Source organism: Streptomyces sp. NPDC002671 (assembly GCF_053592475.1).
Window position 1 is genome coordinate 1 of record NZ_JBSFVU010000020.1, and the last position, 114,747, is coordinate 114,747.

Annotated in this window: 97 protein-coding genes and 3 pseudogenes (1 of these 100 only partly in view); 52 read left to right on the forward strand and 48 right to left on the reverse strand. The window is 71.2% G+C overall.

Annotated elements, in window-relative coordinates; genetic code table 11:
* Positions 1–381: 381 nt before the first annotated feature.
* From ACWD35_RS28220 to ACWD35_RS28245, 6 genes and pseudogenes are all read right to left on the reverse strand, one after another.
* Positions 382–1,554, reverse strand: a complete 1,173-nt coding sequence (locus ACWD35_RS28220) for a hypothetical protein (RefSeq protein WP_451354117.1) — start codon at positions 1,552–1,554, stop codon at positions 382–384.
* A 1,005-nt stretch (positions 1,555–2,559) separates the two neighbouring features.
* Positions 2,560–3,015, reverse strand: coding sequence for a tyrosine-type recombinase/integrase (locus ACWD35_RS28225; protein WP_451354118.1), 456 nt, complete (start codon positions 3,013–3,015; stop codon positions 2,560–2,562).
* Complete coding sequence (locus ACWD35_RS28230) at positions 3,009–3,740, reverse strand: hypothetical protein (RefSeq protein WP_451354119.1); 732 nt, start codon at positions 3,738–3,740, stop codon at positions 3,009–3,011. The genes ACWD35_RS28225 and ACWD35_RS28230 overlap by 7 nt, the downstream gene beginning before the upstream one ends.
* An 804-nt stretch (positions 3,741–4,544) precedes the next feature.
* Complete coding sequence (locus ACWD35_RS28235) at positions 4,545–11,315, reverse strand: DUF3320 domain-containing protein (protein WP_451354120.1); 6,771 nt, start codon at positions 11,313–11,315, stop codon at positions 4,545–4,547.
* Positions 11,316–11,517: 202 nt separating this feature from the next.
* Positions 11,518–11,664 (reverse strand): hypothetical protein, encoded by a 147-nt coding sequence (locus ACWD35_RS28240; protein WP_451354273.1) that lies wholly within the window; start codon positions 11,662–11,664, stop codon positions 11,518–11,520.
* Between the two features lie 18 nt (positions 11,665–11,682).
* Positions 11,683–11,957: pseudogene (locus ACWD35_RS28245) on the reverse strand (helix-turn-helix domain-containing protein); the annotation flags it as partial.
* A gap of 139 nt (positions 11,958–12,096) precedes the next feature.
* On the opposite strand from ACWD35_RS28245, the gene ACWD35_RS28250 reads away from it, so the two are divergent.
* From ACWD35_RS28250 to ACWD35_RS28270, 5 genes are all read left to right on the forward strand, one after another.
* Positions 12,097–12,534 carry an ATP-binding protein gene (locus ACWD35_RS28250; RefSeq protein WP_451354121.1) on the forward strand — a complete coding sequence of 146 codons (438 nt, stop codon included), beginning with the start codon at positions 12,097–12,099 and terminating at the stop codon, positions 12,532–12,534.
* A gap of 34 nt (positions 12,535–12,568) precedes the next feature.
* Positions 12,569–12,715: a hypothetical protein gene (locus ACWD35_RS28255; protein ID WP_451354122.1), complete on the forward strand. Its 147-nt coding sequence runs from the start codon at positions 12,569–12,571 to the stop codon at positions 12,713–12,715.
* Between the two features lie 311 nt (positions 12,716–13,026).
* On the forward strand, positions 13,027–13,776 hold the full coding sequence (locus ACWD35_RS28260) for a hypothetical protein (RefSeq protein WP_451354123.1): 750 nt from the start codon (positions 13,027–13,029) through the stop codon (positions 13,774–13,776).
* 512 nt (positions 13,777–14,288) lie between these two features.
* The gene (locus tag ACWD35_RS28265; protein ID WP_451354124.1) at positions 14,289–14,693 is read left to right on the forward strand and encodes an FKBP-type peptidyl-prolyl cis-trans isomerase; all 405 of its coding nucleotides are present in this window, start codon (positions 14,289–14,291) and stop codon (positions 14,691–14,693) included.
* A 614-nt stretch (positions 14,694–15,307) separates the two neighbouring features.
* Entirely contained in the window at positions 15,308–15,493 is a 186-nt protein-coding gene (locus tag ACWD35_RS28270) for a hypothetical protein (RefSeq protein WP_451354125.1), read from the forward strand.
* Between the two features lie 54 nt (positions 15,494–15,547).
* On the opposite strand, the gene ACWD35_RS28275 is transcribed toward ACWD35_RS28270, so the two are convergent.
* Complete coding sequence (locus tag ACWD35_RS28275; RefSeq protein ID WP_451354126.1) at positions 15,548–16,702, reverse strand: tyrosine-type recombinase/integrase; 1,155 nt, start codon at positions 16,700–16,702, stop codon at positions 15,548–15,550.
* 95 nt (positions 16,703–16,797) lie between these two features.
* Between ACWD35_RS28275 and ACWD35_RS28280 the strand changes: the two are divergent.
* A pseudogene (locus tag ACWD35_RS28280) lies at positions 16,798–16,962 on the forward strand (pirin family protein); the annotation flags it as partial.
* Positions 16,963–17,066: 104 nt separating this feature from the next.
* Here ACWD35_RS28280 and ACWD35_RS28285 read toward each other — a convergent pair.
* Positions 17,067–17,252 (reverse strand): hypothetical protein, encoded by a 186-nt coding sequence (locus ACWD35_RS28285; protein WP_451354127.1) that lies wholly within the window; start codon positions 17,250–17,252, stop codon positions 17,067–17,069.
* Between the two features lie 25 nt (positions 17,253–17,277).
* Positions 17,278–18,435 carry a hypothetical protein gene (locus ACWD35_RS28290; RefSeq protein WP_451354128.1) on the reverse strand — a complete coding sequence of 386 codons (1,158 nt, stop codon included), beginning with the start codon at positions 18,433–18,435 and terminating at the stop codon, positions 17,278–17,280.
* A 244-nt stretch (positions 18,436–18,679) separates the two neighbouring features.
* On the opposite strand from ACWD35_RS28290, the gene ACWD35_RS28295 reads away from it, so the two are divergent.
* The gene (locus ACWD35_RS28295) at positions 18,680–18,835 is read left to right on the forward strand and encodes a DUF6131 family protein (protein WP_451354129.1); all 156 of its coding nucleotides are present in this window, start codon (positions 18,680–18,682) and stop codon (positions 18,833–18,835) included.
* Between the two features lie 45 nt (positions 18,836–18,880).
* Here ACWD35_RS28295 and ACWD35_RS28300 read toward each other — a convergent pair whose 3' ends face one another.
* Positions 18,881–19,429 (reverse strand): type 1 glutamine amidotransferase domain-containing protein, encoded by a 549-nt coding sequence (locus ACWD35_RS28300; protein WP_451354130.1) that lies wholly within the window; start codon positions 19,427–19,429, stop codon positions 18,881–18,883.
* 284 nt (positions 19,430–19,713) lie between these two features.
* On the opposite strand from ACWD35_RS28300, the gene ACWD35_RS28305 reads away from it, so the two are divergent.
* Positions 19,714–20,052 (forward strand): GNAT family N-acetyltransferase, encoded by a 339-nt coding sequence (locus ACWD35_RS28305; protein WP_451354131.1) that lies wholly within the window; start codon positions 19,714–19,716, stop codon positions 20,050–20,052.
* Positions 20,053–20,112: 60 nt separating this feature from the next.
* Here ACWD35_RS28305 and ACWD35_RS28310 read toward each other — a convergent pair whose 3' ends face one another.
* Positions 20,113–21,024, reverse strand: a complete 912-nt coding sequence (locus ACWD35_RS28310; protein WP_451354132.1) for a LysR family transcriptional regulator — start codon at positions 21,022–21,024, stop codon at positions 20,113–20,115.
* Between the two features lie 136 nt (positions 21,025–21,160).
* Here ACWD35_RS28310 and ACWD35_RS28315 point away from each other — a divergent pair, with 136 nt between their 5' ends.
* The 5 genes from ACWD35_RS28315 (at position 21,161) to ACWD35_RS28335 (ending at position 27,422) form a co-directional block, all read left to right on the forward strand.
* The gene (locus tag ACWD35_RS28315; RefSeq protein WP_451354133.1) at positions 21,161–22,000 is read left to right on the forward strand and encodes an NAD(P)H-binding protein; all 840 of its coding nucleotides are present in this window, start codon (positions 21,161–21,163) and stop codon (positions 21,998–22,000) included.
* Positions 21,997–22,572, forward strand: a complete 576-nt coding sequence (locus ACWD35_RS28320) for an anthrone oxygenase family protein (RefSeq protein WP_451354134.1) — start codon at positions 21,997–21,999, stop codon at positions 22,570–22,572. Before ACWD35_RS28315 ends, ACWD35_RS28320 begins: the two co-directional genes overlap by 4 nt.
* A 548-nt stretch (positions 22,573–23,120) precedes the next feature.
* Positions 23,121–24,257, forward strand: coding sequence for a hypothetical protein (locus tag ACWD35_RS28325; protein ID WP_451354135.1), 1,137 nt, complete (start codon positions 23,121–23,123; stop codon positions 24,255–24,257).
* A gap of 48 nt (positions 24,258–24,305) precedes the next feature.
* Complete coding sequence (locus tag ACWD35_RS28330; RefSeq protein ID WP_451354136.1) at positions 24,306–26,531, forward strand: tetratricopeptide repeat protein; 2,226 nt, start codon at positions 24,306–24,308, stop codon at positions 26,529–26,531.
* A 114-nt stretch (positions 26,532–26,645) separates the two neighbouring features.
* Positions 26,646–27,422, forward strand: coding sequence for a polysaccharide deacetylase family protein (locus ACWD35_RS28335; RefSeq protein WP_451354137.1), 777 nt, complete (start codon positions 26,646–26,648; stop codon positions 27,420–27,422).
* On the opposite strand, the gene ACWD35_RS28340 is transcribed toward ACWD35_RS28335, so the two are convergent.
* A complete protein-coding gene (locus ACWD35_RS28340; RefSeq protein ID WP_451354138.1) occupies positions 27,395–28,264 on the reverse strand; it encodes an alpha/beta hydrolase in 870 nt (289 codons plus the stop codon). The genes ACWD35_RS28335 and ACWD35_RS28340 overlap by 28 nt on opposite strands.
* Positions 28,265–28,361: 97 nt before the next feature.
* Positions 28,362–29,303, reverse strand: a complete 942-nt coding sequence (locus ACWD35_RS28345; protein WP_451354139.1) for a LysR family transcriptional regulator — start codon at positions 29,301–29,303, stop codon at positions 28,362–28,364.
* Between the two features lie 101 nt (positions 29,304–29,404).
* On the opposite strand from ACWD35_RS28345, the gene ACWD35_RS28350 reads away from it, so the two are divergent.
* The 6 genes from ACWD35_RS28350 to ACWD35_RS28375 all read left to right on the forward strand — a co-directional run bounded on the left by ACWD35_RS28350 (position 29,405) and on the right by ACWD35_RS28375 (position 37,865).
* Complete coding sequence (locus ACWD35_RS28350) at positions 29,405–30,292, forward strand: SDR family NAD(P)-dependent oxidoreductase (protein ID WP_451354267.1); 888 nt, start codon at positions 29,405–29,407, stop codon at positions 30,290–30,292.
* A gap of 190 nt (positions 30,293–30,482) precedes the next feature.
* A complete protein-coding gene (locus ACWD35_RS28355; RefSeq protein ID WP_451354140.1) occupies positions 30,483–31,676 on the forward strand; it encodes an EfeM/EfeO family lipoprotein in 1,194 nt (397 codons plus the stop codon).
* Positions 31,673–32,902, forward strand: a complete 1,230-nt coding sequence (gene efeB / locus ACWD35_RS28360) for an iron uptake transporter deferrochelatase/peroxidase subunit (RefSeq protein WP_451354141.1) — start codon at positions 31,673–31,675, stop codon at positions 32,900–32,902. Before ACWD35_RS28355 ends, efeB begins: the two co-directional genes overlap by 4 nt.
* A 213-nt stretch (positions 32,903–33,115) precedes the next feature.
* Positions 33,116–34,921 carry a phospholipase C gene (locus ACWD35_RS28365; protein ID WP_451354142.1) on the forward strand — a complete coding sequence of 602 codons (1,806 nt, stop codon included), beginning with the start codon at positions 33,116–33,118 and terminating at the stop codon, positions 34,919–34,921.
* A gap of 202 nt (positions 34,922–35,123) precedes the next feature.
* The gene (locus ACWD35_RS28370) at positions 35,124–36,125 is read left to right on the forward strand and encodes an aminoglycoside phosphotransferase family protein (protein ID WP_451354143.1); all 1,002 of its coding nucleotides are present in this window, start codon (positions 35,124–35,126) and stop codon (positions 36,123–36,125) included.
* A 174-nt stretch (positions 36,126–36,299) separates the two neighbouring features.
* Positions 36,300–37,865 (forward strand): N,N-dimethylformamidase beta subunit family domain-containing protein, encoded by a 1,566-nt coding sequence (locus tag ACWD35_RS28375; RefSeq protein ID WP_451354144.1) that lies wholly within the window; start codon positions 36,300–36,302, stop codon positions 37,863–37,865.
* Positions 37,866–38,286: 421 nt separating this feature from the next.
* Here the strand turns inward: ACWD35_RS28375 and ACWD35_RS28380 are convergent, their stop codons facing one another.
* Both ACWD35_RS28380 and ACWD35_RS28385 read right to left on the reverse strand, forming a co-directional pair.
* Entirely contained in the window at positions 38,287–38,958 is a 672-nt protein-coding gene (locus tag ACWD35_RS28380) for a response regulator (protein ID WP_451354145.1), read from the reverse strand.
* Positions 38,955–40,139, reverse strand: a complete 1,185-nt coding sequence (locus ACWD35_RS28385) for a sensor histidine kinase (RefSeq protein WP_451354146.1) — start codon at positions 40,137–40,139, stop codon at positions 38,955–38,957. The genes ACWD35_RS28380 and ACWD35_RS28385 overlap by 4 nt, the downstream gene beginning before the upstream one ends.
* A 224-nt stretch (positions 40,140–40,363) precedes the next feature.
* On the opposite strand from ACWD35_RS28385, the gene ACWD35_RS28390 reads away from it, so the two are divergent.
* Positions 40,364–40,936: a GlcG/HbpS family heme-binding protein gene (locus ACWD35_RS28390; protein WP_451354147.1), complete on the forward strand. Its 573-nt coding sequence runs from the start codon at positions 40,364–40,366 to the stop codon at positions 40,934–40,936.
* 82 nt (positions 40,937–41,018) lie between these two features.
* On the opposite strand, the gene katG is transcribed toward ACWD35_RS28390, so the two are convergent.
* Together katG and ACWD35_RS28400 are read right to left on the reverse strand one after the other, a co-directional pair.
* Positions 41,019–43,247 carry a catalase/peroxidase HPI gene (gene katG, locus ACWD35_RS28395; protein WP_451354148.1) on the reverse strand — a complete coding sequence of 743 codons (2,229 nt, stop codon included), beginning with the start codon at positions 43,245–43,247 and terminating at the stop codon, positions 41,019–41,021.
* A gap of 33 nt (positions 43,248–43,280) precedes the next feature.
* Positions 43,281–43,718: a Fur family transcriptional regulator gene (locus ACWD35_RS28400; RefSeq protein WP_451354149.1), complete on the reverse strand. Its 438-nt coding sequence runs from the start codon at positions 43,716–43,718 to the stop codon at positions 43,281–43,283.
* Between the two features lie 348 nt (positions 43,719–44,066).
* Here ACWD35_RS28400 and ACWD35_RS28405 point away from each other — a divergent pair, with 348 nt between their 5' ends.
* The 3 genes from ACWD35_RS28405 to ACWD35_RS28415 are packed head-to-tail and all read left to right on the forward strand — an operon-like array spanning position 44,067 to position 46,603.
* Entirely contained in the window at positions 44,067–45,443 is a 1,377-nt protein-coding gene (locus tag ACWD35_RS28405; protein ID WP_451354150.1) for an MBL fold metallo-hydrolase, read from the forward strand.
* Positions 45,444–45,482: 39 nt separating this feature from the next.
* Complete coding sequence (locus ACWD35_RS28410) at positions 45,483–45,854, forward strand: rhodanese-like domain-containing protein (protein ID WP_451354151.1); 372 nt, start codon at positions 45,483–45,485, stop codon at positions 45,852–45,854.
* On the forward strand, positions 45,851–46,603 hold the full coding sequence (locus ACWD35_RS28415) for a sulfite exporter TauE/SafE family protein (protein WP_451354152.1): 753 nt from the start codon (positions 45,851–45,853) through the stop codon (positions 46,601–46,603). Before ACWD35_RS28410 ends, ACWD35_RS28415 begins: the two co-directional genes overlap by 4 nt.
* A gap of 45 nt (positions 46,604–46,648) precedes the next feature.
* Here the strand turns inward: ACWD35_RS28415 and ACWD35_RS28420 are convergent, their stop codons facing one another.
* Positions 46,649–46,930, reverse strand: coding sequence for a metal-sensitive transcriptional regulator (locus ACWD35_RS28420; protein ID WP_451354153.1), 282 nt, complete (start codon positions 46,928–46,930; stop codon positions 46,649–46,651).
* Positions 46,931–47,006: 76 nt separating this feature from the next.
* Between ACWD35_RS28420 and ACWD35_RS28425 the strand changes: the two genes are divergently transcribed.
* A complete protein-coding gene (locus ACWD35_RS28425) occupies positions 47,007–47,576 on the forward strand; it encodes a rhodanese-like domain-containing protein (RefSeq protein WP_451354154.1) in 570 nt (189 codons plus the stop codon).
* A gap of 193 nt (positions 47,577–47,769) precedes the next feature.
* A complete protein-coding gene (locus ACWD35_RS28430) occupies positions 47,770–48,921 on the forward strand; it encodes an acyltransferase family protein (RefSeq protein ID WP_451354155.1) in 1,152 nt (383 codons plus the stop codon).
* A gap of 60 nt (positions 48,922–48,981) precedes the next feature.
* Here ACWD35_RS28430 and ACWD35_RS28435 read toward each other — a convergent pair whose 3' ends face one another.
* The 4 genes from ACWD35_RS28435 to ACWD35_RS28450 all read right to left on the reverse strand — a co-directional run bounded on the left by ACWD35_RS28435 (position 48,982) and on the right by ACWD35_RS28450 (position 55,132).
* Positions 48,982–49,227: a chaplin gene (locus tag ACWD35_RS28435; protein WP_451354156.1), complete on the reverse strand. Its 246-nt coding sequence runs from the start codon at positions 49,225–49,227 to the stop codon at positions 48,982–48,984.
* A gap of 97 nt (positions 49,228–49,324) precedes the next feature.
* Entirely contained in the window at positions 49,325–51,865 is a 2,541-nt protein-coding gene (locus tag ACWD35_RS28440) for a discoidin domain-containing protein (protein ID WP_451354157.1), read from the reverse strand.
* A 124-nt stretch (positions 51,866–51,989) separates the two neighbouring features.
* Positions 51,990–52,799, reverse strand: a complete 810-nt coding sequence (locus ACWD35_RS28445; RefSeq protein ID WP_451354158.1) for an inositol monophosphatase family protein — start codon at positions 52,797–52,799, stop codon at positions 51,990–51,992.
* A gap of 89 nt (positions 52,800–52,888) precedes the next feature.
* On the reverse strand, positions 52,889–55,132 hold the full coding sequence (locus tag ACWD35_RS28450; protein ID WP_451354159.1) for an RICIN domain-containing protein: 2,244 nt from the start codon (positions 55,130–55,132) through the stop codon (positions 52,889–52,891).
* 396 nt (positions 55,133–55,528) lie between these two features.
* On the opposite strand from ACWD35_RS28450, the gene ACWD35_RS28455 reads away from it, so the two are divergent.
* Positions 55,529–55,861: an acetyl-CoA synthetase gene (locus tag ACWD35_RS28455; RefSeq protein WP_451354160.1), complete on the forward strand. Its 333-nt coding sequence runs from the start codon at positions 55,529–55,531 to the stop codon at positions 55,859–55,861.
* A 54-nt stretch (positions 55,862–55,915) separates the two neighbouring features.
* On the opposite strand, the gene ACWD35_RS28460 is transcribed toward ACWD35_RS28455, so the two are convergent.
* Complete coding sequence (locus ACWD35_RS28460; RefSeq protein ID WP_451354161.1) at positions 55,916–58,555, reverse strand: glycosyl hydrolase; 2,640 nt, start codon at positions 58,553–58,555, stop codon at positions 55,916–55,918.
* Positions 58,556–58,851: 296 nt separating this feature from the next.
* Between ACWD35_RS28460 and ACWD35_RS28465 the strand changes: the two genes are divergently transcribed.
* The 5 genes from ACWD35_RS28465 to ACWD35_RS28485 all read left to right on the forward strand — a co-directional run bounded on the left by ACWD35_RS28465 (position 58,852) and on the right by ACWD35_RS28485 (position 64,530).
* Positions 58,852–61,494, forward strand: a complete 2,643-nt coding sequence (locus ACWD35_RS28465) for a TIM-barrel domain-containing protein (protein WP_451354162.1) — start codon at positions 58,852–58,854, stop codon at positions 61,492–61,494.
* Positions 61,495–61,608: 114 nt separating this feature from the next.
* Positions 61,609–62,841, forward strand: coding sequence for a carbohydrate-binding protein (locus ACWD35_RS28470; protein WP_451354163.1), 1,233 nt, complete (start codon positions 61,609–61,611; stop codon positions 62,839–62,841).
* A gap of 127 nt (positions 62,842–62,968) precedes the next feature.
* A complete protein-coding gene (locus ACWD35_RS28475) occupies positions 62,969–63,427 on the forward strand; it encodes a hypothetical protein (protein WP_451354164.1) in 459 nt (152 codons plus the stop codon).
* 126 nt (positions 63,428–63,553) lie between these two features.
* Positions 63,554–64,336 carry a hypothetical protein gene (locus tag ACWD35_RS28480; RefSeq protein ID WP_451354165.1) on the forward strand — a complete coding sequence of 261 codons (783 nt, stop codon included), beginning with the start codon at positions 63,554–63,556 and terminating at the stop codon, positions 64,334–64,336.
* Positions 64,255–64,530 (forward strand): hypothetical protein, encoded by a 276-nt coding sequence (locus ACWD35_RS28485; protein ID WP_451354166.1) that lies wholly within the window; start codon positions 64,255–64,257, stop codon positions 64,528–64,530. The genes ACWD35_RS28480 and ACWD35_RS28485 overlap by 82 nt, the downstream gene beginning before the upstream one ends.
* A gap of 64 nt (positions 64,531–64,594) precedes the next feature.
* Here the strand turns inward: ACWD35_RS28485 and ACWD35_RS28490 are convergent, their stop codons facing one another.
* Positions 64,595–67,969: a pyruvate carboxylase gene (locus ACWD35_RS28490; RefSeq protein ID WP_451354167.1), complete on the reverse strand. Its 3,375-nt coding sequence runs from the start codon at positions 67,967–67,969 to the stop codon at positions 64,595–64,597.
* A 199-nt stretch (positions 67,970–68,168) separates the two neighbouring features.
* Positions 68,169–69,023, reverse strand: coding sequence for a hypothetical protein (locus ACWD35_RS28495; RefSeq protein WP_451354168.1), 855 nt, complete (start codon positions 69,021–69,023; stop codon positions 68,169–68,171).
* A 1,014-nt stretch (positions 69,024–70,037) separates the two neighbouring features.
* Here ACWD35_RS28495 and ACWD35_RS28500 point away from each other — a divergent pair.
* Positions 70,038–70,840, forward strand: a protein-coding gene (locus ACWD35_RS28500) for an IS5 family transposase (RefSeq protein WP_451354268.1) whose coding sequence is annotated in 2 segments (ribosomal slippage) — positions 70,038–70,380 and positions 70,380–70,840 — 804 coding nt in all. Because the reading frame shifts where the segments join, the coding sequence is not laid out codon by codon here.
* A gap of 15 nt (positions 70,841–70,855) precedes the next feature.
* Here the strand turns inward: ACWD35_RS28500 and ACWD35_RS28505 are convergent.
* From ACWD35_RS28505 to ACWD35_RS28550, 10 genes and pseudogenes are all read right to left on the reverse strand, one after another.
* Positions 70,856–71,443 (reverse strand): histidine phosphatase family protein, encoded by a 588-nt coding sequence (locus tag ACWD35_RS28505; protein WP_451354169.1) that lies wholly within the window; start codon positions 71,441–71,443, stop codon positions 70,856–70,858.
* A 154-nt stretch (positions 71,444–71,597) separates the two neighbouring features.
* Positions 71,598–72,452: a hypothetical protein gene (locus tag ACWD35_RS28510; RefSeq protein WP_451354170.1), complete on the reverse strand. Its 855-nt coding sequence runs from the start codon at positions 72,450–72,452 to the stop codon at positions 71,598–71,600.
* The gene (locus ACWD35_RS28515) at positions 72,439–72,783 is read right to left on the reverse strand and encodes a hypothetical protein (protein ID WP_451354171.1); all 345 of its coding nucleotides are present in this window, start codon (positions 72,781–72,783) and stop codon (positions 72,439–72,441) included. The genes ACWD35_RS28510 and ACWD35_RS28515 overlap by 14 nt, the downstream gene beginning before the upstream one ends.
* Positions 72,784–72,847: 64 nt before the next feature.
* Positions 72,848–73,861: an NAD(P)H-dependent glycerol-3-phosphate dehydrogenase gene (locus ACWD35_RS28520; protein WP_451354172.1), complete on the reverse strand. Its 1,014-nt coding sequence runs from the start codon at positions 73,859–73,861 to the stop codon at positions 72,848–72,850.
* Positions 73,858–74,736 (reverse strand): class I SAM-dependent methyltransferase, encoded by an 879-nt coding sequence (locus ACWD35_RS28525; RefSeq protein WP_451354173.1) that lies wholly within the window; start codon positions 74,734–74,736, stop codon positions 73,858–73,860. The genes ACWD35_RS28520 and ACWD35_RS28525 overlap by 4 nt, the downstream gene beginning before the upstream one ends.
* Positions 74,733–75,842, reverse strand: a complete 1,110-nt coding sequence (locus ACWD35_RS28530) for a YcaO-like family protein (protein WP_451354269.1) — start codon at positions 75,840–75,842, stop codon at positions 74,733–74,735. Before ACWD35_RS28530 ends, ACWD35_RS28525 begins: the two co-directional genes overlap by 4 nt.
* A 25-nt stretch (positions 75,843–75,867) precedes the next feature.
* Entirely contained in the window at positions 75,868–77,124 is a 1,257-nt protein-coding gene (locus ACWD35_RS28535) for a TfuA-like protein (protein WP_451354174.1), read from the reverse strand.
* Positions 77,125–77,510: 386 nt separating this feature from the next.
* Complete coding sequence (locus ACWD35_RS28540) at positions 77,511–78,020, reverse strand: DUF6415 family natural product biosynthesis protein (protein WP_451354175.1); 510 nt, start codon at positions 78,018–78,020, stop codon at positions 77,511–77,513.
* Complete coding sequence (locus ACWD35_RS28545; RefSeq protein WP_451354176.1) at positions 78,017–78,232, reverse strand: hypothetical protein; 216 nt, start codon at positions 78,230–78,232, stop codon at positions 78,017–78,019. Before ACWD35_RS28545 ends, ACWD35_RS28540 begins: the two co-directional genes overlap by 4 nt.
* 386 nt (positions 78,233–78,618) lie before the next feature.
* A pseudogene (locus ACWD35_RS28550) lies at positions 78,619–79,017 on the reverse strand (transcriptional regulator); the annotation flags it as partial.
* A 79-nt stretch (positions 79,018–79,096) separates the two neighbouring features.
* Here ACWD35_RS28550 and ACWD35_RS28555 point away from each other — a divergent pair.
* A complete protein-coding gene (locus tag ACWD35_RS28555; protein ID WP_451354177.1) occupies positions 79,097–80,518 on the forward strand; it encodes an IS701 family transposase in 1,422 nt (473 codons plus the stop codon).
* A 15-nt stretch (positions 80,519–80,533) separates the two neighbouring features.
* Here ACWD35_RS28555 and ACWD35_RS28560 read toward each other — a convergent pair whose 3' ends face one another.
* Positions 80,534–81,340: a helix-turn-helix domain-containing protein gene (locus ACWD35_RS28560; RefSeq protein ID WP_451354178.1), complete on the reverse strand. Its 807-nt coding sequence runs from the start codon at positions 81,338–81,340 to the stop codon at positions 80,534–80,536.
* Positions 81,341–81,439: 99 nt separating this feature from the next.
* Positions 81,440–82,078, reverse strand: a complete 639-nt coding sequence (locus ACWD35_RS28565) for an HAD family hydrolase (protein ID WP_451354179.1) — start codon at positions 82,076–82,078, stop codon at positions 81,440–81,442.
* Positions 82,079–82,501: 423 nt separating this feature from the next.
* Here ACWD35_RS28565 and ACWD35_RS28570 point away from each other — a divergent pair, with 423 nt between their 5' ends.
* From ACWD35_RS28570 to ACWD35_RS28580, 3 genes are all read left to right on the forward strand, one after another.
* Entirely contained in the window at positions 82,502–83,491 is a 990-nt protein-coding gene (locus ACWD35_RS28570; RefSeq protein WP_451354180.1) for an aldo/keto reductase, read from the forward strand.
* Between the two features lie 59 nt (positions 83,492–83,550).
* Entirely contained in the window at positions 83,551–84,720 is a 1,170-nt protein-coding gene (locus ACWD35_RS28575) for a PP2C family protein-serine/threonine phosphatase (RefSeq protein ID WP_451354181.1), read from the forward strand.
* Between the two features lie 183 nt (positions 84,721–84,903).
* The gene (locus ACWD35_RS28580; RefSeq protein WP_451354182.1) at positions 84,904–85,974 is read left to right on the forward strand and encodes a glycerophosphodiester phosphodiesterase family protein; all 1,071 of its coding nucleotides are present in this window, start codon (positions 84,904–84,906) and stop codon (positions 85,972–85,974) included.
* Positions 85,975–86,080: 106 nt separating this feature from the next.
* Here the strand turns inward: ACWD35_RS28580 and ACWD35_RS28585 are convergent, their stop codons facing one another.
* On the reverse strand, positions 86,081–86,242 hold the full coding sequence (locus ACWD35_RS28585) for a hypothetical protein (RefSeq protein WP_451354183.1): 162 nt from the start codon (positions 86,240–86,242) through the stop codon (positions 86,081–86,083).
* Between the two features lie 170 nt (positions 86,243–86,412).
* The gene (locus tag ACWD35_RS28590; RefSeq protein WP_451354184.1) at positions 86,413–86,895 is read right to left on the reverse strand and encodes an SRPBCC domain-containing protein; all 483 of its coding nucleotides are present in this window, start codon (positions 86,893–86,895) and stop codon (positions 86,413–86,415) included.
* Between the two features lie 567 nt (positions 86,896–87,462).
* Between ACWD35_RS28590 and ACWD35_RS28595 the strand changes: the two genes are divergently transcribed.
* Positions 87,463–89,877 carry a Helicase associated domain protein gene (locus ACWD35_RS28595; RefSeq protein ID WP_451354185.1) on the forward strand — a complete coding sequence of 805 codons (2,415 nt, stop codon included), beginning with the start codon at positions 87,463–87,465 and terminating at the stop codon, positions 89,875–89,877.
* Positions 89,878–89,905: 28 nt separating this feature from the next.
* Here ACWD35_RS28595 and ACWD35_RS28600 read toward each other — a convergent pair whose 3' ends face one another.
* From ACWD35_RS28600 to ACWD35_RS28610, 3 genes are all read right to left on the reverse strand, one after another.
* Complete coding sequence (locus ACWD35_RS28600) at positions 89,906–90,079, reverse strand: hypothetical protein (RefSeq protein ID WP_451354186.1); 174 nt, start codon at positions 90,077–90,079, stop codon at positions 89,906–89,908.
* A 165-nt stretch (positions 90,080–90,244) separates the two neighbouring features.
* Entirely contained in the window at positions 90,245–90,901 is a 657-nt protein-coding gene (locus ACWD35_RS28605) for a lysophospholipid acyltransferase family protein (protein ID WP_451354187.1), read from the reverse strand.
* Between the two features lie 133 nt (positions 90,902–91,034).
* Positions 91,035–91,493: a flavodoxin family protein gene (locus tag ACWD35_RS28610; RefSeq protein WP_451354188.1), complete on the reverse strand. Its 459-nt coding sequence runs from the start codon at positions 91,491–91,493 to the stop codon at positions 91,035–91,037.
* Between the two features lie 117 nt (positions 91,494–91,610).
* On the opposite strand from ACWD35_RS28610, the gene ACWD35_RS28615 reads away from it, so the two are divergent.
* Both ACWD35_RS28615 and ACWD35_RS28620 read left to right on the forward strand, forming a co-directional pair.
* A complete protein-coding gene (locus ACWD35_RS28615) occupies positions 91,611–92,270 on the forward strand; it encodes a class I SAM-dependent methyltransferase (protein ID WP_451354189.1) in 660 nt (219 codons plus the stop codon).
* An 87-nt stretch (positions 92,271–92,357) separates the two neighbouring features.
* Positions 92,358–93,029 (forward strand): lipoprotein, encoded by a 672-nt coding sequence (locus ACWD35_RS28620; protein ID WP_451354190.1) that lies wholly within the window; start codon positions 92,358–92,360, stop codon positions 93,027–93,029.
* A 35-nt stretch (positions 93,030–93,064) separates the two neighbouring features.
* On the opposite strand, the gene ACWD35_RS28625 is transcribed toward ACWD35_RS28620, so the two are convergent.
* Positions 93,065–94,150, reverse strand: coding sequence for a hypothetical protein (locus ACWD35_RS28625; protein WP_451354191.1), 1,086 nt, complete (start codon positions 94,148–94,150; stop codon positions 93,065–93,067).
* A gap of 277 nt (positions 94,151–94,427) precedes the next feature.
* Positions 94,428–94,787: a hypothetical protein gene (locus tag ACWD35_RS28630; RefSeq protein ID WP_451354192.1), complete on the reverse strand. Its 360-nt coding sequence runs from the start codon at positions 94,785–94,787 to the stop codon at positions 94,428–94,430.
* A gap of 92 nt (positions 94,788–94,879) precedes the next feature.
* Between ACWD35_RS28630 and ACWD35_RS28635 the strand changes: the two genes are divergently transcribed.
* From ACWD35_RS28635 to ACWD35_RS28660, 6 genes are all read left to right on the forward strand, one after another.
* Positions 94,880–96,970, forward strand: coding sequence for a WD40/YVTN/BNR-like repeat-containing protein (locus ACWD35_RS28635; RefSeq protein ID WP_451354193.1), 2,091 nt, complete (start codon positions 94,880–94,882; stop codon positions 96,968–96,970).
* A gap of 16 nt (positions 96,971–96,986) precedes the next feature.
* Positions 96,987–97,235 carry an ABC transporter permease gene (locus ACWD35_RS28640; RefSeq protein ID WP_451354194.1) on the forward strand — a complete coding sequence of 83 codons (249 nt, stop codon included), beginning with the start codon at positions 96,987–96,989 and terminating at the stop codon, positions 97,233–97,235.
* A 58-nt stretch (positions 97,236–97,293) separates the two neighbouring features.
* Entirely contained in the window at positions 97,294–98,274 is a 981-nt protein-coding gene (locus ACWD35_RS28645; protein WP_451354195.1) for a C40 family peptidase, read from the forward strand.
* Positions 98,275–98,433: 159 nt separating this feature from the next.
* The gene (locus ACWD35_RS28650) at positions 98,434–99,798 is read left to right on the forward strand and encodes an FAD-dependent oxidoreductase (protein ID WP_451354196.1); all 1,365 of its coding nucleotides are present in this window, start codon (positions 98,434–98,436) and stop codon (positions 99,796–99,798) included.
* A gap of 328 nt (positions 99,799–100,126) precedes the next feature.
* Complete coding sequence (locus tag ACWD35_RS28655) at positions 100,127–101,299, forward strand: hypothetical protein (protein ID WP_451354197.1); 1,173 nt, start codon at positions 100,127–100,129, stop codon at positions 101,297–101,299.
* Between the two features lie 35 nt (positions 101,300–101,334).
* On the forward strand, positions 101,335–101,622 hold the full coding sequence (locus tag ACWD35_RS28660) for a DUF1232 domain-containing protein (RefSeq protein ID WP_451354198.1): 288 nt from the start codon (positions 101,335–101,337) through the stop codon (positions 101,620–101,622).
* A gap of 9 nt (positions 101,623–101,631) precedes the next feature.
* Here ACWD35_RS28660 and ACWD35_RS28665 read toward each other — a convergent pair whose 3' ends face one another.
* On the reverse strand, positions 101,632–102,636 hold the full coding sequence (locus ACWD35_RS28665) for an AraC family transcriptional regulator (RefSeq protein ID WP_451354199.1): 1,005 nt from the start codon (positions 102,634–102,636) through the stop codon (positions 101,632–101,634).
* A 253-nt stretch (positions 102,637–102,889) separates the two neighbouring features.
* Between ACWD35_RS28665 and ACWD35_RS28670 the strand changes: the two genes are divergently transcribed.
* Positions 102,890–105,403: a SpoIIE family protein phosphatase gene (locus ACWD35_RS28670; protein ID WP_451354200.1), complete on the forward strand. Its 2,514-nt coding sequence runs from the start codon at positions 102,890–102,892 to the stop codon at positions 105,401–105,403.
* 83 nt (positions 105,404–105,486) lie between these two features.
* The gene (locus ACWD35_RS28675) at positions 105,487–108,225 is read left to right on the forward strand and encodes a SpoIIE family protein phosphatase (protein WP_451354201.1); all 2,739 of its coding nucleotides are present in this window, start codon (positions 105,487–105,489) and stop codon (positions 108,223–108,225) included.
* 19 nt (positions 108,226–108,244) lie between these two features.
* Here ACWD35_RS28675 and ACWD35_RS28680 read toward each other — a convergent pair whose 3' ends face one another.
* Together ACWD35_RS28680 and ACWD35_RS28685 are read right to left on the reverse strand one after the other, a co-directional pair.
* Positions 108,245–108,478 (reverse strand): hypothetical protein, encoded by a 234-nt coding sequence (locus tag ACWD35_RS28680; protein ID WP_451354202.1) that lies wholly within the window; start codon positions 108,476–108,478, stop codon positions 108,245–108,247.
* 85 nt (positions 108,479–108,563) lie between these two features.
* Entirely contained in the window at positions 108,564–110,405 is a 1,842-nt protein-coding gene (locus tag ACWD35_RS28685) for a glycoside hydrolase family 15 protein (RefSeq protein ID WP_451354203.1), read from the reverse strand.
* Positions 110,406–110,602: 197 nt separating this feature from the next.
* On the opposite strand from ACWD35_RS28685, the gene ACWD35_RS28690 reads away from it, so the two are divergent.
* Entirely contained in the window at positions 110,603–110,809 is a 207-nt protein-coding gene (locus ACWD35_RS28690) for a hypothetical protein (protein WP_451354204.1), read from the forward strand.
* Positions 110,810–110,909: 100 nt separating this feature from the next.
* Here the strand turns inward: ACWD35_RS28690 and ACWD35_RS28695 are convergent, their stop codons facing one another.
* Positions 110,910–112,082, reverse strand: a complete 1,173-nt coding sequence (locus ACWD35_RS28695; protein WP_451354205.1) for a molybdopterin-dependent oxidoreductase — start codon at positions 112,080–112,082, stop codon at positions 110,910–110,912.
* Between the two features lie 195 nt (positions 112,083–112,277).
* On the opposite strand from ACWD35_RS28695, the gene ACWD35_RS28700 reads away from it, so the two are divergent.
* The 4 genes in view from ACWD35_RS28700 to ACWD35_RS28715 are tightly spaced (each overlapping or abutting the next) and all read left to right on the forward strand, a layout consistent with a single transcriptional unit that may run on beyond the window.
* Positions 112,278–112,937 (forward strand): DedA family protein, encoded by a 660-nt coding sequence (locus ACWD35_RS28700; RefSeq protein WP_451354206.1) that lies wholly within the window; start codon positions 112,278–112,280, stop codon positions 112,935–112,937.
* The gene (locus ACWD35_RS28705; protein WP_451354207.1) at positions 112,937–113,542 is read left to right on the forward strand and encodes a phosphatase PAP2 family protein; all 606 of its coding nucleotides are present in this window, start codon (positions 112,937–112,939) and stop codon (positions 113,540–113,542) included. Before ACWD35_RS28700 ends, ACWD35_RS28705 begins: the two co-directional genes overlap by 1 nt.
* On the forward strand, positions 113,539–114,384 hold the full coding sequence (locus tag ACWD35_RS28710) for a phosphatase PAP2 family protein (protein WP_451354208.1): 846 nt from the start codon (positions 113,539–113,541) through the stop codon (positions 114,382–114,384). The genes ACWD35_RS28705 and ACWD35_RS28710 overlap by 4 nt, the downstream gene beginning before the upstream one ends.
* On the forward strand, positions 114,338–114,747 hold the 5' portion of the coding sequence (locus ACWD35_RS28715) for a response regulator transcription factor (RefSeq protein ID WP_451354209.1). The gene runs 256 nt beyond the window's last position; the window shows 410 of its 666 coding nt (coding positions 1–410); its start codon is at positions 114,338–114,340; the stop codon falls past the right edge of the window. Before ACWD35_RS28710 ends, ACWD35_RS28715 begins: the two co-directional genes overlap by 47 nt.

A 114,747-nucleotide genomic window follows, 5' to 3' on the forward strand; every position in this document is an offset into this window, starting at 1 on the left:
GGAGGCGGTGGTGCTGCCCCCGGACACGACCAACGCTGCTGCCGCCAATGCGGTCATGAGAGCTCGGTTCATCCTGCACACCCTCCAAAAGATCGCCAGATTTCGGAGCGGTCGCAGCCTAAAGCGCGGCCCGGCGGGTGAGAACCCGTCCGCAAGCCACATCCGCCTCCCAGCCTTCGGCCCGCGGCCGCAGGCCACTTCGTTCGGATGCGGCACAGCGTCGGCTGGCCGATCAGGGCGTCCACCCGGTGCACGACGGATGCTCCCCGAACCCGGTCGAGCGGCCTCCCCAGTCCACGCAGAGGCCCCCACCGAACGCTGCCGTGCGCATGAGGTGATCTCACCGGGGTGCCGCTGTCGAGACTGACGGTGCCGCTGCCGTCATCTCGGGTCACTCCGGGGGAAGGCGTCGCCGGTCGGCCAGCGTTCCGGCAGACCGAGAGCGGTGTGGACGGAGCGAATCGCGGGCTGGCGCTCGACCTGGATCCCAGCCAGTTGCGCGGTTGCCCAGGTAGGGAAGATGGGGGCAGGAAGCGAGGCGGGATCCGGGCTTTGCCAGAGAACGGGAGTGTTTTTCGTCCAGGTCCAGGGTGCTGGGTTGTTCACGACGAGCACGCCGCTGACACGACTGTGGGCATGGTCGTAGGTGGCAGTCCAGTAGCCATCGGGCTTTCGGCTGAAGGTCGATCCGCTGTCGTAGGCGTACTCGACCGTACTCCCGTACAGCGCTCTCTCGATGTCCTCATCTTCGGGGAAGTCGGCTGCATGGCCTACCGCCACGATGAATGGCAGCTCCAGGTCACCATACTTCCCACCCTTGTGTGTGACGGCGTCGAGCACTCGCTCCGATCCGTCCTCGACCGCCCATGCCGAGGGGTAGACGCCGATTGTCCTGCTGGATGGATTGCCACGTTTGCCTGGGCTGCGGGGAATCGCTTGAAACGTGAGGCACCAGCCAGCCTCTTGCCAAGTGTGACTGGGAAGCGGCACCTTGCGCTCATGGTCGGCGATGACCTGGTCGGGGTCCAAGCTTGCAAGCCATCGCGTCAGCCCGGACTTCAGCCGTCTCTGCGGCGGCGTTGCCGTACCGGTGCTGTGGAGTTCGCACGATACGAAGAAGTTCGGACTCGGCAAGCGATCGATGGCATCGCTCAACTGCGGTGGGAGCGAGTAAGACCCAGCGTCGCGCTTCTGAGCCTTCCAAATCGCCTCGACGACGAACTGCTCGTTGCCGCGCGTAACCAGGAAGTCGGGCTTATAGCCACCTGTTCCCGTTTGCCGCTCAACCTCCACGCTGCAACCGGAACAGAGCAACATCTCGTGCAGGTACAACTCCCACAGCGCAGAGTAGACGTTCGTGTCGGAGTTTCGGTCCCGCAGCCGGCTGAGCAGGCCGGGTTGAGCCTGGTCAGGGAAGCGCGACCACCATTCGTTGATCACATCCCGAACCTGGTCCCAGAACGGACCGGCGACCCTCTCGAAGAACTCGGCCTGTGGCTCGGCCGCCCGCTTCGGCGCCGCATCCGTCCGATTCCGGCTCGCGTATACACCCATGACAGACGATCGTAGGTCGCTCCGCGGGCCATTCTCATTCCATTTCCACTGCGTCCCGACGACCGCAGGGCTCAACCGAGTCAGCCGTTCTCACCCCTTCCGGGCCCCTGTTGAAGTGGCCGACCCGAGGAAGTGCCCACAGGCCGGTTTGGCCTCCAACGGGGGCACAGGTGCGAGATGCGCGAGTGCTCGGACCAAGTCCGGCGGGCGCCCTACCGCCAACCGCGTTGACCATCACCTCGCTGGCGACGCGGACGCGGTGCCCCAACCAGCAATGCTGGTTGGGCTTGCAACTCACCCTCACGCTGATCGGAGCAGGGTATCCGTCAATGGCCAGTTACCGAGACCGGTGATTCCTTGGACTATTGGCAGTCCACCGCCTCTCCCCGCTTCCCGCTGCCCGGGAAGCAATCAAACCGGAAAGGCACTGTTGATAGGAATGCCCCGTCAGAGCGGCGAAACGCCTCACGGCCACTTCAGCCCCGAGCGCATCCGCGCCACCTGGAGTGGGACGGCGAGCGTCGAGGACGCCGCCCAGGCGTTCGGCTTGTCGAGATCGAAGAGCTACGACCTTGTTCGCCGCGGGGAATTCCCCTGCCGCGTGCTGCCGATAGGCCGCACCGCCCGCGTCGTCACCGCCTCGCTCCTCCGCGTACTCGAGAGCGGCGAGCCGGAGTACAACGGAGCCTCCAGTGCAAGCCCCATTCCGTCTTGACCAACTGCACGACGACGTCCCGCTGGAGCAAGCCAGCGGGACGTCGTCGTATCACGTCCCCATCTACGCAGCACCCCCGTCGGAGCAAGCCGACGGGGGTGCTCACGCATCACGAGCGATCACAGGCGTGTCACCAACCCCGTATACGCTCTCACGTCACAAGGCTCTGACCTGGACTTACGCACTCACCCTGGACCAACTGGACCCCCGTGGACGGCTTCTACGACATGTGCCATGTCGTGCCGTTGCAGCCCGCGTCAAAGGGCAGCCCGACAGGCTTCGCTGCGGCCTCAGGCCGCGTCCCACAGGCCGGCGTCCAGGACGCGCGCCGCCTCGGTGATGCTCCCCGGCATCAGGTGCCGGTAGGTGCGGTACGTCTCCTCGATCGACTTGTGTCCCATCCACTCGGCCACGTCGGTGATCGGGATGCCACTGCCCAGCGCATTGGAGGCGAAGTAGTGCCGGAAGCCGTACATGCCCATCCCGTCCACTACTGGCAGCTTCTCGAAGAGTGCGCGAACGCGCCGGCGTTCCATCGCCTCCGTGTAATAGCCGCTCGGTCCCCGCAGCAGATACCCCTCCTCGGTCGTGCCGTGCTTCTCCTCATAGCGTTCGATCGCCTCTCGTACCGAGCGGGGCAGCGGCACCTCCCGGAACTCCCCCACCTTGCGATGCTTCAGCTTTGCAAGCCGGTGCGTGTTGGAGTGAATCTGCTCGTGCACCCGGTACACGTCGTCCGCTACCACGTCGTTGAGGCCACGGACCGGGCTTCGCCGTTGCGTAGTCCGCACCCCGACATCATCACGATCTCCAGAGCAAGGTCGTCACCCGCGACAGCCAAAGCCTGCTTCACATGGGCCAGGTCTGGAACGACCACCCTCTGGCGAACGTACTCCGGCTCCTGCACCCCCTTGACCGGGTCATCCGCCATCGCCCCCTTGTCGTGGGCGTCCCGCAGAGTCGCCTTGAGGGTGCGCAGTATGTTGACCTGATTTCCCCGGCCGACGCCGTCGGCCTCCAACTCGTCCAGGAAGCGCTCCATCACGATGGGGGCACGGATATCAGCTTCCGTGAACCCAGGCGCGGTATGGACGCCGATGGAGCTGTTGACGTGCTCGCCGGTTGAGTATTCGGTCATCCGGCGCTGCCTGGGCCGCCACGGCTTCGCGTATTCCGCGACCGTCTTCTGTCCCAGCTCCCGGCGCGCTTCCGCGACAGACCGCGCCGTGCGCTTCTTCTCCGCGTAGATCTGCGTGAGGCGTTCGATCCCGTCGTCCTGCGTATCGAAGCCGCTCTCCTCGAACTGCTTCCCCGGACCGTTGCGGAACCGGATTGTGTACGGATGCGGGCACCGGGTCGGCCTGGCACAGCCGCAGTCCTTAAGAACGAGCCCATACCGCGGGCGAGCTGACGAGCCACGTAGCGAGCGAGAGCCAGGCATCTGCGTCCTGATCCCCGCCGCGGCGGTCACCAGGTCAGCATGCCAGGACGCTTCCGCGCCCAACGCTGACCGTTTGCTGACCCGAGCGACCCGGTCGTACATCTGACCTGCACAAATGCCCAGATGCTAGATCTTGGACTTGAACATGGTACGGAACACGGAGAAACTCCCGATTTGTCTGCTCCCTGCCTGCTCTTTGCAGGTCAAGGGCGGCCTCCGGAGACTACAACGATTCGCATGTCCGGTCAGCTGTCCCCAGGTGTTTCAGGACTCACACTGACCCGTTGCCGACTTTGATGACGCGTCATCAGGCGGACTGCACCAGTGCGGGTGGGCCACGACCGCGAGGGCTCGACCTGGTGCCTCGACGACGGCAGTGCTCCCAGCCACGGTGCCCGTTTCCGCCGTTTCGCCTCCGTACCGCTCAGTTCCCTCGACCTGGTACTTGAGGAGCAGCCCACCTTGATGACGCCGCGGCGGCCGACATCAATTCCGCCGCCCTCGGCCGTCTGATGGGCCACGACGCCTTCGTCCACCAGGGCCTTGGCAGTGCCGCTCTCGTGATCAACAGCGCTCCGAACCAGCGCCTCGCTCAAACAGTCGGCGAGCTCGTCGGCCCCTCGACGGTCTTCCGCGTCATCCCTGCCCGAAGAACAGGCACATGACGCAAGCGACTTGACCTGCCCTGCCCTCGCCACACCCACCCACCGAGGCCAGGGCACTCAAGTCAGCGGCATTGGGCCTGGCCCCCACCACGTCGTGGGGCACGACCGTGGAGCGAGCGCGGCTGCAGCCCGTACAAGAGCAGGTGTGAGGAGAACCCACCGCAACGGATCAAGAATCCTCCGCGGGTATCAGGCCGCCCTCCGACTCGATCAGGTCCCCGGCGGCGGTCAACGCGTCGACGTCGGCAGTCAGCGCGTCCCGGATGTCGGCTCCGAGCCGCGCCCACCCGAAGAAGCGAGCGGCTTCCCGCAGCAGGTCCTCGCGGTGCACGCCGGGTCCTTCGTCGACCACGTTCCTGAGCACGAACTGCCGCTCCGCCACGGGAACCTCCGCCACTCGTCGGGCGCACCGCTCCGTCGGCGTGCGGGCGAACTCCGTCTCGTGGCCGGGCATGTCGTAGGCCGTACCGACGTGGACGATCTTGCCCTGCTTGAGCAGGCGGCGAAGAGCTCGGTCGATGCGGTCGCGAACCACCTGGCCGGCCCGTCCGATGCCCCACGCGAGACGGACCCGGGTGTAGATCACCTCCTTCTCGACGGGTCCTTCCACCTCGACCACGCAGAGCGCCACGTCCGCCACCACGTCGAGGGCATCCGGGTCCTGCAACTCCACGCCCCACAGGCCCCGCCGGCCGCTGGACCTGTCACGTACCTCCGCCAACAGGTCAGGGTCGACCTCCTGGTAGGGACGGCTCCAAGGCGCAGGGCCGGCGTCGACCGTCACGAACTCCACTCGCGGGACCACCGGACCGCCTGCCGCTTCCGCCGGTTCTCCGCCCCACGCGCGCATGGAGCTTTCCACGACCTCCGCCGTACGGCCACCACCGTTGCCACGGTTGCCGCCGCTGTCGTCCTGCCCCACCGGTGGTGTCACTCGCACCGCATGCGGATCCTCCGAACACGCCGCCTCCACCGCGGCCCGCAGCCGCGCCATCGCATCCCGGCGGTTCCGGTACCAGTCCGTACCCCAGATTCGGTGCAGCCGCCAGCCCAGGTCACGCAGGACCGCTTCCCTGAGCCGGTCGCGGTCGCGAGCCGCCCGCGAGGAGTGGTACATGGCGCCGTCGCACTCGATGCCCAGCGCGTACGTGCCGGGCGCGCCCGGGTGCCGTACCGCCATGTCGATGCGGAAACCGGCGACGCCCACCTGTGGCTGGACGTCATACCCCCAGCCGCGCAGGACGTCGATGACCTCCTCTTCGAAGGGGCTCTCCGGAGCCGCGTCCGGATCCGCGGCCTGCGTCTGGAGGATCGCGGGACCGTGCTGGGCGTACTGCAGGTACCGCTTGAGGTGCTGCACGCTCTTGTTGGCACTGTCCGGCAGATCGCCTCCGTAGAAGGAGGCGACGATTTCCATGCGGCGCCGCGCGCGGGTCACGGCCACGTTGAGGCGTCGCCAGCCGCCCTCCCTGTTGATGGGGCCGAACGTCGACGACAGCTTGCCCCGGTGGTCGGGGCCGTAGCCGATGGAGAGGATGATGACGTCGCGCTCGTCGCCCTGGACGGTTTCGAGGTTCTTGACGAAGAAACCGTCGAGCCGGCCCTCCGTGAAGTGGTGGTCGAGGTCCGGGCGGGCCGCCCTCGCTTTCTGCACCGCCTCCTCGATCGTCTCCGCCTGTGCCTTCGACAGCGCGACGACGCCGAGGGTGTACTCGGGGCGGGTGTCGAAGTGGTGGATGACGCGCTGGGCCACCTTGGCGGCCTCAAGGGGGTTGTCGCTGCTCCCGCCGCGGTCGTAGACGCCGTCCGCCTTGATGAACTCCACGCCGATGTCCGGCCCCTGTTCCAGCGCGCCCGGGAACGTGACCATGGAATTGTCGTAGAAGTCGTGGTTGCTGAAGGCGATCAGGTTCTCGTGCCGACTGCGGTAGTGCCAACGCAGGGGCAGCCCGCGCAGGACTCCGCTGGCCTTGCACATGTCGAGGATGGACTCGAAGCCGTCGGTGGCGTCCTCGTCCCACTCGTCGCCGTCGTCGCCGTCGCCGGCCGCGGCGAAGAACGAGGTCGGCGGCAGCTGCTTCTGGTCGCCCGCCACGATGAGGGCCTTGCCCCGGTAGACGGAGTTCACCGCGTCCTGGGGCAGCACCTGGGACGCCTCGTCGAAGACGACGACGTCGAACTCGAAGTCCGGTGGCAGGAACTGGCTGACCGTCAACGGGCTCATCATGAAGCAGGGCTTGACCAGCCGTACGACGTCGCGTGTCTGTGTCAGCAGATGCCGTACGGGCATGTGGCGGCGCTGTTTCTCCGCCTCGCGGCGGATCACCGCGGCCTGACCCACCGACGTCCGGCGAGGACGGCGGGCGTTGCAGGCGGCGATGACCTCGGCGTGCGCCGCTGCCACCAGGTCCTGGTCCGCCCTCTGGAACCGCTCCACCAGCTGGTCCCGTTCCACCGCCCGCATCGGCTTCAGCCTCTGGTCCGTGCCCAACTGGTGCTCGACCCACGCGGTGAGCACCGCACGCTCCATCGCCGCGGGGAAGTCCTCGGCGGAGACCTCGCGGCGTGCGAGCTGGTCGGGCAGTCCGTCGAGGTGGTAGCGGCGCAGCAAGGTCAGTGCGTCAGCGCAGCTGGTCCACGCTTCTGGGCCGAAGGGGTCGCGGTCGAGGAGGGACAGGACGGACTCGGCCGTGGAGAGCGATTCGGCGAGTTCGCGTCGCAGCTCCTCCGCGCGCTCGGGCTCGAAGTACCCGGCGAGTGCCTCGCGCTGGCGGCTCCAGTCGTTGGCGCGGGCCGCGACGGAGGGGTCGGCGGGCGCGGTCAGCATCAGCCGGGCCGCTGCTTGCGGCAGGGGCGCCGAGTGACCGCCGTGTGCGGCACGGCGGACCTTCTGAGACCAGTCCAGAGCGTCCAGGACCGCGTCACGGTCTGTCTCGGTCCCCCGGTAGAGGATGCCGAGAAGGCTCCGGTTCCCGGCGTCGTTCTCCGCGAAACCGGACTCGGCGGCACGGGCGGAGACGACGGCGGCCACCGCTTCCCTGGCCCGGGACAGGGTCAGCCCCTTGTCCCCCTCCATGACGCGGGCTGTGGAGCGGATGAGGTCGGCCGCGTCCTCGAAGGGCTCCACGTGTGCCCGGAGCCAGCTCGCCGCCCGGTCGAGCGGGCGAACGGCGAGTACCGTGCCGAGCGCGGCGACCTGCGGCTGCTGGGTGTACTCGTGCCAGAGGTCCAGGTCACGGCGGATCTGTGCGGTCTGCGCGAGGAGTTCGCGCGGTTCGGGCCTGCCGTCGGCCAGTACGTCGACGAGGCTGCTTCGGCGCGCGGGGTCGGTGAGCGTATCGGGCGCGAGGCGGGCGATCAGCCGGGCGGAGTCCAAGGCGGTCCGCAGGGCCTCGGTGGCGGGGCGCCCTTGCGGGACGTAGCGGCCCAGCAGCTCGCGTTGTTGTTCCGTCGCGTGCGGTCCCGGTCGCTGTCGCGTCAGGTCCAGACCGCGTCGCAGGAGTTCTCCCACAGGTTCGTATCCCGTCACGCCGTTGGGCGCCTCGTGGTGCAGGTCGTCCGCCTGCGTGTCGAGTCCCCCGTACCACGGACCGAGAAGGCCGCGGTCGGTTACGGCCTGGGCGTCGAACGCGACTGTCTCCTTCTGGGCCGCGTGCGCGGCCGTGACCGCGGCGCGCGCGGCGGCGAGCGTGTGTTCGGAACCGGGGCCACTGCCGCGGCGACCGACCGAGGCCACGGTGTCCAGCAGCGCGACGGCCTGTCGCAATGGGGCGAGGTGGGCGCGCAGCCAGCGGGCGGCGGCGTCGAGTGGCAGCTTGGTGAGGTCGGCCGCATGCGGTGCCAGCGACTCGCTGTCCAAGTACCGTCGCCACGTGGCGAGCTCACCGCGCAGCGCCGCGCCCTGCTCGACGAGTGCGGGTTGCGGCTCTCGGCCATCGGCCAGGTGAGCGGCCAGCAGGCTCCGGCGGTGGGGATCGGCGACGGATTCCGGCGCGAGTGCGTGGACCGCTTCGGCGTGCACGAGTGCCTTACGCAGTGCCGGGACGTCAGGCAGAGCCGTGCCCCGATAGCGTCCGATCAGCTCGGCGTGGGTCGAGGCCAGCGACCGTAGCTTCCGGTGCGCGGTGCACCAGGCGTCGGCCAGTGGCAGCTTGTCGTACAGCTCGCCACGCCATGAGCCGCCGTGTGTCAGCCGGGCCACGAGCTTCCGGTCGGCCCGGATGCCGCTGGACAGCATGCCGGCGAATCCCTGGCGGCCCTCCATGAGCCGGTGGACGGCTTCGGGCAGTTCGGGTGTGGAGACGGCTTCGGGCAGGAAGGTGCCGTGTGCCGCCTCCGCCGCGGCAGCCAGTTCTTCGGCGGCCGAGGAGATCTCCGCGACGGCTGCCTGGACACCGGGAAGTGCCCGGGGATCGAGCCATGCGTCGAGCGTGCGGTCCGAGGCGGTGGCCAGCTCCACGAGCGTGGCCAGGTCCTCGGCCTCGGACGTCGCCTTCGGCCGACCGCACCCGAGGCGGTCGGCCACCGAGTCGGCGTGCTCGGCGGCCGTCTCAAGGGTGTCGGCAAGCATGTCGAACCGCTCGGCCAGCTCCGCGGCCTCCCGGCCGGTCAACGGCGCGATGTCGGCGCCGGGCGGTTCCAGTGCGCCGAGGGCCTGCTCGTTGGCCGGTCGCTCCGCGCTCACTTCCGGAAGCAGTTCGGCCCATCCCGGGCCCGTGTGGTCCGTCGCGAGGGCCTGGGCGGAAAGTACCTGGTCCCGTCGGGTGAAGAAGTCACGCAATGCGTCGGCGGCGGCCCCGACCGCCGCCTCCTCCGCCCGCGCGGGGCCTTCAGGGACCAGCCACCGCTCAAGAGGGCGATGTTCGGTGCCGGCCACAGCAATCACGTCACACAGATCACGCGCTTCCCCGGGGCTGCCGGGATTTGTGAGCCCGGTGAGGTAGCTGACGCGGGTGAGGCTCTGCAGAGTCCGCTCCAGCACACCGGCGGTCTCGTCGAACTCCCCGGCGAGCTGTCGCGCTCCCTCTTCCGTGAGTCCGGCGAGGTCGAGGCCGCGCGGCGCCATCGCCGAGAGCGCCTTCTCGGCCTCTCCCGGCTCAGCCGTCAGCCTGGTGGACAGCTCCTGCCAGCGCTCGCCCACCGTCGCTCGGACGGCGGTGCGCGTGCGCTGCGCCTTGCGCAGTTCCGCCAGGAAAGCGTCGACCCGGTCGTCCACCTCGTCGGCGAAGGCATCCGTGGTCAGCCATGCTTCCGGCACGGGACTGCGCACGTCGAGCAGCCGTAGGAGCCCGATCAGACGGTCGATTCCGCTCTCATCTGTGACGGGTACTCCATCGGGTGCGAGATCCCGGTACCGGTCGACCGCCGTCGCGAGCGCGTCCCGCGCCGCCTGGGCCTGCTCCAGCACGGGGCGGGGATGCGGCAGGCCGGCCCGCAGACCACGCCAGGGGAACGTCGGATCGGCGACCGCCTCCCAGGCGTCGGAGATGGCTTTCGTCGCCTCGACGATCAGGCGCAGGTCCTCGCCACCGAGCGTCTCGGCGCGAAACGTCGCCTCCGCCCCCCTAGGGGTGTCGTCACCACGGCTCAGGTAGGCCACCGGCGCCTCGGACAGCCGGCCGACCCGACCGAGCACGTCGTGCAGGGTCCGTCCCAGCGAGTCGCGGACCTCGTTCATCGCTTCGGCGTAGGAGCTGAGCGCCAGGCGCAGTTCTCTGGCCTGCGCCAGGGTCTGCTGTGACAGTTGCGGTGCGCGCGGCTCCTCCCCGAGCGCCCGGCCCAGTTCCTGGGCCACCGCTTTGCGGCTGGTGTTGTGACTGTGGAGGGCCAGAGCGTACGAGTCGAGTCCCACCGACTTCAGCCGGTCGAGGACGACGTCGAGGGCCGCCGCCTTCTCACTGACGAACAGCACGCTGCGGCCCGCGTGCATCAGACCGGCGATCATGTTCGTGATCGTCTGGCTCTTGCCGGTGCCGGGCGGGCCGTCGAGGACGAACGACTGTCCGGCCACGGCCGCGGCGACGGCCTGCCGCTGCGAGGCGTCGGCGTCGAGCACCAGCGGGCTGTCCTCGGGCGGGCTCAGTTCGTCGATCCGGTCGAGTTCGATCTCCTCGAAGTCGAAACGGTCGGAGGCGAGTCCGGAATGCGGGCCGAGCGCCATCGCCCGTACGAGGTCGCTGCCGAGGAGCCAGCCCTCATTGTCCAGCAAGTCCTGGTACATCGACTCCTTGTGGGAGGCGAAGAGCGCGAGTACGACGCGGTCGGAGATCCGCCATCCGGGCTTGCCCGCCAGCGCGTGAGCCGCGGCGGAGAGCACCGCCTGCAGGTCCGAAGGGTCCTGTTCGGCGACCGGCGTCCAGTCGATATGGAACTGCTGCAGCTTCACTCTCAGGGCCGGGTTGAGACGTGGTTCCTCGTCGTCGCTCGCCCTCAGGCGGATCCGGCCGTTGCGCGTACGCTCGATGACCGCCGGGATCAGGACCAGAGGGGCGTCGCAGCCTGTCTCGGCTCCGTCCTCACACCAGCGGAGCATGCCGACGCCGAGGTTGAGGGTCCAGAGGCCGTAGTCGTTGAAGACCTGCGTCGCTTTGGCGCGCAAGCTGTTCAACGCGCGCAGGAGAGAAGGCGCGGTGGTCTTCTGGGTGACGATTCCGTCGGTGCGGTCGCTCTTCTTCGCCAGGACGACATCGCCGGGTCGCACACCCTCGTCGGCTGCCGGCTCCTCGTCCGGGAGCGGCGCGAAGTCCCAGCCTCGGGTCAGGCCTTCGACGAGCTCCCGCGCGGACGGGGTCGAGATCTCCAGTGTCGCCGACTTGGTGTGGCGGAAATTGAGCAGCCGGTTGCGGCCGCTCAGGTCCACCAGGGAGGTGCGCCAGTTCTCAAGCATCGCCTTGAGGCGGTCGAGTTCCTGGCTACCCCCGAAGTCACCCGAGTTCGTCACGCTGGTCCCTGATGTTGTCGCCTCCGGGCCAACGGAGCACCGGCCTCGGCGGCAGTGCCCCCTGCCGCCAACGCAAAGCACGGCCACAGACGTCCGTACTGTTCTGGTGGCCGCACAAGTCCCGCTGATCCCCCCTGGACGCAGAATTCTACGGTCAGCTCACCAATGCGTGAAGCGTTAACTACGAACGGTTTCCCAGCGCTCACGAAACCCCGGTGCGCCCGGCGCGCAGCTCCATCAGGAAGAGCGACAGGAACGACGAAGGGAACACCACCCACTCCGTCGCCCGGTCCACGACGTCGTCGGGTCCGCCCGTCCAGTGCGGACGTCTGCTTCGGGTAGTTCTCACCCCCGCGTTGGAAATTGGTGCCGCCTTCCGCAACGCCCCAGTGCTCCCCGTCGCCTTTTCCACCCCCTCCACGAACGACTCTTCCGGCATCCGCCGCCCCAACTCCACAGATTCCACGGTGCGCTTGGAGAACCGGACCAGCTCCCCGAACTCTGCCCTGCTGAGCCCCGCATGCTCCCCCAGGACCTGGACGACGGCGCCGAAGGTCCGCAGACCGTCGGAGGGATCGACTCCCGCTCGACCTCACAGCCCGTCAGGTCGTCGGCGTCACTCTCAACGGCACCGTTCGTCATACGCAGCCACCTCCAGGTACGTACGCGCACTGCTCCCCGCGATCGACTCACCCAGCGTGACGGCAAGATCCCCGCACCGGCTACCAATTGTGCCCGTACGCTGACGCACTGTACGGACCTCGCCCGTCACGCCGGCCCCATGAGCGCAGCCCTTCCCCAACCGACCGGCACCATGGCGACGTTCGCCCAGCTCCTGTCCTCCACCCGCCGAGGCGCCCGCCTCGCCCGCCTCCTCGCCACCACCCAGCTCCGCGCCTGGGACCTGTCACCCGTTGCGGCAAAGCGAGCCGAGCAGATCGTCGCCGAACTCGCCGCCAATGCGGCTCTGCACGCCCGGGTCCACGGCCGAGACTTCCGCCTCGCCCGCACCCTCGACACCACGACCGGCCTCCTCCGCGTCGCGGTCACCGACGCCAAGGGCGGGCAACTCCCCGTCGTACCAACCGACTCGGCGACAGACGGCGAGACGGGCCGCGGGCTGCTCATGGTCGGCGCCCTGGCCGACCGCTGGGGCACCGAACCGCATCCGCCGGGCGGCAAGACCGTTTGGGCGGAGGTGAGCCACCGGTCCGGCTGACACGCGACGTCCCCGCCAACAGATCACCGGCCTGTTGCGCAGCCTGGGGAAGATCCCGGAGTCGGCCGTCCAGGTCCTGAAGGCCGAATACGACGCGGGCCCCGGCCCCGCGTCCGGCTTCTCCGTCCACCCCCTCCTCGTACCACTCGTCAACGTGCTGGGAGACGAGGACGAATCGTGACTGCCGACCGGGCATCTCACGGAACGTAAGAAGTCGACGAAGCCGCGTTGTTGCTCTCCGCGCCATTCGGTGCCGCTGCAACAGCTGTGGACGCGAGACGTCACCGACGTCCGGGCGGCTTCCAGGCGGGCCAGGGCGGCTGCCGGCACTGCGCTGACCAGAGGGCAGCCGCGGGCCGAAAGACCGATCCGCTCATCGCGGTGGCCGCCCTGCGTGCGGCCGGACTCGAACCGCTGGAGCCGTACGCCACTTCGACTACGGCGTAGCGGTGCCGTTGCACGACCTGCGGCAACGAGGTCTCACCGACGCTCGTGAAGATCCGTGCTGGTGGAGGATGCAAGTCCTGTGCCACCCACGGCATCGACCTGGCAGGACCGTCGAACGTCTACGTGATCACTCACCAGGAATGGAACGCAGTCAAGATCGGCATCGGCGTCTGCACCGGCTACACCTCCCGCCTCACTCAGCGCGAACGCCAAGGCTGGCAGCTGTATCAGGTCCGTGACTACCCCACCGACGCCGCTGCCCCGGACGTCGAACAGGCCGTGCTGGGCCGCCTGCGCGAGGCAGGACTGGCCCGCTTCCTCACCTGCGACATCATGCCGAACGGCTGGACCGAGAGCTGTTCCGCAGAGCGCGTCACGGCGGCCGAGATCTGGGTCATGGTCGAAGAGGAGACCCGGAACTCGCAGGACCCGTACGCTCCCCGAGTCGGCGGCCGGCCTCGTGCCACGATCCTCATCGACGCGGACGCTGCAGCCGCCGAAATGCGGGCTTGCGGATACGAGCCGCTCGTGCCGTACCCCGGCCGCACCACAGATCGTTGGCGCTGTCGCTGTTCCTGCGGGAACGAGGTCGCCGCGCGTCCGTCCTCCATCCGGTCGGGAACGACCGGCTGCAAGAAGTGCCCCCGATCCGGTGGCCGAACCGATGCCGCGACAGCCGCCGTGGAGGCGCGTGTTGCAACGGATCAGTCGAAGCCCACCGGGAGGTGGGCCGCCACGGCGGCCAAGATCTGTCCGATGTTGGCTCATGTGCACGCCCATAGCGAACCATCGTAGATCGCTCTGCGCCCCTTTCACCCATTTTCTACAGCGTGCCGGTGCCCACTGGGTCGAGCCCGAGGCATTGCCGTTGTCCACACCGTCTTCGACGACTTCGTGCCGTCACTCGATGCCGGCGGGACCTCGGGCAATGATCAGAAGGCCCCTGCTCAGCACTGACCAGCATCCAGGGTTGTTCCGATTCCAGACAACCTGTCTGTTCCGAATGGAACAAGGCTCGTGTTCCGACACGGAACGCGCCGCAGGTCAGAGCCACCCCGGCGGATGCGTGAGCGAGCGCGAGCGCACGGTGCGGCATTAAGGCGTCACGAGCGCTGATCAGCCGCGAGACGTGACCTGTGCGTGCCGGTCGCGTACATCGGCTGTGCGAAAGATCATCACGTGTGACCGCTGGATCCGGAGTGCTCCGAGGACCGGCATTCTCGGTAGCGTGACCATCTGCTGCATGGAGTGTCCATGTGTCCGGCTGGTCCGTGCGACGGCTTCCGACGGAGAGTGATGAGGCTGCAATGAGTGAACTGACGAAGCCCGAGGTCGACGTTCCGGAGGGTGACGCTCCTACCGAGCTGACCATCCGGGACCTGATCGTCGGGGACGGGGCTGAGGTAAAGCCGGGCATGGTGGTCAGGGTCCACTATGTCGGGGTGACCTTCGAGTCCGGGAAGGAGTTCGATGCCTCCTGGGACCGGGGCCAGCCGTTCAAGTTCGCCCTGGGCAGTGGCAAGGTCATCAAGGGCTGGGACCGGGGGGTGAGGGGGATGAAGGTCGGCGGTCGGCGCGAGATCATCGTTCCCCCGCGTCTCGGTTACGGCAATCAGTCGCCCTCGCCGTTGATCCCGGCGGGCTCGACCCTGGTCTTCGTGGTGGACCTGCTGGACTCGTATTCCAGCACAACCGGGTGGAGCAACGGCTAGCACCCCTTACCGCTCCTCCCCTGCGACGTGCTGCGTCATCCCCTGGGTTGGCGCCGCCGTGCTCCTCGCTGCCGCTGCTGCTTCCGCCTCCGCAGCGTCCGAACGGTTCCGCTGCGACTCAGTGACCGCCGAAGACCACAAGGCGACCGCCTGTCTCAACGGCCTGCCCGGCGCCGCCGCCCGGACGTCTGAACCCGGCGGCCGCGCTCGGCAAACGGGGAGGTCCCCGGCGGAATCCAGCTCGTCACACTGCCGTCACCCCCCGCCCAGCAGCAGCACATTGCGCAAGCCGATACTGGCCAAGATCCGGACCATTGCCGGACCAGCCACCGCCGGAGAGCCGCACCAACTGCTGTTTCCCCTGGTCAGTTTGACTGCAACTGCCGTACCACCAGGAGACGAAGAACCTGCTGGGACGAACGTGCAGCGCCGAAGACCGGAGGCTGTCTCTCCTGTCGACTCACCTACTGCGCGGCGGCCCCTGAAGCCAAGGGCTCAGATGCCCGTATTTGGAGATCACGAGGGAGCCCTACCACTCGATCCGCTGCCTCGGCAAACCGCGGTCTGCAGCAGAGGCTCAGTCCTTGTCGACCACGTGACCTTGAGGACCTTGCATGCCCACGCAGTTCATGAACGCCAAGCAGACCGCCGAGTATCTGAACATGTCGATCACGTGGGTGTACCGAGATGCGCCCAAACTCGGACTCATCCCCTACAAGTTCGGGAACGGCCGTAGCGCCAAGCTGCAGTTCAAGATCACCGATGTGCACGCCTGGGCTCGGCAGCAGAAGCTCGGCTGAGTCCCACCACGCTCGATTCCTGGCCGCCGACGCGGCCAGGAATCCCCCGTCACGTCAGGCCGCGAGTGCCATGTCCAGCACCTGCGCCGCCTTGCCGATCGATCCCGGCAGGAGGTGCCGGTAGATCTTGAACGTGACATCGACGCTCTTGTGTCCCATCCACTCAGCAACGTCTGTGATCGGGATGCCGTTGCTCAGGCAGTTCGACGCGTAGAAGTGGCGGTTCCCGTAGAGGACCATCCCTTCCGGGACGTCCACCTTGCCCGCTGTCCTGATCCGCTTCCACTGGTTGTCCATCCCCCAATGCGGATACGGCCTGCGAGGGTCGGTCGGCTGACGCAACAGGTAGCCGTCGAAGGTGCCGTACTTCTCGGCGTACCACTCGATCGTCTCCCTGATGCGAGCGGGAAGGGGCACATCGCGGTAGTCCCCCGTCTTCCTATGCTTGAGCGGCCCGTACTGGCGCGTCGACAGAACGACCTGCTCGTTAACCCGGTACACGTCGTCGGCCACGATGTTGTGCAGGTTCACCGCGAACGCCTCGCCGTTCCGCAGACCGCAGCCGCTCATCAGGTCGACGACCAGCGTGAAGGCGTCGTCACCTGCGGTCCGTATCGCTCGCAGCTGTTCGAGGGACGGGATCACCGCCCGAGCCGGGTCGTACTGCGGCGGCTTGACGCCATCCAGCGGGCTGTCGGAGAAGATACCGAGCCGATGCGCGTCGAGGAGCACCGCGCGCAGCTTGTCGAAGGCGTTGGACTGGGTGGCCAGACCAGCACCGTTGCGTTCCATGGTGCGGATGAAGCCGTCGACCACCTTGTGGTCGAAGGAGTTCATCCGCCGGCTGCCGAGTGCCGGGTAGAGATGATGTTCCAGGAGCGAGTCGAGGTGACGTAGAGACGACGCGGCCAGGTGCCGTTGGCCGGCCTTCCACTCCTCGGTGTACTCCTCGAACCGCATCCTCCCGTACTTCTGGATCCGCTCTGCCTTCGACTGGGACCGTGGCGCCGCCTTCTTCTGGTTGTAGACCTCCATCAAACGCGCGATCGCCTTGTCCTGGGTGCCGAGGCCGGACTCCTCCGTCTGTTTGCCCGCCGCGCTGCGGTACCGGATCTTGTACTCGTGCGGGCACTTCGACCAACGGGACTCAGGGTGGTCGCAGTCCTTGAAGAAGGTGCCCATGCCGCGGGCGAGAGCGCGTGCCGCCATGTGGTGCTGACTCCTCGGCGTCCGATGCTGACCTTTTGCTGACGCCCGAGGGTGCGCGATACCTCTGACCTGGGAAGAACCGTCGATCACGTGGTATCTGGTGGAACTTCATCAGGCGTTCGCACGACGACATCGTTCAGGCCCGCGAGGACTGGATGACCGGGTCGAGATTCGGCGAAGTGCGGGGGTACGACGGGGACCCGTTGCCCGCACCCGAACTGCCGTCCGTGCCGCTCAAGCCACGGGGCCGGGCGTGCTGAGCTGGGGCTTTCCAGCCCGGCGCGCAGATAGCCGGGCGAGGTGAAACGCACCCCGCCCGGTTCACTCAGGCCGCGTGAGCATCCGGCCTGGGCGCCGGTGGCGCCTAGTCATGGGAGAACGCGTCTGGCTGCTGGAAAGGGAACGCGAGAGCGCCACACAGGCAGCCGTAGAGGCCGAACTCAACCGCATCGTCCGTGGACCGGTCCCAGGGGAGTTCGGCCGGAGCGACGTCCTCGTCAACAAGGCCGCCGTACTCGATCACGTCGCCCCGCTCCTCAGCCTCACCCACGCCGAATGGAACCATTCCTGCCGGGTCAGGAAACGGACGCCCGCCTGCGCCTCCGGACGAGCACCACAGAGGCGGCGCCCAGAGCGAAGGCAACGGTGCCCGCACCCGCCCACACGGGGGTCGACAGTCCGTCCTCATCGTCGTGGACGGCGGCTCCCTGGGTGACGGTGAGGTAGCCGGTCTTCTTCACTCGCCCGTGGTGGCTGACGACGGTGACGGGATACGAGCCCGGCTTCAGGTCGGGCTTGATCCTCGCCGGGCCCCAGAAGATCGGGGCATCCCCCTCATGGCCCTTGAGATCATCGGCCTTCAGCTTGGCCGGGGCCTGGAACGCCGGCGATGTCGCGGTCATCCGCTCCTCCTCCCCGGGGTCCGGGTACGCATCCTGCCACCTGACGTACACCGTCCTGCCCGCCGCGATCGTAGAGCCCTTGGCCCGGGCGCTGAGCAGATGGCCCCCCTCCCCGAAGAACGCGGGACCCCTGGCCTTGCCCAGATAGTCGTCGTCTCCGGGATGGGCTGAGCGGACTTCCAGCCGAGTCTCCGCTTTCCGCTTCCCATCCGCATCGGTCACCCGCACCGCGTACGTCCCGTCTTGGACGGTGTACCGCAACGGCACGTGCAGCGCGATGAAATAGCGGGTGTTGTTCCAGGACTCCTTGTTGCGTACGAGGCGGATCGGCGAGGTGAATGCCGTGGAATGGGCGGTGAAGGACTTGCCGGCCTCTCCGGGGTACAGGTCGTCGAAGTACAGACTCACCGTGGTGCCCGGCCGTCTCACGCGGTTTTCGTCCAGTTCGATGAACGGACGCCTGGGCGGCTTGACGTCGATGGTGTCGCGGGCCACCACCTTGCCTCCGGCCTTGACGACGAGCGGATACGATCCGGGCTTGGCCGACGCCGGGATGGGCGCCTTGGCGCCTTCCCCGTCAGTGTCCACCGCAGGGTCGTCCATCCGGATCGGGGCCGCGAAGACCGGCGATTCGGCCACCAGGTGCACGCCCGGCTTTCTTTCATAGTTGAGCAGATCGATACCGATGGCCTCTCCGGGGCGGGGGCCCGCATACGCCTGGGTGATCCTCGGGGGGTCTTCGCCGGCCGCGGCCGGCCACGCCAGGCCCCCACAACTCAGCACGCCGCCGCATACGCTGGCGGCCACCACCCGCTGCCAGTTCGCCCTCATGGCGCCCCCTCTCACTCGCAGTGGAAGAGGGAAAGATCAACGTTGCGGTTGTCCGGACCGGGCAACCCGGACGTGGCCAGGGGCGAGACGGCGGCGCCGCTCTCTTCGCGTTGTAGATCTCCATCAAGCTCCCGATGGCCTTTCGAGATTCGGCGAACCCGTGTGCGCTGCACCGGCCCGGGTACTCGGAACGAGGAACGCGCCTGGTCCGGCGTTCCGCGCGTTTGCATCCGTGGAGGTCAAAATGATCATCGTCGGGATCATCCTGCTGCTCATCGGGCTCCTCACCGGGATCGGCATCCTGTGGACGATCGGTCTCGTACTCGTGGTGATCGGCATCGTCCTCTGGGTTCTGGGCTCGGCCGGTCACGCCGTCGCAGGCCGTCGTCACTACTGGTGACCCCCGATTCGCGGTGGTGGCCGCAGCGCGGCCTGCGCGGCGCACTCAGCGTCCCGCCAACTCCTCTGCGAACACCTCCAGGAACGCTTCGCAGAACGCCTTCAGGTCGGCCGGCTTGCGGCTGGTGACCAGCTTGTTGGGCCCGTGGTCGCAGATCTTCACCTGCTCGTCGACCCAGGTGCCGCCCGCGTTGCGGATGTCGGTGCGCAGGCTCGGCCACGAGGTCAGCTCGCGACCCCGCACCACGTCCGCCTCCACGAGCGTCCACGGCGCGTGACAGATCGCGGCGACCGGCCGCCCCAGCTCGAAGAACTCCCTCACGAACGCGACGGCCTTGTCGTTCATCCGCAGAAAGTCCGGATTGGCGACCCCGCCCGGCAGCACCAGGCCGCCGAAGGAATCCGCGGACACCTCACCGACCACCGCGTCCACCGTGAACCTGTCCGCCTTGTCCAGGTGGTGGAAGGCCTGGACCTCACCGGACCGGGTCGACACGAGCACCGGCTCGTGCCCGGCCGCCACGACCGCCTGCCAGGGCCGGGTGAGCTCCGCCTGTTCGACGCCGTCGGGCGCTGTCAGAAACGCGATACGCATGATCGGTCGACTCTCCTTTCCGGTCGTCCCCTCGTCCTCACGCGCCGGGGTCCGGTGCGGCACCACCGTGGAGATCCGGGGGCGGTGGTGTCACTGTGCCCGTCTCCGGGTACCCCGACGGCGTCACCCATGACCACGGCGCTCACGACGGATCCGTCGGTGACGTCGATCAGGGCGGCCTCCTGCACTGTCCCCACGGATGGGACCGAAGCGGAGGGCACTGCGCCGGTTCACCGCCGTTCATCACGTGATATGAGGTACACGAATCACCGGAAAGGACAGCCATGAACCAGCCCTCCTCCGAGCCGACCGTCGAACGCGTCGACGCACGGCACCGCTACGAGATCCGGGTCGACGGCGAACGCGCCGGCCTGACCGCCTACCGCGACCGCGGTGACCAGCGCGTCTTCTTCCACACCGAGGTCGACGACGCCTACGCGGGGCAGGGCCTGGCGGGACGCCTGGTCCAGTACGCCCTCGACGACGTACGCGCCCTCGGCAAGCGGATCGTTCCGGTGTGCCCGTACGTGGCCAAGTTCCTCACGAAGCACAAGGAGTTCGAGGACATCACCGACCCGGTGACCCCGGACGTCGTCGAGTGGCTGGAGAAGCAGCGGGGTTGATTCTGCACGCTGAGGCGTCGAAGCCGAGGGCCTGGGCCAGGGCCGCCACGGGGCCCTCCGTCATGCGGGCAGGAGCGGGTTCCCGTTCGCCTCGACGAAGTCGCGGGCGGCCTGGCAGAAGGCGCGGACGCGGTGGGTCTCCACGGCGGTGCGCCAGATCAGGCGCCATTCGAAGGGGAGACCGTCGCTCATCGGGACGTAGACGACGTCGGGCCGGGAGTCGTACCGGCTCGCGTGGGTGGGAACGGGGAAGATGCCGCGCCCGGCCCCCACCAGGGCGAACATCTCCTGGATGGTCGCGAAGTCCGGGCCGCGCTCGATGGGTCGGCCGCCGGGGGTGTGGCTGGGGACGGAGAGCGCGTCGAGTTCGCCGGGGATGCCGCGCGGGCGCAGGACCTTGTCGCGGGAGAGGTCCTCCAGGCAGACCGAGTCGCGGCGCGCGAAGGGATGTCTCGCCGAGACGGCGAGGACCGGGGGCTCGCGGAAGAGGACCGGGCTCTCGCTGAGGTCGGGATCGAGGCCCGGAGCCGCGAGCAGCAGGACGTCCACCGTGTCGTGGTGCAGGAGGGCCGCGCCGCCGTCGGTGTAGCGGGTCTCGGTGATCTCGACCTGACAGGCCGGGTGCCGGGTGTGGAAGACCTCGGCGACCTGGAGGACGAACTGGGCGACCGCGGTGCCGAGGAAACCGACGCGCAGGACCCCGTCGACACCGCGCCCGGCCGCGACCGCCCGTTCGAAGCCGTCGAGGATCTGCTGGTAGGCGGGCCGCACGTCATCGAAGAGCCGCCGGCCGATCGGGGTCAGCGTCACCCGGCGGCTGGTGCGGTCGAACAGCGGCGCCCCGACCGCCCGCTCCAGCTTCTTGATCGCCTTGCTGACCATGGCCACCGAGATGTGCAGCCGCTCGGCGCTGCGGCCGAAGTGCAGTTCCTCGCCGAGCGTCAGAAAGATCTCGATCTCGCGCCGCTCCATCACAACCCCCGTTCGTGAACCCCAGGGTCAACGATCCTTGCACGCTTGGTCGTTGTTGCCGATCGCCGCTCGGCCGATGGTTGTGGGGTGGCAGGAGCGAAGGGGCCACCACCAACGAGACCGAGGAGGACTCACCATGACGCGTGAAGACCTGACCCTTGTCCTGGGCGGGACCGGCAAGACCGGACGCCGTGTCGTCCGGCAGCTGACCGGGCGCGATCTGCCGGTACGCATCGGCTCCCGCTTCGGCGGTGTGCCGTTCGACTGGGAAGATCCGAAGACCTGGGCGCCCGCGCTGGAGGGCGTGCGTGCGGTGTACGTCTCGTACTACCCGGATCTGGCAGCCCCCGGGGCGCCGGAGGCGATCGGCTCCTTCGCCGAGCTGGCGGTGGCTTCGGGCGCGCGGCGCCTGGTGCTGCTCTCGGGCCGCGGCGAGCCGGAGGCCGAAACCTGCGAGAAGGCTCTGGCGGACTCGGGCGCCGACTGGACGGTGCTGCGCGCCAGTTGGTTCAGCCAGAACTTCAGCGAGAGCTATCTGCTCGAACCGGTGCTGGGCGGCGAGGTCGTGCTGCCCGCCGGGGAGGTGGGCGAGCCGTTCGTGGACGCCGACGACATCGCCGAGGTCGCCGCCGCCGTGCTCACCGAGGACGGGCACGTGGGCAGGACGTACGAGCTGACCGGACCGCGGCTGCTCACCTTCGCCGACGCCGTCGCCGTGATCGCCGAGGCGGCCGGACGGGTCGTCTCGTACGTCCCGGTGCCCGCCGCCGACTACGCCGCCGCGCTCGCCGCCGAAGGCGTCCCGGACGAGGTCACCGGCCTGCTGACCTACCTGTTCACCACCGTGCTGGACGGCCGCAACGCGCACCTGGGCGACGGCGTCCAGCAGGTGCTCGGCCGCCCGGCCCGAGATTTCACCGCCTACGCCCATGACACCGCCGCCACCGGCATCTGGACCCCGAAGGACGCCGAATGAAGCATCTGCAGACAGGTGTGCTGCTCACAGCCACCCTGTTCACCGGACTCATGGCCGGACTCTTCGCGGCCTTCTCCTACTCGGTCATGCCCGGCCTGGCCCGGTCGTCCGACCGCACCCTCGTCGAGGCGATGCAGGGCATCAACAAGGCCATCATCAACCCCGTGTTCATGCTCCCGTACATGGGCTCGATCCCCCTCATCGGCCTCGCCGTCTTCCTGGCCTGGCGCGGCCACGGCCGCTCCGCGCTGCCCTGGCTGATCGCCGCGCTGGTCCTGTACCTGGTGGCCTTCATGGTCACCGGCAGCGTCAACGTCCCCCTGAACAACCACCTGGCGGACGCCGGCGATCCCGATCACATCAGGAATCTGGCAGCGGTCCGCGCGGACTTCGAGCACAAGTGGGTCACCTGGAACATCGTCCGCGCCCTCCTGCACAGCGCCGCCTTCGCCTGCCTGGCCTGGTCACTGTTCATGTGCGGAATGCCCGAAAGCGAACCTAGCCGCGCCTCGGTCCCGCCCGCTGCCGAGTGGGCCGGGACCCGTCCAGGCCCGAGTGCATCGAACTTCTGAGCGACGACGCTTTACCAAAAGTCGACCCGCGGCGCGCCCCGATTCCCAGGAAGTGTAGGGAACCCGGGCCGCCGCGTCGACATTGTCCCCGGCGATGTGACTACGCTCCCCACATCACTCGCTCAGCGATTCCGGCCAATATCGAGAATGCCCGGGAATCACAATCACCTCCCCTGGTTCGCCCCAACAGCCACTGCTACAGTCGGGAAGCGTCATGGGGCCGGCGAATTACCGTTTTCGGTTCGCTCATTCGCTCCGGCCAATTGCGAACGGGAGCTCGTTCACGTGACGGAAGGGGGGGATTTCAATGAAGAAGATCGTCGTGCGCAAGACCGGTGGCGTGAAACTGACGACGAACGGAAGCTCGTACTGGCCGCCGCTGTGTCTGGCGAAGTAACCAGGCGAGAGGCGCCCGGGGCCGAATCCGAGCTCCGGGCGCTGCGTATGAGGAAAGCTGCGTATGAGGAAAAGGGGGAGGAAAGGGGGTGGACATGCCACCGGGGGAACTGGCGTTCCATCCGCTGACCTTCGTTCCCGAGTCCGGTCAGGTGCTCGTCGGCCGGCCGGACGCCGACTCCTACGCCCTGTTCCCCGAGGACGGCGCGGCCCTGCTGCGGCAGCTGGCCTCGGGGATGGGCATCGAGCAGGCGGCGGCGTGGTACACGGCCACCTACAACGAGCCCGTGGACATGGAGGACTTCCTCGACACCATCTCCGACCTGGGGTTCGTCCGCTCGGCGGGCGAGCCCGAGGGGCAGCGGCAGGAGCCCGCGGCGGTGCGCTTCAGGCACCTTGGCGTCGCCGTCTTCTCGCCGTGGGCATGGGCCGGTTATGGCCTGCTCGCCGTCGTCTGCGGTGTCCTGCTCGTCCGCCTCCCCGAGGTCCGGCCGCATCCGCGCGATCTGTTCTTCACCGATTCCCTCTTCGCCGTGCAACTGGGCCTGCTGTTCGCCCAGCTTCCGTTCATTTTCCTGCACGAGGCGTTTCACGCCCTGGCGGGCCGCAGGCTGGGGCTGCCCTCGCGGCTCGGTATCGGCCACCGCCTCTATTTCGTGGTTTTCGAGACGACCCTGAACGGTCTGCTCAGCGTGGAGAAACGCAAGCGATATCTGCCGTTCCTCGCCGGAATGCTGGCGGACACGCTGGTTTTCTGCGTCCTTGTCTGCCTGGCAGCCGCGGACGCGGGAGGAAATAGCGAGCTGCCCTTTGCCGGGCGCTTCGCCCTGGCGCTGGCGTTCACTACGGCAATGCGGTTCGTCTGGCAGTTCTATCTCTTCCTGCAGACCGATCTTTACTACGTATTCGCCACCGCTCTCGGCTGTGTCGATCTGCATCAGGCGACGCGCGCGGTGATCCGTAATGCTTTCTTCCGGATTCTGCGGATGCCCGGCCGCATGGTCGACGAGGAGCAGTGGTCGGACCGCGACCGGGCGGTCGCGCGCTGGTACGCGCCGTTCGCCCTGGCCGGGGTCGTGGTGCTGATCGCCACCGCCGTGGTCGCGGTCGTCCCGCTCACGGTGCACTTCGCGGACCTGCTGATCACGCGCCTGGCCCATCCGTCCCATCCCGACGGCGACTTCTGGGACACGCTCGCCTTCCTCGCGCTGAGCGCGGTCCAGTTCGGGCTGGCCGGCTTGGTGGCGCTGCGCGACCGCGCCCGTTCCCGGCGGCCCGCCCCCGCGTGACCCCGGCTGTCCGCCCTTCCACCGCGACCCTCGTGAGGAGCAGGCCCGATGAACACGTCGTCGAACACACCGCCCGCGCACCTGTGGATCACCGGCGCCACCCGCCGGGACCGGGCCGCGAAGCTCAGGGACGCGCTGCGGCCTGCCGACGACGGGCAGGCGCCGGAGGTCCTGGCGGTGTGCAGCCATCGCCGGCTGCGCGGTCCGTACGGCGGCACCGCCGAGCTGCTGACCCGCATCGTGCCCGCCGTCCAGGCCGCCGACCCGGGCCTGGTGAAGGCCCATGACATCGAACTGCTGTCGGTGGCACCGGCGGTGGAGCATGCCGTCCAGCCTTCCCGGGAGACGCTGACGTCCGTGGCCATCCCCGAGGAGCGCACCCGCTTCTACGGCCCCGGCCGCACCCGCCGACTCGCCCACGGCGTCGTGGAGTTCCTGAACGCGTACGCCGCCTCACACGCCCCGCACTTGGTCACCGTCTCGTTCGACGCGGTCCACGAGGCGGACCCCACCGAGCAGGAACTGCTCGCGATCCTGCTGCGCCGCGCCGACCCCGCGCGGCTGCGCGTCGTGATCGGCACCGCCGGCGCCGAACTTCCGGAGCGCGCCGCCGAACTGGGCCGTGCCCTGCGGCGTTACGCCTACCCCCTGGCGGCCCCCGCGCGGCCCGCCGCCGGAGACGACCGCGCGCCCGGCGAACTCACACGCGCCTTCGTGGAGTCCGACGGCACCTCCGACTCCCCCGCCCAGAAAGCCGCGTACGACGCGGCCGAGCCCGAGGTCCGGGCCGCCCTGCACGACGCCCGCGCCGCCGTGCTGGAGCAGGCGGACGCGACCGAGTTCCGGCTCGGCGCCCTGCCGTACCACCGGGCGCTCGGCACCGACCCCGGCGGCGCGGGGCTGCGGGCGCTGATCGACGCCGCCGGGCGCTGCGTGGACATGGGCTTCTACCACGCGGTCCTCGAACTCGGCGGCCGGGCACGCGAACTCGCCGACCCCGAGCGCCAGGAGGAGCAGTACTGCGTGATCAGCACCCGGCTGACCAGCGCGCTGGCGGTGCTGGGGCAGCCCGACCGGGCCGAGGAGATCTACTTCGACCTGCGCAGCCGCTATACGACCCCGATGGTCCATCTCTTCTCCAACTACGCGCTGGGCATGCTCCACACCCGGCACCGCGCGCCGGAGCAGCGGGACCATCCCACCGCACGGGTCCACCTGCACACGGCCATCGCCCTGGCCTCGCTCATGCCCGAGGCATCCCGCTCCTTCCAGCGGGTCTTCCAGCAGAACGGGCTCGCCCTGGTGGAGATGCACCTCGGTAACCTGGACCGGGCCGAAGCGCTGGTCAGCGAGGGGCTGGCCGAGCTGGACGCCGAACTCGCCGAAGGTGAACACCTGTTGCACCGGTCGGTGCTGCTGCACAACCGCGGCCAGGTGCGGGCCGCGCTGGGCCGGCTGGAGGAGGGGCTGGCCGACTTCACGGCCGTCATCGCGGCCGACCCGAACCACCCCGAGTACTACTTCGACCGGGCCGCCCTGTACCGCCGTATGGACCGGCACGCCGAGGCCGCCGCCGACTACCAGCGGGCCATCGACGTCAGCCCGCCGTTCCCCGAGGCTCACTACAACCGGGGCGACCTGCGCGCGGCCACCGGCGACCCGGCGGGCGCGATCGCCGACTTCGGGTATGTGCTGGAGCTGGAGCCGGACCACCTGGACGCGCGGATCAACCGGGCCGCGCTGCTGCTGGAGAACGGCGACCCGGCAGGCGCCCGCGCCGACGCCGAGGAGGGCCTCGCCCACCACCCGGACAGTGCCGGCCTGCTGTGCACCCGCGGGCTCGCGGCGCTGGAGGAGGGCGACGCCGACGCCGCCCTGCGGGACTTCTCGGCCGCGCTGGACCTCGATCCCGGGCTGTACCAGGCCCTCGCCAACCGGGCGGTGATCGCCCTGGACCGCGGCCGGCACCAGGACGCGCTCGACGATCTCGACCGGGCCCTGGACCTCACCGGTCCCGACCCCGCGCTGCTGTACAACCGCGGCTATGTGCACCGGGCCGCGGGCCAACTCCGTCAGGCCGAGGCCGACTTCACCGCCGCGCTCAGCCTGACCGGCGCCGACCGGGCCGAGCTGCTGTGGGAGCGGGCGGAGTGCCGGGCGCAGGCCGGGGACGCGGCCGGGCAGCGGGCCGACCTGGAGGAATGCGTCCGCCTCGGCGACAGCGAGTACGCCGACCGGGCCGCCCGGCAACTCGCCGAAACGGACTGCCTGTAGCAGAGGCGCCGCGGAATTGTCCGTTATTCGTAACAGCGGGATCCCTTGATCGTCCAAACCCGTCCTGGCAGGTGCACGGGAGGCATCGGCACACGGGCTGGGAGCGGGGCGGACATGGGGCGGCACAGCGGGCAGGGTTGGTACGGCCGGGTGGTAGCGGCTGCGGTCGGGGTGACGGCACTGGCCGCCGCGACGTCGGTGTGGACGGCACAGGCCGGCCCGGCCGCCGGCCAGGGACAGGCCGGCGCGGGTGCCGCGGCCCGCCCCGCCGCGCCGAAGGCGGCGGCCGTGTCCGCCATCATCGCCCACGCCTCCGACCACGGCGACCACGCCGTCAACATCACCATCGACGACGGCCCGGACCCGGCCTGGACCCCGCAGGTGCTCCAAGTGCTGCACGAGTACGGCGTGAAGGCGACGTTCTGCATGGTCGGCACCCAGGCCCAGGCGCACCCGGATCTGGTCAAGCAGGTGGTGGCCGCCGGGCACCGGCTGTGCGACCACACGGTGTCGCACGACACCACCATGGACACCAAGTCCGAGGCCTACCAGTCGCAGCAGATCCTGGACGCCGAGCAGCAGATAACGAAAGCCTCCGGGGGCGTACGGCCGATGTACTACCGGGCCCCGGGCGGCGCGTTCACCCCGTACAGCCGGAAACTGGCGGCCTCGCACGGGATGCGGCCCCTGGGCTGGAACGTCGACTCGAAGGACTTCGAACGGCCGGGCACCGACGCCATCATCGCCACCGTCAAGGGCGAGCTGGGCAACGGCCCGACGCTCCTGTTCCACGACGCGGGCGGCGACCGCTCGCAGACCGTGGCCGCCCTGCGCACGCTGCTGCCGTGGCTGAAGCAGCAGGGCTACGCGTTCGGTTTCCCGGTGCGCTGAACCTCCCGGCCGGCGGCCTCACCCTCCCCGGTGACGATCGTACGCAGCGCGTCGACCACCACGGGCCAGGCCGCCGAGCCCGGTTCGATCACCTCGAAGTGCCCGCAGTCGGGCAGCTCGTGGAGCGTCGCGCCGACGCGGGCCGCGTAGTCACGGGCCATGGCCACGGGCAGCGCCTCGTCGAGCGCGCCGTGGATCACGACCGTACGGCCGGCGGGCGCGCCGAGGACCGCGGGGTCGGCGGCGGCGTACCGGTCCGGGACCTCGTCGCGTGCGCCACCGAGGAATGCGGCGACCGCGCCGCGACCGCTGCCCAGTTCGTCGGCCAGGGCCAGGTCGGCCGTGGGCGCCAGGGCCAGCACGCCGAGGAGCGGGGGCGGGGCGAGCGTACGACCGGGCGCGCCCTCCGGCAGCCGGTGCCGGACGCCGGCCCACAGGGCCAGGTGGCCGCCTGCGGAGTGCCCCGCGTACACCACCCGCGCCGGGTCGACCCGGCCGGGCGCGGCCTGCGCGGCGAGGCCGGGCAGCCGGTCGACGGCCTCCGCGCTGTCGGTCAGGGTGACCGGCCAGCCGCCGCCGTCGCCGACCCGCCGGTACTCGACGCTGACGACCGCGCATCCGGACTCGGTGGCCAGTGCACGGGCGAATCCGGCGACGTCCTGCCGGTCGTGCTCGGCACGCCAGAACCCGCCGTGGAAGAACAGCACCAGGGGTGCGGCCCGCCAAGCCCCGGGGTCCGCCAGGGCGTTGTCGTCGAGCGGCAGGAAGAGATCGGCGACCTGGTCCGGATGTGTGCCGTAGCGGAGCGGGAGCGGGGAGGCAGGGACACGGGACTTGCTCATGCTCGTACCTCGATTCGCAGTACCTCGTTTCGAGATATGAGCATACAGCAGAGCACGCCCGGCATCAGGCGTGGAAATGCCTGTGCGTCACCCGCGGTCAGGGGGACGGTGACGGCCGCTCCGGCGGGCCGATGTCGAGTGCCGCGGCGCGGACCGCCGCCGCCACCCGCGTGACCGCGTCGCTCGGCGGGTGGGGCAGTCGGGCCAGGAGCAGGCGGCGCTGCTCCTGGGGTCCGCCCCGCACCGGCAGGATGCGCACACCAGGCGGGGCCGCGGAGGCGAGCGAGGCGGGCATGGTGGTCAGCCCGCACCCGGCCGCGACGAGGTGCAGCTTGGCCAGCCAGTCGCGGGCGGTGTGGGCGATCTCGGGCCGCTCGTCCAGCCCCGGCCACACCCCCATGAGCCCGTCCTCACCGGCGGTGGAGCCGGCGATCCAGCGCTGCCCGCGCAGGTCGGCCACGTCGACGTAGTCGCCGCGGGCCAGCGGGTGGGACGTTGGCACCGCGAGACACAGCGCGCGTTCGGTGAGCGTCCGCAGCACGAGCGCGGGCGACTCGGCGTCCGGCGGGCGGAAGGGCGGCGCCGAGGCCAGGAGAGCGAGGTCGAGACTGCCGGCCCGCAGGGCGCGCACCAGTGCCGGGGTGCTGCCCTCCCGGGTGACGACAAGGAGTCCGGGGTCCGAATGACGCAGGGCGGCAAGGGCTTTGGACAGCAGCACGGCTCCGGCGCTCGGGAACCAGCCGAGGCGTACGGTCCCTGCCTGTCCGGGCAGGCCCGACAGCTCCCGCGCGGTGGCGTCGATCTCGTCCAGGACGACCGTCGCGCGGCGCATCACCACGCGGCCCGCCGCCGTCAGCCGTACGCCGTCGCGCCGGCGCTCCAACAACTCGGCGCCCGCGACCCGTTCGATCGCGGCGATCTGCCGCGACACCGCGGACTGGGTGTAGCCCAGCGTCGCCGCGGCAGCGGTGAAGGTTCCCTGTTCGGCCACCGCGCGGAAGACCCGCAGCGCGGTCAGCGACACATCCGTGAAGTCCATGACGATTACGCATACTAGTGGTGCGTAACTTTCGTTGGACGCATGATCCGACGATTCCTAACGTTGCAGTCATGAACGCATCGCGAACCAACGCAACTCGAATCAACGCCTCCCGCATCGCCCTCGTCACGGGCGCCAACCAGGGTCTCGGCCGCGCGCTCGCCGAGGGCCTCGCAGCCGGCATGGGCCCCGACGACCTCGTCCTGCTCACCGGCCGCGACCGGCAGCGGGTCACCGACGCGGCCCGCGAGGTGGCGCAACTGGCCGGCACCCGCAGCCGGGTTGAGGAGCGGGTCCTGGACGTGACCGACACCGCCGCCATCTCCGAGCTGGCCGACGAACTGCGGCAGCAGTACGGCGGGGTCGACGTCGTGATCTCCAACGCCGTGGCCCGGGTGCTGCCCGGGGATTCGCAGTCCGCGCGCGCCGACGAGTTCATCGACGTCTCCAACTCCGCCACCCACGCGATCCTTCGCTCCTTCGGCCCGATCCTGCGGCCCGGCGGGCGGCTGCTCGTCGTCGCCAGCAGCCTGGGCACCCTCGGCCACCTCGACCCCAGGCTGCACCGGCTGTTCGACGACGCGAGCCTGGAGCAGGTCGAGTACGCCGTCGAGTCCTGGCGCACCGCCGTCCACAACAGGACGGCACAGGAAGCGGGTTGGCCGGTCTGGCTGAACGTGCCCTCCAAGGTGGCCCAGGTCGCCGCCGTGCGCGCGGTCGCGGCCGAGCGCCGCGCGCGGGACCTCGCCACGGACACTTTGATCGCCTCCGTGTGCCCCGGCATGGTCGACACCGCCACCTCCCGCCCCTGGTTCAGCGACTTCAGCGAGGCCCAGTCCCCCGCCGAGGCCGCCCGCGCGGTACTCGGCCTGGTCTTCGCCGAGCGCGTCGAGCCTGCCCACTACGGGGAGTTGGTCCGCTTCGGCCAGGCTCTGGACTGGCACGCCGGCGCCCCGCTCGTCGAGCAGGACCTCGTGCTCACGCCGTGAGAGCGCTCAGGGACGGGCCGCCTCCGGGGACGGCTGCTCACGGGGACGGCCGGTGAACCCAGGGGGAATTCTTGGTCACCGAATCGCCTGAACAGCCGTTCGGTTCCGGCCGACTGCCTAGCATGAAGGTGTCCCCTCGGCCGTTCACACCGGGCGGACATCGTCCCAGCTCGTCCCCGAAAGGCTCACCATGCCGCTGCCCCGCCTCCGCAGGCGGTCCGTGCCCCTGCGGTCGGCCGCGGTGGTGCTCCTCGTCCTCGCGGTGGGCTGCGCCGGGACCCTGGCCGCCTTCCTCGGCCGACGGCACCCGGCCGACGCGTCCCGGCACATCTCCGTCGAGGTGTCGCCGAGCCGCTGCGGGCGGGGCTGGACACGGCCGGTGCCCGGGGTGCAGACCTTCGACCTGCACAACACCTCCGACGACGCCGCCGAGGTCTACCTCGAAGACCCGGGCAGCCGGACGGTGTACGGCGAGGTGGAGGGCATCGGCCCCGGGACGACGCGGCAGTTGACCGTGCGCCTGGGCCGGGGGACGTACGCCTTCCTGTGCGTGCCCGACGACGCCGACGCCGTCACCGGGCCCCGAGTCCGCGTCGGCTCGGGCCGGCGCGGCCCGGGCGCAGTCCCCGTCACGGAGCACGATCTGATCCCGCCGGCGATCGAGTACCAGAAGTGGGTCGGTGGCGGGCTCGACAAGGTCGTGGGGCTCACGCGGAAGCTGCGGCAGGCGATCGACCGCGGCGACCTCACCGCCGCCCGCTCCGACTGGCTGCCGGCGCATCTGGAGTACGAGCGGCTGGGGGCGGCGTACGACGCCTTCGGGGACGCTGACGGGCGGATCAACGGCACGGACGCGGGGCTCGCCGGCGGAGTGCGCGACAAGGACTTCACCGGCTTCCACCGCGTCGAGTACGGCCTGTGGCAGGGGCAGTCGGCCGCGGAGCTGCGCGGCCCGGCGGCGGCCCTGGCCAAGGCCGTGTCGGGGCTGCGTGACAGCTGGTCGCAGACCCGCATGGACCCGGCCCAGCTGGGTCTGCGCGCACACGAGATCCTGGAGAACACCGTGCAGTTCGAGCTGACCGGCCGGACCGACTACGGCAGTGGCAGCAACCTCGCCACAGCCCGCGCCAACCTCGACGGCACCCGCCAGGTGCTGTCCCGGCTGCGTCCGCTGCTCGCCACCCGCTATCCCCGTCTGGCCGGCCTGGACCGGGAGCTGGACCGCGCGCAGCACACGCTCGACGGCTTCCGGCACGGCGGCCGGTGGACCCCCCTGGACCGGCTGAGCCGCGCCCAGCGGGAAGGAACGGACTCGGTCTTCGGCGACCTGGTGGAACCGCTGGCCTCGGTGGCGACCCTGTGTGACCCGAGGAGGACGGTGTGAGCGCGCAGGAGCCGACCGGTGGGGTGGCGCGGCGCGGTTTCCTGCGCGGTGCCGCCCTCGCGGGCGCGGGACTTGCCGCGGGCGGTGCGGCGGCTCCGGCCACGCAGCCCGGCCCGGACGCAGCACCCGCGGCGCCCTTCCACGGCGTCCACCAGGCGTCCGTGCTCGCCGCGCCGCGCCGCGCGAGCGTGTTCGCCGCCCTGGACGTGACCGCCGGCGATCGGGCGGACCTCGCCGACCTGCTGCGCACGCTCACCGACCGCGCGCGATTCCTGACGTCCGGCGGGACACCCGCGCCGGTGGGCATCACCGCCCCGCCCGCCGACTCGGGCATCCTCGGCGACCGGCTGCCCGCCGGGGCGCTGGCCGTGACGGTCGGCGCCGGTGCCTCGCTCTTCGACGACCGGTTCGGTCTGGCCGCGCTGCGGCCCCGGCGGCTGACCGCCATGCCCGTCTTCCCGGACGACGACCTCCAGACCGACTGGTGCCACGGCGACCTCAGCCTCCAGTTGCACGCCGACGACCTGGACACCGCCCTGCACGCGCTGCGCGACTTCGCCCGGCACACCCGGGGCGGCATGCAGGTCCGCTGGCGGCTGGACGGCTTCACCAGCCCGCCCCGGCCCTCGGGCACCCCGCGCAATCTGATGGGGTTCAAGGACGGCATCGCCAACCCGGACGCGAGCAGCGCCCGCGAGATGAACCGCCTGGTGTGGGTGGACGCGGGTGCGGGCGAACCGGAGTGGGCGGTCGGCGGCAGCTACCAGGTGGTGCGGCTCATCCGGATGCTCGTGGAGTTCTGGGACCGGGTCTCACTCAGCGAGCAGGAACGCATGTTCGGACGGTCCCGGTCCTCCGGCGCGCCGCTGGACGGCGACCAGGAGCACGACACACCGAAGTACACCGACGACCCCAAGGGTGACGTCATCCCGCTGGACGCCCACATCCGGCTCGCCAACCCCCGTACGGCCGCCACCGAAGGCCAGCGCATCCTGCGCCGCGCCTACAACTACGACCGCGGCATGGACCACAACGGCAATCTCGACATGGGCCTGCTGTTCTGCTGCTACCAGCAGGATGTGGCGCGGCAGTTCGAGGCCGTGCAGCGCAGGCTCGCGGGCGAGCCGCTGACCGACTACATCAGCCCGTTCGGCGGCGGCTACTTCTTCGCGCTGCCCGGCGTCCGGGACGCGTCGGACTGGTACGGGCGGGCCCTGCTGACCTGAGCCTGTCCGGACAACTCGTCGTGGTTCGGCACCCTTTCGGGTCAACACACCGTCAAACTTTGCCCCAGGTTCCCTGACTCGCTGTTCACTCATGGGCCACCATGGCTCCGCCGACGCGCCGTACACCTCACGCAGCATCCGTGCTCGTACGACGCACAGACGTTCCTGTTCGGAGGGTGAACCACCATGGCCAGCAATGGAAGACGAGCAACGATGAGCAGCCTGGGAGTGCTCGCCGGTGCGGCGGCACTCACCATGCTCGGCAGTGGCGCGGCCGGCTGGGCGGCCACGCCCTCCGGCGGGTACGCGGCGACCGCGACGCCCATCAAGCATGTCGTCGTGCTCTTCGACGAGAACGTCTCCTTCGACCACTACTTCGCGACCTACCCGAAGGCCGCGAACACCGACGGCACGAAGTTCCACGCGTCGCGGACCACGCCGCAGAACATCGACACGCTCGCGCACGCCGGGCTGCTGACGAAGAACCCCAACCAGTACACGCCGAAGCGGCTCGCCCCGTCCCAGGCGATGACCTGCGACCAGAACCACAGCTACGGCGCCGAGCAGTACGCCGCCGACGGCGGCAAGGCCGACCAGTATGTGCAGAACACCGAGGTCGACAAGTGCAGCGGCGGCCTGTTCGGCGAGCCCGGCCTGGTGATGGACTACTACGACGGCAACACCGTGACCGCGCTGTGGAACTACGCCCAGCACTACTCGATGTCCGACCGCGCCTTCAGCTCGGCCTACGGGCCCTCCACGCCCGGCGCGCTCAACCTGATCTCCGGTCAGACGCACGGCGTGATCTCCGTGGACCCCGCCTCCGGCACCGAGAACCCGAAGCAGACCCCGACGCCGGACGCGTACACGGTCAAGTCCCCCGACGCCAAGGGTGTCGGCACGGTCATCAACGACCCCGACCCCGCCTTCGACGACTGCTCGGACAAGAACCACACCAGCACCAACGCGCTCGCCGCGATGCAGGGCAGGAACATCGGTGACCTGCTCAACGCCAAGCACGTCAGCTGGGGCTGGTTCCAGGGCGGCTTCCGCCCGACCACCGCGTGGGACGCGCAGCAGGGCCACTACGCCAAGTGCGAGGCCGCGCACACCAACATCGGTGGCGCGTCCGTGCCCGACTACAGCCCGCACCACTCGCCGTTCGAGTACTACAAGTCCACCTCCAACCCGCACCACCTGGCGCCCAGGAACGTGGACGAGATCGGCCACGCCGGACAGGCCAACCACAACTACGACCTGACCGACTTCGGCGCGGCGCTCAAGGCGGGCAAGCTGCCGGCCGTCAGCTTCGTGAAGGCCCCCGAGTTCCAGGACGGCCACGCGGCCTACTCGGACCCGACCGACGAGCAGCACTTCCTGGTCAAGCAGATCAACGCGATCCAGAGCTCCCCGCAGTGGAAGTCCACGGCGGTCGTGATCGCCTACGACGACTCCGACGGCTGGTACGACCACGCCTACGCGGCCCCGCGCAACGGCTCGAAGGACACCTCGCTGGGCTCCAACGGCAAGGCGACGGACAGCCCCGCCTGCCAGGCCGGCCCGGCGGCGTCCGGCGGCTACGCGGACCGCTGCGGTCCCGGCACCCGCCAGCCGCTGCTCGTCGTCTCGCCCTACAGCAAGGTCAACAAGGTCGACCACATGCTGACCGACCAGGCGTCCATCACCCGCTTCATCGAGGACAACTGGCACACCGGCCGCATCGGCGACCACTCCTTCGACGCCGGTGCCGGCTCGCTCGCGGGCATGTTCGACTTCGCGCACCCGAACAACAAGCAGGTGCTGCTGCACGCGGACGGCTCGGTGAAGCACATCGGCCCGATCGAGCCGGTCGCCCCGGTGGCCACGAGCATCACCCCCGGCCCGGCGATGCAGAACACCGCGTCCGCCTCCTCGTCGTCCCCGGCCGTGCCGGTCGGCCTCGGCGTGGGCGCCCTGCTGGCCGCGGGCATCACGGGCACGTACCTGACCCGGCGCCGCAGGCAGCACACGGCCGCCTGACACCGCCCACCCGCCCCGCAATGAACGACGCCCCCGGCCGCCAGCCGGGGGCGTCGCCGTTGTGCTCCCCAAGCGCCGCTGACCGTGATGCCGTTGAGGCGACGGGACCCTCCCGGATCGCTCACGGACTTCCGCGGCCTTCTTCTCCCCGGGTACGGAAAACCGCTGGCCACGGGGCGGCCCCCGTTGCTGGAATGGCGTGATGCAGGACGAAGCAACGATGGCCGTGGACCGCGGGCAGTACGAGGGCGCTGTGACTCCGTGGGAGGACGAGTCCTGGCGGGCCGCCGCCCTCGACTGGGTGGCGGACGGGCTGGCGGCACAGGGGCTGCGGGCGGCCGGGGGCTGGCGGGTGCGGCTGCGGCCGTGGTCCGTCCTGGCGCGGGTGCCCGTGGCGGGCGAGGACCCGGTCTGGTTCAAGGCGAATCCGCCGGCCAGCGCGTTCGAGGGGCCGCTCACCGCAGCGCTGGCCCGCTGGGTGCCCGGAGACGTGCTGGAGCCGCTGGCCGTCGACGCCGAGCGCGGCTGGTCGCTGCTGCCCGACGGGGGCGAGCTGTTCCGGGACGTCCTCTCCCGGACGGCCGTCGAGCCCCGCGCCTGGGAGGACCTGCTCTCGCAGTACGCGAGCATGCAGCGCGCCCTGGTGCCGTACGCGAGCGAGATCGAGCGGCTGGGCGTCCCGAGCGCACGGACCCCCGCCCTGCCCGAGGTCTTCGACGCGCTGCTCGCGCAGAACACCGCGCTGGAGACGGAGGACCGTGCGCGGCTCAGCGCTCTCAGGCCGCAACTCGTGGATTGGTGCGATGAGTTGGCCGCCGTGGGCATCGAGGACACCCTCGACCACTCGGATCTGCACGACGGCCAGCTGTTCCACCCGGCGCCGGGCCGGTTCACCTTCTTCGACTGGGGCGACGCCGCCGTCTCCCACCCGTTCTGCAGCCTCCGGGTCCCGGCCGAACGGGCCGTCGACCGGTACGGCCCCGGCGTCCTGCCCCGGCTGCGCGACGCCTACCTGGAGCCCTGGACGGGTACCGGCCGCACGGCGGCCGAGCTGCGGCGCGCGATGAGCCTCGCGTGGCGCCTGAGCGCCCTGGGCCGCGCCTGCTCCTGGGGCCGTCTCTTCCCGACCGCCTCCGGCACCGGGCCGGGAGACACGCACAGCGCCGACTGGCTGCGGGAACTCCTGGACGAGCCGCCGCTGTAGGACGCGCGGCTCACCCGAACGGCTCAACGGCCGGCTCCCGGCGGCGGGCGGCCCCCGCCCGTACCTGCGTGCGCCGATACCGGGCTGCCCGGCCCGCGTCGCGGTTGCGCGAGTCGCGCAGGGCTCGGAAGCCTGGCTGAGGTACGAACCTCGAGGCGCGGTCCGGGAGGTGTGGTGGCTCCGGAACACGGCACGTCGCCGCCGGCCGGTCCCGGCCCGGACCGGCGGCGCTTCCTGACCCTGTGCGCGGGCCTGGGCCTCGGCACGGCGACGGCCTGCACGGGCACACCTCCGCATCGGGACGCCCAGGGCACCCGAGCCGCCCGGTTGCGGCCGGAGGCGGAGCGGGACGCCCCCGGCACCACCGACTGGCGCCTGCGCTCGGCGGGCCCGCCGGACGCGGTGGCCGGGTACACGGACCAGGTGAGCGTGACGCCGGGTGAGGCGTGCGGCCTGCACGTGTCGACCACCGCCGCGTCGTTCCGTGTCTCCGCCTTCCGGGTCGGCTGGTACGGCGGTGCGCAGGCCCGCCGCATATGGACCTCGCCCCGGATACCGGGCCGCGCCCAGCCGCACCCGCACCTGCTGCCGGCCACCCGCACGGTGCGCGCCGACTGGCCCGCGACGCTGTCCCTGGACACCGCCGGCTGGCCGGAGGGGGCCTATCTGCTGCGGCTGGAGGCGGACACCGGGCAGCAGCGGTACGTCCCCCTGATCGTCCGCTCCACGGAGGCGGCGGGCCGCACGGTTCTGCTGCACGCCCCGGCCACCTGGCAGGCGTACAACCGCTGGGGCGGCTACAGCCTCTACGACGGCCCGGTGGGCGGGTACGCCACGCGTTCGCTCGCGGTGAGCTTCGACCGCCCCTACGACGGCAACGGCGCCGAGAAGTTCCTGGTGTACGAGCGGGCGCTGGTGGTGCTGGCCGAACGCCTGGGCATCCCGCTCGCCTACACCACCGGTGTCGACGTGCACCGCGACCCCGCGGTGCTGCGCGGCGCGCACGCGGTCGTCTGTCTGGGCCACGACGAGTACTGGACGCCACAGCAGCGGGCGCACGTCACGCAGGCGCGCGACGCCGGTACGAACATCGCCTTCCTCGGCGCGAACACGTGCTTCCGGCGGGTCCGGCTGGAGGCCGGGCAGGGGGCGGGCGACCGCACGGTGATCTGCTACAAGTCCGCCTACCGCACCGACCCTTGTTACGCCTCCGCCCCGGAGCTGGTGACCACCGACTACCGGCGCCCGCCCGCCCCCGACCCGGAGTCCTCCCTCACCGGCGTGCTCTACGAGGGGTATCCGGTGGACGCCCCCTACGTCGTCCACGCCGCCGATCACTGGCTGTACGACGGCACGGGCGTACGCGCCGGTGAGCGCTTCGCCCACCTGGTCGGCGTCGAGTACGACCGGGTCACCCCCGCCGCCCCCACCCCGGGCCCGCTGGAGATCGTCGCGCACTCCCCGCTGGTCTGCGGCGGCCGGCCCAGCCACAGCGACTCGGCGTACTACACGACCGCCGGCGGGGCGGGCGTGTTCGCGACCGGCACCATGCGCTGGGTGGAGGCCCTGCTGGCCGGCACCGGCGAGCTCGGCCGCGACCACGGCATGGACGGCCGCACCCGCACGTTCGTCACGCGCACCACGGAGAACGTCCTGCACACCTTCGCCAAGGGCCCGTCGACGCGGTACGGCCCGGCACCCCGGAGCAACGTACCCGAGGTGTACGGCACAACGACCTGACCATAAGCGCGAGTTGACGACCCCTCAGGCCGTCGGGGCTCCCGCCCCCGTCGCACGGAGCTGGTCTCTGCGGGCGTTGTTGTACTGACGCCAGAAGTGTTTCGCCACGGCGCAGAGAGCGGCATCGGCCTGGCACTGGCGGCAGGCGGCTACGTGCTGCTCGTACGTGATACGGGCGTTTTCCAAGGCGTCGTTGACAGAGGACATGGGGCATCTCCGGGCAGGGCGCGCGTCCACCGGACGGCGCAGAAGTTGACTGACTGGTGCAACCGGAAACTAGGTGATCATATTACTGCCGGTACTGGGAAACCCGCGGTGAGCAGCACGATCACCGGTGATCTCCGGGGGCGGCTCACCGGTGTGAGGCCCCGATCCTCGCGCCCCGCGGAGGGGGTGTCATGAGTACTCCTACTCAGAACACTCAGGGCAGCAGCCGCTGTTCCTTCGCCACGGCCACCGCGCCCGCACGCGTGTCCACGCCGAGCTTGTCGTAGATGCGCCTCAGGTGGGTCTTGACCGTGGCCTCGCTGATGAACAGGGCGCGGGCGATGGCGTGGTTGGGCAGGCCCCGCGCGAGGTGGGCGAGGATGTCGCGTTCGCGTGGTGTGAGCGCCGGGCGGGGGTTGCGCAGCCGGGACATGACCCGGTCGGCGACCGGGGCCGACAGCGCCGGGCGGCCCTGGGCGGCGGCGTGGATCGCCGCGAACAGGTCCTCGGCGCGCTCGGCCTTCAGGAGGTAGCCGGTGGCGCCCGCCTCGATGGCCCGGGTGACGTCCGCGTCGGTGTCGTACGTCGTCAGGACCAGGACGTGCGGGGCGGGCGTGAGCTCGCGCAGCCTGCGGGTGGTCTCCACGCCGTCGATGCCGACGCCGAGTTGGAGGTCCATGAGGACGACGTCCGGGGCGGCCTTGCGGGCGAGGGCGAGGGCCTCTTCCCCGCTGCCGGCCTCGCCGACGACCTCGATGTCCGGCGCGCTGTGCAGGAGGGCCAGCAGACCGGCGCGTACGACGGCGTGGTCGTCGCAGACGAGGAGGCGGACGGGGGTGCGCTCGGACGGTCCGGGCGTCCCCGGTGTCTCGGGCGGTGTGCTCATCGGGGCTCCAGGGGGATCGACGCCGACAGGGCCGTGCCCCGGCCGGGGGCCGATTCGACGGTCAGGGTGCCGCCCAGCTGGCGCAGGCGGGCGCGGATGGCGGGCAGGCCGTGCCCGCGCTGCCCGGCGACGGCATCCGGGGATGCGGGCGCCTCGGGGTCAAAGCCGCGGCCGTCGTCCGTCACGTCCAGGACGATCTGGTCGTCCAGGCAGGTCAGGGTGAGGGCGGCCGTCGTGGCGCCCGCGTGTTCCCGGACATTGGCCAGGGCTCCCTGGGCGATGCGCAGCAGGGCGGACTCGACGGGAGCGGGCAGTGTGGCGGGCGGCGCGCCCTCGGCGTGCACGAGGACGGTGAGTGTGGGCGTCGTCTCGCGCTCGGCGACCGCGCGGAGCGCCTGGAGCAGACCGCCGCCCTCGGCGAGGTCGGCCGGGGTCAGGTCGTGGACGAAGCGGCGGGCCTCGGCGAGGCTGCGCTCGGCGATCTCCGCCGCCGTGCGGACGTGGTCCCGGGCCGTGCCGGGGGCGGTGTCCCACAGCCGGTCCGCAGCCTGGAGCAGCATGCGCTGGCTGGACAGGCCCTGGGCGAGGGTGTCGTGGATCTCCCGGGCGAGGCGCTCGCGCTCGGCGAGGGTGCCCTCGCGCCGCTCGGTGGCGGCGAGTTCGCGCCGGGTGCGGACCAGGTCGGCGATGAGCGCGTCCCGGCGGGCCGACTGCCGCTGCATGACGACGAAGACGGTGGTGGCCACGGCGGCCACGGCCGGCGGGGCGAGCAGGACGTTGGGGTCCGGCCAGCCCGCCAGGCTCAGCTGGGCCGCCACCGCCAGCGCGGTCAGCAGCGCGACGAGCGGGATCGCGGCGCGCGCCGGGAGGGTACGCAGGCTGGTGTAGAAGAGGGGGACCGCGCACCAGACGAAGCTGGGGGCCATCACCGCGAGCACCGCCCAGGTGCCCACCACCAGGCCCAGCCAGGTCAGCCGGCGCAGGGTGGGGCGGGTGCCGAGCGCCGGGCCGAGCACGTACAGCGCCGCCAGCAGCAGCGACAGCGCGATGATCCAGGGGGTGCGCGGGCCCTCGGCGTGCCGGGCCAGGTAACGGACGAGGGACGCGGACAGCAGCACGAAGAACGCCGTGTGCATGACGACGGTGAGGGCGCGGGTGTCGTCGCGTTCGGGCTCGGCCACCGGTGGCACCTCCCTCGTCTCCGCGCTGAACTGGGCAAACACCCTCCATTGTTCCCCGAGCCGACTCGGCCGGGGTCATCCGATCGGATGACCCCGGGGACACCCGGTACGTCGACCGTGAGAGGCCGGATCCGGGCCGAGGATCGAAACCGGAGCGATCCCGCTCCCCCGTTTCGGGCCTCCGGCGTTCAAGCCTTCGGCCATGCCTCAGGAAGGTGCCTCGTATGCACAGCCGCAAGAAGCCGTCCCGCCGTACCCGCGTCCTCGTCGGCGGCGCCGCCCTGGCCGTCGTCGGTGCCGGTGTCGTCGGTACCGTCGCCGCCAACGCCGCCGACTCCACCGGCGCCGCCCCCGCCGCCCCCGCCGCTCCCGTCGCGGCGGCGGGCGGCAACCTCACCCAGAGCACGCACCTCACCCTCGACGCCGCGACGAAGGCGGCGCAGGCCGCGGTGGACGCCGCCGAGAAGGAGGGCCAGAAGGTGTCGGTGGCGGTCGTCGACCGCAACGGCAACGCCCTGGTGACCCTGCGCGGCGACGGGGCGGGCCCGCAGTCGTACGAGTCCGCCGAGCGGAAGGCGTTCACGGCCGTCTCCTGGAACGCGCCCACCTCGGAGCTGGCCAAGCGGCTGACGCAGGTGCCGACGCTGAAGGACATCCCCGGCACGCTGTTCCTGGCGGGTGGCGCGCCGGTCACCGCCAAGGGCGCCCCGGTCGCGGGCATCGGCGTCGCGGGCGCCCCGTCCGGCGACCTGGACGAGAAGTACGCCCAGGCGGGCGCGGCGGCGCTCGGCCACTGACGCCGATCGCATACGCCGAGGGCGCCCGGCCGGCCCCTGCGGACCGGCTGGACGCCCTCGGCGGTGGTGCTCAGCCCGACGATCAGACGAGGTCGAACCGGTCGCTGTTCATGACCTTGTCCCACGCGGCGACGAAGTCCTTCACGAACTTCTCCTTCGCGTCGTCGCAGGCGTAGACCTCGGCGAGCGCGCGCAGCTCGGAGTTCGAGCCGAAGACGAGGTCGGCACGGGTGCCGGTCCACTTCAGCTCGCCCGTGGCGGCATCGCGGCCCTCGAACGTGGTCTGGTCCTCGGACGTCGACTTCCACGTCGTGCCCAGGTCGAGCAGGTTGACGAAGAAGTCGTTGGACAGAACGCCGGGCGTCTCGGTGAGGACGCCGTGCTGCGACTGCTGGTGGTTGGCACCCAGCACACGCAGACCGCCGACGAGGACCGTCGTCTCGGGGGCGCTCAGGTTCAGCAGGTTCGCCTTGTCGAGCAGCAGGTACTCGGCCGGCAGCCGGGTGCCCTTGCCGACGTAGTTGCGGAAGCCGTCCGCGGCCGGCTCCAGCGCCTCGAAGGACTCGGCGTCGGTGTGCTCCTCGGTCGCGTCGACGCGGCCCGGGGTGAAGGGCACCTCGACGTCGAAGCCGCCGTCCTTCGCGGACTTCTCCACGGCCGCGACACCGCCGAGGACGATGAGGTCGGCCAGGGAGACCTTCTTGGCGCCGGAGGAGGCGTTGAACTCCTGCTGGACGCCCTCGATCGCGCGCAGCGCCTGGGCCAGCTCGTCGGGCTCGTTGACCTCCCAGCCGCGCTGCGGCTGCAGGCGGATGCGGGCACCGTTGGCACCGCCGCGCTTGTCGCTGCCCCGGAAGGTCGAGGCGGACGCCCAGGCGGTGGTGACCAGCTGGGACACGGACAGGCCCGAGTCGAGCAGCTTGGCCTTGAGGGCCGCGATGTCCGCGGCGTCGATCAGCTCACCCTCGCGCTCCGGCAGCGGGTCCTGCCACAGCAGCGTCTCCTGCGGGACCTCCGGGCCGAGGTACAGGGACTTCGGGCCCATGTCGCGGTGGGTCAGCTTGTACCAGGCACGGGCGAAGGCGTCCTTGAACTGGTCGGGGTTCTCGTAGAAGCGGCGGGCGATCGGCTCGTAGACCGGGTCGAAGCGCAGCGACAGGTCCGTCGTGAGCATGTTCGGCGCGATCTTCTTCGAGGAGTCGTGGGCGTGCGGGACCGTGCCCTGGCCCGCGCCGTCCTTCGGCTTCCACTGATTGGCGCCGGCGGGGCTCTTGGTCAGCTCCCACTCGTAGCCGAACAGGTTCTCGAAGAAGTTGTTGCTCCACCGGGTCGGCGTGGTGGTCCAGGTGACCTCGATGCCGGAGGTGATGGCGTCCGCGCCCTTGCCGGTGCCGTAGCTGCTCTTCCAGCCCAGGCCCTGCTCCGCCAGGTCGGCGGCCTCGGGGTCGGCGCCGACGTGGTCGGCCGGGCCCGCGCCGTGGGTCTTGCCGAAGGTGTGGCCGCCGGCGATCAGGGCGACCGTCTCCTCGTCGTTCATCGCCATCCGGCGGAACGTCTCGCGGATGTCGCGGGCCGCGGCCAGCGGGTCCGGGTTGCCGTTCGGGCCCTCCGGGTTGACGTAGATGAGGCCCATCTGGACGGCGCCGAACGGGTTCTCCAGCTCGCGGTCGCCGGTGTAGCGCTTGTCGTCCAGCCAGGTGGTCTCGGGACCCCAGTAGACGTCCTCCTCCGCCTCCCACACGTCCTCACGGCCACCGCCGAAGCCGAAGGTGGTGAAGCCCATCGACTCCAGCGCGACGTTGCCGGCGAGGATCATCAGGTCGGCCCAGGACAGGCTCTTGCCGTACTTCTTCTTCACCGGCCACAGCAGACGGCGGGCCTTGTCCAGGTTGGCGTTGTCCGGCCAGCTGTTCAGCGGCGCGAAGCGCTGCTGACCGGCGCCGGCGCCACCGCGGCCGTCACTGATGCGGTAGGTGCCCGCGCTGTGCCAGGCCATACGGATGATGAGCGGGCCGTAGTGGCCGAAGTCGGCCGGCCACCACTCCTGGGAGGTGGTGAGCACCTCCTCGATGTCCCGCTTCACGACCGGAAGGTCGAGGGCCTGGAACGCCTCGGCATAGTCGAAGTCCTCGCCGAGCGGGTTGGCCACGGCAGGGTTCTTGGCAAGGATCTTCAGGTTGAGCCGGTCCGGCCACCACTGGCGGTTGCCGCCGCCCTGGGTCGGGTGCGGGGCGCGACCGTGCACGACCGGGCAGCCGCCGCTCCCCTCCTCCGACTTATTCGCGGCGAACTCGTCGTAGTTGTCAGTCATGGCAATCCTTCCGAACTGAACGGAACTCGGTGCTCAGAAACTGCGGCCGGTGGAGCAGTCGGGGCAGGTGCCCCAGTAGACGACCTCGGCCTCGTCGATGGCGAAACCGCGGTCGTCGGATGCGGTCAGGCAGGGCGCGTCGCCGACAGCGCAGTCGACGTCGGCTACGACACCGCACGCCCGGCACACGATGTGGTGGTGGTTGTCGCCGACCCGTCCTTCGAACCGGGCCGGGTGGCCGGCCGGTTCGATACGGCGTACGAGACCCGCGCCGGTGAGGGCGTGCAGGGCCTCGTATACGGCTTGCAAAGAGATGTGGCCCACGCGGGCACGCACCCCGGAGGCGATCGCCTCGACGCCGAGGTGATCTCCGTCCCGGACGGTCTCCAGCAGCGCGACGCGGGCTGCTGTCACGCGCAGGCCGGCACCGCGGAGCTGCTCGGCGGTGTTCGGGGTCGGGGAGGCGGTCATGAGACCGAACCTACCCCCATAAACACGAATCATTCAAGAAAACGAACGATGCAATTTTGATCGCGTGTCGCCGCCGAGGATTTGCTTCTGCGTGGCTTTGCTCCACGCGGCACCGCCGGGCGCGACGTCAGGGCACCGCCCGGCGGTGCCGCGGGAGCACGCACGCATCATCCGGCGCCGAGCGGCGGACCGCGGCACGGCAGGCCGGGGCGTCCTCCGAACGAGCGAGGGCTCGCCTCCCTCTGGGGCGCCGGCCTTCGCAGCCGCGCGGAATACCCCCCGGGGTATCCCTGTTAGGCTGAGTGACAGATACCCCCGGGGGTACATCACTCAAGAGGAGTCGCAGTCGTGTTCTTCGTTGAAACGCTGGAGTTCGAGGGCCTGGGCAATCGCAGCTACCTGGCCGGCGGGGCCAGGGTCGCGGTCGTGGTGGACCCGCCTCGGGACTTCGAGCAGGTCATCGCGGCGGCGGCCCGGCGTGGGGTGCGTATCGCGCTGGTGGCCGAGACCCATCTGCACAACGACTACGTCACCGGCGGTCTGGAGCTGGCCCGCGTGACCGGCGCCCGCTACCTGGTGCCGGCCGCGGCGGCGGTCGCCTTCGCCCGGACCCCGGTCGCCGACGGCGACACGTTCCTCGTGGACGAGGACCTGGTCCTGCGGGCGATCGCGACCCCCGGTCACACCCCGCACCACACCTCCTACGTGCTGGCAGAGGACGGCCGGGAGGTCGCGGCGTTCACCGGAGGTTCGCTGCTGATCGGCACCGTGGGCCGGCCGGACCTGGTCGAGCCGCGGCTGACCGAGCAGCTGGCCCGCGCCCAGCACGCCTCCGCGCACCGCCTGGCGGACGAGCTGGACGACGAAGTCCCGGTGCTGCCCACCCACGGCTTCGGCAGTTTCTGCTCCTCCTCCCAGGCGGAGGGGCACGCGAGCACGATCGGCCGGGAGCGCAAGAGCAACGACGCGCTGACCAAGGACGTGGACACCTTCGTCGCCGAGCTGCTCGCCGGACTGGACGACATCCCCGCCTACTACGCGCACATGGCCCCGGCCAACGCCGCAGGCCCCGCGCCCCTCGACCTCACCCCGCCGAAGCCCGCGGACGCCGCGGAGATCGCCGCCCGGCTGGCCGCCGGGGAATGGGTGGTGGACCTGCGCAACCGGGTCGCCTTCGCCGAGGGGCATGTGGCCGGATCGTTCAACTTCGAGGGCGCGGGCAAGCTCGCCACCTACCTGGCCTGGCTGATCCCCTGGGGCAAGCCCATAACACTGCTCGCCGAGACGCCCGAGCAGGTCACCGACGCACAGCGGGAGCTGGCCAGGGTCGGCATCGACCGCCCGGCCGCCGCCGCCACGGGCGAGGCGGCCACCTGGGTCCGGGAAGGCGAGCGGCTCGCCTCCTTCCCGCGCGCCGATTTCGCCGACCTCGCCGAGGTGCGTCGGCGCGGCGAGCAGATGGTGGTGCTGGACGTGCGGCGCGACTCCGAACGCGCGGGCGGATACGTCGACGGCTCGGTCCACATCCCGGTCCACGAACTGCCCGGCCGCATCGGCGAGGTGCCGGACGGCGTGGTGTGGGTGCGCTGCGCGGGCGGCATGCGCGCGGCGATCGCCGCCTCCCTGCTCGATGCCGCCGGCCGTGACGTGGTCGCCGTCGACGACGGCTTCGACGCCGCCGGCGCCGCGGGCCTCACGCTCGCCAGGTCCCACGGCACTGACTGAACGACTTTCCCCGCACCACCCGCACGGAGTGATCAAACGATGTTCTCGCTGTTCTCGCGTCTTCGCCGTGGCCCCGGCCGCCTCACCCCGCACGAGGCCCACCGGCAGACCGGCGACGGGCCGGCCGTACTGCTGGATGTCCGCGAAACACCGGAGTGGCAGGCCGGGCACGCGCCCGGCGCGCTGCACCTGCCGCTGAGCCGCCTGACGGCGGGGGCCGGGCTTCCGGCAGCCGCACAGGGCCGGCCGGTGGTTGCGATCTGCCGCTCCGGGAACCGTTCCCGCACGGCCGCCGGCCTCCTCGCCGCGCGCGGCGTGGAGGCCACCGACGTCGTCGGCGGCATGACCGCATGGGCCCGCGAGGGCCTGCCGGTCACCGACGACCGCGGCGCCAGCGGTGTCATAGCGTGAGCGCGCTGATCCTGGCCCTGGTCGCCGGTGCCGTGGTCGGGCTCGCGCTCGGCGCGCTCGGCGGGGGCGGCAGCGTCCTGGCGGTGCCCGCGCTGATCTACCTGCTCGGCTTCACCCCGGCCGCGGCCACCACCGCCGCCCTGATCATCGTCACTGCCACCTCGCTCACCGCCCTGTACGCCCATGCCCGCGCCGGCAACGTGCGCTGGAGAGCCGGTGCCCTCTTCGCCGCGGCCGGACTTCTGCCCGCCGCCGCGGCCGGAGCTGCCGCCTCCCGCCTGCCACAGCCGCTGCTGACCGCCGCGTTCGCCGCCGTCGCCGCACTCGCCGCCGTGCGCATGCTGCGTCCCGCCGGCCGGGCGAGCATCGGTCCGGCGTCGGCGGTACGGCCGGCGAAGGCAGCGGGGGCCGGTGCGGGGCTGGGGGCGCTGACGGGGCTGCTCGGGGTCGGCGGGGGCTTCCTCGCGGTCCCCGCCCTGGTCACGGTGCTGGCCTTCGAGATGCAGGCCGCCGTCGGCACCAGCCTGCTGGTCATCTCGACGAACAGCATGGCCTCGCTCGCCACCCGCGGAGCCACCACGGCCGGCCTGCACTGGGCGGTGATCGGCCCCTTCGCCGGGGCCGCGATCCTCGGCGCGTGGGACGGCAAGCGCCTGGCCGCCAAGGTCACCGGCACCCTGCTGCAACGGACCTTCGCGGTCTCGCTCCTGGCCGTGGCCGCCTTCATGCTCGTCGACGCCCTCACCTGAGCCCGAGGAGCCGGAGCGATGGGGTGCACGGCACCCCACCTGTGCTCAGGCCAGCGAAAGGAAGAGCTTCTCCAGGCGGGCGCGCATCTGCTCCCGGTCCTCGGAGGTCTCCGTGTCCCCGTCGGTCAGGCAGTGCTGCAGGCCGGTGGCGATGATCGCGAAGCCCGCCCGGTCCAGGGCACGGGAGGCCGCCGCGAGCTGCGTCACCACGTCCTCACAGTCCCGCCCGTCCTCGATCATCTTGATCACTCCGGCGATCTGGCCCTGCGCCCGGCGCAGCCGGTTGACCGCCGTCTTCAGTTCCTCAGCCGCCATCGACAGTTCCACGACCCACGCTCCTTCGAGATACCCCCTTGGGTATCCTAGCGAAGGGGTAACCACTGAACAGCAAAGGAAAATCCCCGTGGCACCCACCACTTCCCTCACCGCGGACCAGGCCCGCGCCCGCCTGCACGAGCTGACCGTCATCGACGTGCGCACCCCCGGTGAGTACGCCTCCGGTCACCTGCCCGGCGCCCACAACATCCCCCTCGACCGCCTGGACCAGGCCCTGCCCGCCCTGAGGACAGCCGCCGGCCGCGGCGACCTCCTCGTCGTGTGCGCCTCCGGCGCCCGCTCCGCGACCGCCGGCGAGCGCCTGGCCGAGCAGGGGATCACCGCCGCCACCCTCACCGGTGGCACCACCGCCTGGACGCAGCTCGGCCACGACACCCACCGGCCCGCCGGCGCCACCCGCACGCCCTGGGCCATGGACCGCCAGGTCCGCCTCGCCGCCGGCTCCCTCGTCCTGACCGGGCTGCTCGCCGGACAGCGCTGGCCCAAGGTCCGCCTGCTCTGCGCGGGCGTCGCCGGCGGTCTGGTCTTCTCCGCCCTCAGCAACACCTGCGGCATGGCCAAGATCCTCGCCAAGCTCCCCCACAACCAGCCCCAGGGCACCGACCTCGACGCCACCCTCGCCGCCCTGGCCGGCTGACACCGCCGGCCCGCGGGGCAACGCTCAGGCAGCGGTCACTCGTACGGGCGTACCGGTCCGGCCGTCCGTAGCATCGCGGCGGTTGTGTCGTTCGGCAGCAGTGTGATGTTTGCCACGTGACGTGATGGATCGGCGGTGAACGGGCAACGCTCCCCTTCATGCCCCACGCGACCCCCCTGCGGCAGGTGATTCGATGAGCACGGCGACGCCCCGGACCACCCGGACGACGCCGCCCACCCGAACCGGCTCGACGGCCGGCCGGCGCTCCCCGCCGGCCGTCCTGACGCCCCTGCCGTCCCTCACGGGACTGCGGTGGATGGCGGCGCTGCTGGTGTTCGGACTGCACGTGAACAACTTCGGGTACTTCGGCGGTGGCGGCGGCCGGATCGTCTTCTGGGCCTTCGGAGCCGGTGCCACGGGGGTGTCCTTCTTCTTCGTGCTGTCCGGTTTCGTGCTGACGTGGTCCGCGAGACCCGGCGACCGCGCGCTGGGCTTCTGGCGGCGGCGCATCGCCCGGGTCTACCCGGTGCACCTGGTCACGCTGGCCGTCGCGCTCGTGATGGCGTACACGCTGGCGCACCAGCCAAGGCCGACGGCGAAGCAGGCCCTGGCGAACGTCCTGCTGCTGCACTCCTGGTGGCACCCGTGGTGGCAGACGCTGAACCCGGTCAGCTGGTCGCTGGCCTGCGAGGCGTTCTTCTACGCGTCGTTCCCGCTGCTGTTCCTGATGCTGCGCAGGCTCGGCGCGCGCGGTTCGGCCGCCGTGGGCGCGCTGGCGGTAGCGGCGGTCCTCGTGCTGGCCAGGGCGGACGCCCACGACTGGACGACCCAGTCGCTGTACTCGTTCCCCGCCGCCCGGCTGCCCGAGTTCGTCCTCGGCGCGGTCACCGCCCGGCTGGTGGTGCTGGGCCGTTGGCGCGGGCCCGGGCTGGAGGCCTCGCTGGCCCTGGCGATCATCGGCTACTTCCTCGTCCCGCAGGTCACGCCGGGCTACTCGGCCACGGTCTGCACGCTCGCCGGGTTCGTGCTGCTCATCCCGGCGGCGGCCATCGCGGATCTGCAGGGGCTGCCGTCGCTGTGGAGGTACCGGCTGGTGGTACGGCTGGGGGAACTGTCGTTCGCCTTCTACATGATTCACCTGCTGGTGCTGCGCGCCGGCACGCACCTGCTGGGCAACAAGCCGCACTTCGGTGTGCTCGCGGGGCTGGCGGTGACCGCCGTCGCGTTCACCGTGTCGCTCGCGCTGTCCTGGGTGCTGTACGAGGCGGTGGAACGGCCCGCGAGACGGCTGCTGCTGCGCCACCGGGGCAACACGGCGGACCGGCCTGCCGCGGCGCGCGACTGAGGCGTGCCACCGCATGACCGTGCGCCGGCCCCCGAGCAGGGAGCCGGCGCACGGGAGGCGTCAGTCCGCGGTGCTGCAGAAGTTGCCGAAGGCCGGGTCCAGCAGCCCGACGATGTCGATGGAGTTGCCGCACACGTTGGCGTCGACGTCGACCGGGACCTGGACCACGTTGCCCGAGAAGACGCCGGGGCTGTCTTGTGCGACGCCGACGGCCGGGTCCGGGTCCGCCGCGAATGCGGTCGTCGAGCCGCCGAGCGCGAGAACGCCTGCGACGAGGGCTGTTGCGGCGAAGGTACGTACACGCATGAGTCGCCTCACTGATTGACGAAGGGACGGGTCCATCACACCCGCCCCGGCCGCCGCGCGCCTGTTCTGCTGGTCCCGGTGGGTGACGCCGGTCCGCCTACGGGAACTGGGTCACCTTGGAGGGGACGGTGCTCGTGCCCGAGGTGGGGGCGCCGGTGTCGTTGACGACGTGGGCGTACTGCCCGTTGCCGCCGAGGGAGATCACCAGCAGGTCGTGCAACTTGATGCCCGGGGCCGCCGGGACCTGGAAGCCGTGGGCCTGCACGATCGAGGGATCGGCCGTGTAGTTGCAGTAGCTGCCCAGGCCCCACGCCTCGTGCGTACCGACCGAGTCGGCGACCTTGTAGGCCGCGTAGCCGACGATGCCGTCGTGGGTGATGGCGGCGGCGTTCGGGGCGTCGTAGGCCTTCTCGTTCTGGAAGAAGATCGTCCGGCCGCGTTCTCCGCTCCAGTACACGTCGTACTTGTTGAAGTGTTCAATGAACAGGCCCGTGGCGAGCACGTCGTTGCCGTTGACCCGGAGGCCGTAGTCGGCGCGGTTGGTGTCCCAGCCGACGCCGCTGCCGTGGTCGGCGCGCCAGATCCAGGTGTGGTCGATGATGACATCGTCGCTGTTGACCACCACGGAGTTGGTGGCGAGACCGGGGCCCGCGCCGCCGATACGGAAGAACACGTCCTGCATGGTGGTGGGGTTGGCGGAGTGGTCGGCGGTCGCGCCGGGCGTGCCGATCCGCAGCAGGGTGTCGGAGTTGACCGAACCCGCGTCGATGAGGAACCCGGCCAGCTTCACACCGTCCACGTCGGCCACGTGCATCGCGTCGATGCCGTTGTCCGGGACCAGGGTGGCGAGGCCCAGGCCGAGGACGACGGTGTTCGCGCGGGTGACATCGATGGTCTGGTCGAGGTGGTAAACGCCGGGCGTGAAGAGGAGGTTGAGGCCCTGGGCCAGGGCCGCGTTGATGGTGGCGGCGGTCGCGCCCGGCTTGACGACGTAGAACTGGTCGAGCGGGAGGGAGGTGCCCGCGTCGGCAGGCCAGGAGACTCCGCGGACGTTGGTGCGCTTGGCGGGGACGAACACCTTGTACGTGGAGCCGTCCAGGTAGAGGAACGGCTTCTCGCGGGAGATCGGGGTGGTGTCGAGGGTCGTGTACGGGCCGCTGTCGAAGTTGGTCGCCGGGGCGCCCTGGACGCCGGAGAAGGTCATGTTCCAGACGCCGTTGGTCCAGCCGCCGACCGAGCTGTCACGGGTGTACCACTGCTGCTGGGAGTACGGGCCGACGGTGCCGTCGATCTTCGAGTCGGCGATGTAGCCGCCGGAGGCCCAACCGTAGCCGTTCGGGGCAAGGTTGAGCCCGCCCTGGACGTGGATACGGCGGAAGGGGGCCGCCTGGGCGACCGCCCAGCGGTCGGTGCCGTTGGACGGCTTGACGGCGAGGTTCTCCGCCGAACGCCAGAAGTTCTGCGTGGCGTTGCCGTTGAACCAGCCCGCGTCCACGGTGACATCGCCGTTGATCTGGGTGTCGTCGGGGTTCATGCCGAGCCCGGAGATCGAGGTGTAGAAGCCGATCTGGGCGTTGATGCCGTTGTAGGTGCCCGGCTTGAGCAGGAACTGGTAGCGGCCGGTGCCGAATTGGCTCGACTCCTGCTGCTTGAAGACGTCGTCGAACTTCTGCTGGAGGTTCGGGGTGGAGGGGTCGACGACGATGACGTTCGGGCCGAGGTCACCGCCGCCCTGGACGGGCGGTACGCCGGTGGAACCGGTGTGCACGGCGACCTCCCACAGGGAGTAGCCGTACCCGGTGCCGCGGGCGGTGCCGTAGATCCGGACGTAGCGGCCCGAGCCGCTGACGTCGTAGGAGGCCGTGCCGCCGCCGGCGCCGGTGACGCTCTTGAGGGTGCTCCAGTTCTGGCCGTCGGCCGAGGCCTGGATCTGGAAGTCCTTGCCGTACGCGGTCTCCCAGTTCAGGTCGACCTTGCACAGGTCCTGCACCGACCCGAGGTCGACCTGGAGCCACTGCGGGTCGGCGGCCTGACTGGACCAGCGGGTGGAGGTGCTGCCGTCGAAGGCGGCGGAGGCCGGGGTGCCGGCGTTCTCGGTGGAGGAGGCGGTGGCGGGCCTGCCCTGCGCGGCGTTGGCGGTGCCGCAGGTGGGCTGGGTGGAGCTCGTCGAGCCGAAGACCTGGAACTCCCAGAGGGAGTAGCCCCATGGGGTCGCGCGGTGCACGCCGAGCATCCGCACATAGCGGCCCTGGCCGGACACGTCGAGCGTGTCGACGCCGCCGTCACCACCGGTGACGGACTTCAGGTCGGTCCAGGAGGTGCCGTCCTTCGATATCTGAACCTTGTAGTCCTTGCCGTACGCGGTCTCCCAGTCGAGCACCACCTGGGTGACGGAGGCGGTGGAGCCCAGGTCGACCTCCAGCCACTGGTCGTCGGTGGCGGCCGAGGACCAGCGGGTACCGGTGTCACCGTCGACGGCCTTGGCGGCGGTGGTGCCGTAGTTCTCCTCGGACGACGCGGTGGCCGTCTTCCCCTGCGACAAGGGGGTTTCGGCCGCGGCGGCCGGTGGGTGGGTGGTGGGCAGGGCGATCAGCGCCGCCGTTGCGGCGAGCGCGATGCCCAGGCTTCTCAGTTTCATGCTGCGGCTCCATGGCTCCATGCGGAAGTGGGGTCAAGATGCCGACCCCAAGGCTTAGTTCATGTTTTGATTTAAGTGATGAGACAAGCGGGCCACAAGACTTCGGAACCTGAAACCTCGAAATTCAGCGGCGCTGGCGCTCAGCCAGCTCCAGCAGCGCGGCGTGCGTGTCCTGGTCGGCCGCCACGATCAGTCCGCCCGCGCCGGTGTGCAGGGGCTGGCCGTGGATGCCGGTGACCGTGCAGCCGGCGGCCCGGCACAGGGCGATCCCGGCCGCGAAGTGCACGCTGTCGCGCAGGTCGCCGTCGGTGACGTAGGCGGCCCTGCGACCGGCGGCGACCCAGGCCACCGCGAGGGTCGTGGAGACCACCCGGGGCCGGAACCGCTGCACGAAGCCCGGTTCGGCCAGCAGGCGCACCGCCTGGAAGCCGGGCGCGTTGGGGAAGGGCGGGTCGAGGTTGATGTCCACCAGCCGGGAATCCGGCGACGGCGCCAAGTCCTCGTCCTTGCCGTCGAGACGGAGCCGGGCCCTTGTGCCGTCGGTCCAGAACACCTCGCCGCTGAACGGGTCGGCCGTCGCGGCGGCCGTGATGTCCGTACCGCTCCGCAGGGCAACGTTCACGCCGACGAGCATGGTGCGCACGGCGTAGTTGAGGGTGCCGCACAGCGGGTCGACCAGCCAGCGGCGCCGCGCCTCGTCGGCTCCGGTGCGTCCGCTCTCCTCGCCCGTCACGGCGTCCTCGGGCCGGGCGGCGCGCAGGACGTCGAGGATGGCCTTCTCGGCCGCGAGGTCGGCCGCCGTGGCGAAGTCGCCGGCGGACTTCTCGAAGCGGGCCAGCGGCTCCCCGTACATCTCGCGCACCACGGCGGCGCCCGCCTGCGCTGCCGCCACGGCCAGTTCGGCGTCCGATGCCGCCATGTCGATCTTCGTCATGCGTGCAGGATAGCCAGCCGGGTGCGGGGTCAACTCGGCCTCTGCAGCCACGGGTTGTACGGCCGCCCGGGCGGGCGGCCGTACGTGCGTCAGATCCCGTCGATGGCCCAGCGCTGGAGTGCCGAGCCGGTGTCGGGCTGCTGGGTCGCCTTGGCGCCGTCGGCCGTGGTGGCCGTGGTCAGGAGCAGACCGCTCTTCTGCGAGGCGAGGGTGTAGCCGGCGCCGGGCACTGCGGTGACGAGCCAGCGCTGGTTGCTGCCGCCCGTGCACGTCCACTGGATGACGGCGGCGCCGGCGGAGGTGGAGCCGCCGGAGACGTCCGCGCACAGGTGGGACTCGGCGTTGCGGATCTCGTAGGAGCCGTCGGGCTGGCGGGTGAACTCCCAGCTCTGGTTGGCGCCGCCGTTGGGCGTCCAGGTGACGAGCTGGGTGCCGGCGGCCGTGGAGTGGTCGGGGTCGTCGAGGGCCTGGCCCGAGGTGCGCAGGGTGTGGGCGCCGGTGATGACCGGGGTGCCGGGAGCCGCTCCGGTCGAGGTGAGCGAGAGGGTCTGCTCGGCCGCCGTACGGCCACCGCCGACCGAACTGCCGCTGCTGTCCGTCCAGTTGCGCACCGGGGTGGTCTCGGCGAGGCGGCCAGAGGCTCCGGACAGACCGAGCACGAGGCCGCTGTAGCGGTTGACGAAACGGTAGGTGCCGTCGGCCGGGCTGCCCGGGATCACGAACCACTGCTGGCCGACCGTGGGGCCGCCCGCCGGCGCCGCCGTCACCGTGGGCCGCGAGCCCCAGGCGCGGCCGGCCTTCGTGGTGGAGTCGACGCCGAGCAGCCCGCCGCCGGACGCGTTGGCGATGGTGAAGGAACCGTCACCGGTCGGGGCGAAGACCCAGGACTCCTCGGCGGCGCCGGTGGGGCTCGCCACGGAGGTGGTGCCGGAGCCGCCGGGGACCCGGGCGAGGACGCGGCCCGCCCCGCTCGCGATGCGGTAGCTGCGGGTGGTGTCCATGGGCGGTGCGGCGGGGGCGGAGGAACCGATCGTGACGTCGACGTACTCGCCGGAGGCGTTGTGGGAGCAGCCGAAGGCACAGTACGAGCGGAAAGTCCTGCCGACGATGGTGGAGCTGGTGCGGTTGGCGCGGTCGAGGAACCAGCGGTACCAGGAGGCGTTCGTGTAGCTGCCGGTGTCGCCGATCGGGTGCCACTGCTGGGTGGCCAGGTCGTCGGTGGCATACAGGTACTGCGGCGAGTTGCCGCTCTGGTCCACGGCCTGCGGTTCGCCGATGTAGAGGCCGAGGTAGGCGTCGTAGGCGATGTTCATGACGAACAGGGGCGAGGTCGGGGGCATCTTGCCGGCCGCGATCTGCTCGGCGGCGGTGCCGGTGTTGGTCGGGTCGTACTCGTCGGCGACGGGCGTGTAACCGGTGGGGTGGCCGGTGTCGGCGGGGACGATGTTGCTCTCCCGGCCGCCCGTGCCGGGCTGGGACCAGGTGCCGCCGTACCACTTGCGCCAGGAGCCGGGCGCCATCTTCGCGGAGATCGGGGCGCGGGCCACGTGCTCGTAGAACGCCTTCCAGCCGCCGCTCTTGTCGATGATCCGCGAGCCGTAATAGACGTAGAAGTAGCCGGAGGCGGCGTCGACGAAGAGCCGCTGGTCGCCGTCGCCGTAGGAGTACGTCTGGTTCGGGAAGGCCGTGGTGTCCCCGCGCCCGGTGCTGTACGGGGACGTGATGACGTGGTCCTTGATGGTCCAGGTGCGGCCCTGGTCGGTGGAGACGGCGTAGTCGATGGCGTCGTAGTGCAGTCCGTCACCGAAGGGCTGCGGGGTGAACTCGTTGTGCACGAGGCCGTACCAGGCGCCGGTGTCGGGGTCGACCCAGACGCCCGACAGGTCGCAGTAGTTCTTCTGCGCGTAGCCCGAGCCGCTCGGCGCGTACGTCGCCTCGCGGCCGGTCGGGCTGTTGTTGCAGCGCCAAGTGGTGTCGCTGTTGCGGTCGTTGGAGTTGGCGGGGTTCACCGACCTGCTGAGCGTCTTGTCGAAGGTCGCGCTGTCGAAGTCCGTGCCGGTGTAGAAGTCCCAGGTGCGCGGGTCGTTCGCGCCGTAGAGCGCGGCGGACTGCTGGTAGTGGAAAGTGCCGTCCTTGTCGGTGTACGGCGTCGCGGGGGTGTCCGTCGGGTGGGTGAAGGGCACCGGTGTGCCCACGGTCACGCTGTAGGTGGCGGCGGACACGGGGGACGCGGTCGCGGCGGACACCGGGGACGCTGTGCCGCCGCCCAGGACCAAGGCGACGGCCGTCGAGATCGCTGCCGCGGCGCCGCCCGCTCTGCTCAAGAGTCGCACGGGTGCTCCTTGTTGCCGAAGGGCCGGTTGCAACCGGAACGATCCGGCCCGGCGGTTTCCGCGGCAATGGACTCCGGTGCTCCGCCTCTTGCACTTTCGCGGAGCGAAGGGCGGGGCGCTCTGTCTTCGCGAGGGGACTGTGTGCTTGCGCAGGCGGCTGCGCGGAGGCGGGGGCATGCTGGAGGGCAGAGGGTGATGCGGAGGTTCGCCATGCGGTGCTGGGTCGGTGGGTGCGCGGCGGTCGCGGTGGTCGCCGTCGTCGTGCTGGCGGGGTGCGGTGCCCCTGCGGGGCGCGGCACGGGCGGCGGACCGTCCGGCGCGCGAGCCACACGGCCGTCGTCGGCGGTGCCCCCTTCGGCAGCCTCCCCAGCGCCCTCTGCCTCGGCGCAGCAGTGTGTGAGCGGCGAGGTGGAGGTCGGCGTGGCTCCGGGCGACCCGGTGCGCCGGGCGCTCTGCGTGCGGCCCGGAACCGTGGTGACCCTCGTCCTGGAGCCGCGCGTGGACGACAAGCGGTGGGTGGACGTGCACAGTTCCGCGTCCGCCCTGGTCCTGCCGGCCGGGTGGCAGGTGGCGACGGCCGGCGGTGCCCGGGCCACCCTGCGGTGCGCGGGCACCCGGTTCGGCAGCGCCGAGGTCACCGTCACCGCGAAGGCGCCGGACGTGGCCGGTGCCGCCCGCACGGTCTTCACGCTGGACGTGACCGTGGTGCCGTATGCGCGGAACGGGTGACCCCGAACACACCGGGGTCACCCGTTCCGTACGGCCTTACGGCCTGCGCTGTGCTCAGTCGAGGTCGCGCAGCCTGATCGTGTAGATGCCGCGCCCGTGGGTGGCCGCGTACAGCGTGCGGCCGTCGGGGCCCGTCTTGAGCTGGAGGACGGCGACGGCCGGGAGGCTGCCGACGCGCTGCCAGGCGGTGTGGCCCGGCGCGCGGTAGACGACGCCGAGGTCGGTACCGACGACGAGGCCGCCGTCTGCCGTCACGAGCGCCGAGTTGGTCGGCACGTCAGGCAGGTTGGCCGAGATGTCGTGCCAGGTGGTGCCGCCGTCGTTGGACTCGAAGACGTGGCCGACGCCCGCGCCGGGGCCCTCGGTCCAGTGCCGGGAGAATCCGTTGACCGCGAGGAACACGTGGTCGGCGTTCTTCGGGTCGATGGCGAAGCCGCTGAGGTAGCGGTTGGGCACGGTCCCGTCCACCGGCAGGTTGATGTCGTGCCAGCCGGTGCCGTCCGCGTTGCCGACGGCGATGCCGCGGGCGAAGCCCTGGTTGTTGCAGGGGCCGCACCAGGCGGCGTAGATCTTGCCGCCGGAGGCGGCGACGGCGGTGGCGACGCGGCCGGGGCCGAAGTCGTGCGCGCTGGTCCACTCGGAGCCGCTGCGGATGGCGTAGCCGTGGGTCTGCACCCAGACGTGACGGCCGCCCGCGACCCACGTCGCGCTGTTCTTCTGGTCCGCGGCGAGCGGGGCGATGAAGCGGGCCTCGCTGGTGGCGTTGTCCGGCGGGGCGACGCCGTACGAGGTGACCTTGCTCGGGTCGGTGGTCCAACTGCCGTCGTTGACCGCGCAGTTCTGGGTGACCTGGACGGCGAGGTAGACGTACTCCTGGGCGATGTTGCAGCCGTTGGCGGGGTCGGCGAGCGTGTCGCCGCCGTCGCCGCCGAAGTTGGAGCCCATCACCTTGTCGTCGCCGCGCAGGACGGACTGGCCGTTGTCCTGGAGACCGCCGGTGACGGCGAGGCCACCGTGGTCGAGGTCCTTGCCGATGCCGACCGAGTAGTACTGGAGGGTGTCGATGGTGCCGTCGTTCAGGGACGTCCAGTCGGTGCCGTGGCCGGAGGCGTCCTGGGAGCCGGCGACCGGGCGCTTGTAGACGCCGCCGTCGTTGCCGACGTACACCCAGCTCTTGCCGTGGTAGCGGCCGATGGCGACACCGTGCTGGTCGGGGTGGGTGGTCTGGTGGCAGTCACCGGTCTGCTTGGCCGGGTCGATGCTCCAGCAGGAGAAGCCGAAGTTCCAGTACGGGCCGACCGCCGACCAGGTGCTGCCGCCGTCCTTGGTCTCGTGGACCTCTTCCAGGCCCGCGTACAGGTGCTGCGGGTCGCTCGGGTCGACGGTGAGGAACTGGTTGTACCAGGCCTGGACACCCGGCATGTAGCCGCTGGAGGTGAGGGCCGAACCGTCGGCGGCGAGGTCCTTGTAGTCGGCGATCTTCGTCCACGGGCCGGTCGGCGAACCGGACTTGGAGACGAAGATGCCTTCCAGGCCGCTGTCCGGGTTCTCGGCCATCTGCTCGGGCGACTGGTCGATGGCGTAGTAGCGGGAGCCGTCGGCGGCGCGGGCGAAGGTGACGTTGCCGACGCCGCCCGGGTCGGCGGGGAGGTCACCGAGGCCGCTGGTGATCCGCGTCCAGGCGCCGCCCGTCTTCGTGTAGAAGCCGTTGTAGGCGTCACCGCTGCGCCAGCCGACGGCCAGGACCACCTTGGACGGGTCCTTGGGGTCGATGGCGATGTCGTTGGTGATGTTCTTGTACGGCGCGCTGGGGTCGCCTGCCTTCGAACCGCCTGGCAGATAGTCGGGGTTGGGCGCGAACTCCAGCTTCCAGGGGCCGCTCAGCCGCTTCGTGGAGTGGCTCCACACGCCTTCGCTGGTGGCCGCCCACACCTTGCCGCCGCCGAAGCGCAGGTGGTGGATGGTGGTGCTCTCCAGCTCGTCGCCGCCGACCCGGCGGCGCGGGGAGAAGGTGTCGTCGTGCGGGTCGGCCAGGACGTAGACGCCGCTGCCGAGGTAGGCGTCCGCGTTGGTGGTGGCCTCGCCGGTGCCCAGCCACAGCCGGCCGCCCCGGTCCAGGGCGAGGGCGCCGGTGGTCTGGGCGGGCAGCCGGTCGCTGATGGGCTGCCAGTGGCCGCCGCCGGTGCGCGAGCGCCACACGCCGCCGCCGGCGCTGCCCGCGTAGACGTAGCCGTCGTCGTCGGCCGCGACCGCGGCCATCCGGCCGGTGACGTTGCCCGCTCCCCCACTGGAGTTGGAGTCGATGTCGCGGTAGCGGGGGTCGTCGGAGTTGTACGGCAGGCGGGTGAGGTGACGCCAACTGCCGTCGGTGTCACGAAGGTTGTTCATTCCCTCCCAGGCGGCGCCGTAGGCGCCCGGGGCGACGACGCCGGGCGAGGTGCGGGCCTCGGCGAACTGGTCGGCACCCTCGGCTATCTCGTCCGCCTCGTTGCCGTCGTCATCGTCCGCCGCCAGGCTGGGCGACATGTGGCCCGTCGAATGCGCCCGCTCCTTGGCGAGTTGACCGAGGACGCGGACACCAAAGGGGCTGGTCGTGCGGCCGGAAGCGGTGGACGGGGGTATCGCCACCAGCGCTGCGGACGCGGTGAGTGCGCAGACGGTGATCCACCGTCTGCTGCGGGTTGGCAAGGGCACCAGGACCTCCAAGAAAAGGCATCGCCAAGGCCGACGCTGGAGACCTGATCACGCGTAGTCACGCACGTCCAACACTTGGCCAAATCTTGACGCGTACCCGCCAGTAAGCCAGACGCAGGGCGGGCCGAAGGCCGCTGCTCATACGTCGGCGGTATTGACATGAACCTCCGCCGACCCGAGGCTTCGTGCGTGAAGTTGCTTGATTGGTGCTTGTTTTGAGCGCATACGAGCACCAGGCCAGGGCAACCTCAGCAAGAACACTCAGTCCGCAATGGTGCGATGGGAGCTGTTCCGCCGTGCGAAGACTCCGACACCGTGTGCCGTGGCCGGCCTGGATTCCGCTGGGGCTGGCGACCGCCCTGGCCCAGGCCGTGCTCGTCGCCCCGGCACCCTCCGCAGCCGCCGACACCACGTCCGGCGGCATGCTGGACTCCGCCCACAGCAGCGTCAGTTGGCAGAGTCCGGTCTACGCCAAGGGCACCGGCGGCGGCACCGAGAGCTGCCCCGACGCCGCCGGCGACCCCGACAACAAGGTCTGCCACCGCTTCGACCTGACCGTGTCCGTGCCGGACGGCTACTGGGACGACAACCCCGAGGGCGGCGTCCCGCTGTCCATCAAGTGGGAGCGGCCGTCCGACGACTTCGACCTCTACATCTTCGACGACCACGGCAAGCAGGTCGCGTCCAGCGCCGGCACCGCCGACCCGGAGGCCACGGTGATCCCGCGGGCGTCGGGGACGTACCACGTGGTCGTCGTGCCGTACGACGTCCACGACAACTCCTTCACGGGCACCGCGTATCTGCCCGCGACCACGGACGCCGGTGACCTCACGTCCTTCTCGGGCGGCGACGGCAGCTACACGATCGGGGCCGGGCAGCTGACAGCCCGCGCCGACTTCCTGACGGATGGTCGACTCCGGCTCCAGGCCGACCCGTCGGGTTCGCTGAGCGATCCGGCGGGCACCGCCATCGTGCGCGATCAGCCCACCTTCGAGCGGCACACCTCGTCCTTCGACGCGGGCGACTACTACGGCATCCGCTCCCCCGAGGCCGTCCTGCGCGTGTACAAGAGCCCGCTGCGGTTCGGGCTGTACAAGCCGGACAACCGCACCCGGATCTGGCAGGAGGACAAGCCGCTGCGCTGGTCGACCGGCGGGATGCGGCAGAGCCTGGAGCGGGGCGCGCACGAGCAGTTCTTCGGCGGTGGCGAGCAGAACGGCAGCTTCTCGCACCGCGGGCAGACCATGTACGTGGCCAACAGCTTCGACTGGAACGAGGGCGGCTACAACAACTCGCAGCCGTTCTACCTCTCCAGCGCTGGCTACGGCGTCTTGCGCAACACCTTCGCCCCAGGCGTGTACACCTTCAATTCGCCGGTGACGACGGGCCAGCAGGAACGCCGCCTGGACGCCTACTACTTCCTCGGCGACGCCAAGCAAGTGATCGGCAAGTACACGGCGTTGACGGGCCGGCCCTTCATGCCGCCGGTGTACGGCCTCGAACCCGGCGACTCCGACTGCTACCTGCACAACGCCAACCGGGGCGAGCGGCACACCCTGGACGCGCTGAAGATCGCCGACGGGTACACCGAGAACCAGATGCCGCTCGGCTGGATGCTGGTCAACGACGGCTACGGCTGCGGGTTCGAGAACCTGGAGCAGACCGCCAAGGGGCTCCAGGACCACCAGGCCCAGCTCGGCCTGTGGACGCAGGACGGCATCGACAAGCTGGCCGACCAGGTCAAGGCGGGCCAGCGGGTGGCCAAGCTCGACGTGGCCTGGGTCGGCAACGGCTACAAGTTCGCGCTCGACGCCTGTGACGCCGCGAAGAAGGGAATCGAGGACAACAGCGACGCCCGCGGGTTCGTGTGGCTTCCGGTGTCCTGGGCGGGCGCGCAGCGCTGCGGTGTGCTGTGGAGCGGCGACCAGAAGCTGTCCTGGGACTACATCCGCTGGCAGATCCCGACGTACGCCGGGGCGACCATGTCCGGCATCGCCTACAACACCGGTGACGTGGGCAGCATCTACCGGCACGACGCCAAGATGTACGCCCGCGACCTTCAGTGGAAGGCGTTCCTGCCGGCCGTCATGACGATGGACGGCTGGGCCAGCGACATCACCACCAGGAAGCCCGCCGACCAGCAGCCGTGGCGTGACGGGGAGCCGTACACCTCCATCAACCGCAAGTACCTGCAGCTGAAGGAGCGGCTGCTGCCGTACATGTACACGCTGTCCGCCGAGGCGGCGAAGACGGGCGTGGGCTCGGTGCGTCCGCTGTGGCTGGAGTACCCGGACGACCCGAACACCCTTGGTGCGCAGGCGAAGTACGAGTTCCTGTCCGGCCGCGACTTCCTCGTGGCACCGGTCTACCAGGACTCGGACACCCGCGACGGCATCTACCTGCCGAAGGGCACCTGGACCGACTACTGGACCGGCCGCACCTACGAGGGTCCCACCACCCTGAACGGCTACCACGCCCCGCTCGACACGCTCCCGCTGTTCGTGCGGGAAGGTGCGATCGTGCCCATGTGGCCCAAGGGGACGACCAGTTGGCAGACCCGCGACCGGCACGAGCTGGACTGGGACCTCTACCCGTCGGCGCACGGCACGAGCCACTACACGCTGTACGAGGACGACGGCGTGACGCGTGACTTCGCCAAGGGCGCGGCGGCCTCCCAGCGGGTGTCCGTGCACACCGGCGCCGGGGAGACGACGGTGACGGTCGGCGCGAGCAAGGGCGAATACGCGGGCAAGGTGGACGCGCGGACGTACCGGTTCACCGTGCACGGCGACCACGCGCCCGCGCGGGTGCTCGTCGACGGGCGCCAACTGCCGGACTCCGCCTGGTCGTACGACGCGGGCACCCACGTCACGACGATCATGACGCCGAGCCTGCCGCTGGACCGCGACTTCACCGTTCAACTGGTCGACGGAAGGTAAAGAAATCGCATGGTCTAGTCCAAAGGGAAACTTGGTCTAGTCCAATCTATTGACGTGACCGCAACAGCTCCCGGAGGGTGGGGGCTCCCCACCCCCACCCTCCGGAGGCTCCCCGTGAGACGTCTTCACGCATGTCTGGGCGCGGCGGCGGCCGTCACGCTCGCCGCCGCGGGCACCACCGCACTCACCGCGGCCGACGCCTCGGGCGCGACCACCGCGCTCGCGAACCGCTGGTACGCCGCCGCCCCCTATCTGATGCCGCTGGACAACGACCCGCCGGACGCATCCGCGATCATGGACGCCACCGGTCTCAAGGCCTTCCAGCTGGCGTTCGTCCTCGCCCCCAACGGCGGTGGCTGCTCGCCGACCTGGGGCGGCACCGCCGCGGTCTCCTCGGACACCGCCGTCCAGTCGGTGATCGACACGATCCGCGCCAAGGGCGGTGACGTGTCCGTCTCCATCGGCGGCTACGGCGGCACGAAGCTGGGCCAGGCCTGCGCGGACGCGGCGTCCACGGCAGCGGCGTACCAGCAGGTCATCACCAAGTACGGGCTGCACGCGATCGACTTCGACCTGGAGGAGCCGGAGTACGAGAACACGGCGGCCGTCAAGAACGAGATCGGCGCCGCGAAGATCCTCCAGCAGAACAACCCGGGTCTGTACGTCTCCGTGACCACGGCCGGCACGGCGGACGGCACCGGCTGGTTCGGCAAGCAGATGCTGCTGGAGGCGAAGGCGCAGGGCTTCACCCCGAACAACTTCTCCATCATGCCGTTCGACGGCGGCTTCAACGGGGCCGCGAGCCAGACCGGCGCGCTGACCAACTTCAACGCGATCCTCCAGTCCACCTTCGGCTGGGACCAGGTCACCGCGTACGCACACGAGGGCTTCTCCGGCATGAACGGCCGCAGCGACACCGGTGAGTACTTCACGCAGGCCGACTTCCAGACGGTGCTGGACTACGCCACGAGCCACAACATGGACCGCTTCACGTTCTGGTCGCTGAACCGCGACCGCCAGTGCACCCCGGCCGACAACGGCGGCCGTACGTCCGGGACCTGCTCCAGCGTGCCCCAGAGCTCCTGGGACTTCGCCAAGTACTCGGTGAAGTTCGCCGGAGTCACCCCGCCGAGCCCCACGCCCACGCCGACTCCGACGCCCACTCCCACCCCCACGCCGACGCCGACGCCGACGTCCTGCAAGGCCGCCTGGAGCGCATCGGCGGTGTACACGGCCGGCAACGAGGTCTCGTACAACAAGCACAACTGGAAGGCCAAGTGGTGGACCCAGAACGAGGTGCCCGGCGCCTCGCAGTGGGGTCCGTGGCAGGACGAGGGCGCCTGCTGATCGATCGCCCCGGCCCGCCCTGTCACGGCTGACACGCGGTGCGACCTGCGCGACTGGTGCAAACGGCGGGACGGTCGTAGCGTCGAGGTGCACGCGCTCGGACACGGCACGACGGGTGGGAGCGACCATGCGCGGATCAGTGACGGGAACGGCGATCACCCTCGCGGCAGGGGCCCTGCTCACGGCGGCCATGACCACGGCCTCGGCCGGCCCGCCTTCCCCGACGCCGACGCCGACGTCCAGGCCCCCGCGGCCCGTGCTGGTCGACTGCTTCTGGCAACGCAACATCCGCCCGGCCGACTTCATCCTGGCCTGCGGCGACGGCAACAGCCGTCTCACCGGGCTCCACTGGACCCAGTGGAGCCCGGGTGCGGCGACGGCCACGGGCGTGAACTACGTCAACGACTGCAACCCGTACTGCGCGGCCGGGACCTTCCACGGCTACCCCGTGATCGTCCGGCTCGACGAGCCCAAGCCCTGGAAGAAGCACCCGTCCGTGCAGCGCTACGGCCAGATGAGCCTGACCTACACCGGCCCCCGGCCGGACGGCTTCAAGCAGGTCATGACCTACCCGCTCTGGGACTGACCCCGCGGCAGTGGGCCGCGCGGGCGAACCCTGCGGCCACGGAGGCCTGCGCCTCCGGCTGACGCTGCATCATGGTGGTGATCCAGTACGTCGACGCCTCGTGCGCCGTCCGAAGAGAGGTCGCCCTTGCCCAGACTTCCCCGCCTGGCGGGTGCCGCCACGGCGGCCCTCGCCCTCGGCCTGGTCGTGGCCGCTCCGGCCGCCGGGCAGGACCGGCCGTTCACCGAACCGCACATCGTCGCCCACTTCGACCTGGCCGCCGGGCAGACGCCCGAGAACATCGCGCTCGAACGCGACGGCTCGGCCGACCTCACCCTGGCCTTCGCCCGACAGGTCGCCCGTGTCACCCCCGACGGGCACACCCGGATCCTGGCGACGCTGCCGGCCGAGGCGAACCCGAACTCCCCGCTCGTGCACGACGCCGTCGTCACCGGCATCGCCCGGTCCCACGACGGCACGCTGTACGTCAACTACGTGACCGGCACCAGCAGGACCGGCATCTGGCGCCTCGACCCAGGCGGCGGCGCCCCGGTACAGATCGTCCAGCTCCCATCGACCGGTTACCCCAATGGCCTGGCCCTGGACGAGCGCCGGGGCGTGTTCTACGTGGCCGACTCGGCGCTCGGCACCGTCTGGCGCGTCCCGCGCTCGGGCGGTACGGCCACGGCCTGGGCCACGGCGGCGGACCTCCACCCGCTGCCCTCGCCGCCGGCCCCCGGCTTCGGCGCCAACGGCATCAAGGTCCACCGGGGCGCCGTGTGGGTGTCCAACACCGACCGGGAAACGCTGCTGCGCGTCCCCGTCGGCGACGACGGCTCCGCTGGCCCGTGGAGACCCGGGCACGCGGGCTCGCGGGCATCGACGACTTCGACTTCCCCGGCCACGGCAGCACCGCGCTCGTCACGCTGAACACGAGCAGCCGGCTCGTCCTGGTCCGCCGCGACGGCAGCAGCACTGTCCTCCTCGGCCGGCAGGACGGGCTGTCCAACCCGACCTCGGTGGCCGTACGCGGCCGGACGGTGTACGTGCCGAGCGCCGCGTACGAGACCCGGCAGGACGCGAACCTCCTCCTCGCCCGGCTGCGGCACTACATCGCGCGCTAGCCACAGGACTAGCCACAGGACCGCTCGCCGCGGCCGGGTGCGCCGGCCGCGGCGAGTCGCGGGGTCAGCCGATCTCGGCCAGCAGGTCGCCGCCCTCCACCTGCTGGATCTTGTTGATGGCCAGCCGGGAGACCCGGCCCGCCTTCGGCGCGGTGATCGTGGCTTCCATCTTCATCGCCTCGATGGTGGCGACGGTGGCACCGGCCTCGACCTCGTCGCCCTCGGCCACCGCGAGCGTCACCACTCCGGCGAACGGCGCCGCCACGTGGCCCGGGTTGGCGCGGTCGGCCTTCTCCGTCACCGGCACGTCGGAGGCCGCCGCCCGGTCGCGCACCTGGATGGGCCGCAGCTGGCCGTTGAGGGTGGACATCACGGTGCGCATGCCGCGCTCGTCGGCCTCGCCGATCGCCTGCAGCTCGATCAGCAGCCGGACCCCGGGCTCCAGGTCGACCGCGTACTCCTTGGCCGGGCGCAGGCCGTAGAAGAACGCCTTGCTGTCCAGCACGCTGGTGTCGCCGTGGGCCTGGCGGTGCGCCTCGAACTCGCGGGTCGGGGCCGGGAACAGCAACCGGTTGAGGGTCGTCCGCCGGTCCTTGAGGAGTCCTGCGCGGTCCTCGGCGGACAGCTCTGGGGCGGGCTTGGCCGCGGCGCGGCCCTGGAGCGCCTTGGTGCGGAACGGCTCGGGCCAGCCGCCGGGCGGGGTGCCCAGCTCGCCGCGCAGGAAGCCGATCACGGAGTCGGGGATGTCGAACTTGTCGGGGGTCGACTCGAAGTCCTTGGGCGAGACTCCGGCGCCGACCAGGTGCAGGGCCAGGTCGCCGACCACCTTGGAGGACGGGGTGACCTTGACCAGGCGGCCCAGGATGCGGTCGGCGGCGGCGTACATCGCCTCGATGTCCTCGAAGCGGTCGCCGAGGCCGAGGGCGACGGCCTGGGTGCGCAGGTTGGACAGCTGGCCGCCGGGGATCTCGTGGTGGTAGACGCGGCCGGTCGGGGAGGCGAGGCCCGCCTCGAAGGGCGCGTAGATCTTGCGCACGCCCTCCCAGTACGGCTCCAGGTCGCCGACGGCCCGCAGGTCGAGGCCGGTGGGCCGCTCGGAGTGGTCGGTGGCGGCGACCAGCGCCGACAGCGAGGGCTGCGAGGTCGTACCGGCCATGGAGGCCACGGCCCCGTCGACCGCGTCGGCGCCCGCCTGGATCGCGGCGAGATAGGTGGCGAGCTGGCCGCCCGCGGTGTCGTGCGTGTGCAGGTGCACGGGCAGGTCGAACTCGCGGCGCAGCGCCGAGACGAGCGTGGCCGCGGCCGGGGCGCGCAGCAGACCGGCCATGTCCTTGACGGCGAGGACGTGGGCGCCGGCCTCGACGATCTGCTCGGCCAGCCGCAGGTAGTAGTCGAGGGTGTAGAGCCGCTCGGCCGGGTCGGAGAGGTCGCCGGTGTAGCAGAGGGCGACCTCGGCGATCGCCGTTCCCGTCTCGCGTACGGCGTCGATGGCGGGCCGCATCTGGCCGACGTCGTTGAGCGCGTCGAAGATGCGGAAGATGTCGATGCCGGTGGCGGCGGCCTCCTGCACGAAGGCGTCGGTCACCCCGGTCGGGTACGGCGTGTAGCCGACGGTGTTGCGACCGCGCAGCAGCATCTGCAGACAGATGTTGGGCACGGCCTCGCGCAGCGCGGCCAGCCGCTCCCACGGGTCCTCGGCGAGGAAGCGCAGGGCGACGTCGTAGGTGGCGCCGCCCCAGCACTCCAGGGACAGCAGCTGCGGCAGGGTGCGGGCGACGACCGGGGCGGCGGCCAGCAGGTCCTTGGTGCGCACGCGGGTGGCGAGCAGGGACTGGTGGGCGTCGCGGAAGGTGGTGTCGGTGACGCCGAGGGTCGGCGACTCGCGCAGCCGGCGGGCGAAGCCCTCCGGGCCGAGGTCCACCAGCAGCTGGCGCGAGCCCGCGGGCGGCTCGCCGGCCGGCAGCGGGGGCAGCTTGGTGACCGGGTCGAGCAGCCGGGGCCGTTCGCCGTGCGGCTTGTTGACGGTGACGTCGGCGAGGTAGGTGAGCAGCTTGGTGCCGCGGTCGGCGGAGGACCGGGCGGTGAGCAGGTGCGGGCGCTCCTCGATGAAGGAGGTGGTGACCCGCCCGGCCTGGAAGTCCGGGTCGTCCAGCACGGCCTGGAGGAACGGGATGTTGGTGGCCACACCGCGGATGCGGAACTCGGCGACCGCGCGCCGGGCCCGGCCGATGGCGGCCGTGAAGTCCCGTCCCCGGCAGGTGAGTTTGACCAGCATCGAGTCGAAGTGCGCGCTGATCTCGGTACCGGCGTGGGTGGTGCCGCCGTCGAGGCGGATGCCGGAGCCGCCCGGCGAGCGGTAGGCGCTGATCCGGCCGGTGTCCGGGCGGAACCCGTTGGCCGGGTCCTCGGTGGTGATACGGCACTGCAGTGCGGCGCCGCGCAGCTTGACGGTGTCCTGGGACAGGCCGAGGTCGGCGAGGGTCTCACCGCCGGCGATGCGCAGCTGGGACTGGACCAGGTCGACGTCCGTGACCTCCTCGGTCACCGTGTGCTCGACCTGGATGCGCGGGTTCATCTCGATGAAGACGTGGTTGCCGTCGCGGTCGAGGAGGAACTCCACGGTGCCCGCGTTGCGGTAGCCGATCTCACGGGCGAACCGCACGGCGTCGTTGCAGATCCGCTCGCGCAGCCCCGGGTCGAGGTCGGGCGCGGGCGCCAGCTCGATGACCTTCTGGTGGCGGCGCTGCAGGGAGCAGTCCCGCTCGAAGAGGTGGATGACGTTGCCGTCCCCGTCGGCGAGGATCTGCACCTCGATGTGGCGCGGGTCGACGACGGCCTTCTCCAGGAAGACGGTCGGGTCGCCGAACGCGGACGCGGCCTCGCGGGACGCCGCCTCGATGGACTCGCGCAGCTGGGCCGGGCTCTCGACGCGGCGCATGCCGCGCCCGCCGCCGCCCGCGACGGCCTTGACGAAGAGGGGGAAGCCGATCTCGTCGGCGGCACGCACCAGCTCGTCGACGTCGGTGGAGGGCGCGGAGGAACCCAGCACGGGCACGCCCGCGGCGCGGGCCGCGGCCACCGCGCGGGCCTTGTTGCCGGTCAGTTCCAGCGTGGCCGCGCTCGGGCCGACGAAGGTGATGCCCGCCTCCTCGCAGGCGCGGGCCAGTTCGGGGTTCTCGGAGAGGAACCCGTAGCCCGGGTAGACGGCGTCCGCGCCGGCCCGGCGGGCGGCTCCCACGATCTCCTCGACGGAGAGATACGCCCGCACCGGGTGTCCCGGCTCCCCGATCTCGTACGCCTCGTCAGCTTTGAGCCGGTGCAGCGAGTTGCGGTCCTCGTGCGGGAACACGGCGACTGTGCGCGCGCCGAGTTCGTAGCCCGCCCGGAACGCGCGGATCGCGATCTCTCCACGGTTGGCGACCAGCACCTTGCGGAACATCCTGGATTCCCTTCAGCCTGCGCCGGCGACGAACACCATGGTGTCAGCCCCGCCCTGCCGTACTTGGCGGCAACCATAGGGTGTGCCCGCACCTGTCGAAGTGCGAAAACCGTCACATTGACGTGGGGTTTCGTATCCGTTGCCGGATGGTTGGACGCGGCTGTGCTGTGGGTTACGAGAGACCGGCCAGGACCTTCTCCTAGCGTTCGGCGGAGGTCATGGAGACCTCGCGCGGCGAGGTGTGTCCGGGGCGGCCGGCAACCGCCTGGGCCGGCACCGTCACGGGCTTCGCGGGAGCGGGAGCGGGCTCGGCCGCCCGCGACGACGGCAACAGGGCTCGTACGACGGCCCGCAGCCACCCCCGGCGGCCGTGCAGCATGCCGAAGACGATGGCCGCGCCGACCGCGATCAGATGCTCGCGGCCGGCCAGATTGGGCACCGCGATCGACTCCCACACCATCGACCCGCCGGTCAGCGTGAACACCACGGGCGCGCGGCGCACCACCGCGAGGTAGGTGAACAGGCCCACGACGGCCGCGGAGGGCCCGGTGTCGAGCACCTTCCCGCACTCGGGCGGCAGCCCGAATCCCCACCAGCCCGGGCCGAGCGCGATCATCACGCGCGCGGTGAGGGTGCCGGCCAGCGTCGTGACGTAGGCGATCGCCAGGGTCCGGGCCCGGCCGAGGGCCAGTTCCGCGAGCGCGAAAGCCAGGAACAGCTGGGTGATGCCCGCCCACACCGGCAGATCCAGCGCCGGGACGTACAGCGACACCGGGGTGCGCAGCAGGGACACCCACAGCGGCAGGTCGGCGTAGACGCCGCCGAGCCGCTTCACCCACAAGGCTCCGGTCGGGCGCTGGGCCAGGTCGTGGAAGAAGACGACGCCGAACGTGGCGACGAACCCCAGCAGCAGCCCGGCCAGACCGCGCCGGGCGAGCCGGCGCACCGGGTCGACAACGATGGCATGCCACTCGGCCCGCAGCGTGCGCCCGGTGAACCGGGCGAGGCGTGCGAGCGCCGGACGGAGCAGCTCTGTGTGCCCTTGAGTGGTCATGTGGCACGGCAGCCCATCGCTTCCGGATCCCCCGTCACACGCATCGCCCCCTTGTGCCTCGCTCCCGACATTCCCGCCGTGCGAGGTGTTGTCTCCATATCCACCCGTTTCAGGCGCAATCGTATAGATATGCGGATCTTCCCCGGTCGATCCGCCCTGCTCTGTACGGTTCTGTCGCGCTGTACGGTTCTGTCGCGCGCGAGCCCCCTCGGCTCGCCGCGGCGGTTCGGCTCAGGCGCCCGTCCTGGTGAACACGGTCACGGGTACGCCCCTTCCCCCTCCGTGGGCCCCGCAGGATCGCGCGACCCGATCCGTCTCAGTTCAGCGAGCGGGCAGGCGGGCGTCAAGATCCGCTCCCGGTGCCGTCGGGTGTGGGAAGACCCACAGGTGCGCGAGGCGGGAAACGCGGGGGTCGGAGGCAACTTCGACCGCTTGGAACTCGTCCTCCTAAGAACAGGACATGTCCTCCGGAGTGCGGGAGGGCGTGTCCATCCGGCGTTGCCTTCCCGCCTTGACTTCGAGCGCGCTCCAAGTCGTAGCGTCGCGGACGTCCGACGGCTCACGCGGGTCGCGTCACCCGGTCTCCCCCCCCGGGATGCCCGGTGACGGAATCCGTCGCTTGATGGATGAGGGACCCCCGTGCCGTACGGGACCAATGACGAACGAATGTGCAGGGAAAGGCTGGGACACCAGATGCGACAGCGCAGTCTGCGGGAACTCCGGATATCGGCCATCGGGATGTAATGCAAGTAACCACTAACACTCGGCGTCGCCGACCTCTCCTGCGCCGAGCCTGCAACACAGAAAGCCCCGCCGTGCTGGGAGGCTTCCGGACCTCCTGCGCGGCGGGGCGACAAACGGAAGCCTGCTACCGGAACGCCCCTTTCGGAACCGTGCGTTGGGCATAGTCATGCAGCACGCTCAACACACCCCGTGTGAAAAGAAACCGACCATGCGCGTTTCTTAGAGACCGTCTCAACTGGCGTGATCACTAGGCTGTCAGGCGTGATGGCGATGGTGGAGCGTCTGGTGTCGGATGGGTTGTGGGAGTTGTTCCAGCGGGTGGTACCGGCTGCTCCGGTGCGACCGCAGGGTGGCGGTCGGCGCAGGTATGGGGATAGGCAGGTGCTGGCCACCATCGTGTTCGTGGCCACAACGGGGTGTACGTGGCGACAACTGCCGCCCGGCTTCGGCCTGTCCGGGCCGACCGCGCACCGGCGGTTCACTGAATGGAGCCGGGCCCGGGTCTGGGGCAAGCTCCACCGCCTGGTCCTGGACGAGCTCGGCTTCCGCGGTGAGCTCGACTGGTCTCGGTGCGCGATCGACTCGGTGAACATGCGGGCGATGAAAGGGGGGATTTGACGGGTCCGAATCCCGTAGACCGCGGCAAGATGGGCTCAAAGATCCACTTGGTCGCCGAGCGGACCGGTCTGCCCCTCTCGATTGGCATCTCCGCCGCAAACACCCACGACAGCCGGGGGCTCGAACCCCTCGTCCGCGGCATCCCGCCCATCCGCTCCCGCCAGGGACCGCGTCGACGACGGCCCGCCAAACTCCATGGCGACAAGGGGTATGACTACAACCACCTGCGGCGGTGGCTGCGCTCTCGGAACATCACGCCGCGCATCGCCCGCAAGGGCATCGAGTCCTCCCAGCGCCTGGGCCGCCACCGTTGGACCGTGGAACGGACGGTGGCCTGGCTGGCCGGGTGCCGCCGTCTGCACCGCCGTTACGAACGCAAGGCGGAACACTTCCTCGCCTTCGCCGGCATCGCTGCGGCTCTCATCTGCTGGCGGCGCCTCTCACGGCAGGCGTGATGCGGCGGGCTGCCACTACGGCACGTTCCAGGCGGAGATGAACGGTTGCCCGTCCTCAGTGGCCAGGAAACTCAGAGTTCCGGGATGTGGGTGGCCCAGTAGTCGGCTGGCCGACGCGTCCAGGCCCAGCCACCGCACGGTGAGCACGCGCGCTAGATGACCGTGAGCGACCACGGCGACGTCGCCGTCGTTCAGCAGCGGCCGGATCCGGTCCAGCACCGCGTCCGTGCGCGCGGCCACCTGCTCGAGCCGCTCACCGGGATGGTCAACGTCGCCGGGAATGACGCCGTCCCGCCACAGGTCCCAGCCCGGCCGCCCCTCGCGGATCTGCGCGGCGGTCAGGCCCTCATAGCCGCCGTAGTCCCACTCCACCAGGTCGGGATCGGGCCTGACGTCGGTCAGTCCCGCCAGCTCGGCCGTCCGCATGGCGCGGCTCAGCGGGCTACTGAACACGCTGACCAACGGGCGTCGGGCCAACCTCGAAGCGAGCGCCTTGGCCGATGCCTCACCCGCGTCAGTCAGCGGAACGTCAGTGCGCCCCGCGTGCTGGCCCGACAGGCTCCACTCAGTCTGGCCGTGCCTGATCAATATCAGCTCCCCCATGAGCGAGCACGCTATCTGATCATGGGACACGGTGGGCCCGATTGCCCGTCTTCGCTCCCGCCATCTACCGCCACCAACTGGCGAAATGAGACGGCCTGCTATGCCGGAGACCCGCCCCGCCGAGTCTTCCGGGACTCAGCGGGGCGCGGTGCTGTCAAGCGACGAAGGCGACGTAGGTGCCAACGGTCAGGCCGGAGAATGTGAGCAGTTGGCGGGGTTTGAGGCAGGTGAACGCGGCGTGCATCCCGATACCGGTGGCGACCGCGAACGGCATCGTCTGCGGGATGAGCAGCGCGGGCGGCAGTGCGATCTCAGCCGTGATGACGGTGACCGCGACCGCGCGCCAGAGGCGGACGTCCCGGTCGGTGAGGTTGCCCGCGTGGCGGCGGACGAGGCCGGGAACGGCGTACTGGCGCCGGTAGGAAAGCTGGTCCCTGACCTGGGTGTAGGTGTGGATCCACTGGGCGAGGTAGAGGCCGGTGCGGAACTGAGGGGAGCGGAGTTTCTGCCAGGCGCTGTTCCAGTAGATGTCAGTGGTGATCAGCACGAGGAGACATTGCGACCACGTGTTCGCGGTGCTCAGGCCGTGCTCGACGTGCAGGCCGTGGCCGAGGTCTTTGGCGAGCAGGAGGCAGGTGCCGGTCAGCAGGGTATAGCGGATGGCGTTGGGGCTCTTGAGGTACAGCAACTCCATCGCGGCGCCGACCAAGACCACCAGCAGCGCTAGGCGGGGGACGAGGCCGAGCGCCAGGGCGAGGGCGGCGGCCGTACGGACGATCAGCGCGGGCCGGTAGACGGTGATCAGGAGGCGGGCCCGGGCGGGGCCGAGGCGCTGCTCGGCAAGGTGGGCGCTGAGCGATCCAGGGGTGAAGCGGTCCCAGCCGCCCTGGCCGAAGGCGAGGATGAAGCGCAGGGTGAGCACGGTGCCGAAGGTGATTCGGAAGGATTGGAGGTGTCCGGGGTCGGTGGGGTGCTGGAAGCCGGAGGCGGCGGCGTCAAAGAACCACACGGCTGGCCCTCACCTCCACGGGCTGCTCACCGCGGGCGGACAGGACGCGGCCGTGTCCGTCGATCCGGTCGTACCGGCCGCTGCGTGTGAGGTGGTTGAGGATCGTCTGGAGCTGGGGCGGCCCGAGGATGAAGCTCCCCGGGGACAGGTAGTCGTAGACGTTCACGGGCTCGGTGTGCCCGTCCATGGTGGTGCCGGTGAGCGAGATGATCGTGAAGGTGGCGCGGCAGAACATCCGCCAGCGCAGCCAGCGGCCGGGCAGGCGGGTGAAGCCAGTGATCATCCATGCCACCAGGCCGAAAGTGACGGCGATCTGGACAGCGGACAGCATGGCAGGAACCTCCGGGCAGGGAGGGTGAAATGAAGGGGGGTGTGCCCCCTTACGGGGCACCGGGTCAGCGCTCGGGCTTGGGGGGCCGCTGCATCAGCGCAGCCGCGGCCTCTGTGAGGGTGACCTTCTCGTGCAGCAGCGCGGAGACCACGGAAGTGATCGGCATCTCGACGTCGTGAGCGTGGGCCAGGGCGAGGACCGCCTGCGCGCTCTTGACGCCCTCGGTGGTCTGCCGGGTGACGGCCGTCGCCTCTTGGACGCTCAGGCCCCGGCCGAGGTGGGTGCCGAAGGTGCGGTTCCGGGACAGCGGCGAGGAGCAGGTGGCCACCAGGTCACCGAGGCCGGCCAGACCGGCGAGGGTGGCCGGGTGGGCACCCATGGCGGTGCCCAGCCGGGTAGTCTCCGCCAGCCCGCGCGTGATGAGCATGGCCGTCGCGTTGTCGCCCAGGCCCATGCCTGAGGCGATGCCGACCGCGAGGGCGATGACGTTCTTCACCGCGCCGCCCAGCTCGCAGCCGATGACGTCGGTGCTGGTGTAGGGCCGGAAGTACGGGGTGTGGCACGCCTGCTGGAAGCGGCGGGCGGCGTCCTCGTCCAGGCAGGCGACGGTGGCCGCGGCCGGCTGGCCCTCCATGATCTCGCGCGCCAGGTTCGGACCCGACAGCACCGCGACCCGGTCCGCACTCACGCCGGTGACCTCGGCGATGATCTGACTCGCGCGCAGCCCGCTACTCTGCTCGATCCCCTTCATCAGCGACACGATCACGGTGCCGGATCCGATATGTGGCGCCCACGTGGCGAGGTTGGTCCGTAGGGTCTGCGCAGGGATCGACAGCACCAGGAAGTCCGCGCCGTCCAGCGCGGCGGCCGGGTCGGTCGTCGCCATCACAGCGGCAGGCAGCTCGATGTCCGGGAAGTAGCCGACGTTGCGGTGCCGGGCGTTGATCCCGTCGGCGATCTCATCCCGGCGGGCGTGCACCACCACGCTGGTGCCGGCGTCGCCCAGGATCTTGGCCACGGCCGTACCCCAGGACCCGGCCGAGAACACCGCCACGCGGGCGGGGCGGTTCTGGCTCACTGCGGGGTCCTCTCGGTGGACACGGATCCACCGCCCTGGGGGCGGCTGGGCTGCGCCATCGTACCGGCCGCGTAGGGCGCGGCCGGTGACGTGCTGGCGCGCCGCAGGGTCAGCAGGACCGCGCGGCGGCCGGGAAGTACGGGAAGCATCCGGTCCGCCTCGATCAGCATGTTCTGGGCCGGAACGTCGCCGAGTTCGCGCCGCAGCTCGTCGGCGTGCCGGATCCACAGCCGGTAGAGCCGTTCCCACATGGCTGGCTCGGTGGGCCGCTCGTCCACGTGCTCCAGGATCAGCCCGGCGGCGGGCGCCTCTTCCTCCCAGGCCGGCTTCACGTCGGGTCGCAGGCCGCGGGTGAGAAGCAGCCGACCGCCGGGCGCCAGGACGCGGCCGAGTTCACGTAGTGCTGCTTGCCGGTCTCCGGCGCGGCCGAGGGCATCCACGCACACCGCGCCGTGGGCGCAGCCGTCGGGCAGGCCGGTGGCGTCCAACCGGGCGACGTGGAAGGCCGCTTGGTCGGCGGGAACGAAGTCAGTGCGCCGGGCTGTGGCCTGCGCGACGGCAACGGGAGAGATGTCGAAGCCCACCAGGCGTACGGCCAGGGAGCGGGCCAGCCACAGTCCGATGCCGCCGTTGCCGCAGCCGGCGTCCACCAGGAGCTGACCGGGCCGCATCCGCAGGCGCGCGGTCAGCAGCCCCAGCAAGGGCCAGTCACACGAGCTGGAGGCGTTGACCTCTATGGGGTAGTCCTCGTCCATCGCCTCGGCGTACAAGCGGGCGACCAGTGGGGTGCGTGCCCGCGCGGCGTGCAGCGCATCGTACTGGGACGCGAGCTGCTGGGACTGTGGGGTGGATGGGGTGACGGAGTGGAGTGTCATCGCGGCATCGCCCTCCTGATCCGTGATCGGGTGCCGGGACAGATGACCTGGACCGCGTAGACGGGGGTCCACGCGTCCGACAGGTCAAGGGCCATCGGTTCGTATCCGGTGATGAGTTCGACCCGCCGCGCCACGTCCCGGACCTGGTCGGCGAAGCCGCCCGGGACCGAGGCGAAGTGGGTGGTTGTCTCCGGCCACACGGCAAGCCCTGTTCGCTGCTGCGGGCGGAAGGGCGGGGTGTCTAACCAAGCGAGGTCGCTCGGGAGGTCATCCCGCGTTCCGGCGATGGCCGTCAGCCGTGACTGCGCCGCCTCGGTCACCGCCCGGGTCAGGGCGATGACCGGACTGCTGTGGCACCCGCCGCCGGCAAAAACGACCGGGAAGTCCTCGGACCACAGGTAGGCCAGGCACACCGGGATCCCGTACGGGCCGTCTACGAGCGCCAGTTCCAACGCCATCCCGGCGGCACTCAACCGGTCGATCACCTCCCGGCCGTAGGGGTCATCGACTGTCGCCGGGTCGATCACCGTCCGCCGCTGGCCGCCGCACTGTCCGTCCTGGAACAGCACATCCCGTTCCACGACCTCAAACAGCGCGTGCAGCAACGCCTCGCCGCGGGTGTTCCCGCACGCCAGACCGGTGCTCGTCGCGCGCAGCAGATCCGGGCTCCACTCAGGCCGCTGCGCCCGGCGACGGACCAGGTCGACCGGCAACAGCACCTTCTGGCCGCTCATGAGGCCAGTTCCCGTGGTCCACTCCCACACCATCCGGGCAAGAGTGTCCTCGGGGTACGAGACGGTGAGCGGCAGCGCGGAGACCGGATAGCCGGGGGCGACCTCCACGGCTGAGCCACGTGCCGCGATCGGCAGCGGCTGCTCGGCGTGCCACAGCTCGATCGCCTCCATCACGGCCGACAGCTTGGCCAGCAGGTCGGTGGCGCCCTTGCCCTGGGACGTGCTCAGGGTCATGGACGCGGGCCGGATCGCCGTCCAGACCGGCAACCCGATGCAGTCCAGATCCGTCAGCCGGGCCACGCGGGTGATCCCGTACGACGGCAACAGCCCCGCGAGGGTCTGCCACGTCTCCTCCGCAGGCCGGGCTCGCATCGTGCCCGGCAGTATCACCAGGTCGTCAGCGGGCAGCACTGGCCGCCTCCCTTTGCTCAGACGACTCGGCCAGATACCCGGGCACCAGCCGCTTCGCCGCCTCGACCGCCCGCGCCCCGCAGACCAGCCCGCGGGCAGAGGCTTCCTCGTCGAGCAGGTGCTCAGGGCACCGCCACACCCGCAGCAGCATCTGGCGAGCGAGGTCGTCCCGCACTGCCGCGATCGAGAATCCAGGCCGGCTGCGGCGAACCTCGGCCAGGGCGTCGGCGTAGCGGGCGACCGCCGCACGGTCCTCGAAGGTTTCGTCGGCCAGCAGCAGCACCACCGCTGCCTCGTCGCGCAGGTCCACGGTTGGGTGGAACACCCGGTGAGCGGGCAGGGTACCGCTGGTGACCTGCGCCAACCGGGTCCTCAGCGGCAGCCCGGGGGTTCCGCCAGCGGGGCGCCAGGAGAGGTGTTCCAGGTAGGACGCCCACCTCGCCCGGAATACGGGGTCGAACACCTGCTGGTAGATGAGCCGGTCTTCGGTGGACAGGTCCAGCCCGTCAACGCGGGCGCGGGCGAAGGTGTTGGACCAGCGGCGGAAGTAGGGCGTTTCCCACGTGTGCGGGGATGGCGGGGCAGTCTCAGCCGGCGGGAGGCCTTGGAGTGCCGTGCTGACTGCGGCGAGGGCATCGACGCGCTTAAGGTCGCCGAAGTGCTGGTCGCGCTTGGTCTGGTCGGCCATCCAGTCGGCGAACTCCGCCTCGCCCTGGCGGCGGCACACGGTCCGCACCGCGGCCCACGTACGCTGCGGGTAGTAGACCGCGCGCAGCGCCATCAGCAGGCTGGCGGCCCGCTCGCCGGCGAGTACCTCAGCTGACCGGGCTAGGTCCAGGACATGCCGGAGGTTGACCACCGGCCAGGTCAGCGCGTCCCACTCCCCATCCGGGGCCTGCCCGACCGCGACCTCGTCGTCGCCGTAGATGTCTCCCTGGGTGTAGGCGGTGTAGATGCTGCCGACCCCGAACATTCCGTAGGGCGCCAATTCGGCCGCCCGCAGCGCGCCGATGCTCGCCGCCCCGATCACCCGGACGCCCCGGCCCATCGTGGCCAGGATCTCCTTATGGCGGAGCGCCGGAGCCTGGTGATACACCCCGTCGATGATCACCGCAGTGTCGCCGACGCGGATCGCGGGATCGAACAGGTCCCCGTGCCGCCCCGGCGGCCACGCCCGCACGCCGGGTGCGGCAAGCTGCGGCTCGGATCGTGACAGCGTCGGCCCGACGAACACGTGAATCACTGCGACCTCCATACGGTCGAACGCGAGGAGGCGCCCCTCCCCGGACCCCAACGGGACCAACGAGATGGGAGAGGCGCCACGGGATCAGGCCGTGTACGGGTCGTCGTCCTCAACGTCGACGGCGACCACCACAGGGCCGGTGATCTCCTCGGGCTCCTCCGCCGACACCGAGGTGACGGCGACTTCGGACTTGGAAACGGACATCGTTGATTCCTCCTAGAGCCTTCGTGGATGAACCCGTCCCGCCAGCGACTTGCGGGACGCCGACGGGACGGGCGTGACCCGCCGCTCCAGGTCTTCCGGGACACCGGAGAGGCGGGGGCTTAGTGCGACCCTGACCCTGCGGTCGCCATGGGGCCCCTGGACCCGGGGCTGGGTGATGCCGCTCAGAAAGCGGGGCGCGGACGCTCGGCGCACGCGGCGTGAATGCGACTCGTCAGGGCGCCGCCGGAGTTGCTGACCCGGTCGTAAGTGACCGTTTCGTCGGTGGCGCGCATCGACCGGTCGCAGGCCACGCATACGCCCTGCCCGGTGAGCGCCTCGAAGTGGTCGCACAGTGCTCTGAGCGTGCGGGCCAGCTTCCGTGCGTACGCCGCTGCACCGTGCGGGTCCGCGCCGGCCCGAGCGCTGAGCTTGCCACGTGCCTCACCGACGCAGGCGATCGCGCAGTACCGGGGGACGCTGTCCTTGGGCAGTCGCCCGGCTTTCGCCTCCACCTCCGGGATCAGCAGCTCCAGGTGGCCTCGCAGTATCGAGGTGAGCGTGTCCAGCTCTCGGGGGGCCGGGGGAAGCGCTTCGGGCCCGTCGTCCGGCCCCAGCAGCAAAGCCACGATCTCGCGCATCGTTGCGATGTCCACCAGGCCGGTGTCGTTGCCCTGCTTCACTGTGGCGTTCACCGGCGCACCGCCCGTCCGGACAGGCACCGGGAGCACTCACAGGGCGGGAAGGCGGTGCTCATCACCGGCTCCGGCGACAACTGGTTCCCGTACGTCACGGTGACCGTGCCCCGGTCCTGGCTGATCCTGCCGTAGCGGTCCACGGAGTAGACCCGCATCGTCATGCCGCTGCCCCGTGCGCTGGCCCCGGGCAGGGCGGTACCGTTCGTCATGTCGACGCTCCCTCGCTGGTATGAGCGTTGGCCACTCCCGGGACCGTTCGCGCGGTCGCCGGGCCTTGCGTGGCACCTGCCGGGCGCTGTCGACTCGGCGCCACCCGGGACCGGCAGCCGCAAGAGCGGACCTGCCAGACTCGGGTAGTGCCAGAGACGACGACTTCGCCCGCCGCGCGCATGGGCCTGTTCACGGCGCCGCAGTCGAAGCACGCCTCGCCGTGAAGGCGGACGATGCTCACACGGCGGTCAACGACCGTCGGCGTGAGCAAGCGTGTTCCCTGCATTTCCCGTGCCCATCTGTGGTGCCTGCGCGTGGCACTCATGCTGAGGGTGAGGGAGCATCACAAGTACCCCGGCAAGGGGTACTTGGCGACGGATGGTTCTCAGGTGGCGGCGCACCACTCCGCGAAGGACGTCAGCGTCTCCGAGTCGGCGCGACGCAGGCGCCTCAGCGTCGAAGCGTCTTCCCGGACCCAGGGATGGTCACGGGTGTGCTGAGGTGCGATCTTGCGGGCGACTTTCAGCGACTCGAAGGCGCCGTCGGGCATGCCCGCCCAGAGCTGAGCGCGCGCCAGTTCGATGTAGAAGCCGGAGCGGCGCTCTGCGACAAGGGTGGTCGGAGGCTTCCATTCGTGTGTGATGTCCAGGGCGGTACTCACATGGTCACCGCCCAGGCTCACCGCGACCGACACCTGATGGATCCGCACAGAGTCGGGCCCGAAAGCGGTGCCGTAGTACACGTCCTCCTGCACCTGCTTGGCCAGGCGCTCGGCGTCGCCTAGCGGTGGTTTGTTGACGGCGGGTCAGGGCCGCAGTAGGCCGGTAGCAGAGGAACGTCGCCTCGCCGCCTGGGGGCTTGTGATGACCCGTCGTCTGCCGTGTCCGCCCGCTCCTGGCCCGCTGGAAGCCTACGCCGCACGCTTTGATGACCTCCTCTCCACCCTGGCACAGCGCCGGGGGTTCCGCGAGTACCTCACGGGGCTGCTGCTGCCGCGGGACCGCAACAAGACGCTGACATGCCTGGCCGGCTCCGAACCCGTCGTCGGCGCCCAGCACCCCTCGGTGCAGAGGCTGCAGTTCTTCCTGTCCGAGTCGACCTGGGACCACGAGCAGGTCAACGCCCGCAGGGTGGAACTGCTGCTGGCCGACCCCGCAACCGCGCCCCACGCGGGCGGGGTGCTGGTGATCGACGACTCGGGTGACCGCAAGGACGGCAAGGCGACCGCCCACATCGGCCGGCAGTGGCTGGGCCGACTGGGCAAGACCGACAACGGCATCGTCACCGTGACCACCTGCTGGGCCGACGAGAACCTCTACTACCCGCTGCACGCCGTGCCCTACAGCCCCGCCCACCACTTCCCCAAGGGCAAGAGCGACCCCGACTTCCGCACGAAACTGCAGATCGCCGCCGAACTGGCCCGCACGGCCAAGGCCGCCGGAGTGACCTTCCGAGCCGTGGCCGCCGACTGCGCATACGGCGACCAAGACGGCTTCCGCAGGCAACTCGACGCAGCCGGGTTACCGTTCGTCATGGCCCTCAAACCGAGCCACGGCACCTGGGCCTACGGCAAGGACGCCTACACCCCCGCCGACGCCGCCCGCGCCCTGACCTGGACAGACCCCGAGCATCCCGGCGACTGGACCGCCGTCGAGCGGACCTTCCGCGACGGGCACACCGAGACATGGTGGGCCGCCGACGCCCACCTCGGCTGGTGGGGACCCGACGGAAACGTCCGCCTGGTCGTGGCGACCACAGACCCGGACACACTGCCCACGCAGGCCACCTGGTACCTGGCCACCGACCTGCCCCGCCCGGGCAGTCCCCGCGAGGCCGACAGCCCAGAACCGGCCGCCGACCTGCACGAAATCGTGCGGATCTACGGCATCCGACACTGGATCGAACAGAGCTACAAGCAGGTCAAGGACGAACTCGGCTGGGCCGACTTCCAGGTCCGCTCCGACACCGCCATCCGCCGCCACCAGACCCTGGTCACCTGCGCGTTCTCCTTCTGCTGGGACACCTGGTTCACCCAGCCCCCACCCCCGGAGCCCGCCGTCGCCCCAGCGGTCCCACCTGCCACGCCGGCGGGACCGGCTGAGAGGGGGCCCAAATGGAACCCACCAGCCCCACCCGGCCAGCTGGCCCAAGGCCATCCGCGCCGTCCGGGCCTGGCTCAACCCCTGGGCCACCCTCCAACGCTTGTGGCGAGCCTGGAGCAACGCACCACCGCCACCCGAACTCCAAGCCCTGATCAACGCCGTCGGCGCAGGCCACCCACTTGATCTCTACTCCCCGGTCTAACAAACCACCGCTAGGTGCGCGGCCGCGGCGTCCGCGTCCTTGGCCCGGCCGGCGATGACGGCGGCCCTCATGTGCAGCGCCCCGCGCGCGGCCTGTTGCGCTGCCGTCGACGGTGCGGGTGCCGCGTCGATAGCCTGACCGAGGGTGCGCAGGCCTGCAGCGTGAGCGCGTGCCGCGAAGAACGTCTCGGTGCGCACGTACGCCACCGATGCAGTCAGCAGGGGGTCCTCAGCTGCCGCCGCCGCCCATCGCATCAGTTCGACCAGGCGGGCCGAGAGGTCGTGCGCGCCAAGCTTGTAGGCGGCCGCGTCTGCACAGCGGTAGGCGCTCACCAGCAGCTGCGCCAGCTCAGCTCGCCCCGCGCCAGCTGCCATGTGGTAGGCCCGTGTCAGCTCGGTCAGCAGGTCCGGCAGATCACGGACGATCCGCGTGTACTGCGCGCCGAGCCTCCACTGCACTGCCGTGTCGACCGCTTCGCGCAGCTTGGCGACCGGCCGCACCGGCCCGTCTTCGGGGCAGTCGTAGGCGGCGATCGCGGCCGAGAGTGCCGGAAGGGCATCCCGCGCCTGTGAGTGGGCGGGCCCGCGGTCGTGCCGTAGGCGCGCCGGATCAACTCCGAGAGCGTCGGCGATGGCTTGCAAGGTGTCGTCAGTGACGCCCCTCTCGCCACGCTCGATCTTGCGGATCGTGCCGAGGGCGACGCAAGCGGCATTGGCCAGTTCCTGCTGAGTCATCTTCGGACGAACGACGCTCCGGTAGTAGGCGATCCGCCGGCCTACTCCCCCGTCGGTGATTGCGGACATACTGACTCCGTTCGGGCATTCACTCCGAACGGTACCCGCGTCGCACGCCGCGCGTACCCGAGACGGCCCTGCCAACTTGGCGGGGCCGCCTTCTTGTTGTCACCCGACGATATGCACCAGGTCCATGAGGCCACCGATGCGCCAGTCCGCCGCAGCGATCGTCTCCGGCGCATCCGCCCACAGATGCCCCCACGGACCGCGCCGCACATGGGCCGTCCTCAGTCCGGCCGCCCTGGCCGGGTGGACGTCGTTGGCGGGGTGGTCGCCGACGTACACGATGCGGTCGGCCGGCGCCTGAGCCACCTCGATGACCCGCTGGAAGAACGCTGGCTGAGGCTTGGCCACGCCCCACTCTGCTGATGTGGCGATCAGATCGGCAGGCAGGTCCAGGTCGCGCAGCAGTTGGCCGGCGCGGGCGGTCTGATTGCCGGCGACGATGACCCGGGCGCCCGCCTGGCGGAGAGAGGAGAGAGCTGGCCGCACGTCGTCGTAGAGGTCGCCCTCGTCGAGGTGCTCACCTCGGCCTGCCGCCTCGCGGGCCCGGTACTCCGCATCGAGGTCGATTCCCGGGCGCAGCAGCCGGACCGCTTCGGCGTTGTCCTGCCCGGCGGCGACCACAGCTCCGACCAGGGCGGACAGCGTGTGCCTCGGGACGTTGAGCCAGTCCGCCCACGACGCCCAGTAACGATCGTCCCGGGCGAGTGTCTCGCCGACGTCGAACACAAAGGTCTCAATCACGGGGGCGAGCCTACGGGGAGCCACAATGCGCCAAGAAAATCGAACACATGGTTGAATTCGGTCATGAGCCCGATCCCCGACGACCTGACCCACGCACACGAGTAGTGTTCCCCCTCCATGGGCCCCGCAGGCTCGCGCGACCCGATCCGTCTCAGTTCAGCGAGCGGGCAGGCAGGCGTCAAGATCCGCTCCCGGTGCCGCCGGGTGCGGGAGGGCGTGTCCATCCGGCGTTGCCTTCCCGCCTTGACTTCGAGCGCGCTCCAAGTCGTAGCGTCGCGGACGTCCGGCGGCTCACACGGGTCGCGTCACCCGGTCTCCCTCCGGGATGCCCGGTGACGGAATCCGTCGCTTGATGGATGAGGGACCCCCGTGCCGTACGGGACCAATGACGAACGAATGTGCAGGGAAAGGCTGGGACACCAGATGCGACAGCGCAGTCTGCGGGAACTCCGGGTATCGGCCATCGGCCTCGGCTGCATGGGAATGTCCGCCTTCTACGGCTCCACCGACCAGGACGAGGGCATCGCGACCATCCGGCGCGCCCTTGAAATCGGTGTCAACTTCCTCGACACCGCGCAGCTCTACGGCCCGCTGACCAACGAGTCGCTGGTCGGCGAGGCGGTCCGGGGGCACCGCGACGAGTACGTGATCGCGACGAAGTTCAACTACCGCATGGACAACGCCGTGCCCGGCGACATGAGCACGATCGGCCCGCAGGACGGTTCCGCCGAGCACGTCCGCAGCTCGATCCACGGCTCGCTGGAACGGCTGGGCACCGACTACATCGACCTGTACTACCAGCACCGGGTCGACCCGAACGTGCCCATCGAGGAGACGGTCGGCGCGCTGGCGGAGCTGGTCGCCGAGGGCAAGGTGCGGCACATCGGGCTGAGCGAGGCGAGCGCGGACACCATCCGGCGCGCCCACGCCGTCCACCCGATCACCGCCGTGCAGAGCGAGTACTCGCTGTGGTCGCGGGACGTGGAGGCCGAGGTGCTGCCGGCCTGCCGGGAGCTGGGCATCGGGTTCGTGCCGTACTCGCCGCTGGGCCGCGGCTTCCTCGCGGGCCGCTTCACCTCGGCCGACGAGCTGGACGAGAACGACTACCGCCGCAGCACCCCGCGCTTCACGGACGCCAACATCGAGGCGAACAAGCGGCTCGCGGCGAAGGTGAAGGAGATCGCCGCCGAGAAGGGCGTGACCCCGGCCCAGCTGGCGATCGCCTGGGTGCTGGCCCAGGGCGAGGACCTGGTGCCGATCCCCGGCACCAAGCGCCGCACCTACCTGGAGCAGAACGCCGCCGCGGTCGACATCGAGCTGACCAAGGACGACCTCGCCCGCATCGACGCCGAACTGCCCGAGGCGGCGGGTGAGCGCTACGACGAGGCGGGAATGCGGTCCGTGAACCGCTGACCTACCTGCTGACCTGCGCCCGGTGGCCGGGCCACCGGGCCGGGAGCACTCTGGTAGGCATGAGGCCCCGGCAGGCGGTGGCGGCGCTGCGGCAGCGGTGGCGACGATGGCAGTCCTCGGGCGCGCTGCTGCTGCTCCCGATCGTGCTCATCGTCGTGATCACGGTGGTGGACACCCGCGCCCCCGCCGATGTTCACCTCGGCCCGACCCTGGTCATCGCGCCGGCGCTGACCCCGTCGTTCGCCGGTCCCCGGACCACCGCGTTCGTCGGGGCGCTGGCGGTGGCCGCGCAGATCCTGATCGCCACCGTCCACGGCGGGCTGGGCACCACGAACCACATCGTGCAGATCATCACCCTCGCGGTGCTCTCGGCGATGACGGTGGTCTACAGCGTCCTGCGGCAACGGCGGCAGGCCCAGCTCGCGCAGGTCCGCACGGTCGCCGAGGCCGCGCAGCACGTCCTGATGTGGCCGCTGCCCGAGGAGATCGGCCCGCTGCGCATCGCCTCGCTGTACCTGGCGGCGGAGGACGAGGCGCAGATCGGCGGTGACCTGTACGCGGCGAACCGGTCCGACGGCGTGGTGCGCATGCTGATCGGCGATGTGCGCGGCAAGGGCCTGTCGGCCATCGGTGAGGCGGCTTTGGTGCTGGGCGCGTTCCGGGAGAGCGCGCACCGGCACATCCCGCTCCAGGAGCTGGCGGCCATGCTGGACCAGAGCGTCGCCCGCTACTCGGCTGACCTGGAGCCGCCGGAGGAGGCGGGCGAGCGGTTCGCCACCGCCCTGCTGGTGGACATTCCGGACGAGGACCCGGTGACTCAGATGACCAGCTGCGGCCATCCCCCGCCCCTGCTGCTCAGCCCCGGGCATGTCGTCACGGTCCCGAGCCTGCACCCGTCACCGCCCCTCGGGGTGCAGGGCGGCACCGAGCACACGCTGGACGTGTTCTCCTTCGAGCCCGGTGACACGCTGTTGCTGTACACGGACGGGGTGGTGGAGGCCCGGGACAGCCGCGGCCGGTTCTATCCGCTGGCGGAGCGGGTCGCGCGGTGGACCGACGACAGTCCGGAAGCGCTGGTGCACCATCTGCGGCGCGATCTGCTCGCCCATGTCGGCGGCCGGCTGAACGACGACGCCGCCCTGATCGCACTTCACCGCACGCCCGCCGACCGGCGCCGCCACCACGGCCTGGCGGTCGGGACCGAGGTGTTCCGGCACCGGGCGGGGTGACGGCGCCAGGCCGGTGCCGGTTCCGGACGGGGGACGGTTCCGGGCGGGGTGACGGTTCCGGACCCGTCCGCCCCTGCGTTCAACATCCTTTGCGCCAAAGTTCAGCCGGAGGTGGCCCACCCGGTGAGGCCGTTGCGAGACTCTGCGCCCGCTTCTGCCTGCTCCCAGCCGAGTGAGGTTCCCATGCCCGTACGACCGTCCTTACGACACCTGCTCGCCGGTCTCGCCCTGGTGCCGGCGCTCGCGTTCCCAGCCGTCGCGCACGCCGGCCCCGGCGGCACACCGGCCCGTTTCGACCTCCAGGCGCACCGCGGCGGCATCGGCATGACGACCGAGGAGTCGCTGGAGGGCTTCGGCAAGGCGATGCGGCTCGGGGTGTCCACCCTGGAGCTGGACACCCATGTCACCAAGGACCTGAAGGTCGTCGTCAACCACGACCGGCAGGTCAGCGGCGTCAAGTGCCGGGACACCGGACCGGTGACGCCCGGCGACCCGATGTACCCCTATGTCGGGAAGTACATCAAGGATTTGACGCTGGCTCAGATCAAGACGCTGGACTGCGGCTACCAGCAACTGCCCGGCTTCCCGGAACAGGAGGTCGTCAAGGGCTTCCGCATGGTGGAGCTGAAGGACGTCCTGAACCTGGTCAAGAGCTACCACGCCTGGCAGGTCAAGCTGAACATCGAGACCAAGGTCGAGGCGGGCGCGCCCGAACAGACCGCGCCTCGCGAGGTGTTCGTGCGCCGGGTGTACGAGGAGATCCACCGCTCGGGCATCGAGCGGCAGGTCATCATCCAGTCCTTCGACTGGGGTGCGCTGAAGCTGATGCACCAACTGGCGCCCAGGTGGCCGCTGGTGGCGCTCACCAACTACGACTTCCTTCAGGTCGGCAAGCCCGGTGCGTCCCCCTGGCTCGGCGGGATCGACGCCGACGACTACGGCGGTGACTTCGTGAAGGCCGCCGCCACGATTCCCGGGCTCACCACCCTCTCCCCCAACTACGGCTTCCCGCAGTCCGGAAAGATCGGCGACCCGGGCTTCCGCTTCTATCCCGACGCGACGATGATCGCGGAGGCGCACGAGCGCGGGCTCAAGGTGGTCCCATGGACGTGCGACGACCCGGCCACCGTGGAGGCACTGATGGACCTGGGCGTCGACGGCATCATCACCAACTACCCCAACCACGTGCGGCAGATCATGGCCGACCGGGGCATGCCGCTGCCGCGGCCGTACTACCCGCGCGCATCGGACTGAGCGGACCGGACGACCCTGCGGACGACCGCCCGGAAAGCCCCTCGGGCAACCGCGAGCCCCGCCCCGAGTGGGGCGGGGCGGGGCTGCGCGCCGTGTCGCCGGCCGGTCAGCGCACCGGCTTCTCGGTAATCTCCAGGGTCTTCAGGTCGGACAGGACGTCGATCGGGCTGACCTCCGCGCCGGCCCCGTCATCCCAGGCGAGCGTGACCCTGCTGGTGGCGTGGCCGGCACCGGAGCCGGTGTAGGCGACCTTCCACTTCACCGGCACCGGTGGTGTCCTCGCTGGCCCACACGGCGGCGGCGAGCAGGGTGCTGCACTTGCGGACGGACATGTGCGTGATTCCCCCGGTTTCTTCGCAGCCGATTTTACTCCGGCCGTCGACGACCCCTAAGAGCGTAATTTCCGTCCGCCGGTTCCGCCGCTTCATATTCTTTCGGTCAACTTCCCTCAGGCCGTGGGCGGTTGCCTCCCTCGACGAGCCGGGCGAGGTTGTCCAGGGCCATGCGCGTGCCGAGTTCGTTGTCGGCACGGGGGATGGCGTCCGGGATGCCCTCGTGGAGCATCTCGACGTCCGTCCCGTCCTGCGTCGCGGTCAGTGTCGTCGTCAAGGTCATCGTGCCGCGCAGGGCGTCGTCGCCGGTCTCGAACTCGAACACCTCGACGACGAGGGCGCCGGGGACGAGCCGGGCGAAGTGGCCGTGGTAGGTGTCGGTGTGCCCGCCGGACTTGCCGGCGCCGCTGCCGTCGTCGTAGGTGAGGGAGACGCGGAAGGCACCGCCCTCGCGGGCGTCGAAGGCGTGGACGTGGGCGGTCATGTTGTCCGGAGCCCGCCAGGCCGCGACGGAGTCCGGGTCGAGCAGGGCCCGGTAGACGGCCTCGGTGGGCGCCTTGACCCGCCGGGTGACTCGCGTGGCGTACATGGCCTCACGCTACCGACCGGGCGCACGGCCGTGCCTCACCTGATCGTCTTTCCACACCCGTTCGTTCGATCTCTGCTCGGCAGAAGCAGCAAGTGCGTCGCTTGTTGCACATTTCAAGCGGCCCGTTGCGAGGTGTTGTCGCCGGGTGCCACAGTGGACGCGCTGCTCCGGCCGACCATGGAGCAGGCGAAGCAGCCGGGTTGGGGAAAGCCGGGCCGCATCACGGCCTCGCCGGAGGAGGGGCGTCGTCTGCTGCGCGTGCGGCCGGCGGCTGCGGACCACCCGGAGGCGAACGCATCGGTCGACTCCCTGGGCCCGACCGCCCCAAATCCGGCCGGACCCCGCATCCGGACCACCCCCCACTCGCACGCACCTCGTACGAAGGATCCGAATTCATGCACCTAGCAGTACCGAACCCCGACCTGCCCGCCGACCCGTCCTGGACCCGCACTCACCCGAAGCCCGGCCCGCAGCGACTCATGAGCTGAGGCCCACGGCGAGCCGCCTCGGCACGAGCCCCGCGGGCTTCGGCGCGGGCGTCGTGCCGGGGCGGCTATCGTCGCCTGTGTGAGACTCCGTCCCCACCAGCGAGAAGCCGTGGACCGGGTGGTCCGAGCGCTCGGGCTGCCGGCCGGCGGGACCGTGCCGCCGCAGGGGCTGCGTACCCAGGTGGTCATGGCGACCGGCTCCGGCAAGACCCTGGTCGCGGTGCGCGGCGCGGAGGAGCTCCAGGCGGGCCGGGTGCTCGTGCTGGTGCCTTCGCTGGATCTGCTCGCGCAGACCGAGGAGGCCTGGCGGGCGGGCGGCCGTACCGGCCCGATGATCGGCGTCTCCTCCCTGCGCGGCGACCAGGCCGCGTTCCCGAACACCACGGGCGTCGGCGAACTGGTCGCCTGGGCAAGCCCGTTCGACAAGATCACCGTCTTCGCGACGTACGCCTCGCTGGGCCTCGGCACCCTGGAGCGCGCGCACGCGGCCGGCCTGCCGGGCTGGGACCTGATCGTCGTGGACGAGGCCCACCGCACGTCCGGCCGGATCGGCAAGCCGTGGGCGGTCGTCCACGACAACACCCGGATCCCCGCCCTGCGCCGGCTGTACATGACGGCCACACCGCGGCTGTGGCAGCCGGAGGGCGACCAGGAGGAGGGTGCGCCGGGTGAGCTGGTCGCCTCCATGGACGACGCCCCGGACGGGCCCTTCGGTGCCCGGTGCTACACGCTGACGCTGTCGGAGGCCATCGACCGCGGGATCTGCGCGCCGTACCAGGTGGTGTGCGTCGACGTCACCGACACCCGGCTGCAGGCCGCCCAGCTGCTCGGCATGGAGGGCCGTACGGACGAGGTGCGCGGGGCCCGGCTGGCCGCCCTGCAGACCGCGCTGGTCAAGGCGGCGGGCACCGAGGGCCTGCGGCGCACCCTGGTCTTCCACCACCTGGTGCGGGAGGCGGAGGCCTTCGCGGCGGGGCTGCCCGAGGTGGCCGAGCGGCTGCACGCCGAGAGCCCCCGGCGGTATCCGGGGCGGGTGTGGGCCGAGTGGCTGTGCGGCGATCATCCGGCGCCGCACCGGCGCCGTGTCCTGGACGAGTTCGCCCGCACCCGGCGGCGCGCGTTCCTCAGTTCGGTGCGGGTGCTCGGCGAGGGCGTCGACACCCGGCACTGCGACGCGGTGTACTTCGCCGACGTCCGCGGCTCCATGCCCGACCTGGTGCAGGCGGTGGGCCGGGCGCTGCGGCTGCGGCCCGGCGAGGGCAAGACGGCCTCCCTGGTCGTACCGGTGCTGCTGGGGCCGGGCGAGACCCCGGACTCGATGCTCTCCAGCCGGGCGTACGCGGGCCTGGCCCGGCTGTTGGAGGCGCTGCGCGCGCACGACACCCGGATCGTGGAACGGCTGGCCGAGCCGCAGGCACCGAGCCGCTCCCCCAAGGGCCGCGAGCTGGGTGGAGAGGGGGAGGAAGGGCCGCCCGGCGTCAGTGGCCCCGCGCGGGCGCTGCTGAAGTTCTCCACGCCCCGCGATCCGGCGCAGCTGGCCGCGTTCATCGAGCTGCGTGTCGTGAACCCCGAGCGCGCCCACTGGCGGCGCGGGGTCGAGGCGGCGGCCTGCCATGTCCGGGTGCACGGGGATCTGCGGGTGCCGTTCACGTTCAGGGTGCCCGAGGCCGATGAAACCAAGGAAGGCGCGGAGGCCGAGGAGACGGGCTGGCCGGGTGCGCTCGCGGGCTTCCCGCTCGGTCAGTGGATCGCCGACGCCCGCCGTTTCCGCGCGCGCGGCACGCTCGACCAGGACCGGGTACGGCAACTGGACCAGCTCGGCATGATCTGGTCGCACTCCGACGTCGCCTGGGAGGAGGGGCTGGCCGCCGCCCGCGCCTGGGCGGCCGAGCACGGCCATCTGCTCGCCCCGCACGACGCCACGCATCAGGGGTTCCGGGTCGGCATCTGGCTGAAGAACCAGCGGGCCCGCAGCGGCGAACTCCCGGACGAGCGACGGGAACAGCTCGACGAGATCGACCCGTCCTGGTGCCCGGCCTGGCCGGTGGAGTGGCAGCGCTGCTTCCATCTCACCCGGCTGCACCTGGCCGAGGGCGGCCGGCTGCCGACCGCTCCCGGCGAGGCCGTACGGCAGGGCGAGGACCTGGGACGGTGGGTGCGGGCGCAGCGGCTCGGCTGGGACGGGCTGAACGTGGGCCGGCGGTGGCTGTGCGAGCACGTTCTGGGCTTCGGGCCGGCGGGAGACGAGGAACGTCCGAAGCCGCGGGTCTCGCACGCCGACAAGTGGGCGCTGAACCTGGCCGCCGCACAGCAATTCCGTTCCCGGGAAGGCCACTTGGTCGTGCCGCGCGGGCACGTGGAGAGCGTCCGCACCGACGACGAGGAGCGGCCGGTCCGGCTCGGCAGATGGATCAGCAACCAGCGCAGCCGGGCCGCCGCCCTGACCCCGGAGCGCGTCCGCGAGCTGTCCGCCCTCGGCATGCGCTGGGCCTGACGGGGCTCAGGGCGTCGTCTCGCGCCGGTCAGGACTCCGTGCCGGGTGCTGGTGGGGTCGGCGTGGTGGAGGATGTGGCCACGGGCAGCCCGTCGAGGCCCGGACAGGCCAGCGCCGTGGAGTTCCCGGCGCGCACGCCCGCCCAGGCCGCGTCGCGGCCGACGCCGGCCGGGGTGACCAGTCCGAGCCCGGTGACGGCCACGGGGGCGCGCCGTGTGGGAACGCGTCGCGGTGATCGTCCGCGACAGCGCGTTCGGCCCGTCCCGAGCTGACGCGGCCACCCTGATGCCCGAACCTTCCTGACGCACCGTCAGCACCGGTCGGGTACCGGTCGGGTACCGGTCGGGTACCGGTCGAGTACCAGTCGTCAGCCCGGCGTTCCTTCGAGGGCCAGGACCGCGCTCGACCATGCGTCGGCGAGCGCGGCTTCCAGGTCGTCCAGGGGCCGTTCGCAGGTGTCGAGCCGGAGGGCGGCGCCGATGTGCACATGGACGCGGGGGCGGCGCAGGGGTGCGGTGGCCCAGCCGGCCAGCCGCTTGGCGCGGCCTCCGGAGGAGACGCGGCGGGCGCCTGCGTGTCCGATCGGGAACACCGGGGCTCCGGTGGAGACCGCGAGCCGGACGACGCCCGACCTGAGGCGGCCGGGCGGGCGGGCGTGGGACGTGCGGTAGCCGGGCAGGCCGCCTTCCGGGTAGATGAGGACGCTGCGCCCGGCGGACAGCGCGTCGGCGGCCTGCCGCAGGACGTCGGGGGCGCGACGGCTGCCCCGGTGCACCGGCACGTGGCCCTCCCGGATGAGGGCCCAGGACAGCAGGGGCACCCGCCACAGTCCCGCGGTGGCGAGCACGGCGGGCCGGTGGCCGAGCCGCTGCAGGGTGCCGACGAGCAGCACCGGGTCGAAGAACGAGGTGTGGTCGGCGGCGAAAATGCGGCCGGGGCCGGGCGCCTGATCCAGATGGGCGGCGCCGCTGACGGTCACGTGGCTGAAGACGGGCACCAGGGCCCCGGCCCATGCGGACGGCATCGCGGGGTGCTCCTCTCCGGGACCGGACCGGTCCCCCGCCGATCATCACCGGCGGCTTGGTCCCGCGCATTCCGGAGCTGACCCGAATGCCTGTTTGACGTGCGGCGCCGGGACCGGGGCGGCCCAGTACCCCTCAGGAGCCGTCCATCAGCCCGGCCGCGACCGTGGCCCCCAGCTCCCAGCAGGCCTGCACATCGGCCTTGTCCGGGGTGCCCGTGACGGTCACCGGCTCCGCCGTACGACGCCAGCCCAGCCCGGTGGTGACGGCCTCGATGGCACGGACGGCACCCGTCACGTCGTTGCCGCCGTGCACGTAGTAGCCGAAGGGGCGGCCCCGGGTCTCGTCCAGGCAGGGGTAGTACACCTGGTCGAAGAAATGCTTCAGGGCGCCGGACATGTAGCCGAGGTTCGCCGGTGTGCCGAGCAGATAGCCGTCGGCTTCGAGGACGTCGGACACGGTCGCGGACAGGGCCGCCCGCCGCACGACACGGACGCCCTCGATCTCCGGTGTCGTCGCGCCGGAGACGACGGCCTCGAACAGGGTCTGGCAGTTGGGGGAAGGGGTGTGATGGACGATCAGCAGTGTGGACACATCCGGCACCCTGCCCTGAGCGCGCCGCCCCTCGCAAACGGCACGGAATCCGGGAGCGTTGTGGGCTGCGGCCGGGGGTGCAACGATGCCCGGCACAGGACGACGGGAGGAACTGTCTTGGCCGAGCACACCGAGAACTCCGCGAACGACGACCGGTTGCCCGCCGCCGTGGTGTTCGACGCGCTGGGGCTCGCCTACGAGAAGGCGTTCGCCGCGTCCGAACCGCACCGGGCCTCGCTGCGGTGGCTGCTGGACGGGCTGGAACCGGGCAGCCGGGTGCTGGACGTGGGCAGCGGGACGGGCCGGCCGACCGCGCAGACCCTGACCGAGGCGGGCCACGAGGTGCTCGGAGTCGACGTCTCCCCGGTGATGGTCGACCTGGCCTCCCGCCAGGTCCCAGGGGCTGTCTTCCAGCGCGCCGACATCCGTGAACTCCCGCTCGCCGACGGCTCGTTCGACGCGGCCTGCTGCTACTTCGCGCTGCTCCAGATGTCCCGCGCCGAGCAGGCCGCGGTCCTCGCCAGGCTGGCGCGCGCGGTACGGCCCGGCGGGCTGGTGACGCTGGCCACCGTCCCGCTGGACATCGAGGACGTCGAGGCGGTCTTCATGGGGCAGCCGGTGCGCGTGACGAGCTTCGCCGCCGAGGATTTCACCGCGTTGGTGGCCATGGCGGGCCTGACGGTGCTGGGCGAGGACCATGCCCTGTTCACCCCTGCCCACCCCGACGCCGTACCCGAGCCGCACCTCTTCCTGCGCTGCCGCCGCGACGCTGACTGATATTCCGTACGACACTGTCGGTGCCTTCGGTTACAGTGACCGCCCTGAACAGAAGGGGAGATGAAGGTGCAGGTCAGGGTGGGGTCCATGGGCGGGCGAGCGGTGCTGGCGGTGGCGCTGGCCGCCGTGCTGGCAGGCTGCGGGCAGGGAGACGACAGCGGCCGAAAGGCGGCCACGAGCGCCTCGCCGAGCGCGGCGGGCGCGGCGGCGAAGGACGCGGCGTCGAGCGGTGGCACCATCGGCGCGGCCGGGTCGGCCTGCGAACTGCCGGTCAGCTTCGACATCGCCCGGCACTGGAAGGCCGAGTCGATCGACGCCGCGAAGAAGACGTCGAAGAAGTCGGGCGGCTCCGGCGGCGATCTGGCCGACGCACTGGACGCCATCATGCGTCAGGGCCCGGTCACGGCCGCCTGCGAGATCGACGCCAAGCCCGCCGGCAACATCGGCTTCATTCGGGTGTGGACCGGAAAGCCGGGCGACTCCGACGCGGGCAGTGTGCTGCGGCGGTTCGTGGCCGCCGAGGGCGGAGTCAGCAAGGAGAAGTACCACGCCATCAAGACGGGCGGCGGCGTCGCGGGCGTGGAGGTGGAGTACCTCTACACGAGCAAGCTCCTGAACGAGACGAAGAAGGAGACCGCCTTCGCGGTCAGCACGCCCGACGGCCCGGTCGTCGTACATCTCGGGGGTCTCGACACCGAGGAGCACGAGGCGATGCGACCCGCGTACGAACTGGCCAAGCGGACGCTGCGTACGGCGTAGGCCGGCTGGTCGTCCGCCTCGGTGCGGACCGACGGTCAGGTCGGCCTGGGCGGTGAGGGTCCCTTCCTGGCGGCGGGGGAATCCGGATCCGCCGTCGGGCTTCCGGGGCCTTTGACGGCGTCCAGCAGGCTGCGTCCCCGCCGGTCCACGGCGCGGGTGACGGATTCCTGCAGTATGCCGAACGCGAAGGCCCAGGCGCCTATCCGGGTGGAGGTGTCCAGGCTCGTCAGGCCGGGGATGAACTGGGCGCTCACCAGCATTATTCCGGTGGCGGCGATGAGAGCGCCGATGGGAAGCCGCAGGAAGGTCAGTCCGCTCGCCACGTGATAGGGACCCGAGGTCCCCCGCACGTTCCTCAACGATGCGGCACCGCCCACCGCGGCTCCGCACACACCGAGGAATTCGAGGAAGTAGACGCTCCCGGACTGGGGTGTGCTGCCGAGCGAGCAGACCAGGCCGTGACCCGTTCTCGCCGGAGAACAGAAGCGCGCGGCCACGTCCGGGCTCAGGCTCGCCCACAACCCGAGCCCGACCGCCAGGATCCAGAGGGCAGCAGCGGCCACGAGCACGATCTGGGTGAAGCTGCGCACTCTGGCCCGCTGCGCCTCCTCCGACTGGTAGGCGGCGTGCAGGGTGATCGCGGCGAGTTCCCTGAACGGGCCGGGGTGGGCGGGCTCGGCGCCGTGCGCGCCGAGCTCGTGCATCACGGCTTCCATCTGCTGCAGGAGCGTGTCGTCCTTCTCGAGGTGCAAGCGGGCGTGCGACAGGGTGTAGAGCCCCTTGTTGTAGAGCTCGGCGTCCGGCGCTATGCGGAGGAGGGCCACCTCTGCCTCGTGCGCGTTCGCCAGCGCCCGGTCGGCGGACGCCCCCGACATCCGTCTGAGCAGGCGATGGTCTTCCAGCACGCCTTGAGCCGCCGTCAGATGGCTCTGTATCTGCAGCACGATCTCCTTGTCCGCGTAGGAGATCCCTCCGTTGGCCTCGCGCAGGCCCACGAACTTGTTCAACATTCCCTGGAGATGCGCCACATGTGCGTTGATCCGCTGGTACCAGGAAGATCCGCGGTGCGGAATCTCGACCTTCCTGACGTCCACGTGGGCTGTGCCGTCCTTGTCCACCATGAGTGATCCTCCCCGGCAGGCCCCTCCTCCTTCCTCTTCCAGTCGACACCCGGCCCGCTCACCGGACAACTCCTGCCCCCGCCGGCCCACCGGAGGTCAGAACTCCGCTCCCGTTGCGGCCTTCCGGGGACGGCGAGACCATGGACATGAACTCCGGGCTCGTGTCTGAACGGAGCCCCAGCAACACGTCCGTCGTCCGGGCGTCCCGAGCGACGCGTCCCCATTCGCAATACCCCCGCGCGCCTCGCCCTCCGAGGCGGCCTGGGCGTGCGTGGCCTCACCGCTTCCAGAAGGTGCCATGGCCATCTCGGACGAACAGCTGGCACAGAACAAGAACATCACCGTCGCGCAGGTACAGCAGCTGCGCAGAAGCCGGGGCGTGACGAGCGAGACACTCGAAGCACTCTCCGAAGGTGCCGTACGCCGGGCCTTGCGCCGCCTCAACTACCCGGATCTGCCCAACGCCCGCCGTGAATACCGCCTGAAGCAGGAACGCGGTGACAGTGGCGGCATCCCCCTGCACGCCCGCGGCAGGGCCATCGACCGGCTGCGTGCCGTGCTGGAGAGCAGGGCCGGTGCGCCCGGTCCGCTCACCGCGGGCGTACCGACCGGTCAGGCCCCCGGCGCACGTACCCACGGTCCGGCACCCACCGCGGGCATGGCGCTCCGGGCGTACCGACCGGTCAGGCCCCCGGCGCACGTACCCACGGTCCGGCACCCACCGCGGGCATGGCGCTCACCCACTGGGAGTGGCTCGGGCCGGGGAACATCGGTGGTCGCACCCGCGGCATCGTCATCCACCCCGAACAGCCGGAGAAGTTGTGGGCCGCGAGTGCCGGCGGCGGGGTGTGGCACAGCGAGGACGCCGGCAAGCAGTGGGCGCCGGTCGACGACTTCCTGGGCAACCTGGCCTGCTCCAGCCTGACCATGGACCCCTCGGACCCGGACACGATCTACGCCGGCACCGGCGAGGGCTTCAGCAACTCGGACGCCCTGCGCGGCAACGGCGTCTTCCGCACCACCGACGGTGCCTCCTGGAAGCCGATCACGGCCACGCAGACGGAGGACTTCCAGGCCGTCACCCGGATCGCGGTCTCGCCCACGGGGGAAGTGGTCCTCGCGGCGACGGAGACCGGGCTGTTCCGCAGCGCCGACCCGGCCCGGTCGACCTGGACCAAGGTCCTGGACGACCCGCTCGGCATCGTGCTGTTCGACCCGCGCGACGGAGACCGGGCGCTGGCGGGCGCCCTGGACGCGGGCGCGGCCTGGGCGAGCCAGGACGGCGGGCGCACCTGGCAGAAGGCCGGCCATGGCACGGGCCCCTGGTCAGGCCGGGTCGAACTCGCCTACGCGGCCAAGGATCCCGCCGTCGTCTACGCCTCGGTCCAGATGACCAGCGGCCGCATCTGGCGGTCCACGGACGGCGGGCTGACGTACAAGGCCACGGGAACCCTGGACGCGGACGGCCGTATCGCGGACTACCTGGGCGACCAGGGCTGGTACGGCAACGCGGTGTGGGCCGGCGATCCGGACGACGAGAACCTGGTCGTCGTCGGGGGCATCAACCTCTGGCGCAGCACCGACGGCGGCGAGCACCTGGCCGAGATCAGCACCTGGTTCGATCCGCGGTCCGTGCACGCCGACCACCACGCGATCGTCTCGCACCCGGGCTACGGCAAGCACAACCGGACGGTGTACTTCGGCAACGACGGCGGCGTCTTCATGGCGGCCGACCTGACCAAGGTGGGTGTGGAGCCGCAACCGCCGTTCGTGAAGGGCTGGACGGAGCTGGACAACAACTACGGGGTCACCCAGTTCTACGGCGGAGCCGGGCACACCGGCACCGGGCGCATCATCGGCGGTGCCCAGGACAACGGCACCATCTGCTTCGACCCGGCCCGCGGCACCGAGGACTGGCGGCAGATCTTCGGTGGCGACGGCGGCTGGTGCGCGGCAGACCCGAACGATCCCAAGGTCTTCTACGGGGAGTACGTCTTCCTGGGCATCCACCGCAACACCGACGGCGGCAGCAGCGACGACACGAACGGCGACCGCTACATCACCGGCCAGTTCTTCAACGACCAGAAGCAGGACTGGGACTGGAAACCCGTGCCCTTCCGGATCCCCGACGCCATGAACCAACAGGCCCTGTTCATCGCGCCGTTCGTGCTCGACCCGAGCGTCCCGGACCGGATGCTCGCCGGCGGCCTGTCGCTCTGGCGGACGGACAACGCGAAGGAGACCAACACGCCGACATCCGGGCCCAGTTGGCGGCAGATCAAGCCGAGCGCGGGCCGGCCGATCAGCGCGATCGCGGTGGCACCCACCGACTCGGACGTCATCTGGGTGGGACACGACGACGGCAAACTCTTCCGCACGGCGAACGGCACCGCGCCGACGCCCGCCTGGGACCGGGTCGGGGCGACCGGGCAGCAGCGGCTGAACCCGCAGCGGTTCTGCACGTGCATCGCGCCGCACCCGACGGACCCGGACACCGCGTACGTCACCTTCGGCGGCTTCGCGCCGGACAACCTGTGGGTGACGCACGACGGCGGCGGCAGCTGGCAGGACCTCTCCGCCCAGCTGCCCGACGTCCCGCTCAGGGCGTTTGCGTTCCATCCGCGAAGGCCGGACTTCGTCTACTGCGGCACGGAGATCGGGCTGTTCGCCAGTGAGGACGCCGGGCAGAACTGGTCGCCGACGAACGAGGGGCCGACCAACTGCTCGGTAGACCAGCTGTTCTGGATGGCCGAGACGCTGCTGTGCGCCACGCACGGCCGTGGCATGTTCCGGATCGACCTCTCGGGCGTGCAAGGGTGAGGGGAAGGAGACGGCGATGACACCGAACATGCGCACACGAGGCCGTCTGGAGGCGATCGCCGCCTGCGTGAGCGGGCTCCTCTTCCTCCTCACCCTGGTCTGGCCCGACTGGATCGAGCGGGTCTTCGGCGTCGACCCCGACGCACACAGCGGGGCCGTCGAGTGGGCCGTGGTCGCCCTCGCGCTCTGCGCGACGATCGTGTTCTCTCTGCTCGCCGGCGGCGAATACCGCCGGGCTCACGCCCTGTCTCCCAAACCCAGATAGGGACATTGCGTACTTCAACCTTCACACGAGCCACACACGTTGGCTACGTTGACGTCTCATGGTGACGGACAGCGGCGACGAGGTGCGCCAGCGGATCGACTCCCTCTACGACCAGGCCGAGACCGCGACGGGGAACTACAACGCCACCCGGGCGGCGACGGCGGCGGGGACCCGCTCGCGAGGCATACCGCCGGCCAAGCGGTCGGACCGGCAACCGGATCCGGCACTCGACGAGGTGACTCGGCAGTGGTTCGACGCGGCCCGCGCCAAGCTCGGCCCGACGGTTCCGGCCGTACTGCCCGCCGACCGGATGCTCAGCGGCGGCGGGGAGGAGCGCAAGGAACCCGGGTTCGCACGACCGGAGTTGACGGCAGGGCGGGCGGATGCGCGCGCGCTGGCCGAGCTGACAGGCCGGTCCGCCGTTCCCGAACTGCCCAGCTCCGCCAGGCCCGCGCTCCCCGCACCATCGGGCGCGCCATCGGCCGCGACGAGGGCGCTCCCCGTCGCCGCACCGCACAGCCCCGCCCCCGCAGCCTCGAAGGCGGACAACCAGCGCAAGATCGCCACCGCGCGCGACCTGCTGTCCCGCCACACCGCGGCCCCCCTGCCCGACCCCGACCCCACCCCCGCCGCGACTGCCGCCGTCCTTCCCGCCGCCGCGGCCCCCGAGTCGGCCTACGCCCGACGTGCCGCCAAGGCGCTCGCCTTCGCGCGGGCCCAGCTCGGCAAGCCGTGCGTGTGGGGCGCGACCGGGCCCGACTCCTACGACTGCTCCAGCCTCACCCAGGGAGCATGGAGGGCCGCCGGAGTCACGCTCCCCCGTGCCGCATACGAACAGGCGCTCGCCGGGACGCCGGTGCCGCTCCCCCTCATCGAGCCGGGGGACCTCGTCCTCTTCTTCGAAGACGACCGCCACGTGGGCCTGCACATCGGCGACGGCATGATGATCCACGCTCCGGGACCGGGGTCGTACATCCGCGAGGAGTCGATCTACGGCGCCGGTGAGGGCGCCATCCATCGGATCGTCAGGCCGGCGTGACGCCCGCCAAGGCGGACCCAGGGGGTGGGCATAAGACACCCCTGGGGAAGTCATAAGATCACCTTATGAGGTCATAGACCCGACCCCGGTACTAACTTAGGTCTGCCTTAGCTTAGGCTACCCAGTCGAGTCGCCCGATCACTCGAAGGGAACCTGATCATGCCGCGCCCCCTGCGGGTAGCCATCGTCGGAGCCGGCCCCGCCGGGATCTACGCCGCCGACGCCCTGCTCAAGTCCGGGGTGGCCGCCGAACCCGGCGTGTCCATCGACCTCTTCGAGCGGATGCCCGCCCCGTTCGGCCTGATCCGTTACGGCGTCGCACCCGACCACCCGCGCATCAAGGGCATCATCACCGCCCTGCACCAGGTGCTCGACAAGCCGCAGATCCGCCTGTTCGGCAATGTGGACTACCCCACCGACATCAACCTGGACGACCTGCGCGCCTTCTACGACGCGGTGATCTTCTCCACCGGCGCGACGGCCGACCGCGAGCTGCCGGTCCCGGGCATCGACCTGGACGGTTCCTACGGCGCCGCCGACTTCGTCTCCTGGTACGACGGCCACCCGGACGTGCCGCGCACCTGGCCGCTGGAGGCCGAGAAGGTCGCCGTGCTCGGCGTCGGCAACGTGGCGCTCGACGTGGCCCGGATCCTGGCCAAGACGGCGGACGAACTGCTGCCGACCGAGATCCCCGCCAACGTCTACGACGGCCTGAAGGCCAACAAGGCCCTGGAGATCCACGTCTTCGGCCGCCGCGGCCCGGCGCAGGCGAAGTTCAGCCCGATGGAGCTGCGCGAGCTGGACCACTCCCCCAACATCGAGGTCATCGTCGACCCCGAGGACATCGACTACGACGAGGGCTCGATCGAGACCCGGCGCGGCAACAAGCAGGCCGACATGGTCGCCAAGACCCTGGAGAACTGGGCGATCCGCGACATCGGCAACCGGCCGCACAAGCTGTTCCTGCACTTCTTCGAGTCGCCCACGGAGATCCTGGGCGAGGACGGAAAGGTCGCCGGCCTGCGCACCGAGCGCACCGCCCTCGACGGCACCGGCAACGTCAAGGGCACCGGCGAGTTCAAGGACTGGGACGTCACCGCGGTCTACCGCGCGGTCGGCTACCTCTCCGAGAAGCTCCCCAAGCTGCCCTGGGACCTCGAGTCGGGCACCGTCCCGGACGCGGGCGGCCGGGTCATCGAGGAGAGCGGCGCCCACCTCCAGTCGACGTACGTCACCGGCTGGATCCGGCGCGGGCCCGTCGGCCTGATCGGCCACACCAAGGGCGACGCCAACGAGACGGTGGCCAACCTGCTGGACGACTACGCGGGCGGGCGCCTGCACACGCCGGACTCGCCCGCGCCGGAGGCCGTGGACTCCTTCCTCGCCGAGCGCGGCATCCGGTACACCACCTGGGAGGGCTGGTACAAGCTGGACGCCGCCGAGCGCGCGCTGGGCGAGCCGCAGGGACGCGAGCGCGTGAAAATCGTCGAGCGCGAGGACATGCTGCGGGAGAGCGGGGCGTAAGTCCTCGGCACCACGACCGCACCACAACTCGTGGAGAACGCACCACAACTCGTGGAGAACAGGGCCCGCCCCTGGCGGATGGGCGGGCGGGCCCTGCACGACGGACCATTGTGGGGGCCCGGCGGGCGGCCGGGCATGAGTGAACGGCAGTCGCCTGACGCGCACCGCGCGCCCCCCGGGTGAGCGGCGCGCTCCCCGTGCGCGCGGCGCACACCCCCACAGACCCGCGCGCGGCGACACCACACGCCGCCGCGGGCCCCCGCCGACGCTTCGCGGGCCCGGGCGGTGATACTGGGAAGCACACTCGCCCCCATCAGCAGATTGACTCATGTCGAACTCCGCCACCGACCGCGCCACCATTCCGCAGACCCTCTGGGCGGCCCGGGGCCGCCACACCGGTGCCGACGCAGCGGACGTCGTCCGCCGCACCTTGTCCCGGCACAAGGAGAGCGGGGACATCGACGACTTCGCGGAGCCGCCCGCGCCCGAGGACTCCGCGCGGCGGATCTTCGAGGCGCGCTGGCGGGCCGGCGGCACGGTGACCGTGCGGGCCCGGCTCACCCTCGTACCGCGGCCCGGCCGTCCCGGCGGAGACGAGTGGACGCTCGTCGCCGAGGCCGAGCGCCCGTGGGACGAGGCGTGGCCCTCGCCCGCCACCCTCTTCTGGCCCGAGGCCGGACCCGCGGACGGCGACGACGGCTCCTGGGACCATCACCCCACGCTCAGCGGCGTACGGTTCCGGCAGGTCAACGCGCTGCCCGCGGACGACAAGGAGATGCGGCGCCGGCTGCGGGACGCGGCCCGCGCGTCCTGGTGCCTCAACGTCGTCGTGCACGAGGCGATGACCCCGGACGAGCGCGGCCGGCTGCCGCTGGCCCGGCTGCTGCCGCCGGGCCTCAGGCACCGCGTGGTGGAGCACCGGGCCGCCCCGCAGCAACTGCGCGCCGTCAACTGGGCGCTGAAGGACCTCGGGGTCGAGGTGCCGCGCGGCGGCGCCGTACTGCTGCCCCCGGACCCGGCGCCGGAGGGTTACGACGGCCAGGAGCACAGCGTGCGCAGCGTCTTCCTGGACGGCACCGAACCCGCCGAACTCCTCGCGGCGCTACGGCACTTCGCCGCCCTGCCCCGCCCCCTGCCGCAGGACGCGCAGGAGGCGCTGGCGGACCTGCGCGACAACTGGACCCTGATGACCGTCCAGGAGGAGCTGGAGCGCGCGAAGCAGCTCGTCGCCATGTACGCCGAGGCGCTGGAGGCGATGACGAAGTCCCGGGACCTGTACCGGGAGGCCGCCGAACAGGCCCACGCCGCGCTGGCCGCCTACCGCGACACACCGGAGCCCGCACCCGCCGCCCTGCCGCAGCAGCGGCCCGGCTCCCGGACGCCGTCCGCGCTGCAGCAGTTGACGCGCACGTTCGAACGGCTGAAGTTCACCGGCAAGGGGCCGCGCCCGGGTGACGTCGACGAGACCGGCGAGAGCGGCAAAACCGAGCGGCCGGAGTAGACGTTCCCCTGGTCAGGAGGCCACAAGGAGGCCGTATGGATGCCACGACCACGACCCTGCTGCTGATCGCCGCCGTCGTCGCGGCGCTGCTGCTGGCCGTCGCCGTCGGCCTCCTCGTCCGGCTGGTCCGCGCCCGCCGCACCCTGCGCCGGGCCGGACTGCCGACCGGCCCGCGCTGGGTGTTCTGGGGCGCGATCGCGTACCTGCTGCTGCCCACCGACCTGCTGCCCGACCCGGTCTACCTGGACGACATCGGCGTCCTGCTCCTCGCCCTGCGCAGCCTGCGCACACCCCGTCCGCTGCCGCCGGAGACCACCGGCTGAGTACGGCGGTCAGTGCGAGCGCAGGGTCTGTGAGGGCAGTTCGCCGAAGCGGGAGCGGTACTGCTCCGCGAAGCGGCCCAGGTGTCCGAAGCCCCAGCGGTAGGCGACGTCGCTCACCGTCGTCGCCTCGGGCTCGGCGGCGACGAGTTCGTCGCGGACCCGCTCCATGCGCACGTCCCGCAGATACGCCATGGGGGTGGTGCCGAGCTGACGGCGGAACACCTCCTGCAGCCAGCGGGCGCTCACCCCGCCGACCTCGGCGAGTTCCGGGGTGGTGTACGGGTGTTCGGGGCGGGCACGGATGGCGTCGACCACGCGTTTGACGGGGCGGGCGTAGCCCTGCGGGGCGGGCTGGTCCAGGGCCTCCCGCCAGGGGTGGTCGGTGGCCAGCAGCAGCCCGGTGAGCAGCGCGTCCTGGATACCGGCCGCGAGCAGCGGCTGGTCCAGCAGCCCCCGCTCGTCACCGATCTCGTCGGCGACGACCCGCACCAGCCGGGCCCAGCTGCGGCCGGGGCCGGCAGTGAGGTCCATGGTGGGCGCGAGGCGCAGCGGGGCGCGCAGCGCCTCCCCGGTGAGGGCTTCCAGGTGCCGTACGAGCGCCTGCGGCTCGACCTTGACGGCGAGCACCCGGCAGGTGGCCTCCCAGTGTTCGAGGGTGGTGCGTCCCTCGGGCTGGAAGACCCCGGCCCGGGCGGCCGTGGCCACCCTGGTGTCCCGGGGGCTCTGCCGCCACGCCAGCCGGCCGGTGAGCGGCAGGTCCACGTGGTAGGAGCCGAGTTCGTCGAAGCGCATGCGCACGTCCGCACCGCAGCGCAGCTCGCCCACGGTGAACGGCCCGAGGCGGGCCATGTCGAAGACCGCGTCGAGGTGCCGGCCCGGTTCGAGGAGGTCGATGAAGGTGTCGTAGTACATCGCGCCGATCGCGGCGCGTGCCTCATCCAGGTCGGTGGTCCGCAGGGAGAGGCTGGCGGGTGCCGGTCCCGTGCGCTCGGTGCCCTCGGCGTACTCGGCCACGGGAGGCGGCTCCTCTCCTCGGATCTCCTCGGGTCACGGCCCGGCCACCGGGCCGCACAGGGCGCAGTCGTCAACGTGCTACCCGTGGCCGAGGCCCGGCCAACCGGCCCGGTGGACCGGATTTCCGGGCCGCTCCCCGGCGCGCCGCACCCCTCCCCCGCATTCTGTCTGCTCCGCCCAGGTGCTTCCGCACTCCGGGTGGCGCATTCTTGCTGTGTCATCCACTCGGCGGCGCACGGGACGAGGTAGGTCGATGGCTGGCAGCGGGGAGCGCGCGGTCCGGACACGGGCCCGGCTCGCCGCGCTGCTCGTGGACGCCTCGACCGGCGCGCTCGGCGTGAGCGGGGGCCGCGCGGCGGGCGTGTACCTGCGCTCGCGCACGCCCGGCATGCTGCGCCTCGCGGTGCTCGTGGGGCTGCCCGGCCCGCTGTTCCGGCCCTGGTGGCGGATGCACATCGGCCGTCCCTTCCCCGTCGCCGACGCCTACCGGCTCGGGGTGCCGGTGGTACTGCCGAACGCCGCGGAGACGGTGCACCGGTACCCGCAGTTCGCGGCGGGCCTGCCCTTCCAGTTCGGGTCGGTGCACGTGCCCGTGCCGGGCGGTGCCGAGCCACTCGGGGTGCTCACGGTGCTGCGCGCGTCGGCGGCGAACGCCGTGGACGACCTGGTGGACCGGGAGCCGGTCGCCCGGCTCGCCGAGGGGCTGGGCGCCGAGCTGCTGGGCCTGGCCGACGGGGACGAGAGCGCGATCCTGTGGGACGGGGAGCCGCTGTGCGTACGGCCGCCTTCGAGCCGGCCGCCGCACGCCCGGATGGGGAGATTCACCTGGGATCCGGAGACCTCCGTGGTGCGCGCGGACGAACGGCTGCACACCCTCCTCGGGCTGCGGCCGGGCGAGTTCGCGGGCACGGGGACGGCGGCGGCACTCATGGAGGCGATGGCACCGGCCGACACCCAGCGGATCCTGGCGGCGCTGCGCGACACCGCCGCCGGGAAGCCGCCGGGCGCGCCGCTGAGCGTGCGCTCGCCGGACGGCGCCCCGCTGCTGCTGGACCTGTGGCCGGAGGCGTACCCGGGCGGCGCGGCGCCGGTCGGCGGGGTCGTGCTCGACGCGGGTCCGGCCGCGGCGGCGGACGGCGCGGCGGACCTGCTGCCGCAGGGCGTGTTCTGCCTGGACCGGACGGGGCTGATCGTCTACGTCAACCCGGCCGCGGCCCGGCTGGCGGGCGGGGAGCCGGAGGGGCTGGTCGGGCGTCTTCTGTGGGAGGCGCTGCCGTGGCTGTCCGGGCCGCCGTTCGACGACCATCTGCGCGGGGCGCTGCTGTCACCGGAGCCGGTGCACTTCCACGTCCGGCGGCCGGCCGGGCCACGCGCACAGGACGGCGAGGGCGACTGGCTCGCCGTGTCGGTGCACTCGGGTGCGGAGCTGCTCACCTGCACGATGGTCCCGGCCAGCCGGGTGGACGCGCCGCCGGAACCGGTCGCGCCGGAGCAGGCCTCGCGGGAGGCGGTGGCGGCCGGGCGCTCGCTGGCGCCGCTGTACCGGCCGATCGCGCTGGCCATCGCGCTGACGGACGCGGTGACGGCCCGGCAGGTGTCGGCGGTCGTCGTGCAGGAGCTGCTGCCCGCGTTCGGCGGCCGGCGCCTGGCCATCTACCTGCTCCAGGACCGGCATCTGTTCCTGGCCTGGGAGAGCGGCTTCCCGCAGGGCTTCCTCGCTCCCTTCGACGGCGTCGGCCTGGACGCGCACCTGCCCGGCGTGGAGACCCTCACGACCGGACGGCCACTGTTCTTCGAGTCCATGGAGCAGCTGGCCGCCGACTATCCGGGCATCCCGCTGGACGCCGTGGAGGGCGCCCGCGCGTTCCTGCCGCTGATCGCCTCCGGGCGGCCGGTCGGCTCGTGCATCCTCGGCTTCGACCGGTCGCGCAGCTTCAGCACCGAGGAGCGTACGGTCCTCACGGCGCTCGCCGGGCTGATCGCGCGCGCGCTGGAGCGGGCGCAGCGCTACGAGAGCGAGGCGGCGCTGGCCCGGGGCCTGCAGCAGGCCCTGCTGCCCAGGCGGCTGTCGGCGGATCCGCGGGTGGAGACCGCGGGCCGCTATCTGCCGGGCACGCAGGGCATGGACGTGGGCGGCGACTGGTACGACGTGGTGGCGTCCGGGGACGGGCTCGCGCTGGTCATCGGCGATGTGCAGGGGCACGGGGTGCAGGCGGCGGCCACCATGGGCCAGCTGCGCAGCGCGGTGCGTGCGTTCGCGCTCGGCGACCGGCCGCCCGACGAGGTGCTCAGCGGCACCAACCACCTGCTCATCGACCTGGACCCCGGCCAGTTCGCCAGCTGCTGCTATCTGCGGCTGGATCCGGCCACCGGCCTGGCCCGGATCGCGCGGGCCGGGCATCCGCCGCCGCTGCTGCGTTCCCCCGACGGGCGTACCCGGGTGCTGCACATCCCGGGCGGTGTCGTCCTCGGGGTGGATCCGCAGGCCCGGTACCCGGTGACCGAACTGCTGCTGGAGCCCGGCGCGATCCTGGCCCTGTACACGGACGGCCTGGTGGAGCGGCCCGGCGCGGACATCGACGACGGCATCACGGCACTGCGGCTGGCGCTGGCCAAGGCCGGTGCGGCGGCTGGGCGGCGGGGCGGGCGGTCCCTGGGCGGGGTGGCCGACCGGCTGACCGCGACCGCTCGGCAGGCCACCGACCGCCCCGACGACGTGGCGCTGCTGCTCGCCGCCCGGCGCCCGGCGTCCGTGCCACGCGGGTGACCGGTGTGCACCGCCCCTGGCAACGGCCGTCACCTCCCCCCATGGTCTCGCCTGAGGGAGCCGGGCAGTGTAGACATGGGCCCATGGTCCGACTGCCCGGCCGGCCTGTGACGCGGCCTCCCCGTCCCTTCGGGCAGCCGCGCCCGTCGCGGGGCGGCCGGCCGCAGGGCGGCGGTGCCGACGGCGGTCCGCCGGGGGTGCTGCGGGCTGCGGTGACCGGGCGCAGCGTCGCCGGGCAGGTCTTCCTCCTGCAAGTGGTGATCGTGCTGCTGCTGGTCCTGGCGGCCGTGGTGGCGCAGGTGCTCCAGGTACAGCGCGACAGCAACCTGGAAGCCCGCAACCGCTCGCTGGCCGTCGCCGAGACGTTCGCGAACGCGCCGGGCACGGTGGCCGCGCTGCGCACCCCGAACCCGACGGCCGTGCTGCAGCCGCGCACCGAGGCCGCCCGCAAGGCGACCGGTGTGGACTTCATCGTCGTGATGAACACCGACGGCATCCGCTACACGCACCCCAACCCGGACCGCATCGGCAAGAAGTTCGTCGGGAACCTCGCCCCGGCGCTCGCGGGAGGCACGGTCACCGAGCGCATCAAGGGCACGATAGGGCCGCTCGTGCAGGTCGTGGTGCCGGTGAAGGACGCCGGCGGCAAGGTGGTGGGCCTGGTGTCGGCCGGGGTCACCACCGCGCACGTGGGCCGGGCCGCCAACCAGCAGATTCCGCTGCTGCTCACGGCGGCTGCGGCGGCTCTCGCGCTGGCCACGGCGGGCACGGCCCTGGTGAGCAGACGCCTGCTGCGGCAGACGCGCGGGCTCGGCCCGTACGAGATGACCCGGATGTACGAGCACCACGACGCGGTGCTGCACGCGGTGCGCGAGGGCGTGCTGATCGTCGGCGGCGACGGCCGGCTGCTGCTCGCCAACGACGAGGCGCACCGCCTGCTGGACCTGCCCGAGGACGCCGAGCGGCGCAGTGTGCTGGAGCTGGGCCTGGACGACGAGACGGCCGCCCTGCTGGCCTCGGGGCGGGTCGCGACGGACGAGGTGCACCTGGTCAAGGACCGGCTGCTGGCGATCAACCAGCGGCCCACGGACGTGGCCGGCGGCCCGGCCGGCAGCGTCACCACGCTGCGCGACTCCACCGAGCTGCGCGCGCTGTCCGGCCGCGCGGAGGTGGCGCGCGAGCGGCTGAACATGCTGTACGACGCCGGGGTCGGCATCGGCACCAGCCTGGACGTGACCCGCACCGCCGAGGAACTGGCCGGGCTGGCGGCGCCCCGGTTCGCGGACTACGCCACGGTGGACCTGTTCGAGACGGTGCTGAACGGCGAGGAGCCGCGGCCCGGGACCGCGCTGTGCCGCGCGGCCTGCGCCGGGATCCGCGACGACTCGCCGCTGTACCCGGTGGGCGAGCGCATCCGGTTCGTCGCCAGTTCGCCGCAGGCGCGCAGCCTGACGACCGGGCAGTCGGTCGTGGAGCCCCGGCTGCGCGAGGCGACCGGCTGGAAGGCGCAGGATCCGGAACACACCCAGCAGGTCATCGCGTACGGCATCCACTCGCTGATCATCGTGCCTCTGCGGGCGGGCAGCCTGGTGCTGGGCGTGGCGAACTTCTGGCGTTCGGAGAAGCCGCAGCCGTTCGACGCGGAGGAGCTGGCCCTCGCCGAGGAGCTGGTGGCGCGGGCCGCGGTGTCCATCGACAACGCCCGCCGGTACACACGCGAGCACAGCATGGCGGTCACTCTCCAGCGCAGCCTGCTGCCGCGCACGCTGCCCGAACAGGGCGCCCTGGAACTCGCCTACCGCTATCTGCCTGCGCAGGCGGGAGTGGGCGGCGACTGGTTCGACGTGCTGCCGCTGTCCGGAGCCCGGGTGGCGCTGGTCGTCGGTGACGTGGTGGGGCACGGGCTGCACGCGGCGGCGACCATGGGCCGGCTGCGCACGGCCGTGCACAACTTCTCCGCGCTCGACCTGCCCCCGGACGAACTCCTCAGCCTGCTGGACGAGCTGGTCGCCCGGATCGACCAGGACGAGACCGCCTCGGACGGCGCGGCGGCGGTCACCGGCGCGACCTGTCTGTACGCGATCTACGACCCGGTGGCGCGGCGCTGCACCGTCGCCCGGGCCGGTCATCCGCCGCCCGCGCTGGTGCTCCCGGACGGCACCGTGGAGTTCCCGGAGGTGCCGGCCGGTCCGCCGCTGGGCCTGGGCGGGCTGCCGTTCGAGACGGCCGGTCTGGAGCTGCCGGAGGGCAGCCGGCTGGTGCTGTACACGGACGGGCTGGTGGAGGACCGCGACCGGGACATCGACGTCGGCCTCGACCTGCTGAGCGACGCGCTGCGCCGCACGGCCGGCGCCTCCCCGGAGGACACCTGCCGTACCGTCCTCGACCGGCTCGCGGCCCGGCCCAGCGACGACGTGGTGCTGATCATCGCCCGCACCCGCGTCCTCGGCCCGGACCGGGTCGCCCAGTGGGAGGTGCAGTCGGATCCGGCGGCCGTCTCACAGATCCGGGCCTCGGTGACCGGGCAGCTGGCCGAATGGGGCCTGGACGAGCTGGAGTTCACCACGGAGCTGATCCTGAGCGAGCTGGTCACCAACGCCATCCGCTACGGGCGCCCGCCCATCGGCGTACGGCTGCTGCGCGACCGCACGCTGATCTGCGAGGTCTCCGACCGCAGCACGACCTCGCCGCATCTGCGGTACGCGGCAACGACCGACGAGGGCGGCCGGGGCCTGTTCCTGGTCGCCCAGCTCGCCGAGCGCTGGGGTACCCGCTACACCCCCGACGGAAAGATCATCTGGGCGGAGCAGCCGCTGCCCTGAGCCCGGACGGCCCGGGCGGTCAGGCGTCCAGCCGGGAGCGCAGCAGCTCCTTGCCCATGTCGGCGCCCTTGCGGCTGTCGGCCTGGGCCTTGCGGAACAGGTCGCTGAGTTCGTTGTCGTGGTCGCGTTCGGCGTCCTGGATGTACGTCTCCAGGCGCAGGGCGTTGTCCAGGCACGCCTCGACGTACCAGATCAGGTCGTAGTTCTTGTCGCGGGTACCGGTGATGCCGCCGGTCTCGCCGGTGCTGGCCATCGGGTCTCCTCCTTGTGCGGACCCTGAGCGGATGGGCCCTTCGCACACCCCGGGTACCCGTGCGGCCGGCGGGTACACGGCCGGGTCAGCCGAGCGCCTTGTCCAGGTTGAACGCGGCGCTGATCAGGGACAGGTGGGTGAACGCCTGCGGGAAGTTGCCCTGTTGCTCGCCGGTACGGCCGATCTCCTCGGCGTACAGGCCGAGATGGTTGGCGTAGGTGAGCATCTTCTCGAAGGCGAGCCGGGCGTCGTCGACCCGTCCGGCCCGCACGAGTGCCTCGACGTACCAGAAGGAGCAGATGGAGAAGGTGCCCTCGTCGCCGCGTAGTCCGTCGGGGCTGGCCTGCGGGTCGTAGCGGTAGACGAGAGAGTCGGAGACCAGGTCCTCGGTGAGGGCGTCCAGGGTGGACAGCCACTTGGGGTCGGTGGGGGCGATGAACTTGGCCAGCGGCATCATCAGCACGGCGGCGTCCAGCACGTCCGCGCCCTCGGACTGCACGAAGGCCTGCCGGCGCTCGGACCAGCCGCGGTCCATGATCCGTCGGTAGATGGCGTCGCGGGCCTGGCGCCAGCGGGGCAGGTCGGCGGGCAGGCCGCGCCGGTTGGCGAGGCGGATGGCGCGCTCGACGGCCACCCAGCACATCAGCCGGGAGTACAGGAAGTTCTTGCGACCCCCGCGGGTCTCCCACACGCCCTCGTCGGGCTGGTCCCAGTTCACGCACACCCAGTCGACCAGGTGGCACACGTCGTCCCACTGGCCGCTGGAGATGGGCTGCGCCCACTTGTCGTAGAGGTAGATGGAGTCGATCAGGGCGCCGTAGATGTCCAGCTGGAGCTGGTCGGCGGCGGCGTTGCCGACCCGGACGGGGGCGGAGCCCAGGTGTCCCTCGAGGTGGGGCAGCTCGCGTTCGGGCAGGTCGGAGCGGCCGTCGATGCCGTACATGATCTGCAGCGGGCCGGAGCCGCCGCAGCAGCCGGGGCTGATGTTCGTGGTCACGAACTTCATGAAGGCCTCGGCCTCGCCGCTGAAGCCGAGCCGCAGCAGGGCGTAGACGGCGAACGCGGCGTCGCGCACCCACACGTAGCGGTAGTCCCAGTTGCGTTCGCCGCCGAGCTGCTCGGGCAGGCTGGTGGTGGGCGCGGCGACGATGGCGCCGGTGGGGGCGTAGGTGAGCAGCTTCAGGGTGAGCGCGGAGCGGTGCACCATCTCGCGCCAGCGGCCCCGGTAGCGGGACTGCTGCAGCCAGCGCCGCCAGTAGGCGACGGTGGCGTTGAACTGGTGCTCGGCCTCGGCGTGGGCGCAGCTGCGGGGGGCCACCGCGGTGCTGGCCTGGTCGAGGGCGAACACCGCGCTCTCGCCCTCGGAGAGCTTGAAGTCGGCGCGTGCGTCACGGTCGTCGCACTCCATGGCGACGGTCGAGGTGAGCGCGAGCGAGCGCTGCGGCGACTCGAAGAACACCATGCCGTCCACCATGCGCAGGGTGTGCGGGTCGGCGCCGTAGTTGAAGCGCGGCGCGACCAGCACCCGGAACGGCACGGTGCCGCGTACGCACACCACGCGCCGGATGAGCCGGTGCCTGGCGGTGTCGCCGGCGTGGTCGTCCCCGGTCACGGGCATGAAGTCCTGGACCTCGCCGACACCTTCCTCGGTGAAGAACCGGGTGATCAGCACATTGGTGTCGGGGAAGTAGAACTGCTTGGTGCGTGCCGGTACGGCGGCGGCCAGCTCGAAGGAGCCGCCGCGCTCGGCGTCGAGGACGGCTGCGAAGACACTGGGGGCGTCGAAGGACGGGGAGCAGTACCAGTCGATGGTGCCGTTGCTGCCGACCAGCGCCACACTGCGCAGGTCACCGATGAGCCCGTGCTCGGCGATCGGCAGGTAGCGGGAGCTCCGGAGTGCGTCCTGCGTGAACGGCGTCTGGTCCATCGGGCCTCCCGGTGCGGGGTGCTGGATGTTCTCCAGCTTAGGAGCGAGTGCTCTCCGGCGGTACAGGGCAGGCGCTCCGCGACCCGGTGCGCGGGCCCTTCGGGATGCAGGGTGCGCCGAGCCGGGGAATGGTAAGAGAGTGCCCCGTTCGGCGGCACCGGCACGGATGAGCTCATCCGGACCGAGGAGGAGGCAACATGTCGACATCCACACCTGAAGAGTCCCGTTCGACCGACGACTCCATCACCCCGGACGCCCTGCTCCACTCGGCTCCGCCGGAGAATGTCACCGCGGAGGACCTGGTGATGGCGGCGGGCAGGGACGTCACACCGAAGAACCTCGACTGGGCGCGACGCAAGCTGGAGACGGAGGGCCAGGCAGCGGTCGAGAAGCTGGCCCCCTAGGGCGTCCGGGGAACCCGAGGCACGACACGAACGACACGAACGGGGAAGCCGGCCGGGCGAGGTGGCGCCCGGCCGGCGCTTCGCGCGTGTGCGCAATGAGTCAGCGTGTGTGCGCATGCGGGGTGGCGGCGGCCGTCTCCGGGCGGTCGCCCTCCGCGTCGACGCACACCACGCGCACCCACCGCACCGCGTTGTTGGCGAAGCCGCCGCGGTTCCACCGCTGGTCGAGCGGCTGGGTATGGCCGTCCGCGTCGCTCGCGCGGGCGGCCAGGGCGTGCTCGCCGGGGGTCGCCGCCCAGGTGTGGCGCCATCCGCGCCAGGCCCAGCGGTACCCGTCCGCGGCGGCGTCGAGGTCCGCGGGCCGCCAGCTCCGACCGCCGTCGGTGCTGACCTCCACCGAGGTCACCGGGGCCTGCCCGGACCAGGCGCGGCCCTCCAGCGTGACGCTCCCCGGCCGCAGGACGCGGGCGCGGGACATGAAGTCCGGGAAGCCGGGCGGCACCAGCAGGGCGCGGGGCTCGATCCGGGTGACGGGCTCGCCCTCCTCGTCGTCGCTGTGCCGGATCCGGTAGGCCACGTGCTGCTGGAAGCCGGTGAACGGTACGCCGCTGACGGTGACCATGCGCAGCCACTTCACGTGGGCCATGCCGTACCAGCCGGGCACGACCAGCCGCAGCGGCCTGCCGTGCTGCGGCGGCAGCGGGGCGCCGTTCATGGCGGTGGCGACCAGCACCTCGGGGTCGCGGCCGGTGGCCACGGCCAGCGGCAGCGCGCGCCGGTAGTCCTGCTCGACGCCGCGCTCGACGCCGTGGTCGGCGCCGGTGAAGACGACGTCCACGGCGGCCGGGTCGGCGCCCGCCTCGTCCAGCAGCAGCCGCAGGGGTACGCCGGACCAGTCGGCGGTGCCGACGGCCTCCACCAGCCAGGGCTGGCTGACCGGGCGGGGGGTCAGCAGGGCCCGCCCGTTGCCCGCGCACTCCATCGTCACCCGGGTCGTGACCTGCGGGAAGGACAGCAGGTCGGCGAGGCTGAGGTCGAGCGGGCGGCGCACCCGGCCGTCGACGGCCAGCCGCCAGGCGCCCGCCTGGGGCACGTAGGGGATGTCGTAGTGCGTGAGGACGTAGTGCAGCCCGGGCGGGGTCACGTCGTAGCGCAGCGCCTCCAGCGGGAGACCGTGGTTACGGATGGCGAGAGCGAGCTCGTCCACGCCGATACCCTCGTCGGCACCGGCCAGCCGGGCGGCGGCGCTCACCTCGCCGGGTCGCGGGGCCATGGTGTCATTGTCCCTCCGGCGGTGGGGGCGGGCGATCCGGATCAAGAGTCGGATGATCACTCGTCCAGGAATCGGCAATCGCCGGGCAAAGGTCGGGAACGAAACGGACCGTGCATTCGTCTACAGTCCAGTAGTCGGTCTACAAATGTGTAGTCGGATGCAATCGGATGTAGTCCAAGGAAAGGGCGTGCGGCGATGGCCACTCCCCCGCACCTGGCGTCGCAGCTCGCGGTCAACGTGCTCGACGCCCACTCGCTGCTCGCCGCCTTCGGCGTGTTCGGCGTCGGTGTGATCCTGTTCGCGGAGACGGGCCTGCTCATCGGCTTCTTCCTGCCCGGTGACTCGCTGCTGTTCACGGCGGGCCTGCTGTGCACGGGCGCGTCCGACCGCGGGGTGCACCTGTCGCTCGGCCCGCTCCTGGCAGCGGCGGCCGTCGGCGCGCTGACCGGCTCGCAGTGCGGGTATCTGCTCGGCCGCAAGGCGGGCGGGACGCTGCTCGCGCGCAGCAGATCGGCCCGGCTGCACGAGGGCGCCCAGCGCGCCGAGGAGCTGCTGGAGCGGTACGGGTACGCGAAGGCGATCGTCCTGGCCCGCTTCGTGCCGGTGGTGCGCACGGTACTGAACCCGATGGCGGGCGCGCTCGGTGTACCCGCGCGGACCTTCACCCTCTGGCAGGTGACCGGTGGCCTGGTGTGGAGCCTCGGCCTCACCCTCGCGGGATACGCGCTGGGCTCCTCGATCCCGAACATCGACAAGTACCTGCTGCCGGTGATCGCGCTGATCGTGATCGTCTCGCTCGTCCCCCTCGCCGCCGAGGTGCTGCGCTCGCGCAAGGCCGCGAAGGAGGCCCCCTGATGGTCCTCGCACTGACCGGCTCGTCCGTCGACGGGCCGCTGTACCGGGACGTGGTGGGCCTCGCCCACCACTCCCCCGGCTGGCTGGACGACCTCGTCGCGGCGTGGTCGGCGTACGGGCTCGCGGTGTTCGCGCTGCTCATGGTGGCCGGCTGGTGGCGGGCCCGCCGGGCGGGGGCGGACGCGGCCTTCGCGGCGCTGGCCGTGCCGGTGGTCGTGGTGCTCGCCTTCGCCGCCGACTCCGGGCTGAAGCTGCTGGTGCGGGAGGACCGGCCCTGCCGGGGCCTGGCGTACCGCACGCTGGAGGCGTGTCCCGCGCGCGGGGACTGGTCGTTCCCGAGCAATCACGCCGCGATCGCCTTCGCGGCGGCGGTGGCCCTGTACTTCGTCTCCCGCCGCCTCGGCGTGGTGGCGGCCGTGTGCGCGGGCGCCATGGCGGCGTCCCGGGTGTGGGTCGGCGTGCACTATCCGCACGACGTCGCCGCGGGGGCGGCGGTCGGCGCGGCGGTGGCGCTCCTCGCGATGACCGCGCTGCACCGCCTGCCGAAGGACCTGCCGGGACGGCTGTCGGCGACGCGGCTGCGGCCCCTGCTGACGACGTCATGAACCGCAAGGCAGTCGCCGAGCTGGCGGGCAGCGTCGGCCTCGGTGCCTGGGTGGCCTTCGGGGTGCTGACCCTGGTCGTGTACGGACACGGCGACCCGCTCTACCTGGACCAGGGCCTGCTGTCCTGGTCTGTCGGCCACCGCCCGCCGGTCGCGCTGGCGGCGGCCCGCGGGCTGACCGACACGGGTACGGGGGTGTTCCCCTACGCCCTGGTCGTGCTCGCCGGGCTGCTCGTCGGCCGCACGAGAGGGCAGCGGCTGGTGTGTGCCCTGCTCGGCGCGGCCTGTCTGGCCGCGGGCCAGGCGGTGCGGTACGGCGTGCTGGAGCTGGTCGCCCGGCCCCGCCCACCGCACGCGGACTGGCAGACGCACGCCTCGGGCTGGTCCTACCCCTCCGGTCACACCACCACATCGGCCCTGGCGGCCGGGCTGCTGATCCTCGCCGTGTGCCTGCGCGCCCCGCAGGGCCGGACCGCGCTCTGCACGGTGGTCGCCTGCTGGGGAGCGGGGGTCGGGCTGACCCGGGTCTTCCTGGGCGTGCACTGGTTCACCGACGTGGTCGGCGGCTGGCTGTTCGCCGTCGGCTGGCTCGGTGTCTGCCTGTGCGCGGCGGCCCGGTGGCTGCCGGCGTGGCTCGTACCCGCCCGCGCTACGGCCACGACCGACACGACCGCGACCGGTAAGACGGCGACGAACGCAACGCCCGACACCAACGCGACCGACCCCAACGCGACCGGCACCAACCCGACCGACACGACCGACACCGCCGACACGGCCACTGCGCCGGTGGAGAAGCATGCGCCCCAAGATCCTGGTCGTCGAGGACGATCACGCCCTGCGTGACGTGCTGCGGCGCGGCCTGCACGACGAGGACTTCGACACGGTGTGCGCCGCCGACGGCGCCACCGCGCTGCGGCTGGCCGGCCCGGACGTGGCCGCCGCCGTCCTGGACGTCGGGCTGCCCGACGCGGACGGCCGGGACGTGTGCCAGGCGATGCGCGCGAACGGCTTCCACGCTCCCGTCGTCTTCCTGACAGCACGGCACGGGCTGACCGACCGGCTGTCGGGGTTCTCGGCCGGCGGCGACGACTACCTGCCCAAGCCGTTCCACCTCGCCGAGCTGGCCGCCCGGCTGCGGGCCGCCCTGCGCCGGGCCGCGCCCCCGCCGACACCTGCGGCGGCGGGCGGTCTGGTGCTGGACGCCGT

Coding starts and splice junctions, on each gene's coding strand:
- ACWD35_RS28590 (WP_451354184.1), bottom strand. CDS start 86,895: ATGTACGCCACGCGAGTCACCCGGCGGGTCAAGGCGCCCACCGAGGCC.
- ACWD35_RS28545 (WP_451354176.1), bottom strand. CDS start 78,232: ATGACGAACGGTACCGCCCTGCCCGGGGCCAGCGCACGGGGCAGCGGC.
- ACWD35_RS28315 (WP_451354133.1), top strand. CDS start 21,161: ATGACGCGTGAAGACCTGACCCTTGTCCTGGGCGGGACCGGCAAGACC.
- ACWD35_RS28570 (WP_451354180.1), top strand. CDS start 82,502: ATGCGACAGCGCAGTCTGCGGGAACTCCGGGTATCGGCCATCGGCCTC.
- ACWD35_RS28320 (WP_451354134.1), top strand. CDS start 21,997: ATGAAGCATCTGCAGACAGGTGTGCTGCTCACAGCCACCCTGTTCACC.
- ACWD35_RS28525 (WP_451354173.1), bottom strand. CDS start 74,736: ATGACACTCCACTCCGTCACCCCATCCACCCCACAGTCCCAGCAGCTC.
- ACWD35_RS28650 (WP_451354196.1), top strand. CDS start 98,434: ATGCCGCGCCCCCTGCGGGTAGCCATCGTCGGAGCCGGCCCCGCCGGG.
- ACWD35_RS28675 (WP_451354201.1), top strand. CDS start 105,487: ATGGTCCGACTGCCCGGCCGGCCTGTGACGCGGCCTCCCCGTCCCTTC.
- ACWD35_RS28305 (WP_451354131.1), top strand. CDS start 19,714: ATGAACCAGCCCTCCTCCGAGCCGACCGTCGAACGCGTCGACGCACGG.
- ACWD35_RS28710 (WP_451354208.1), top strand. CDS start 113,539: ATGAACCGCAAGGCAGTCGCCGAGCTGGCGGGCAGCGTCGGCCTCGGT.
- ACWD35_RS28220 (WP_451354117.1), bottom strand. CDS start 1,554: ATGGGTGTATACGCGAGCCGGAATCGGACGGATGCGGCGCCGAAGCGG.
- ACWD35_RS28300 (WP_451354130.1), bottom strand. CDS start 19,429: ATGCGTATCGCGTTTCTGACAGCGCCCGACGGCGTCGAACAGGCGGAG.
- ACWD35_RS28670 (WP_451354200.1), top strand. CDS start 102,890: ATGGCTGGCAGCGGGGAGCGCGCGGTCCGGACACGGGCCCGGCTCGCC.
- ACWD35_RS28655 (WP_451354197.1), top strand. CDS start 100,127: ATGTCGAACTCCGCCACCGACCGCGCCACCATTCCGCAGACCCTCTGG.
- ACWD35_RS28340 (WP_451354138.1), bottom strand. CDS start 28,264: ATGAGCAAGTCCCGTGTCCCTGCCTCCCCGCTCCCGCTCCGCTACGGC.
- ACWD35_RS28530 (WP_451354269.1), bottom strand. CDS start 75,842: ATGCGAGCCCGGCCTGCGGAGGAGACGTGGCAGACCCTCGCGGGGCTG.
- ACWD35_RS28265 (WP_451354124.1), top strand. CDS start 14,289: ATGAGTGAACTGACGAAGCCCGAGGTCGACGTTCCGGAGGGTGACGCT.
- ACWD35_RS28270 (WP_451354125.1), top strand. CDS start 15,308: ATGCCCACGCAGTTCATGAACGCCAAGCAGACCGCCGAGTATCTGAAC.
- ACWD35_RS28380 (WP_451354145.1), bottom strand. CDS start 38,958: ATGAGCACACCGCCCGAGACACCGGGGACGCCCGGACCGTCCGAGCGC.
- ACWD35_RS28490 (WP_451354167.1), bottom strand. CDS start 67,969: ATGTTCCGCAAGGTGCTGGTCGCCAACCGTGGAGAGATCGCGATCCGC.
- ACWD35_RS28410 (WP_451354151.1), top strand. CDS start 45,483: ATGTTCTCGCTGTTCTCGCGTCTTCGCCGTGGCCCCGGCCGCCTCACC.
- ACWD35_RS28680 (WP_451354202.1), bottom strand. CDS start 108,478: ATGGCCAGCACCGGCGAGACCGGCGGCATCACCGGTACCCGCGACAAG.
- ACWD35_RS28685 (WP_451354203.1), bottom strand. CDS start 110,405: ATGGACCAGACGCCGTTCACGCAGGACGCACTCCGGAGCTCCCGCTAC.
- ACWD35_RS28355 (WP_451354140.1), top strand. CDS start 30,483: ATGCCGCTGCCCCGCCTCCGCAGGCGGTCCGTGCCCCTGCGGTCGGCC.
- ACWD35_RS28335 (WP_451354137.1), top strand. CDS start 26,646: ATGGGGCGGCACAGCGGGCAGGGTTGGTACGGCCGGGTGGTAGCGGCT.
- ACWD35_RS28635 (WP_451354193.1), top strand. CDS start 94,880: ATGGCGCTCACCCACTGGGAGTGGCTCGGGCCGGGGAACATCGGTGGT.
- ACWD35_RS28365 (WP_451354142.1), top strand. CDS start 33,116: ATGAGCAGCCTGGGAGTGCTCGCCGGTGCGGCGGCACTCACCATGCTC.
- ACWD35_RS28290 (WP_451354128.1), bottom strand. CDS start 18,435: ATGAGGGCGAACTGGCAGCGGGTGGTGGCCGCCAGCGTATGCGGCGGC.
- ACWD35_RS28370 (WP_451354143.1), top strand. CDS start 35,124: ATGCAGGACGAAGCAACGATGGCCGTGGACCGCGGGCAGTACGAGGGC.
- ACWD35_RS28295 (WP_451354129.1), top strand. CDS start 18,680: ATGATCATCGTCGGGATCATCCTGCTGCTCATCGGGCTCCTCACCGGG.
- ACWD35_RS28430 (WP_451354155.1), top strand. CDS start 47,770: ATGAGCACGGCGACGCCCCGGACCACCCGGACGACGCCGCCCACCCGA.
- ACWD35_RS28700 (WP_451354206.1), top strand. CDS start 112,278: ATGGCCACTCCCCCGCACCTGGCGTCGCAGCTCGCGGTCAACGTGCTC.
- ACWD35_RS28275 (WP_451354126.1), bottom strand. CDS start 16,702: ATGGCGGCACGCGCTCTCGCCCGCGGCATGGGCACCTTCTTCAAGGAC.
- ACWD35_RS28660 (WP_451354198.1), top strand. CDS start 101,335: ATGGATGCCACGACCACGACCCTGCTGCTGATCGCCGCCGTCGTCGCG.
- ACWD35_RS28625 (WP_451354191.1), bottom strand. CDS start 94,150: ATGGTGGACAAGGACGGCACAGCCCACGTGGACGTCAGGAAGGTCGAG.
- ACWD35_RS28605 (WP_451354187.1), bottom strand. CDS start 90,901: ATGCCGTCCGCATGGGCCGGGGCCCTGGTGCCCGTCTTCAGCCACGTG.
- ACWD35_RS28495 (WP_451354168.1), bottom strand. CDS start 69,023: ATGACCACTCAAGGGCACACAGAGCTGCTCCGTCCGGCGCTCGCACGC.
- ACWD35_RS28445 (WP_451354158.1), bottom strand. CDS start 52,799: ATGACGAAGATCGACATGGCGGCATCGGACGCCGAACTGGCCGTGGCG.
- ACWD35_RS28575 (WP_451354181.1), top strand. CDS start 83,551: ATGAGGCCCCGGCAGGCGGTGGCGGCGCTGCGGCAGCGGTGGCGACGA.
- ACWD35_RS28640 (WP_451354194.1), top strand. CDS start 96,987: ATGACACCGAACATGCGCACACGAGGCCGTCTGGAGGCGATCGCCGCC.
- ACWD35_RS28580 (WP_451354182.1), top strand. CDS start 84,904: ATGCCCGTACGACCGTCCTTACGACACCTGCTCGCCGGTCTCGCCCTG.
- ACWD35_RS28390 (WP_451354147.1), top strand. CDS start 40,364: ATGCACAGCCGCAAGAAGCCGTCCCGCCGTACCCGCGTCCTCGTCGGC.
- ACWD35_RS28560 (WP_451354178.1), bottom strand. CDS start 81,340: ATGTCCGCAATCACCGACGGGGGAGTAGGCCGGCGGATCGCCTACTAC.
- katG (WP_451354148.1), bottom strand. CDS start 43,247: ATGACTGACAACTACGACGAGTTCGCCGCGAATAAGTCGGAGGAGGGG.
- ACWD35_RS28310 (WP_451354132.1), bottom strand. CDS start 21,024: ATGGAGCGGCGCGAGATCGAGATCTTTCTGACGCTCGGCGAGGAACTG.
- ACWD35_RS28645 (WP_451354195.1), top strand. CDS start 97,294: ATGGTGACGGACAGCGGCGACGAGGTGCGCCAGCGGATCGACTCCCTC.
- ACWD35_RS28400 (WP_451354149.1), bottom strand. CDS start 43,718: ATGACCGCCTCCCCGACCCCGAACACCGCCGAGCAGCTCCGCGGTGCC.
- ACWD35_RS28475 (WP_451354164.1), top strand. CDS start 62,969: ATGCGCGGATCAGTGACGGGAACGGCGATCACCCTCGCGGCAGGGGCC.
- ACWD35_RS28345 (WP_451354139.1), bottom strand. CDS start 29,303: ATGGACTTCACGGATGTGTCGCTGACCGCGCTGCGGGTCTTCCGCGCG.
- ACWD35_RS28330 (WP_451354136.1), top strand. CDS start 24,306: ATGAACACGTCGTCGAACACACCGCCCGCGCACCTGTGGATCACCGGC.
- ACWD35_RS28440 (WP_451354157.1), bottom strand. CDS start 51,865: ATGAAACTGAGAAGCCTGGGCATCGCGCTCGCCGCAACGGCGGCGCTG.
- ACWD35_RS28705 (WP_451354207.1), top strand. CDS start 112,937: ATGGTCCTCGCACTGACCGGCTCGTCCGTCGACGGGCCGCTGTACCGG.
- ACWD35_RS28620 (WP_451354190.1), top strand. CDS start 92,358: ATGGGCGGGCGAGCGGTGCTGGCGGTGGCGCTGGCCGCCGTGCTGGCA.
- ACWD35_RS28555 (WP_451354177.1), top strand. CDS start 79,097: ATGACCCGTCGTCTGCCGTGTCCGCCCGCTCCTGGCCCGCTGGAAGCC.
- ACWD35_RS28690 (WP_451354204.1), top strand. CDS start 110,603: ATGTCGACATCCACACCTGAAGAGTCCCGTTCGACCGACGACTCCATC.
- ACWD35_RS28250 (WP_451354121.1), top strand. CDS start 12,097: ATGAGCGCAGCCCTTCCCCAACCGACCGGCACCATGGCGACGTTCGCC.
- ACWD35_RS28505 (WP_451354169.1), bottom strand. CDS start 71,443: ATGGGGGAGCTGATATTGATCAGGCACGGCCAGACTGAGTGGAGCCTG.
- ACWD35_RS28435 (WP_451354156.1), bottom strand. CDS start 49,227: ATGCGTGTACGTACCTTCGCCGCAACAGCCCTCGTCGCAGGCGTTCTC.
- ACWD35_RS28515 (WP_451354171.1), bottom strand. CDS start 72,783: ATGCTGTCCGCTGTCCAGATCGCCGTCACTTTCGGCCTGGTGGCATGG.
- ACWD35_RS28695 (WP_451354205.1), bottom strand. CDS start 112,082: ATGGCCCCGCGACCCGGCGAGGTGAGCGCCGCCGCCCGGCTGGCCGGT.